Origin of the sequence: Guptibacillus hwajinpoensis (assembly GCF_020524165.1) — a bacterium.
Taxonomy (GTDB): Bacteria; Bacillota; Bacilli; order Bacillales; family Guptibacillaceae; genus Guptibacillus; species Guptibacillus hwajinpoensis_D.
On record NZ_JAIVKU010000004.1, the window covers coordinates 862,829 to 978,171 of the forward strand.

The following is a 115,343-nucleotide window of genomic DNA, read 5'->3' on the forward strand; positions in this document are numbered from 1 at the left end:
TCTTTTTTCAGCTGATCTTTCGCTACGCCGCCGTGCATTTTAAGAGCACGAATTGTGGCAACAATAACGGTTGCTGCTGGTTCAATTTCCGCTGCTCTTGATTTAATGTCAAAGAACTTCTCAGCGCCTAAATCAGCCCCAAAACCAGCTTCAGTGATCACATAATCAGAAAGCTTTTGAGCCATTTTCGTTGCAACAACGCTATTGCATCCATGAGCAATGTTTGCGAATGGCCCACCGTGAATAAGCGCAGGTGTATTTTCTAACGTCTGCACGAGATTCGGGTTCATTGCATCTTTTAATAGAAGTGTAATCGCCCCTTCTACACCTAAGTCACCAGCTGTAATCGGCTCTTTTGTTGAGCGATATCCGATCACAATTGAAGCAATCCGCTTCTTCAAATCTGATAAGTCGGATGCTAGACAAAGAATCGCCATGATCTCTGACGCAACTGTGATATCAAATCCATCTTCACGGGGCACACCTTGCATTGGACCGCCTAAACCAACAATGACATTTCGTAACGCCCGGTCGTTAAGATCCACAACTCGCTTCCACGTCACGCGTCTAGTATCAAAACCGACTTCATTTCCTTGATGAATATGATTATCGATTAGGGCAGAAAGAGCATTATGAGCAGAGGTAATGGCATGTAGATCTCCCGTAAAATGAAGATTAATGTCTTCCATCGGCATCACTTGGGCATATCCTCCCCCAGCGGCACCTCCTTTAATCCCCATACTTGGTCCTAATGAAGGTTCTCTCATCGCAACGATGGCTTTTTCACCGATTCGATTTAATGCCTGAGCAAGCCCTACGGTTACCGTACTTTTCCCTTCTCCCGCAGGGGTAGGATTGATTGCAGTAACAAGAACCACTTTACCAGACGGTTGATCATCCAAACGCTTCATGGCATTCAATGAAATTTTGGCTTTATAGTGACCATAAGGTTCCCACTCATCTTCATGTAACCCTAATTGTTCAGCGATCGTTTTAATTCGCGTCATCTGTGCATCTTGCGCAATTTCAATGTCACTTTTAAATTTTATTTCCGGCTTCATAAGACCCCTCCATACGAAAAATTACTTAACTCCATTCTCCATCTTACCCAACTTTATTCTTCACGTTAAGGATTATGTGCTAATCTGTCAGTTGCATTGACATTTTTATAGTAAGACGTTATAGTTAAATTAACCATTTATCACATAGGATATTTGATTGAGACATTGAATTCGATTTTTTGTGCACTTCTCGTACATGTCGAATATCTCTTATTCAACATCCGGTGAATGGTTGAAATTTAAAGTGCACAAAGATTGTGCTAAGCTTTTAGGAGGAACAAACATGCAAAACGGTAAAGTAAAATGGTTTAATGCAGAAAAAGGATTCGGTTTCATCGAAATCGAAGGAGCTGACGATGTATTCGTACACTTCTCAGCAATCAATGACGAAGGTTTCAAAACACTTGAAGAAGGCCAAGAAGTTTCTTTCGAAATCGTTGAAGGAAACCGCGGACCTCAAGCTGCTAACGTAAACAAACTTTAATTATAAAACCACAAGGAACTGATGCTTGCATCAGTTCCTTTTTTTGCGTCTTTTTCGATTAATCCCCCTTCACTGTGGTCATACTATGTTTGTGAAAGGGTGGGATCAAATGTCAGAGCCATATTCTGATTTGCAGCAGATTGAAATGTCCATTAAATCAGCACAGCATCTCGTTGGGCAAGCTACAAAAAGCATGAATGGGAATCAATTGAAAGCTGCCCAGGATGCCATTAACCAGGCAAAAGAACAGTTTCAACAAGCGCTGTCACATAAGTCGGGTACTAACGAGCAGTTTTACGAATTCTCAAGTGAATTAATCGAAAAATGCGAAACGCAATTAAGAGAAGCAAACGAATAAGAGAAGCAGCCCTTCGCTGCTTCTCTTATTCGTTGTCCAGCTCAATCGAACTACTAATTTCGGTTCCATTTAACGCTTGTTTGGCTAATCGGTGAGTCTCTTTATTCTCTTCCCGTGTAATATGCTTGTACACCGGTTGAAGTCGTAATTGACGGAGCGTATCTTCAATTCGATCCATCCATCTCGTGAAGAGTGGTTCATAAACAGCCCACTCACCAGCAAGCTGATTGATGACGACTTGAGAATCACCTTTGATCATGATTTCCGTGTCTTCTACATCAATGGTTTTAATTTCTTGAAGACCTAACCAGAGAGCAGCATACTCTGCTTCATTATTGTTTTCAAGATAATCAAGAGCTTTATTTATCCGTATTCGCTTTCGCTGTCTTCCCTCGTAATAATAGATAACCGCTCCACATCCAGCTTTTTTCGTTTGCTTATCAAAGCTACCATCAAAAATAATTTCAATCGAAGCTGGGCGCTCCTGCTTTTTGGTCATATAGGTTTCCAATTCTTTCACTGACCATTTTGTCCCTCTATGATCTAGGAAGTAAAGATCAATCGATCGACCCGTTTTTGTAATATCTCGCGCCAAAAGCATCGCTTCATTAAACGGCATTTCATCAGAGGTCATCCAGGAGGAAATGCCTCTAGGTGTTTTATATTTCCACTTTACGATTACATCCATCGTTGGTCCTCCTTATGTCAAATGTTTGCCTAATTGCTTTAATTCTTCTCCAACTGTGCATTCAGTAATGCAAAATCGCTGGGCATGACACTTCCCATAATCATGCTGATTCACTCGTTTTAATAAGCAATCCTGACAATATGTATCAAGGATTAATCCAACTTCCATCATCACTTCTTTTTTCTTCATACTTTTCACTCCTACACACAGTCCCTTCTATACAGCTTTCTCCTTTTATCTTAAATGTATGTCTTCTCTCTACGAACATGATTATGATAAAATACAACAAGACCAATCCACAGAGAGGAGCACCATATGATTGAAGTCTATGTAGACGGAGCAAGCGCAGGCAATCCGGGTCCATCTGGAGCCGGTGTCTTTATTAAAGCTGAAGGTAGCGTTATTCGATCTTCTCTTCCGCTTGGGACGCTTACAAACCATGAAGCAGAATTTGAAGCTTTAATTCACGCTCTCTCGATTTGCACAGAGAATCAGTACCGTACCCTATCAATACGAACAGATTCACAACTTGTGAGCAGCGCTGTAGATGGAAGGTACGTAAAAAATAAAGACTTTCAACCTTATTTGACTCGCTGTCTTGCATTAGTCGATCAGTTTGATCTTTGTTTTATCAAATGGATACCTAGTTCGAAGAATAAAGTGGCAGATGAACTCGCGCGAAAAGCCATTCAGCAAAATGGACAGCAACAAGGATCGTAACCTTATGAAAAAACGAGCGCCTTTTTTTGCAAAGGCGCTGTTTTTATTTTCGTTTCTTTACATACGAATGCGTAACCCTAACATTTCCAGCTCTGACTTCATCCGGGTATAATCGAGTTCTAACTTGCACTCGTTAAACGAATAATGATCAAGTTCAGGAATTGCCCGCTCGATTGTGACAAGCTCTAAACTTAATTTCGCGAGCTCCTCTCCTTCAATCAACTTTTTTCGATAGCGATTAAATTTGCTATCTAATTCACCGATGTTATTATACACACCCTGAATCGAACCGTATTGTTGAATGAGAGGTAACGCAGCCTTGTCTCCAACTCCCGCCACTCCTGGGATATTATCGCTTTTATCTCCTAGAAGAGCTTTCACCTCAACCCATTGATCAGGAGTAATCCCATACTCTGTTTTAAAATGCTCTTCAGAGTATACCCGATCGCCTTCTTTTCGAATCGCGATGATTTGTGACACGGTTGGCTTTAATAACTGAAGCAGATCCCTATCATTACTGTATATGTAACAATCTCCGAGTCCTTCTTTCGTCCACTTATCTGAAAGCGTGCCAATCACATCATCCGCTTCAAATCCTTCTACACTCATCTGCGGAATTCCTGTTGCACGAAACAAATTCACCGCTGTTTCATATTGCTGAATTAGAGGGGATGGGAGATCTTCTCTTGTTCCTTTATAGTCTTCAAATAGCGTTTTACGCTTCACTTCATTTCGCTTAACGTCCCAGGTTACAACAAAATGAGTCGGCTCATAGTCCTTTATAAGCGAAATCATTTTTTGTAGTTTCACTCTTAGAGCATTTGTAAAAAGGCCCTCAGGCGTTTTTGAAAGCTGTTCTTCTGATTTTCCATATGCAGTGGCGAAGTAGCCTCTACTTAATAAATTAAACCCATCAATTAATATAAGTCGTCCCATGTTTCCAATCTTCCTTTCACTCACTAACCCTGTTTTCTTTTGTAATGGTACCATAGATTATGAAAGAACGTCGTTTCACAAATAGAAAAAGCCTTCAAAATGAATTGAAGGCTCTCTCTTCTTACTCTTGCGGGTTTTTTAGTTTTTCAGCTTCCATCTCTGCATAAGACGGCATTTGTTTCGCTTTGTGCTGCTTCGCGTTATTATTACGTTGTGCATTGGGATTACCTTTTTTCTGTCTGCCCATCGTAACACTCCTTTAGAAAGTACTTCTTTTCTAGTTTGCGTCAGATAGGCCAAATTCTATTCAGTCGAAATGAAGCTCCTGTTTGTAAGAACGGAGAAACGCAACATACTGTCTTGAGGCTTCTTCAAATGCTTTCTCGTCTCGTCGGTCTAGAGCTTGATCAATGGTTTGCTGATAACGTTCTTCTTGGAAAGTAAACACGGCTTCATCAAGGATTAATTGGGCGTACAATTCCAACTCAAACGTTTCCTGTTCTTGTTTCTTTTTCATAGCACGTTGTTTCATATTGTCTTTATACGACTTATGATGATTGTTCATGCTAGCTCTCCCCCCTCTGAAGCTCTTTTTTCTATTATACGAGGGAATCGTCAAAATATCAATATTTTTCAGAATATTCCGATATAACTTTTTTTGTGTGTATTTCTTTCCAATGGAAACCTTTAATTTCACCGCTAAAGCGGGTAGCGGTCAATGTCAAAATAGTTTTTCTTTAGGAGTCTCTCCTGGCTCATTAATTCCTTATAGGAAAAAGAGGGAGGTAATTTCGCCGTATCAATCAGCATGAGCTGCTCCTCTACATCACCTACTAATTCATCCGTTTGATAACACATGCCACAACCACTACACTGAATCGATGGCAAATCACTTATTTCTACAGCTCTCGTTCCGTCCGGTAGTTCCCAGTAACCTTTATCAAGCGTTTCAAATGCGCCCTCTTGCTCGCACCATTTACAGATCATACGCTTTCTTCTCCTTTCTCACTGTACTTCTGCTGCTCTGCATTAAATTTCTTTTCTTTCATTAAATCACGCTTATCTCGCTTATCCTTCAAGGAGCTGTGCGCTGCATCCTGTTCGTATTTCGACCGTCGATCAAAACGCTGAATTCCCTCAGGAACAAGATTGAACCGTTCATCCGTCATAAGAGAGTGGATGCCAATTGCAGGCTTTTTCTCCATTTCATAGACCTGATTAAAATACTGATCAGCTGTTCCTGGCGTGTAATTTTCAGGCTCTGGATAAGAAGTAATGACTCCCTCAAAGTTTCTTAAAATAACTTTATCTGCGCTTTGGGAAATCATGTAATTTGGCTGGAGAGCAATCTTTCCACCTCCACCAGGAGCATCCACTACAAACGTTGGCACGGCATAACCGGATGTATGCCCTCTTAAGCCTTCAATAATTTCTAACCCTTTCGATACAGGGGCACGAAAATGTCCAATTCCTTCAGACAAGTCACATTGATAAATATAGTATGGCCTTACTCGTATTTTAACGAGATCATGCATTAGCTTTTTCATAATTGATACGCTATCATTAATACCCGCCAGAATAACCGCTTGATTTCCGACTGGAACACCTGCATCTGCAAGCATTTCACATGCTTTCTTGGACTCCTCTGTAATTTCGATACTTGTATTAAAGTGAGTATTTAACCAGACGGGATGATACTTTTTAAGAATACTACATAAATTTTCTGTGATTCGCTGCGGAAAAACAACTGGCGCTCTCGTACCAATTCGAATGATTTCCACATGTGGAATCGCTCGTAAATTTTTCAAAACGTACTCAAGGATTTTGTCATTAATTAATAATCCATCACCGCCAGATATGAGGACATCTCTCACTTCAGGTGTGTTTGAAATATACTGAATCGCTTCATCCAACTGTTTCTTAGGAACACCCATGCCGATCTGTCCAGAAAAGCGTCTTCTCGTGCAGTAGCGACAGTACATGGAACATTGGTTTGTGACTAGAAAAAGTACGCGATCAGGATACCGATGCGTTAGCCCTGGTACAGGAGAATCTTCATCTTCATGAAGAGGGTCTTCAAGGTCATACCTGGTTTTATGCATTTCTTGGGAGATGGGTACTGACTGCATGCGTACCGGACATCGAGGATTATCTGGATTCATTAATGAAGCATAATAAGGCGTAATGTTTAAAGGGATCGTTTTCGTCGCAATCTTCACTCCTTCTTCTTCATCCGGTGTTAAATTCACGACCTTCTTTAAATCATCAAGCGTTCGAATGGTATTCGTAAGCTGCCAGATCCAGTCATTCCACTGATCCTCCGTTACATCCTTCCATAGTTCAATGTCTTTCCAATGACGACCTGGTTTATAAAGTTGCATTTGCATGACACATTCCCCCTTCATGTAATCTACTTCTATACTATGCAAGTTGCGTGCCAGCTCCATTATTTCTTTCTAGAAAGCTATGTAGAGTGCTTTGAATGAGTAATTACCCGTCCAAATAAAAACGTCAGAAGTGCTCATTATTCGGCACTCTGACGTTTAAGTTTCGAAAGTTTATATTGAAGCGTTTGTCTTGGAATGCCGAGCTGTTCTGCAGCTTTTTTAACATTGCCACCACAGTTTTTAATCGCATGCTGAATATAATCTGACTCCGTCTTACGTAAAATTTCTGGTAACGATTTCCCAACTTCTCGAATTGGCTCGGGTACTAACATTGGAAAGTCCCTTTCGTGCAGTACACTTCCTTCTGCAAAATTCATCGCTGATTGAATCACATGCTCAAGCTCTCGCACATTTCCCTGCCAGCTTCTTTGAAGCAAAAGCAATTCCGCGTTTTTATCGATGGTTGTTATCTGTTTATTAAATTTCACATTATATTTTTTAATAAAATGATTCATTAATTCTGGTATGTCTCCACTTCGCTCACGAAGAGGTGGTATTCTCAGATAAATGACATTTAAACGATAATATAAATCGACTCGTAATCGTTTATCTTCTAGCGCTAATTCTGGCTCCTCATTCATTGCTGCGATGATTCGAACATCTACTTTTCTCGTTTTTCCTGCACCAACCCTTCGTATGACGCCGTCTTCTAATACCCGCAATAGCTTTGCCTGAACATCGATTGGCATTGAATTAATTTCATCAAGAAAGAGCGTTCCTCCATTTGCAAGTTCAAATAAACCTTCTCTTTCCTCAGCACCCGTAAAACTCCCTTTTGCCGTTCCAAATAGAATAGACTCAAGAATCGAGGCTGGTAAGGCTGCACAGTTTTGAGCAACAAATGGCCCTCCGCGTTTCGATGCATTGTGAATAGACTGGACGAGAAGCTCTTTTCCGGTTCCCGTCTCACCGTAAACGAGAACTGGGGAATGGAGAGTGGCAGCTTTCATTGCTCGCTCCTTTACCTGCATAAACGATGGATCGTTCGTTAAGATGTGATCAAACGTATAACTCGTCCCATCGTCAAATTCTTTCGCCGTTTTCTTATTCATTTTGGATTGTAGTTCCATCACCTTATCAGATAGGGTTTTAATACGGGAAATGTCTCGCGCAATTTCAACTGCACCTTCTAGATGTCCCTTGACGACAATCGGCAACGTAGTATTAATTGTGGAGATTAATTTTCCCTTCACATTACGATACGTTTGGTCTTTATTAAAGATCGCTTTCTTCGTCGTTAGAACATGTGATAATGTACTTGTTTCTTTCGATAGAGAGGGGAAGACCTCTAAATAATGTTTTCCTATAACATCTTCTACTAATAACCCATCATGCTTCGCGGCTATATCATTGTAGTAAACCGTCATGCCCTGGTTATCAACTACATGAATGCCCTCATCAATACTTTCTAAAATAGCTTCAAACATACGTTCAGTTAACGTATTTCTCATAGACGTCCTCCTCCATGCCGGAAATTCGTCTTTCAATGCCCATTATTCAGCACTCTTAATAAGCGGCTTACTCCATAGATTCATATTTTCCCAGTCCTTAAAAATTCGCACATTATTTACGAGCCTTCCACCGTATTTATAACCCAGCTGCTGTAACACTGCGTTCATTCCAAAAGAACGGCTTCTTGCAATCGAATAGGCGTAGTAAATTTTCTCTCTTAATAGTTCTTGTTCTAACGCCATAATTAAGTGACGCATCGTCCCCCCCTTTCTGTGTTCTAAGAGCGTTGCGCAATCTGTCATTTCCGCGTTTTTATACGTACGGTTCACCTCTGCTGAAGCAGCACTAACGATGCGATCTTTGTCTTCAATTAGAAAGAAAATCGTATCATTTTTCATCACTTTCTTAATATAGTGTGGGTTGTCCATTGGGGTTGGATAAACATCAAACACATTTTGATAGAGAACAGCGAGCGCTTCTGCATCTGCTTCAGTTCCTTTTCTCATAAGCGGTTTTTTCGTTAAGGAAGAAGCTTGCTTGCTTCGAACAGCGGCTAGTAACTGATCCTCTTCTAGCCATGAGAGGCTATTTCGACGCCAGTCAGCGTTATATAATGTCATAAGATAGGCGTCGCTCCCTGAATAATAGGCTTCAATGATGCCTTCAACGGTATAGCCCATCGAAAGAAAGTATGAGACGTGTTCACGCTTTACTTTCAAGATGCATTTTGTAAACTCTTTTGTAAATATAGTCTGAATGCGCGACATAATCGAACGCAGATTACCATCATAATGCTCAACACGAATACGCTCATTAAAGCGATCAAACGTACATGTAAATGTATAATCTACTTCATGATAAGCTTTTTCCACTGCTTCTACTTGTTTATCGTTCATATACAGCCCATCCCTCCACTTCCTAATCAGTAGTTCTGCTTTCTAAGAAGGAACTCCTTTTAAAAAGAAAAAAGAGCGAATATGCTCTTATTCGTTGGATCCACACCACTCCATTAAGATATGAACATACATTTCTGCCGCAAGCATCATTTGTTTAATTTCAATGTATTCATTCGGGAAATGCGCGACAGCCGTTTCACCAGGACCGAATACGATGGATGGCGTCTGTCCTACTTCTTGCAATAAGCCACCGTCCGTCCCCCAGGGCGATGCTTCCACGACCACGTTTTCACCTGTTATTTCTTCATATTTACGACTAATGATCGACACAAGTGGATGATCTTCAGCAACTTCACCAGGAAGCCACCTCGCTCCAAACCATTCAATCTGAACTGGATGTTGAGCTAACCAGGCATCTTCTACATTGTTTATCACCTGCATCATTTCCTCTTTCGCATGTTCGAGCTCTTCCCCTGGGATGACTCCCATCCTTCCTTCAATCACAACCTGATCTGGGACAGATGAGGGCCAGTCACCTCCGGAAATCTTTCCTACATTAATCGGAACGGGAATTGGAATAGTTTGATAAAGTGGATCAGTAATGGCTTCGTTGCGTTTTTTTTCTAGGTTTTGGATGGCTGTTAGAACCAACATCGTTTTCTCTAGAGCTGATACCCCTTCATATCGTGTCCCGCCGTGTGCTCCTCTGCCTGTAACTGTTAATCGAAACCACATTGACCCCTGCTGTTTTGGGAATATTTTCATTTTGGTCGGCTCCGGAATAAGCGCTGCATCCGCTCTATACCCACGATTAATCGCCGCAAGTGTACCCGTTCCACCACTTTCTTCTTCGATCACGCTTTCAAAAATCACATCCCCTTTTAACGTTATTCCTAATTCTTTCATACACCGTAAGGCGAGCAGCATAGAGGTATTGCCACCTTTCATATCCGTTGCACCTCTGCCGAAAAGACGTCCGTCCTTTATCACACCACTATAGGGATCGTCTATCCAATCACTTCTATTTCCAGGCGGCACAACGTCAATGTGACCATTTAATATTAGCGACCGTCCGCCACCACTTCCATGCCAAACACCAACGATATTTGGACTTTGGGAGAAATCGGTACGATTCGCACAGAATGCGTCATGATCAATCGTCTCAGCCCCAGGAATAAATCGATCGACTACCATCTCTAATTGATGAAGCTCTTCTTCCACAAGACGTTGTACTTCTGCCTCATTTCCCTGAACACTGTCACACTGGACAAATCGTTGAAGCATCTCAATACCTCTTTCTTGATTTTGATCCATCCAGCTTTTGATTTTATTCTTCAATCGTCTGCCTCCTCACATGATCAACATTAATTTTAGCTTCAGTTGTGTTTAACACGTCATCAATGGAATAACCAGGCATGACTTCCAAAAGAAACAGTTCACCACGATCCACCTTCATGACTGCTCGCTCAGTTATGATCATATGAGCTCCTTCTTTCACTGTTAAAGGCAAGGAACATTCTTGTAAAATTTTAGGATGACCCTCCTTGGTCGTATGGCTCATTAAAACAATCACCTTCTTGGCTTTTTGAGCAAGGTCAATCGCTCCACCCATACCAGGGACCCTCTTTCCTGGAACAATCCAATTGGCTATGTCACCTTTTCCACTAACTTCAAGGGCACCGAGAATCGTTAAATCAAGGTATCCCCTTCTTACCATCCCAAAAGCTTCTGCGCTATCAAAAAAAGAAGCACCAGGTTGAATGGTGACGGGGTACCCGCCGGCGTTCGAAAGGTTTCCGTCCTCACGACCCGGTTCTGGGCTACCTCCCATGCCAAGTATCCCATTTTCCGTATGAAGCACAACGTCCAGGGAAGCTGGAATATAGTCTGCTACTAACGTTGGGATACCGATCCCAAGGTTCACCATCATGCCATAGGTTACTTCTTGTGCAGCTCTTTCTGCGATCAACCTTCTCGTTTCAGCTCCCATACCCATTTCCAATCAACCCCTTTGCTTTTGATCACATGATCGACGAAAACGCCCTGCGTTACAATTTGTTCAGGATTTAGTTCGCCGATATGGACGATTTCAGCCGCTTCTGCTATTGTGATATCCCCTGCCTGTGCCACAAGGGGATTGGTATTCCGTGCACTTTGATCATAAAGCAAGTTTCCAAATAAATCGGCTTGTTTACAAGCTACAATCGAGAGATCTGCTGTTAAGGCAGGTTCAATCATATATTCCTTACCATGAACAAACGTTTTTTCTTTTCCCTTCTCCACCGATGTCCCAAGTCCTACATCAACTAAAATCCCACCAAGCCCCATTCCCCCCGCACGAATTTTCTCTGCAAGGGTTCCCTGAGGATAAAAGTGAACATTAAGCTCTCCCTGATGCATTTGCTTGCCCGCTTCCGGATTGGATCCGATATGAGAAGCGATAAGCGTTGAAACTCGTTTTTCCGTTACAAGTTTGCCTGGACCAATCCACGGAAATCCAGCATCGTTACAAATTAATGTAATGTTTTTAATACCAGAATCGAGTATCCAATCAATAAGCGATGGAGGTGAACCTACTCCTCCAAATCCACCGCACATAATGGTCATGTTATCTTTCAAGATATTTAGCTCAGACAAGGTGCATGTCTTGCTTCGCATCGTGCTCTCCCTCCCATCATCAGCTGATCGAGCGCCTTACGTAGAGTCCTTCTGCTTCAAGCTCCTTCTCCAGTTCTCTTAGTGCTAGGTTCAATTTAGATAAAATAAGGTGAACTTCACTTTCTTGAATAACAAGCGGAGGAGCCACAATAACAGCATCACCCGCCATCCCATTTAACCCACCAGCAGCTGTATACACTAAAAGGCCAGCTTCATAACACTTTCGAATAAAACGATTGGTTACTTCATGTTGAAGTGTAAACGGTTCTTTTGTAATGTGATTTTGAACAAATTCAATTCCAGTTAGTAACCCCAGTCCTCTTACATCACCGATTATGGGAAATTGTGCTTGTAACTCTTTTAACCCTTTCATTAGAACAGCACCACTTCTTTCCGCATTATGAACAACATCTTTCTTTTCGATATAGTCAAGAACAGCGAGACAAATAGCTGAAGATAATGGATTGGCGCTAAACGTATGACCACTCAATACCACCTTCGATCCCCGTTCAATTTCTTGAATAATGCGATCAGAAACTAGCGTTGCTGCCATCGGAGTGTAACCGGCACTCATTCCTTTTCCAAGTGCCAAAATATCCGGAGTGATTCCCCAATGCTCCATTGCATACATTTTGCCCGTTCGCCCTACGCCTGTCATGACTTCGTCCGCAATAAACAATATGTCATAGCGATCGCATATGGCTTTCATTTCTTTAAAATAATGTTCAGGCGGGACCACAGCACCTCCTGATGCACCAATCACAGGCTCGCAAACAAAGGCTGCGATCGTTTCAGCACCTAACCGGTGAATCGTTTGCTCAAATTCAAGGGCATACTGCTTTGAGCAATTCGGACAATGTTCTTGGAAGGAGCACCGATAACAATAAGGAGGCGATAGGGCTGGATAGTGTTCAAGTAACGTACTAAAACGGCTTCTACGAATGACGTGTCCTGACATCGATAGCGCTCCCATTGTGATTCCGTGGTAACTCATCCACCTTGATATGATTCTGTTCTTCGTCGGACGACCTCGTTCCTGCCAATACTGCACAGCGATCTTTAGTGCTGTTTCCATTGCTTCAGAACCGCTGTTCACAAAAAACACCCAATCAAGGTCACCAGGTGCAGACTGACAAAGGCGTTCTGCCAGCTGTTCAGCTGAAGAGCTTGTAAACTGGGAACGATACACAAACGACACCTGCTCTGCCTGCGCCACCATCGCTTCCTTAATCTCCGACACCCCATGTCCAATGTTCGCTGTAACAGCACCTGAGCATCCATCAATAAAGGGTTGACCATGTTCATCGTATAAGTAAATTCCTTTTCCATGAGAAATAACCGCATAATCCATTCCAAGTAAAGGTTTAATCAAGTGGGTTCTTCTTGTCATTATGAATTCGTCACCTCACTTTTTTTGTCTATATCACTAGCCTATGTTAGAAAGTGTATAAATTCTATTCCACACCATCTACAAAAAATTCTGACTTTATTGTACGATTTGGATAAGAGGATTGGGGGATCATCTATGGGACTATCTGTTCGAGAAGCGCTACAATTATCCGAAATGAGTGAAATCAAACTGATTGCAGGAAAACAAGGCATCGATCGTGATATTAAATGGTTAACGATCGTAGAAGTAATGGAAGACGTGACTCGCCTTCATGAGGGCGAATTTTTAATCACAACAGCATATGGATGGCAGGAAAAATCTGAATCTTATACAAGACTGATTCAGGCTCTTTCAAACCGTCAGCTTTCTGCTGTAGCTATACACACCGGCTTTTACCTTGACGTGGTACCTCTAGCGATGATTGAAGCGGCAAATCGAACAGGTTTGCCACTGCTGGAAATTCCAAGAACGATGAATTTTTCAACGGTTACAAGAAGCATTCTTGAACAGCTTGTTAATAAACAGCTCAGTATGCTCACACAAGCTCAGCGTATTCAAGATGAGTTAACTGCGCTCGTTATAAAAAATACGGGCTTCTCATCTTTAACTGATGCCCTCTCAAAACTACTTAATTGCAACGTTTCTATTTATCAATCGAACGGGGATCTTTTAGCAGGGTCTTATGTAACAAACCGTCATTTTTCCTTTGAGCATGCTTATCCGATTGTGACAGAAGGTAAAACCATTGGCACGATTTTTATTCAAAAACAAACTCCGCTCACTTCACTAGATCAGCTTTCTCTTAAACAAGCAGCAAATATTTTTGCTATCGAATTTTTAAAGTTACGGATTATAGAAGATACTCGGGCTCAAATCGAAGCAGATTTTCTCGATGTCCTCTTCTCCCACTCATATGAAGATGAGAAATACATTTTAAAGAAAAGTAAAGAAATGGGCTATGATTTCACTGGTCTTAATAGCGTAGCTGTTCTCTCATCGTCTAATCTGTCTGAGCTTGAACAGCAGTGTCATGAAACCTTGATTTCAACTCGAACAAAAGGCTTAATAAAAAGAAAAATAGACCACGTCGTCGTTCTTTTAGCTGATCACTTTGAAGTATTTCTAACTGAGCACCAATCCTCTTTTTCTACGATGGGCGTAAGCACGGCTACAGGAATTCAAGAACTTGAAACAGCGCTAAAAGAAGCGTTGATCGCTCACCAGTTTGCCAGGTATCGAAAAGCATCCTGCATCCCTTTTGAATCATTAGGAGCTTATCAGGTTTTCATCCGCTTAAAGGAAAACGGTGAAGATCTCACAACTTATTACCAATCTCTTTTATCACCGATTGTCGCGTATGATCAGAAACATCAATCTCAGCTAATGAGAACGCTGGAAGCTTTTTTGGAAAACAACCTTGTTATTAATCGAACAGCAGATAAACTTTTCATTCACAGGCACACGTTAAATTATCGGATTAAGCAATTAGAAAAACTAACCGGAATTGATATCTATTCTTACGATCAGCGCATCCATGTTCAATTCGCTTTACTGGCTTATTTGACTGACTGTATCTTATCATCCAATTGAAAAACCCAGATTCCAAGTTAATGGAATCTGGGTTTTTCTGTTTCTCTCAATTGATTAACATCATAAATTATCTGAATATTGGTTATCCACAGATTTTTGTGGGTAACCAATACCCCACCCTTATACCCCCTTGTTAAACAAAAATACCGGGAGTGGGTATACGTTTCCTTCTGTTGATAAGTGCCAGAAAACCAATGATACCAAAGCTTATTCGAGTTATCAACACCTTGAATTCCGCCTCATTTCGGAACTTATCCGCAATACGACTTCATTTCGACGATAGTTTAAAAATTATGCTACAATGATGTTTATGAGAAGTTGAGACGGAAAGGAAGAAAGCCCTATGGAACATTTAATAAACCCACGAGTAAACGCTATTGAAATTTCAGGTATCCGTACTTTTTTTAATATGGTGGCAGATTATGAAAATATGATTTCTTTAACAATTGGACAACCCGATTTTGAAACGCCCAGCCACATTAAGGATGCCTCTCACACGGCAATCGATCAGAATAAAACGACGTATACGCATAATGCCGGCATACTTGAACTTCGTAAGGCAGCCGCTCATTTTCTACAAACAAAATACAGTCTTACCTATAAAGCTGATACCGAGGTAATCACAACTTCTGGGGCGAGCCAGGCGATTGACGTAACACTTCGCACGATCCTAACAGAAGGTGACGAGGTCATTCTCCCTGGTCCTGTTTATCCCGGTTACGAACCGATCATTACACTATGTGGTGCTATTCCAGTTCATGTTGATACGACGGAAAACGGATTTAAATTATTACGGTCTTCGGTTGAAAGAGCACTAACAGAAAGAACAAAGTGCATTATCCTTCCGTCCCCATCTAATCCAACAGGTGTGGCCATGTCTTCTGCAGAACTTGCCGATCTTGCTGATTTATTGAAAGATAAAAATATCTTTGTTTTATCTGACGAAATTTATTCAGAACTGACTTTCTCAGGAGAACATGCTTCCATCGCTCAGTTTGCAAATATGCGAGAAAAAACGATCGTTATTAATGGACTATCTAAATCCCACGCGATGACAGGATGGCGAATTGGATTTTTATTTGCACCAGAAGTGATCGCTAAACACATATTGAAAGTTCACCAATATAATGTTTCCTGCGCTTCTTCTATTTCTCAATATGCCGCTCTCGAAGCATTAGAAAATGGACTTGATGATCCGATTGAGATGAGAACGGCTTACTCAACAAGAATGAATTATGTATTTGACCGATTAGTCGGAATGGGCCTATCGCCAATTAAACCTGACGGTGCCTTTTATATACTTCCTTCTATTAAAAAATTCGGCTTCACTTCTTTTGACTTCGCCATGAAACTCGCTAAGGAAGGAAATGTAGCTGTTGTACCGGGGAGCGCTTTCTCGAAACACGGAGAAGGATACGTTAGAATATCCTTTGCTTATTCAATCGATGTGTTACAAGAGGGTATGGATCGACTAGAGCGTTTCCTTATCACACTTGAAAACAGCTAACGCACAAAAAAAGCCAGCCCGTTGGGCTGGCTTTCATTTAAGCAGGATCGACCGGATTGTCTTTATAAGATACCCAATCACTATAGCTACCTGGGTAAAGCTTCGCATGAATGCCAGCTTCCTGAAAAGCTAGCAAATTCACACAAGCCGTCACGCCAGAACCACAGTACACAATTGGCTCCTCACCGTGCTCGTTCTCCCCTACTCTCTTATCAGCGCCTTTCCATTTTTGATTTTCGTTGAAGTTATCTTTCCAGAAATAATTGATCGCTCCAGGGATATGCCCAGCTTTTGAATCCATTGGCTCTTGTTCTCCACTAAAGCGTTCTGGTGCACGTGAATCTATGATGGTTCGCCCTTCTTTCTGTGCGAGCTTCACATCACTCATGGAAACAATCATTGATTTATCAAGACTAATGGGGTATTCCGAACGACTCACATTTGGAACCCTGGTTTCGAGTTTATGCCCCTCCCCTCTCCAGGATCTTAGCCCTCCATCAAGTACAGCACGTTCTTTATGACCGGCAAAACCAAGTAAGAACCATAACCTTGCTGCCATGGCCCCATATTCATGATCATAGACAATTACTTTGGAATCATGCTGTATCCCTAATCTCTCAACTAGTTCTTGAAGCTGCTCTTGATCTGGTAATGGATGTCTACCTCCGTGTTCCCCGACTTCTCCTGATAGATCCTTTTCCAAATCCGCATAAAGGGCACCGGGAATATGTCCTTCTAAATAAGCAGAATAGCCACTTTCAGGCTGTCCTAGTTCAAACTGACAATCGACAATCACAAGGTGTTCATCGTGTAAATGATGTGCAAGCCATTCAACGGAAACAAGATTTTTCATCGTTTATTCCCCCAATAAGTTCATTTGAATTTTTGCTACATTTCCTTGTTTAGTTTTCAAGAAAGCTTTAGATAGCTCACTATTTAACATCATTTTTCTATTTTCAATGTATACCTTTATTTCTTTCTGAATCTCGCGCTTCATGTCATTTAGGTTTTCTTCATAAAAATTCGTCGCTACAGACTCAATCACCTGTTTCTCCGCAGTTAAATAATCATTCACTGGCTGTTGAAATTCCTTTTTTAACACATCATGTAAGTCTTCTCTTCCATTTTGTTCAAAAAATTGCTTTGGAGACTTGAATGAACTGCGCGCGAGCTTTTGAATGGTTTCGCTACTAATCCAACTTGATAGTGAAGCAGTAAATGCAGGTGTTGCCATCTCCTTTGTATCGTTTATGGAATAGCGAAAATCTGATAAGTGGTTCCGAATTGTAAGTTGCATTTCTTTCTCGTTTTTTTGAAGCTCTCGGTTTATAAATCGATCGATCCGAAGAGAAGCTGCCCTTAATTCTTGAAGCAGATCTTGAGTAATATCTTCAAGCAGAGACCTTGACGCATGATGAAGTCCTTCCCGATTTTGAATAATGGAAGGGTTAAATGCTTCCTTAAAGAAATCATTAAAGCGATAAAATAGACGTTGTGGCATGTAATGGACGAGCTCCGTTAGCTCCTGTTCAATTTGTTTCACAGAAGTTGCTATGTCGTAACGCTCCACTCCCTCGGTTGCTTTATCACTTTCATGGTGCAAACGGTCCAGCTGTGCTTCTTTTTCATTAGCATTCAATTCAAAATTCTCAATCCAGCCATCAATCTCTTCTCTTACCCGATTTATTTCACTAATGCTTGTTTCCACTGCCATTTTTGATAAATCTGCTCGGATAAATTGGTAAAATCGTTCTTCAAACGATGCAAGACCACCTTTGTTTTTCAGTTTTTCAGGTAATCTCGAAAGAAATTCATTCTCTTTTTCACTTAAGCCATGTGAGGCAAGCATCCCTGCAAGGCTTGATACCGGATAAAGAGCTGGATATCGAATCCCATACTGTTGGAGCTGTTTTTTCACATGATCAAGCACAGTGAGGAGCTCATCATCATTTTCAGCCAAATCAGAAGCATTTAACAGAAAGAACATCTTATCCATCTCAAACACATCTTTCACACGGCCTAGCTGAATTAAAAATTCACGATCTGCTTTAGAAAAGGCATGGTTGTAATAAGTCACATATAGAATAGCGTCAGCTGCTTTCATATATTGAAAAGCAACACCCGTATGCCTCGCATTGATCGAATCCGCTCCAGGTGTGTCCACAAGCGTAATACCTTCTTGTGTAAGGGCACAATCATAATACAATGAAATGGATGAGATAAACGCCGCTTTTGCTTCGTTTACGACCATATCCTCGTATTCTTCCAACGTCACTTCTCGTTTCATTCCAAGATACGAAAGTTCGCCTTCTCCTTTTAAAACTGCACGAAGAAATAGCGCATGAGGCTTTGTCTCAGCTGACTCCCGCTTAAACAGTTTACCGGCTGAAATAATATGCATACAGTCTCGAAGTGAAAAAGCCTGTTCTCCAAAAAAAGAAAGCGAATGATTTAAGTCTTCAAGAAGCTCTTCCTCCGTTTTATAGTGAATCATCGCTGTTTTATGGGCATGCTCTTCTGTAACAGGACAAATTCGATTAAGCGTTGCCGTCGTTGGATTTGGAGAAGAAGGCAAGATTTTCTCACCGATTAGAGCGTTGGCAAAAGACGATTTCCCTGCACTAAATGCGCCAAATAACGCAACCGTGTAGGATTTTTCCGTTAACTTTCTCGCTTTCTTAATGAGATTTTGCTTCGTATGCAGGAAGCCCGGCAAATCAGTAAGTTCTGTCGCCAGATTTTGAAGCGCATGAACCGTCGTTTCAGAAGTAGGAAGTTCATCATCCTTCTTTTCCACTGCTACTTCTTCCAAAGAGCTGTTATCACTTTTACCTTCTGAATTGGTTTCTTTTACAGATTCCACAATGATGATTTCTTCTAACTCTTCATCTTTCCGGACACTCTTCTGAACTGCACTGGCCTCTTCATCACGGTCTCCTCGAAGAATCGACATGAGTTCAGTTGTTTTCTCGCTGATGGTTTCCATCTCGGCTAAGAGCATTTCTGATTCCTTTTCCCCAACGTGCTCTTTAAAAGAAGTTTGAAGCTCAATAGCGATTTGCTTATGCTCTCGATCCACTTGCTCAATCAGCAAATTTTTTCGTTTTTCTGCTTGCTGTTTTATTTGAGTTTTCATGCTATGAGCGATATTTTCAGTGTAATGAAGAACCGCTTCACCCGTTGCACCGTTTCCTTTTTTTGCTTCTTCTTGGATAACACTAAAATCGATAAGAAATGGTTCATCTAGAACAGGCGGCTCAACTTTTGTTAACGCTGCCGTCGAAATTAGCTGTTTCAGTAGCTCCTGGTAATGCCATTCGAGCTGAGACTTTACTTGTTCCTCTAACCCCGATACAAATGACTCATAACGGTTCAAACGTTCCTGTTGCGTTTTTTTCTCACGAAAAACCAGTCCTACTTTAAAACCAGGCTGCAATGATTCAAGATAGTCACGCCCAGCTTCCCTTACTTCATAAGGCATTAAAATAGCACTCTTTTGAATCGAAGAACCTTCAGATTGAAACTCCTCTTCAATAAGCTTAATACGCTCCTTTGAGAAAGAAAGTTTCTTCTCCATCTCCTCATAAGCCTGCATGACTTCACGATCTTCCACAACTGTATCCATATTGTTAATCAATTCAATTGCAGCATTGGACACCCGTACTATTTTATCCTCTGCTGTTTTCTTAGAAAGACCTTCAATATAACTTTTCAATTGGTGAAATTGGTTGTGAGGATGATTATGATCACGTAGGGAAATAAAGAAAAAGGATTCCAATGACATTCCCCACGTTTCAAATGACTGCACCACTGACTTCTTAAAAGCGTTGAATGAGATTTCATCTTCGTTATGTTTGTCAATTTGATTCACAATTAAAATGATCTTCTTATTTTGACGGTATAACTCTCGAATAAACTGATAGTTGACTTCTGATTGAACATGATTATAATCCATCACATAGAAAACAACGTCCGCTAAATACATCGATGATTCAGTTGATAACCGATGTGCTTCGTCAGTTGAATCAATCCCAGGTGTATCAATGAAAATAACGTCTTCTTCAATTGGAGACGGCGCAGATAATTCGACGCGTTCAACTTCTTCTCCATTTAAACAATAGCTTTTTACTTGATCGATATCATAAGGCGCTTTAAAAACCATCTTTTTTCCATTTATAAAATAAACGGCAGCACCCGATTCTCCAGACCGGATCCGCACCGTATTGGCACTTGCTGGAATGGGACTTGAGGGCAGTAAATTTGTATCAAATAACGCATTAATTAATGAAGACTTTCCTGCAGAAAAGTGACCTGAAAAAAGAAAGTGCTGTTCACCGCTCTTCAATTTATCAATCAATTGATTGATTTTCGATGCTTCTGATTGTTCTAGCTTTGTTTCGATGAGGGCAAGACGTTCAAGCAGGGCGTCTTCTTTTATTTTTGTCTTTGACTGGTGATTATGCTTCATAGTATCCCGCTGCCTTTCCGTAAATAGTGTCTCTCTAAGAATAACGCTTTCAATGACATTTTCCCAGTATTGTCTAAAAATAATCTCTTATAATAGTCAATGACAGCGCAGAAGGATATGATTGGATTTTTCTAATCCTTGAAACGATCAAAAAAATAAAAAAAGCCGGGATTTCTCCCGACTTTTAACGTGTCTTATTTGTTTCCTTTGTCATTGAACTTACGACGCTTGTTCGCGCCTCCGCTGTTACGGTCTCCGCGATATCCGCCACCGCTGCCACCTTTGCGACCGCGATCATTGTTACGGTTACGGTTGCGGTTGCCACCGCCTCCGCCACGATTATGAGCTTTCTTCGCACGAAGTGGTGCGATCTCAGTAATCTTAACTGGAGTTGTATCCGGTTCTTTTGTAAGCAACTTAAGTGCTGCAGAAAGAAGCGTTACAGAATCATGATCGTCAAGAAGCTGTTCAGCAGATGAGCGGTATCCTGAATGATCCTGTTCTTCAATTGTGCTTTGTAGCTGTTGAATCGCCATTTGTTGCTGGCCTTCCATTGCTTCAGCAAAGCTTGGGATCGTACGTTTTTGCATAGACTTCTTCGTAATTTTCTCAATCACTTTAAGGTGATCGTACTCACGTGGAGTAATGAATGTTGAAGCAAGACCTGACTTACCTGCACGGCCAGTACGACCGATTCTGTGAACGTAGCTTTCAGGATCCTGAGGAATGTCAAAGTTATAAACGTGTGTCACACCACTAATGTCAAGACCACGTGCAGCAACGTCTGTTGCTACCATGATATCAATTGTGCTGTCTTTAAATTGTTTAATAACTTGGTCACGTTTCCCTTGTGGAAGGTCACCGTGAATCCCTTCAGCCATATAGCCGCGTTTCTTAAGTCCTTCAGATACTTCATCAACGCGTTTCTTTGTTCTTGCAAATACAATCGCAAGCTCAGGAGACTGAGTATCAAGAAGGCGACAAAGAATATCGAATTTCTTAGAATCACGAACTTCATAGTAATGCTGTTCGATTGATGGAACAGTCATTTCTTTTGATTTCGTTCTAACTGTTTCAGGGTTGCTCATGAATTTCTCTGCAAGGATTGCGATACGTTTTGGCATCGTCGCTGAGAATAGAAGCGTTTGACGCTTTTCTGGAACACCTTTAAGGATTTTTTCGATATCTTCAATGAAGCCCATGTTAAGCATTTCGTCTGCTTCATCTAGAACAACAAATGAAACTTCTGAAAGACGAATCGTTTTACGTTCCATATGATCAATAAGACGGCCTGGCGTCGCTACAACGAGCTGAGGTCTCTTTTTAAGTGCTTTGATTTGGTGAACGATGCTTTGGCCACCGTATATAGGAAGGGCACGCACTCCTTTCGCTTGACCAATGCGGTTCAATTCTTCTGCAACCTGTACAGCAAGCTCACGTGTTGGCGCAAGAATAATTCCCTGTACATGAGAGAGAGAAGTGTCGATCTTTTCAATCATTGGGATACCAAATGCAGCTGTTTTACCAGTACCAGTTTGAGCCTGACCGATAACGTCGTTGCCTTCAAGCGCTAGAGGAATTGTTCCTGCTTGAATTGGTGTTGTTTCTTCGAATCCCATTTGATTAACTGCTTCTAGCAGCGTATTACTTAAACCTAGATCTTGAAATTTTTTCAACTTTTAAAAACTCCTTTTTACTTTTAAATGCATTAAATGCTATAGACGGGAGAAAAATCTCCTGATAATGTTCAAAAAAAGCATTTTCCTAATGTTGGAAAACGCTCGGAACAAGCAACTCTTCATTCACATATAGCCAAAGATAACAGTAACACTATTATGTGCAAAATTCAACTACACAAACTAAAAAGATTTTCGTATGAATCACTCTGCTAAGATAAACGACCAGTAAATTCTGCGTGAATGGAAGCGGTTAGTTCCCCTTCTTTTCCATCTGCAATTCGTACACCATCTACCTCAACAATCGGTCTTACTTCTTGAGTCGTACTGGAAATAAATACTTCATCACTCTCGAGAAGGTCTTGCTTTGTAAACGCTTCTTCCTTTACTTTTATCCCCAAATCATTCGCAATTGAAAGCACAACTCTCCTTGTAATTCCATCAAGAATAAGATGGTTAGCAGGGTGTGTATAAAGCGTCTTGTTTTTTACAATAAATACGTTCGTTGAGCTTCCTTCCGTTATCCATTCTCCTCGATGAAAAATCGCTTCATCTACATTTTGTTCATTTGCAAACTGTTTTGCCAGAACATTTCCGAGTAGATTCAAGCTTTTAATATCACACCTTAGCCAACGAATATCTTCTGTGAAAACAGCTCGTCCTGGTGCCCTTGAAGGCTCTGTTTCATATTCTTTTGTATAGGCTACAAAGACTGGATCTGCCTGTGCTGGGAACGGGTGATTTCTTGGAGCAACCCCTCTCGTCACCTGCATGTAGACATGTCCACTCTGGACGGGATCTTGCTCGATGAGCTTCTCTAAATTGGCTTTAAGTTCTTCCTGATTAAATGGTAAAGCGATTTTTATTTCGCCTGCGCTTCTTTCCAAACGATCGAGGTGAGCTTCCAATTCAAAGAAAACACCATTATAAATACGTATAACTTCATAGACACCGTCACCAAATTGGTAGCCTCGATCTTCAATATCTATTGTTGCCTCATCTCTACTCAATAAATCATGATTAAATAAAATCAACATGTTCACTCCCTAAACCAATATTTTCCCTCTTCACAATAACATATTTAAACCGATCTCTTCACCAGCATTTTTCTGAATAGTTTTACTTATTACATTTTATGACAATTTTTCTTTATTTAGTTTACAAACTGGATCTTATACACTAAAATTTGTATTCGAAAGGTATTTTTCTAAAAATTAGGAGGGTTTTGAATGAAAAGATTTTTACCCCTATTCATGCTGCTTGTTTTCGTTTTTGTAGCTGCTTGTAGCAACAATGAAGCAAACGATACAAGTACAAATGCTAACAATTCAGGAAGCACCGAAGAAGCAAGTGAAACGGATGTAAAGAGTGATCTTCTTGACTTCCAAATGAACTTAATTCAAACCATCAATGAAAGTGATAGCCCAATTTACGCTTTTGAAGCGGCAAAAGTGGCTGAAGAAAAACCATCTGATGAAGAACTTGCTACAATGAAGTCTGATGCTGAAGCAGCTGCCAAAAAGGTGGCTGAAGATGTTCGTGCTGTTGAAATTCCAGCTGAACTAGATACTTACAAAAGTGACATCGAAGCAGCATTAGAGGATCTTGCTAAATCTTATGAAACTCGTGCCGCTAATCTTTCTGACGAGCCGGAAGCAACTTATGAAGAATCTGATGCACAATTCGCATCTTTTGAAGAAAAAATGGCTACAGTTTACGAAGATGCTGGCCTAACTGCGCCAAGCTTCTCAGCTGATTTAGTAGACTAATAGAAAACCGTTACTCACCTGAGTAACGGTTTTTCTAAAATCCATAGCTCGTCATTCCACCATCTACAAACAGCGTCTGACCTGTTATGTAATTTGATGCTTCAGAGGATAAGAATACGGCTGCTCCAACTAAATCTTTTAGTTCACCCACTCGCTTCATTGGAGTACGAGTTAGAATATCTGCTAAGTACTGCTCATCTTGCAGTAGCTTTTCAGTAAGTGGTGTCTTAAAATACCACGGCCCAATTCCATTAACTGTAATACCATTCTCTGCCCATTCAAGTGCAAGGTTTTTTGTCATCTGTATCATACCAGCTTTCGATGCTGCATATGCGACGCCTGTTCTTAACGCAACGTGGCCCGCGACAGAAGTGATGTTAATAATCTTTCCCCCTCCGCCTTCTTTCATTACTTCTGCACACTTTTGCGACATAAAAAAAGCGCCCTGCAAATTTGTTTGGAAAATGGACGTCCACTCCGCCTCAGTCACATCGCTCGCTTTTGAACGAATATTCATTCCTGCGTTATTAATGAGCACGTTAATCTTTCCAGCTTCTTTTTCAATTTGTTGAACAGCTTCTGTTAAATCGCCCTTTTTTGTTATGTCAGCTTGAATGGGGTAAGCCTTTCGACCAACATCGCGAACAAGTCCAGCTGTTTCCTGAATATCTGCTTCTGTTCTTGCTAGGACTACTACATCAGCCCCTGCTTCGGCCGCTCCTATCGCAAGTGCTCTCCCAATTCCTTTTCCTGCGCCAGTCACGACAACGACTTGATTGGTTAATTCAAATGATGGTAAATAAGACAATCGTTCTCCTCCTCTTAATGGAATAGTTTCACGTAAGAGGTTCTCGAATAAATGAGAAAATCCTGCAAGGAATATTGTTTACATAATATTATTATGGTATTAAATAATTAGGAAAATATGTATTTAACAGGGATTCGTGATACAATGAGGGTAAAAAAGGGGGATTGCAGGTGCGTCAGGATACACTCGGATATGCAATGCGCGAACTTCGAATGTACCTTGGACTCTCACAGTCCGATTTATCAGAAGGCATCTGTACACAAGCATTAATTAGCCAAATTGAAAATAATGACGTCTCACCTTCTGCTGAACTACTTTATCAGTTGGCATCAAGACTCGGTGTAGATATTAACTATTTTTTTCACATGAAGGAAACACCTCGCCTGGATTATGTGAATGAAGTGATTCGACAAATTAGAAAACACATAAAACGACGTGAATATCGCGAAGTTGCTGAAATCCTTGAAGCAGAAGAAGCGAACCCCCTTTTTCGAACTGTGAAGAATAAACAATTCTATCTCTGGCACAAAGCGATTTGCACCTATTATATAGATCATGACACTCATACTGCACTTCAGCTTCTAGATGAAGCCCTCCACCTTACAGCGACCACTTCGAAAAATTACTCAGAACGAGAAATTGAATTACTCATTAGCATGGCGATTTTGCATAGTGAGGAAAAAGATTGGGAACGTGCGCTACCGTTATTTCACAAGGCACTGTATCATGTTCGCTTTTTCCCCATTATTAATGACGAAACGATTGAAATTCGTCTCTATTATAATTATTCGAAAGCGTTATCCAATTGTAGAAACTACGAAAAAGCTTTGTCTATCGCACGAGAAGGTTTTTTATTATGTCGAGAGAAACAGCGCCTTTACCTTTTTGGTGAACTTAGCTATCAATGTGGCAAGCTTCACTATCTACTCGGAAATCAAGAGTTAGCTTACGAATATCTTGCCACCGCCTCTACGATTTTTGAACTCGATCAAAATCAAGTCTTTAAAGACCATGTTGATCATTATGCGAAGAAAATTGGATTGATCCAAAATGCGTAACTTATTTATGTTTTGTTTTTTCAATCAAGATAACGATGAAATTAAAGAGAGACACGAAGAAAAGTCCTGCCGTAATAAACAATGTAAGCTCTTCCATAGCATGTCCTCCTTTCAAAGAGATCACGGGCTATTCATTCGGTTTACTATAAACTGGAAAGGTGCAGACACACAACAGACCCCTTTTCTTTAATTAATGACAGTAAGGTAGATCTTCATCCTGAACGACGTATGCTGATACCTGAACCATTTCACTCGAATCGTGAGGAGTAATTGCATATCCGCTCACCAATACCAACGATACCAGAAGTAAAGCTGCCCATTTTTTCATTATGTCAACCCTCCTTTCATTACATTTATATTACAACGGAGTCAATATTTATGCATTTGTCCTGTGTGTTTTCCTGCTTCATGAAAAAAGCCCCATTCGAATTCGAATGGGGCTTTCCGTTCTATTTCATAAACATCCTTATATTTTATGACGATTAAACACCTCAATCACCTTATTTATAGATTGTTGGTAACGGTCACGACTCCAAGAATTATAGCTTGGATGAGGAACATCCATTAGGACCGTCCATTTATCACTCGACACGTTCGCGAGTTGAAAATACTTTTGAGCAAACCGTCCACATGGAACTAGCGTCACTTCTCGATCCCTTAGTTTTTTCAACCGGTTCTTAAATTTGGTTAAGAGAAGCTCTTCCGCAGCAACTAATGATTCCTCTTTAAACGGGGTTTTCTTAGCAGACGTTCGAATCGTACCAAGACAGTCTAGCAACTCACGGTTGCTTTCCAGGTCTTTCGCGGAATAAGGTCTCTCTTGCATAGGGATATTACATACATTTAGCAACCCAATAACATCAAGAGAAGGTCTTTCCATCTCTTCTTGTTGGTGCTTTTTTAATAATAGTCCGAGAGGTTTTGCATAGTCTGGACCAAATAATTTCTTAGACATCGTTGCACCTGAAGCACCCGCCACAAGCACACCGTTTTGAACTTCTGCTACGTGTGGAGATTCCAATATGAAAATCAGCTTTGTTTTCGGTGAGATCATTTCTGGAACTTCATAATCATCCGATAGTGCTTGATATTGCTGTTCAAATTTCTCTGCTGTATCCATAAATCATTCCCTGCCTTTATCGATTCGCTACGTTGTTTTCTTTTAAATAAGTTACAATTCGATCTCCCATTAAATGATAGCCTTCTTCGTTGGGATGAAAGGCGTCTTCATATAATAAATTCTCATCACTTTCAAGAAATAAATCAGCAACAGGTACGAAGGTCGCGCCAGGGGTATTGGCAATAATCGATCGGCTTCCTTGATTCCACTCATCTACAATTTCATTCATTTCGGGAATATTTCCAAATGCTTTTGAGAAGGGATTGAATAAGCCCGTAAAATAAATCGGCGCATCAGGATTAAGATAACGAATGTTCGCTAATATCGTTGTCAGATTTTCAAGATAGATCTTCTTTTGAAGGGTGAAATACTGCTGATCTAAATTCATAAAATGAGTTTTCACAACTCCAAAAAGATCATTACCACCAATCGTTATAAAAATATAATCAGCATTTTTCACGCCATTCTGTACGTCTTCTTCTTCAAGTCGTTTCAGAAGATCCTCTGTTTCATTTCCGGTAACGGCATAATTCTGAAGAGTGACCGTTGTATTCTGATCATCTTCAAAATATTGGTCGCTAACATACCCAATATACCCTTTTTTGTCCTTGTCTCCTACACCTTTCGTTAAGGAATCACCAAGTCCTACAATTTGAACTTCCTTCGGTTCATCACTCTCTGGTTCATCTTGAAAAACCTCTTGTATTTCATCACTCAGTGGGAGTGAATTCGAATTCGTTTGTTCGGGATCATCCATTTTAAAATAAATATAAGTAAAGGCCCCTGCTCCAATAAAAACTAGGAGCGTTAGGCTTATGAATATCCATTTCATCCATTGCTTCATGGTCATTATCCTTTTCACATTCCATTGATACTACTATTCTATCAAAAGAGGCTCACCTCGTACACGAACTATTCAAAAGGGATTTCCTCGACAATAGCATCTTGCTTCAATCGATATTGAATTTGTCTCGCAATCAGTTCATATCCTTGATCGTTCGGATGAAATCCATCTTCAAAAAACAAATTTTCATCTACTGAACTAAACAATTCATATACGGGAACAAACGTCGTACGATCGTCCTTCTCTACTGTGTCTTGACTTGCGCCATTCCACCTTTGCACAATTTGATCAATTTCCGTCACCGATTGAAAATTCTCTAATAATGGATTATATAGGCCAATAAACAATATCGGTGCTTCAGAATTAATGCTTCGGATACGTTTCATAATCGCATCAAGTCGTTCAACATAGTTCGTTTGTTCCTGTTGAAACACGTCGATCTGCAAGTCTAGGAAATGCTCCTTTACCACCTTCATTAAATCATTACCACCAATGCTCATCACAATCAAATCAGCTTCAGCAAGCGAAGCTTTCGTGTGATCTTCTTCTAACATTTTATATAATTTCGGCGTTTGTCTACCATGTACGGCGTAATTTTCAACTAATATCGATGTATTCGTATCGTGCTCAATATTTGCTGCAAGTCTGCCGATATATCCTTGATTTGTCGAATCCCCACTCCCTTTTGTGAGAGAGTCACCTAGACCTACGATTCGAACATCTGGATCCGTTACTGTTTCTTCCATTTCCTCTGGCTTTTGCTCTTTTGCTGTTGTGGTGACTTCTGGGGCTATATTCGTTTTAGCTTGGTCATTTTTATTTGAAATCGATGAGATGACGGTTTCATTTGGTGCTTCACTCATCACCATCATAGATGCTGCTTGCTTTATTTCATTCATACGCTGACTGCGGTATTCCATTATCGGCTTAATGCTCAGCAAAATACCTCCAGCAAGAATGAGGAATAAAAACAGCCATACTCTCTGTTTTTTCATCAGGAATACCTCCTCATTACACTTCCTTTTATACCCTTATTGTATGAGCAATTAACGTAAAATACGAAATACTGTTAAATACGTTATTAAATTTTTGGCATTTTTTCGCTCCCTAACCTTTTTTTTTTGCAAGTTCCCGTTACTTCTTTATAATAGTACGAGTAGACCCGTTCGGCAAAGGAGGAAATGACACTTGAAAATGACAATTACAAAACCGGCGTTAAACTGGTTTAAAAGAGAAATGGATCTTGAAAAAGGGGACCATCTCCGTTTTTTTGTACGCGTAGGCGGCTGCAGTACTGTGCAAGACGGATTTTCGCTTGGCATGACGGTTGAAGAGCCAACCGAGCCTGCTCTTATGCTTGAGGAAGAAGGGATCACCTTTTTTATAGAACAAAAGGATATCTGGTTCTTTGAGGATCAAGATTTCACTGTGAAATTCAGCCGTAATAAAGAAGAGATTCAGTTCGTTCACGGAAATTAATGAGAAAAACGCGAAAGCTTCTCGCTTTCGCGTTTTTTAATGCCTCTTTTTCAAACGAAATCGATGAATATGAGAGCGTAAGCCTTCTTGTTCAAGAATGCGGATCTGGTCATCACCCAGTAAGTCAAAGTGCGGAAACTTCTCTCGTTCATGCATCCATTCTCGCTTTAAACCGTATTTACTGCCCCATCTCGCGAGCTTCTCTTTGTCGTTGCATCCGGCTTTTGTAACCGAATGAAACTGCGGAAAGCGAGGATCATACCAAAAATGAGTTAATAAAGCGACTTCACCGCTTTTAACCTTTGCCTTCCATTCTGCAAGCTCACTCTTCGACAATCCAAAAGCCATTATTCCGCTCCAGTAGAAGCAGGTTGCTTTTTGGCATTTTCATAAGCATGATGCCATTCCGGAAACTTTCTTCGGATTGATACAGGACGGAACGTATCTCTCTTCACACACGTGTGCAACGATTCTCCCGTCACGCAAATCTCACCGTCTCCATTAATCACTTCATACCCATAATTCACCCGAATGCCATCATAGGACTCCACCCAGGTTTTAACCATGACTTCATCTCCATAACGAACAGGACGTTTGTAGCTTGCTTGAATATCCATGACAGGGGAGAGAATCCCCTCTTTTTCCATATCAGCATATCGAAAACCTAAATCATTAATTAAAGTTGTGCGGCCTAATTCAAACCAAACGAGATAGTTGGCGTGATAAACAACCCCCATTTGATCGGTTTCAGCATAACGAACATCGATTGGCGTAGTTGCTATGTACATCCTCTTTCCTCTCCTAACTTCAACGTGGTGTCGCTCTTATTTTACCATAAACCACCTTTGAAGCATGAATGAGAAGAACTGAATGACGTGAAGTCATTCAGTTCTTTGCTCTTTATTGCTTTGATTCATCTTTGATTTCATTTCTCATTGCCTGAATACTTTGCTCTCGACGCTGATTCTTTTCTTTTATTGCCTTTTTTTGAAGGTCGCTATCTGTAAATTCTAAAGATGCCTCGGCATCATGCATGTTCTCTATCGTATCTTGTACCATGCTCTGTAACTTTTCTGCATTATCTCGTCGATCATCTGGATTTGCTTTCAAAATAAGCCCTCCCTGTTTGTGTATGACAAGGTGTTACGTGCTTATTATGGCTTTCAGATTCACGAGATATTCGCTTAAGACTGGAGACTTTTAGGTAAGATGCCTTCTAACTTTCCTTCATAATAAAGCATGTCTTTTCGAACATCTGCCGAACACCCATTTGATAAAAGGATGTTTTCAGCGGCTGTGAAGACTTGCTTCAACATTCGAATGCCCATACGATAATCTACCACCACATTTTCCTGAATTCGCTCTTCATAAGAAGACAGAGCTACGAGAAGTCGATACGTACATTCTAACAATCGACTCGGCACATCATTTGGTGAATGATTTCCTCCTTCACTTAGAAAGGATTGAAATTCGCGGTCATCTTCATCACACATAAGAAAAAAAGAGCCTGGAACCTCATGTAGGTCATGCTCGATATCAGAAATTGTGAGGCTCATGACTGCAAGCCTTGCTGCAAAACCACCTACGAGTGATGCAGTCCCACAGCCATATGGCGGCCCCGAAGTTTCAAGCATGCGGTAAATGTCATTCCCTAACGTTTCTTTATGATCCACTTTTATCACCTCTCCTAGAGTCCCATACCCTTTCTTCTTCTGCTAAAATCTTCTAAATGGCTTCTTCAAAAATAATCGGGCTCATGTACGTGACGCTTTTTTTAGATATCTCGATCAGATTCTGCCAGTATTCTTTCACACTTTCCTGGTGATTTCCTTGATCAAAGCTAATTTGAAGCCATGATAATTCCTCAAGAAGCCTTACAGAAGAACCAACCCATATTTTTTCCCCTTCTACTTGCAGTACAAACGGTTCGTCAAATCGAAAGGGAAGATAGATGCCAGACTGATTAGGATGAAGAATCAGATGTTGAAAAATCGTGCCCTTAAAAAGTCGTGCATAAATGAGAAGAACGCGATCGTTTCGAGCCGCTGCTTTTTTCAGCTGATGAAGCGTTTGCGCCTCCCCTAACTCAAGACTCGCAATGGTGCGCTCCCAATTTAATTCTTCTCGATAAGGGACAAGGTAACCCATTTGCTGCATTTTAATTTCAAGTTCTTTGACTAGAAGATCTTCATTCCGTTCTCCCTTTCTCGCCATCGATGTAATTGGTTCAATTCTTGCTGTAATTGTCATATCGTTCCCCCCGAAAACTTTTGTCTCCTAATCTTTCGTGATACTCCCATCCTTTTGGACAACTTTACATGAAATGAAAAGAAGTTGTTAAAATTGAAATAAACCAGAAAGAGCATTCCTTTCTGGTTGTCATCAGCCTATTTCCCTTTTGGAGGGGCGTAGTCCGGTTCAGCTTTGCCTTTTGTTTGCATTTGTTTTCCTTTGTTCCCCTCAGCTTCAGGATTTACAGAAGCAAGGTGGTTTGGCTTAAATGATTTAGGGAACTTTTTGGGATTACTCATTAGAATCTCCTCCTTTACGCTATAGGCTGTGCAACTAAAGGAGAAATATCTATCCGTTTATAAATTTTTCGCATGCTTTTGTTCGAATTTTTCTTCAATCCGTTCAATCGCTTTCTTGTCGTTCATTAATTCCAATTTATTTTGCATGACCAGTTCTTTAAACGAAACCTTCTTAGATTTTCTCATATGAGTCTCCTTTCCTTTTCAACAGGTTTTAAAACCAGTATTCCCGTTTTTTTAAAACTTATTACAAAAATCCGATTTTTTTGTTTATTAGATTAAAATTCAGCTTTCCTCAATTGAAAAGTGGAAAGGGTTCACCAGTGGAAAAAAAACGCACAAAAAAAGGATGGCAAGAGCCACCCTTTTTCTCATTAATTTGCAATTTTGTCGCGAAGAACCATTTGAAGGATACCACCGTGACGATAGTAGTCAATTTCCACTTCACTATCGAAACGAGCAAGTACTTTAAATGTTTGCGTTTCGCCTTCTGGAGTTGTCGCCGTAACGTTAATCTCATCACGCGGCTTCACGTTTTCTGTAATTTCGACAGCAAACGTTTCTTTACCAGTAAGGTTATACGTATCCGCACTTTCACCATCTCTAAATTGAAGAGGAAGTACACCCATTAGAACTAGGTTACTACGGTGAATTCTTTCATAGCTTTCTGCAATTACCGTTTTAATTCCAAGAAGGTTTGTTCCTTTTGCAGCCCAGTCACGTGAGCTTCCCATGCCGTAGTCTTTACCAGCAAGAACAACTAGACCTGTTCCTTCTTCTTTGTACTTCATTGCAGCATCATAGATTGGCATGACTTCATCTGTATTCCAGTATGTTGTCCAGCCGCCTTCAGTGCCTGGAGCTACTTCGTTACGAATACGAATGTTACCAAACGTACCGCGCATCATAACTTCGTGGTTACCACGACGTGATCCGTAAGAGTTAAAGTCAATCGGACGAACGCCGTTGTTTTGTAGGTATTGACCTGCAGGCATATCTTTTGCAATCGCACCAGCTGGTGAAATATGGTCCGTCGTTACTGAATCGCCAAACTTCGCGATCGCTCTAAGGTCTTTAAGCTCATGTATGTCTTCTGGATCTTTTGAAAGATTTTCGAAGAATGGAGGGTTCTGGATATAAGTAGACTGATCGTCCCAGTTATAAAGATCTCCTTCACTTGTGCTTAGTTCATTCCAACGTTTGTTTTCGTCGAATACTGTTTTGTACTGACGCTTAAACATTTCTGGTGTTACTGTTTCAGCGACAGCTTGCTTCACTTCTTCAGGAGATGGCCAAAGATCGCTTAGGAACACATCGTTTCCATCTTTATCTTTACCAAATGAATCAGAATGAAGATCAAAGTCCACTGTACCAGCAAGCGCATAAGCAACTACAAGCGGTGGTGAAGCGAGATAGTTTGCTTTCACTAGCGGGTGAATGCGTCCTTCAAAGTTTCGGTTACCTGAAAGGACAGACGTTACAGTAAGGTCGCTCTTTGCAACCGCATCTTCAATTTCTTCTTTAAGTGGTCCAGAGTTACCAATACAAGTGGTACAGCCATAACCAACGAGGTGGAAACCGAGGTCTCTAAGGTAAGGCATAAGACCAGACTTATCCAGGTAGTCTGTTACAACTTTTGAACCTGGTGCAAGGCTTGTTTTCACGTATTCAGGAACTTTAAGTCCTTTTTCAACAGCTTTCTTCGCAAGAAGTGCTGCGCCAAGCATAACCGATGGGTTTGAAGTATTTGTACAGCTTGTAATCGCAGCGATCGCAACTGCACCGGTTTTCATTGTGACTTCTTTTCCGTCGTTAAACTTCACAACGGCTTCTTTATTAATTTCGTCTTTATCCATACCCAGTCCCTGGTTACCTTGAGGAGCTGTAAGGGCTTTATTAAACTCTTTCTTCATATCAGAAAGAACAATCAAATCCTGTGGACGTTTCGGTCCGGCAAGACTTGGTTCAACCGTTCCAAGATCAAGTTCTACTACGCTTGAGAAATCAGGATCTTCAGATTCTGGCGTGTAGAACAATCCGTTAGCAATTGAGTATTCACGCACAAGGTTGATGTGCTCTTCAGAGCGACCAGTTAAGCGCATATATTCAAGCGCTTCTTCATCAACTGGGAAGAAGCTACATGTAGAACCTTGCTCTGGTGCCATGTTGGAAATCGTTGCACGGTCAGCAAGCGGCATGCCAGATAGACCTGGTCCGAAGAATTCAACAAATTTCCCAACTACTTTTTTCTCACGTAGAAGCTGAGTTACTTTTAGTGCAAGATCCGTTGCTGTTGTTCCGCTTGGAAGTTCTCCAGTAAGCTTCACACCGATTACTTCAGGAACTGGGAAGTAAGAAGGCTGTCCTAGCATACCTGCTTCAGCTTCAATACCACCAACACCCCATCCAAGAACACCAAGACCGTTGATCATGGTTGTATGAGAGTCAGTACCAAATAATGTATCAGGATAAGCAATGTTTTCACCGTTAGCCGTATTTTCTTGAACCACATTTGCTACGTACTCCAAGTTTACCTGGTGAACAATTCCAGTTGCTGGTGGAACAGCACGGTAATTATCAAACGCATCTTGAGCCCATTTCAGGAATTTATAGCGCTCAAGGTTACGTTCAAATTCTTTGTTCATATTAAATTCAAGCGCGTCCTCTGATGCGTATTTATCAACCTGTACCGAGTGGTCAATAACAAGATCGACTGGAATTTCAGGGTTGATTTTGTCAGGGTCGCCACCGATATCAGCCATTGCTTTACGAAGTGACGCAAGGTCAACAACTGCAGGTACGCCTGTGAAATCTTGAAGAATAACGCGTGAAGGTTTAAATGGTACGTCAATATCTTTGTTTTGCTCGCTAGTTCCCCATTTAGCGAGATTTTCAATATGCTCTTCTTTAATTACTTTACCGTCATACTGACGTAAAACGGATTCGAGCAAGATTTTGATCGTGTAAGGGAGCTTGCTTACCTTAGCGATGCCTGCTTCTTCTAGCGCCTGAAGACGATAGAAGGAATATGTTTTACCATTGGCATCGAATGTTGCTTTCGAATTATAAAGTTCATGATTTGCCATATGTAGTTCCCTCCTCCAAATTGCATAACAAAGCGGATGTCGAAAAAACGTTTTCAACTTCCCTTTATCCAGTTTAGTAAATTTCTAAACATAAGTAAATAACAAGATTGTTATTGCTGTTGATAAGTGTAGCTTATCAACACATATTTTCGCTTGTTCAGGACAAGTTAGAATGAGGGAGGTGATCACAATGGGAAAGCGAAAAGCAAATGGTGTTCGACCAGGAATGAATGACGCTGACGCACAGGGAAATGGAGCAGGATATGATAATGAGTATGCGCATGAGCATATGACTGCAGAACAGCGACAATACAACAAAAAGACAAAAAAACGCCAATAGATTCAAAACCCGTCACAATAAGATGACGGGTTTTTTGAATTACTCGTTGTTCATTTCTGCTTCAATCGACTGCAGGTCCTGTTGGAATTGCAGTAACTGTGCGCGCTGATGTTCAGATGCATTGACTAACGCGTTTTCAATTTGTTGTTTTGCTTCCCCTACTTCTTGCTGAAGGTGTTTTAAGTCTTTTCCATACCCGCTACTACTTACCACAATTTCATTTTTGGCATCAATCGCTTGTTCATAGCCCTGCTGTGCTGCCTGAAATGATTGTTGTTTATTTTTATGATATGGCATTCATCCAACCTCCTTTTCTTGTGCTTTCACCATAGTTTAACCAGGTAACAGCGTCCTATTCGATCAGAATAAGGACCGTAAACCTGTCCATACTAAACAACAAGGAGGGATTGCAATGACTGAAAGCAATACGTTTAAAGATATCAGGAAAAACGCTCCTAAGGGTCATACTGGACAGCCTGAACCGATGAAAGGCTCTCATAAAGTGAAAAACAGAAATCATACAAGACAAAAAAATGGTGAAGGGTTTTAATCCTCTCACTCAATGACAAAAGGCGGCCTTTGTGGCCGCCTTTTTAGTGATCACTATTAACTAACTCACTGAGAATCACAGCTTCCTCATCCGTCGTGACCGTTCTTAAGTCAATTAATATTTTATCGTCTTTAATTCGCGTAATAATTGGTTGTTCGCTGCGCCTTAGCTTTTCTTCCAATTCATTCACGGGATAATCATTCGTTCGAATGGCTACAACATAAGTCGGCAGCTCAACCGCTGGCATCGTGCCTCCACCTACTTGAGAAACACTAGCTTCCACCTCTACCTTATAATAAGAACACTTTTTTTCAAGTTGTTCCTTAAACTGACTCGCACGTTTTCGTATTTCTTCTGCTTTTGCCGTAATATCTCTTATCGTCGGAATGTTCGTTCCATCTTTATATAAATGTTCCCCTAACGTAGCCTCAAGAGCAGCAAGCGTAAACTTATCGACACGTAACACGCGAGCAAGCTGATGTCTTTTTAATCGATCGATCAGCTCTTTTTTACCAGCAACCATCCCTGCCTGTGGCCCGCCAAGTAGCTTGTCACCGCTAAATGAAACTAAATCAGCACCAGCAGCAAGCGTTTCTTGAACGGTAGGCTCTTCTCCAATTCCATCTTTTCGATAATCGTATAATGCGCCACTTCCTAAATCTTCGTAAAAAATGACCTGCTGTTTTTTTGCAATGGATGCTAATTGCTCGCGATCTACTTCTGACGTAAAGCCAACAATGGCAAAATTGCTACGATGCACTTTCATTAACATCGCCGTTTCATCGTTCACAGCTTGTTCATAGTCAGCGGGATGTGTTTTATTCGTAGTGCCTACTTCCTTCAAGCGCGCCCCACTCTCTTCCATGATGGAAGAAACCCGAAAGGATCCTCCAATTTCAACAAGCTCGCCTCGCGACACAACCACTTCTTTTTCTTTTGCAAGGGCACTCAGAATCAAGAAAACAGCTGCCGCATTGTTATTGACGACCATAGCTGCTTCTGCCCCTGTGGCCTTGCAAATCGCTTCTTCGACAATGGTATGTCGGGATCCTCGGATTCCTTCTGCAAGGTTATATTCGAGTGTGGAGTAACTTTTGGCTACTTCCATCATATGATCTAGTGCAGCATCGCTTAATCTCGCTCTTCCAAGATTCGTATGTAGGACGACGCCGGTCGCATTTATAACGGGGATTAAGTGATTCGCATTCAATGAGGCCATCTTCTCTTTTATGCTCGCTATAATCTCACTTTGAAAACCGTGACGATCTCGAGCTTTTCCTGTATATCTTTCTTTTATTAAAGCCTCACGCAGGTCATTGACTTCTTCTTGAATCAATTGCTTCAATAAATCATGAGGAAATTCACGTCCACGCTCTTCTTTCAATAACGCTTCTTGAATCTGATGGATCGGCGGAATTTCTCTAAGTAATTTCAACATGCTCATCTCCTATTGCGAAACGAAAGGCACCCGCGCGGGGTGCCCTACTCGAATGTTTTGCCTTCCATTTCTATAATAAATGAATCTACTTCTGGGTACTGACCTGATTCTTTTTTGGAATGGATCCGATCTCCATTTACCGTTATTTCAAACACACCACCTGATCCAGGAATTAACTCTAGGGATTCAATCTGATGTCTAAAGTGGTTAAATAATGATTCCGCGAAACTCGCGGCTTTTGGTGCATAGTTTCACTGCATGCAGAATTCGATCGTTACACGATACTTCATATTGGCGACCTCCTCTGATGAAATTCAGGTTGTACATACTATATCATTTCAAAAAAGTGATGAAAAGATTTATACTCAGAGAAGGAGGTGGTTATATGTCAAATCAAGAAAACATCCGTTTAACATCCCTTTCGACAAAAGGTGGTTGAGGATGCAAAATCGGTCCTGAGGACCTGACGCAAGTTTTGCGTCAATTACCTAACAAGAAAACAGATCCAAATTTACTCGTTGGCGTTGAAACTTCTGACGATGCAGGCGTATACCGCCTAACCGATGAAATTGCCATGATTCAAACGGTAGACTTCTTTACACCTATCGTTGATGATCCATATATGTTCGGCCAGATTGCAGCGGCTAATTCATTAAGCGATGTTTACGCGATGGGCGGGGTACCGAAAACCGTTCTAAACATAGTCGGTTTCCCAATTAAAAAGCTAGCTCCTTCCATTCTTACAGAAATTTTGAAAGGCGCAGCGGATAAAGTGGATGAAGCAGGCGCTGTCACAGCTGGTGGACATTCCATTGATGATCAAGAGCCAAAGTTCGGGCTATCTGTAACGGGCCTCGTTCACCCAGACAAAATCCTCATGAACGTTGGGGCTAAGCCTGGAGACGCGATTGTTTTAACGAAGCCAATCGGTGTTGGCATTCAAACAACAGCCATTAAACCTGAAAAGCTAACGGCTGAACAGCTCCAGCGCGTAACAGAAACAATGGCCGAGTTAAACAAAACGGCAGCGGAAGAGCTAGCTGGTTTGTCACCTAATGCCGTAACAGATGTCACTGGCTTTGGATTACTTGGACATGCATATGAAATGGCAACTGGAAGCAACGTTAGTATTCAGATAGACTATAACAGCGTACCGGTATTGCCTGGCACGCTGGAGCTAGCAGAGCAAGGCTTTATCCCGGGTGGATCTAAAGCGAATCATCGCTGGATATCTGAAGCAGTCAGATATGAAAACATATCAGAACTTGAACAATACATCCTTTGTGATGCTGTTACATCTGGAGGTCTTTTGATAAGTCTTCCTGATCATGAAGCGAAGGAGTATCAATCAAGGATGAGCGATAAAGGAAAGACTGCTAGCATTGTTGGTCACGTCAAAGAAAAAGGATCTTTTGCGATTACCGCAAGTAAATAACAAAACGGAAGTAGGGGCTCTCCCTACTTCCGTTTTTAACTTTCATATAGCATGTCTTCTATTTCTCCTGTCAAAGCCTCAGGTCGATCATCGAAGACCACACGCCCCTCTTTTAATGCCACGATGCGCGAAGCATACCTTTTCGCTAGCTTTACATCGTGTACATTAATGATGGTTAACAAATTCCGCTCCTCATGCAAACGACGAAGCAGTTGAAAAATGCGGTTAGCCGTCCCTGGATCAAGACTTGCGACAGGCTCGTCCCCAAGAAAAACATCAGGTGACTGGGCAAGCGCCCTGGCAATACCAACACGTTGTCTCTGACCCCCGCTCAATAAATCCACACGCTTATTTAAATGAGGTAACAGTTCAACTTGTTCAACCACGTCTCTTACAAGCCTTTTTTCACTTTCATCAAATAAACCTGCCATGTTGCGTATGGTTGATCGAGAACCAAATAACCCCGTGTAGACATTTTGCAAAACCGTTAAACGGGGAATTAACTGATGATGCTGAAAAATCATTCCCATCTTTTTCCTTTGTCTCCTCAAGCCTTCTCGATCAAGGGTTTGGAAAGAACGTCCATTATAGGTAATATTCCCTTCAGTTAAAGCCTGCAATCCATTTAGCGTGCGAATGAAAGTTGACTTTCCTGCGCCCGTTTTACCTAGAATACAAACAAACTCGCCCCGCTGAAAGGTGAGAGAAACATGATTCAATGCATACGATTCTGCATGTTGATAGCGAACGCATCCATTTTCCACTATTAACAACGCGTCATTACATGACATTTTGCCTCACCCTACTTCCGAGAAAATCAACGACAATCACAATGATCATAATCAGCATCACATCGACCGCAACCGTTTGGTACTGAAATGTCTTAAAATGAACAAACAGCTGCTGCCCAATGCCACCTCCACCGACTAAACCAAGCATTAGTGACGTTCGAATCGCTACTTCGAAGCGATAAAAATAGTGGGAGAGGACATTCGGCCAAATTTGTGGAAAGATAGAAAAAAGCGCGCCGATTAACGGACGTGCCCCCACCGCCTTCATTGCCTCCTGCGGACCTTTGTCAGCCGCTTCAATCAATTCTGCAATCAGCTTTGATAGTACACTTGCATTGTGAACGATAATCGCAATTGTTGCGGCAAATGGACCGGGACCAACGATGGTAAGAAACATTAAACCAAGCACAATTTCAGGAATCGACCGGACGAAACTTAAACCAATACGCACAGCCCCATAAAAAGGACCTGCTGTATTTTTGGCGGCAAGCAAGCTAACGGGTAAGGCAACAAGTAACCCAGCAAAGCTACCAAGAAAGGCCATTCCCAATGTGACAAGACTTGCTTTTAACATCGACGGAAGCACCGACGTATTGAACGGAAACCAGTTCGATAGAAAATCAATCATATTGTTAAATTGACTAAACTTCCGAACATCGAACTCCGTCACTCCTATGCTCCACAACATTAATGCGATTACTATTAGAAATAGTATAAGGTGCTTCCATTTAAACCAGGCCATTTTACTCCGTTAACATCCCTTGCTTATCCGCCGCGCTTCGGATGCTCTCATAATCTTCGTTACTTGCTTTCGTAAATCCAGACGCACCAAACGCATTTAAAATGGTTTCATCTTCAATAGATAAGAAAGCATTCTGCAGCTGATCAATTGTCTCTTCATCCGTCCCTTTTGAGACCGCCCACGGATATTGGAAAAGCTTTTCAGATTCCCAGATCACTTTCAGCTTATCTCCATCAATTTTCCCTGATTCAAGAAGCTGATTATAGATCGCACTATCAATGGCTCCTGCATCAACCTGTTTATTTTGTACAGATAAAGCTGTTGCATCGTGAGAACCTGTGTACGCTATAGAAGCAAAACGATTGTTATCTTGATCTTCAAAAACGCCTCGATCTTGAAGTTCAATTGAAGGAATCAAAGAACCAGAGGTTGAATTTGGATCACCAAACGCAAAACTTCTTTCTTCACTCTTTTCTAGATAGTCTTCAAGGGTATCCCACTCATTTTCTGTATTTGTAATGATATAAGAATGATAGAACGGCTCTCCATCAATCAGCTGCGTTACAATCGCCTTAGCCCCACTCTTCTCATGTGCAATCACATACGTAAGCGGTCCAAAATAAGCCATATCGATTTGATTATAATTCATCGCTTCAACGACACCGTTATAGTCAGGATAAGTTGTGATTTCTACATCACGATCCAACTTTTCGGAAAGTTCTCCCTGGAGTTTGGTCATCGCTTCTTCAATTTCACCTTCTGTTTGAACTGGGATTACACCAATCGTAAAGGCGCTCTCTTCTTTTTTACTATTATCTGTTGAACCATTTTCGTTCTCATTTGAGCTACATGCAGCAAGAATGCCTAACATCAGCACCATGACAAAAAGAACTGTTTTTTTCATTTTCTCCACTCCCTCATATCTTCCTAGCTTTCTAATCTCCAAAATCTCTCCTGATCTTTTCTTATGGTGTAGCCCTCATGATCAAGTTTTTCAAGGATCGGCACTAAATACTTACGACTTACATGAAGCACGTCTTTCGCTTGCTGTAATGTAAAGGCCTGCTCTGTTTCTGCCTTCAACGATTGAATGGCTTTCTTCCAACTTTCAATGTGAACGTAAAGCTCATCCGTTAATTTAACGGCTATGCCTTCCTCAATCACATAGCTCTTAAACTCTGCTTGATAGGTCACGGGAATTTGCTGCTCATTCATTAACCGATCGATCGGTGAAACGTTCATTCCTTGCTCTTCTAAATGGTTCAACACCTTTCTCATGCGCGTTTTCCAAGCGTCTGGAAGACTGGGCTCGAATGAGCTCAAGGCAAGAAACGGTCCAGATTGCTGTAACGTTTCTTCAAGCTCAAAATGTAGAACGGCGTTAATTACTTTTATAGGATACCTTTGCGTCAACTCCTGCACGACCTCTGCTTTTCGAGGACCCTTTCGCATTGGATACGCTTCATGAGTCGCTTTTAAATACGTGTGAATCGCTTCTACGACTCGTGCAAGAACGTTTCTTGAGGTCACGCCTCCATCAATAAAAACGAGGTAATCGTTCTTTTCAAGTTGTTGAAACGATTCCTCGTTTAAGCCGATTTGTTGCATTACCTGTTCTTTTGATAAAAGGTGCTCATGATCCAGCATCTGATCAAGCTGTTCAGCCGGGGTTCCTTTCATCATTTGTTCAAACTTGGCGATTGTTTCCGCTCCAAACTTATATTTCTCTCCTGCCACATTGAGGATACTTCCTCCACCGATTGTTTCCACCGGAGATGGGCGCCTCAAGATAACCCGATCCCCTTTTTTAGCCGTAATAGGGTCATGAAGTCGAATCTGGCAAAAAAGCGATTCTCGATTCCCCGCCTCAAGATTGTTGCGATCAAAAAATACAACCGTGCCTCGTACTTCTGCGGTTCCAATATGGACCGTTACTTCTGCTCTCTGTTTTAAATCATGAGACATCGTAAGAGCTTTCGTGAATGAAAGATCAATGGTCGATGTAACAGGATAGTGATTGGAGTTAACAATGACCTGTCCCCGAACCATCTGTTGCCGATCCATCCCTGCCAAATTAACCGCAACGCGTTGTCCTGCAAAAGCTCTCTCCACTTTTACGCTATGACTTTGCACCTGTCTTACTCTCGCTTCAATACGATTAGGAAGTAACGTAACAAGCTCTCCTTCTTTTAATTCTCCATCAAAAATCGTCCCTCTTGCAATCGTTCCATGACCTTGTAATGTAAACACTTGATCAATCGGCAACCTCAGTGCACCAGCTTTATTTCTAGAAGGTACATTGACAAGAAAAGAGCGAATATTTTCTTTTAACTCTTCAACGCCTCTCCCACTTTTAGCATCTACGATATGAATGCCGGATCCTTCAAATCCAGTTCCTTTTATGTATTCAAGAATATCTTCCTGAACGAGGGAAAGCATCTCTTCCTCTACCATATCTGCTTTCGTAATCGCAATAATGGATCGTTGAATACCGAGAAGCGAAAGGATCTCTAAATGTTCTCTCGTTTGTGGCATGACTCCCTCATCAGCTGCCACAACTGGGATAACGAGATCAATACCAGCAACACCTGCAATCATTTGTCTGATAAACCGCTCATGACCCGGAACATCGATAATAGAGATCTTCATGTTATCCGATAAATGAAACGGAGCGAAACCTGGTTCGATTGAAATGTTTCGTTCTTTCTCTTCTTTTAGCCGATCTGTATCAACGCCTGTTAATGCGCGTGTCAATGTCGTTTTCCCATGATCAATGTGCCCGGCTAATCCAATAGTATAATAGTTCATTTTCTCACCTGCCATCCTTTATTAACATTAATAAATGTAAGTTCAGGATGCAACTTTAAACCTTTGTACACCTAAAAAAGGCCACTCCTCTACTTTATGCATCGATGTATTTTTATACACCGCTGTATGATCTAAAAGTTATTCACAGCTATCCACAGCACAAACTGTTATACCATTATCAGCGACCTGTATCATTCGCGAAACTGTATTAATTCGTTATAAAAAACTGTTACAATGAGCAATTTGTCGAAATCACGAAAAGTGAAATACAAAACGATTTTTGTCGATTCCTACACAGAAGGAAAGTTCTCAGCCTAATTTGAATCTAAATTTGACTTTATTCGACAGATTTTCATTATTGCGCTAACTTAAAACCGCATTAGGTAAAACTTTACTTATAAATTTACTAATCATTTTATTAAAATAATCTTTTATGAGCACATGCATTGCACATCTGAATTTCTTCCGTTACTATATTAAAAGTACACTTCATTATGGGGCTGGTTGTACGTCTGGTGAGTGCCACGGTCTTCAAAACCGCTTGGGAGGCGCGTGCCGTCTTCGGTGGGTTCGATTCCCACACAGTCCCGCCAATTACACTGCAATCATTTGAAATTGTCATCTTATCTTCGTCCCTCTGATCGGGGCATCCTTTGTAAGAAGAACGATCAACTCCTCACACGTTATTCATCCTTCAAACAAAACTATCAAGTTGAGATTAATTGAAACCATATAGAACTGCCGCCTTTTTCTTACGATTCTCTTTCTTGTTCGATATCTTTTAGTTTACATATTATGTAATGAGGAAACTTGTATAGCGAATTGAATTGTCTAACAGATGAAGAAATATGATGAAGCATTTTTTCTTTAATCCTATATGAACATGCTACATTTTTGTATAACACCATAAGGCTGTCAGTCCCACTCCCCTCCCCTCTTCTCAACCAAACAGCAGCTATTTCAATGATGACACGAATCGCGAACTTCATCTATTTGATCTTTTGTTTACACAAGAGGCTCTTCAAAAGTTCGTTAACTTTAAATTAACTAGCCGTATCTCGTTGACTTGTGGTCACTTCGTTTCAGAAGTCATCAGATTCAACAGATGAAACGTAAACCTCACCCTCTTGATTAAAAAGCGCTTTCGGCGTATAATGTGACCGTATTCAACCAATTACAATAGTATGCCATGAGGTGAGTGCGTTGGCAGGATGGTTCCAGTGGTTTATCGTCGGATGGACTGTGATCTTAATATCATTGATTGCAATCGGTGGATTTTTTATGTTCCGCAAGTTTTTAAAACGCCTTCCGAAAGAAGATGGCAAGTCTATTCTCGACTGGCAAGAGCACTATATTGAACAAACGAAGCATATGTGGAGCAATGATCAGAAGAAACTCTTAGACGAATTAGTTGCCCCTGTCCCTGAATTGTTTCGCGATATTGCGAAATATAAGATCGCAGGAACGATAGGCGAGCTCGCGCTAAGAGAAAAAGCGAATAACATGTCTCAGGATTTAATAATACGAGGCTATATTATTGCAACTCCTAAGCGCGACCACAAATGGCTCATTAAAAAATTGAATGAAAAGCGAATCGACATGAGTCCTTATCATCATTTGCTCCAATAAAAAACTCGTTTAGCATAAGCTAAACGAGTTTTTTTATAACAATGTTTGATGGAGCCTTGTTCCATGTGTTCGACTTCGCTCTGTTTTCTTAAACTGATAATACATCGAAATTCTCCAAGGGACAATCATCCCGAAAGCCAGAACAAAGAAAAGCGAGCTTGTCTGAAGAACAGGTATTGATTCGCCAATAATTAATTTAAAAATAATCCGCACTAAAAGCAACCCAATTAAAATAAACGCAAAAGCCTTTGAACGGGTTAAATAGATCTGATTATCTTTAATTTCAAACTTCGACGTTCGAATAAGTAACAAAGAAAAAGCCGCACCTACTGATAGCGCTTCAATTGCTTCGTACCACGGAACTCTTGCATCCGGAACGACAAACATTAAAAAACCGGTTGCCATAAAAAACGGCGGAAGTATAATTTTTCTTATTGTTGCAGGTTTTTTTGAAGCTTTCAACCTGATTACGACCATTGCAAGAGCCATTATTGCTCCGACAATTGTACTTAAAATCAGCATATTCTCATCCCTCACCTATACCGTACTACCCATCATTCCCATTGTATGTGGAAGAGACAAAAAATACAAGCGCATGAAAAAAAGAACGGCCCTTAGCCGTTCTTTCTTTATGATTCACTTACTTTGGAAAGCTCTTCTTCCCCTTCATCGGCTGCGATACTTAAAATAATCGTCATCGTCACACCCACTACTGTAAAATAAACGCCAAGGTCAAATAGCATAGCTGTCGCTAAATGGGAATGACCAAGAATCGGCAGTTCAAAATAAGCGTCCGTATGACTCAAAAAAGGCTGCCCGAATACGAATGAGCCAATTCCAGTTAACACTGCAATCAAAAGGCCAATTGGAATAAAATTCTTAAAGTCAATTCGTATGACTCTCTTCATCGTTTTGAAACCGTATGAGATATAAAGAAGAACCAGGGCACCAGCCGTCATTAGTCCACCAATAAAGCCCCCACCAGGCGCATTATGACCCGCGAAAAATAAGTATATTGAAAATCCTAGAATGATAAAGACGATAATCGTCGTCGTCGTTTTAAGTATAAGGTCATTTGTTCCTTTCAAACCATTGCACCCTTTCCTAGTTAAAATCCTTGAAAGCCACCAAACAGGTTATTGACAAGGAATGACGTAAACATTGTCATAAAATTAAAGTATAGCAAAACGCCCATTACAATCATTAAGTACCCGCCAGCCTTCATAATGAACCGACTATTTTTCTTAATCCACTGCATTCGGCCGATAAAAAAGGACAGAATGAAAAAGGGTACTGAAAAACCAAGGGTATATGCGACCATGTACATGAAGCCAGCCCCAGGATTAGAAACACCGAGCGCAATAACCGCAGCTAAAATCGGTCCTGTACAGGGCGTCCAACCTGCCGCAAATCCCATTCCAATTAAAACGGAGCCAATAAAACCAGATGGACGATTCCGGATTTTCAAGCGGCGATCTTTCATCAAAAAATTCGGTGTCCAAAAACCAACGACAACAAGTCCAAAGACCACAATCAAAATAGCACCAACTTGTCGCAGAAGTTCTTTGTACTGAATAAACAAATTCCCAACTAGGGAAGTAGACATTCCTAATACAAGGAAAATAATCGAAAATCCGATGAGGAAGAAAATCGTATGAAAAATAGCTCGCCTTTGCATCATACCACGTTCTTCTTTCAAATCATCAACAGATACCCCTGTGATATAGGAAATAAACGCCGGATAAAGCGGTAGTACACACGGTGAGATAAATGATAAAAAGCCGGCACCGAACGCTAAAAACAAGTTCAAATCTGCCATTGAATTACTCCCTGTCTAATGCATGATCTTATCATGTGCATGTCATTACCATTTCAACCTTTATTGTAAACGATTTATCTTATTCAAACTATGAACATTCGATAACTATTTTTCTTCAGAGAAAAATTCTTCAAGCGTAACACCAGCTTTATGAACTTCAGTAGCGGCTTCTTTCCCTACATAGCGAACGTGCCACGGTTCATACTGATAGCCAGTAATATCTTCTTTGCCTTTTAAGTAACGAACAACGAAGCCATATTCATGCGCATGCTCTGCTACCCACTGTCCTTCTGGTGTATTCCCAAACTCTTCGGTAAGAGAACTTCCGAGGGAAGGCGTGCTAATATCCATCGTTAACCCGGTCTGATGTTCACTCTGGCCAGCCTGAGCACTTACCTGGTTCGCCACTTCTTCTCCACGCTGTTCAGCATTATAGGCAAAAATAGCTTCCTGACGCTCATAGGAGCGGTAACCAGAAACAGCTTTTAACTCAAATCCATCGTCCTTCGCACCAGCAAACATGTCTTCAAGAGCGGTAGCCGCTTCCTGAACCATTAACCTTTTCGGATCGTCTTTCGGCGCATAGGAAGAGACATCTGGTTCAACAAGGTTTTTTGGAACAAAGTCAGAAGGAAGATTACGCTCCTTATTAGCGACAACGTAAATACTATCTGGATTTGTTACAGTCAGATTTCCACTCTTCTTTTCAACGGTTTCAGCCATGGTAGGATAGGCTACTGAATCATCCTGTTTTTCATCATCTTTTTGATCCTCACGATCTTGATTCCCTTCTTGGTTATCATTATTTTGATTGTCTTTGTTTTGAGTTTCATCGGTATTTGCTGAATGATTCGTTTGCCCTTCATTCTCCGTTTGATTCTCCTGCTGGTTCGACGTTTGCGCATCATCTCCAGCCTGACATCCGGCTAAAAGCGCAAATGAAAGTCCTGTAGCTACTACTAAATTCTTCATTGTCATGTAAACACTTCCTGATTTTTTATAGTCTAATCTATCATACCATCACACCAATTAGACCCGTCAACCAAAATTACTCCATACAAAAAGCACTCTGTTACCAGAGTGCCGTTACGCTATTTATCGTTGTTTGTCATTTGACTATTCATAGCCTTCATCATCTGATTAATCTTCTTCTGAGAAGGTTTCTGCCCCATCTGCATCATCATTACACGAAGCATGTTTTCATTAATAGGGGGATTCTTCTTTAAATAGTCCATCATATATTTGCGGGCAATAAAAAAGCCAAGTGCTACTCCAGCAATCAACGCTAGCACGCCCACAAGCGTGTACATCCACCACATTCTAGATTTCCTCCTTATTCTTTCTCTTCCAATAGTGTACTACAACCCGTAATGATTATACAATAACGTCTACTAAAATAGTAGGAGTTTGTTCAAACTAGTTTCTGCTGTTTGATTGGGTTCAGCCATCCATATCGTCCTGATTGGAAGTCGATCGCAAAAAATGAAGGAGTTAATTTTCGAATTACTTCAAAAAAGACCGTTTCAGCTTCCGTCCCACCGCTCGCATAGACATTCATTTTCTCACTTCTAACAAACAAGGAAGCATCGCTTTTCGACTGCTTAATACTTAACCGATGTCCTGCGTTTTTGTATTCATACGTACGGAAACCGCCGAGTTCATTGACAAGATAGGTGTTTAACTCTTCTTCTGCTACAGGGTCAGTAATAAAGGCAACCTGTTTATCAAGAAGGTCTTTTTTATCTGTTTGGATCGCCTGCTTTCTTTCGAGGAAAAGTTGATACAAAAGATGTTCCTTACCAGCATAGTGAGCGGCGATTTGTTGTTTAACAAAATACATTTCATAATGCCTCATACTACTTCCCCCTTATCAGAGAATCAGAATCAAGTCATATAAAAAATAGTTTACACCACACTCTCTAAAAGGATTGTCTGAACCTGGAGCGGGACATCACTAGTTTTGTCGAAACAAAAAGGACCTGTACTATAACATATATGTTATAGTACAGGTCCTTTAACTGCTATGCCATACTCGGCAGGTCACAAAGAACGCCGCCGCAGCTTTCATCATAATCAAGTTTCATTTGATTAACAAACCATTGATCATCCGGTCGAACGAAGTAAGTAATGCCTCCGACTTCTTGCTTATAATCTTCATATGAAGGCCGATCAGACATGACTCCAAGGGAAAAACCACCGCTGTCTCCACTTCCTGCATAACGCACAAACAATCTTAGACAATCACCGTGACCAAGTTCCATCTCGTTTTTGTAAAACTCAGCTGCAGAATCAGTTACAACAAACATCCTATCCGCCCTCTCCGTTTTTGTATTAGTACATCTTGTTATAGTACAGTATAACGAATATTTAAAAAATTGCAACCATAAAAATAGCCTAATTTTGCTTTTAGCAAAATTAGGCTATTTTTTACTGAAGAAAGCTTCGATTTTTCTTACTTTCTTTCAATTTTTCTGGCGTTACATCTGTGCCTTCTTCATCCACTACTTTTATAGAGTGAAGCTGATTTTTGAAAGAAGAACGAAGGCTTGCTAGATATTCTTGGCGAAGATTCTTTTGTTCTTTTTTTTCAGCTTCTGTTAATGAAGACTCTTTTGATTTACGAGATAGCTCGTTAATTCGTTGAATTTTATCTTGAGAAAGCATATAAAAAGCTCCTTTACTGCATCTTGTACGTCTTATGCTAACGCATATTTTGACCATAGACAAGTTTAGTGCTTCTCACTCTGTTCGTCAACATATTCCTTGTAACGTCTATGTACAGTAGCCTTTGATGCATGGTGACCAAAGCCTTTAAGTGTTGCTGCAATCTCATGAAAAGTAAGACCTCGATTACGAAGGTTAACAATTTCTTCAATTGGCACATCAACACGATCTCGTCCACCGTGATGTTGATGACTTAAGTTTTGCTGTGGTCGATAGCCTTCTTTCACAGCTTTATCCATCCCGCGTTTAATTTTTAAATTATGAAGCTTTCGCTGAAACTCTTCAACTATACTCACAATTTCAAGAACCATCGAATCTGCTTCTGACAATTGAAGCTCCCCGTTTTGATTTACCGTATAAATGGTCCCGCCATACTTATGTACGGCGTGAAGAAGGGCAATTTTGGCGTTCCCTCTTCCAAGCCTTGTTTCATCTTGAATGAGCAGTGCCTCTACTTGCCCTCCTTTCAACAAATCAAGCACCTCGAGAATGCCATCTCGATCAATGTCATAACCGCTGTGCTTCTCTTCAATCAATTGATGAATGGTAAAACCTGACTGTGATGCAAAACGTTGCAACTCTTCTTTTTGCCTTGCAAGAGACGACTCCTGCGCTTCTTTTTTTGTGCTTACCCGACAATAAATAACGGCGTTCATTCTTTATTCTGTACCCCCAAGTGCGGTAGCGTTCGCTTCAACAGGGATGATGAGAGTATCTCCTGCTGTAATTCGATTGGCATCGATGCGATTGACGTCTTCAACCCAGCTTACAAATTTTTGATCAGACAACTCATGCGAGGAACGATATTCATCAGCAATTTCTAAAACCGTATCTCCCTGCTCCAATTGAATCGTTGTGTAACGATCATACTCCTCAGCTGCAGCTGTTCGCAAAGATACGAACACGATAATTAACACAGCTACAAAAGATATAATGACAAGAAAATCAATTCCAGACAAGCCCCCAGCTTGCTTTCTCATCCCAATCACCCCGTATACGAATATTTGTTCTGTTTTTAGTATAATCAGAACCTCTGTTCGTGTCAACTAATTTCTTCGAACTTATGTTTGTATGCGAACAAAAATTCTGGTATACTAGTAACAAATAGATAGATTGGAACGAGGTGCCAGAAATATGAAACTATCAAAGCGTCAGCAGGACATTCTGGACTTTATTAAAGTCGAAGTAAAACAAAAAGGATATCCACCATCTGTAAGAGAAATTGGCGAAGCCGTTGGACTTGCTTCAAGCTCCACTGTTCATGGTCACCTGGCAAGACTCGAGAAAAAAGGGTATATCAGAAGAGACCCAACGAAACCAAGAGCCATCGAAGTGCTTGGTCTTGATGAAGCAATCGACATTCCACGTCAACATACAGTGAATGTTCCTGTCATTGGTAAGGTAACAGCTGGTCAACCGATTACAGCGATTGAAAATGTAGAAGAGTATTTTCCACTTCCTGAGCAGTTTGCTCAAGATGAAGAGCACACCTTCATCCTTGTCATTGAAGGGGATAGTATGATTGAAGCTGGTATCTATAATGGTGATATGGTAATCGTGAAACAGCAGCCTACTGCAAACAACGGAGATATTGTTGTCGCAATGACAGACGATGGTGAAGCAACCGTTAAACGATTCTTTAAAGAAAGCAACTACTTCCGACTTCAACCGGAAAACTCATCGATGGAGCCGATTATTCTTGATTCTGTTTCGATCCTTGGTAAAGTGGTTGGTGTATTTCGCTCGATCCACTAGAAGCGCCATTTGCGCTTCTTTTTTTTTGTGTAAAAATTCATCGTTATTCAATTAGTCGTAACGAGACATCCACTTCCTTCATAGTGTGTGATGAAGCAAAATTTATGAGGTGATTAATGTGGTACAAAAAGAAGTTCAAGATCTTTTGAACACACTCATTCAAATTGAACACGTTTCAACTACGTTATACTTAGCAATGTCTGCTTACTTGGATCGCAAAAATTATACAGGAATGGCTAGTTGGTTACGAATTCAATCTGATGAAGAACGTACGCATCTTCTTACGCTTATTAATTATTTAGCTGGAAAAGATGGCGTGGTGGAATTAAGTGCTCTCCCGGAACAATCGACAGACTTTGGAACGCCCCTTGAAACGTTCGAGCAAGTCTTAGAACACGAGCAATATGTGACGAATTCTTACCGACAGGCTTATAACTACATTAAAAAAATCGATCCGCAAACGGCCGTCATCGTACAGGATTTCCTTCGCGAACAGATTGATGAAGAAGCACAGGCACTCACGATTGTTGAAAGGCTGAAATTGGCTGGAGACAATACGTCCGCTCTCCTCCTGATCGATCAAGAACTAGGTCAGAGGCAGCCTGGATAAGGTTTCGATAGATCCTCAAAAACACCTCACCTTCAGGAATGAGAAGGTGAGGTATTCTTTTTTTGTCAGTTCCTTTGTAATTGAGTATAGACTGGTGTACTTTCGATGATAAGCTCATAATGATTTAACGTAAGCTCACTAATTGAATAGGGATCCTTCCGCAGGGCTTGCTCGATAAAAATTTCTGCAATTGCGTGCTTCCTTTCCCCACTAGCTGCATCCTTTAACGCAATCGTACACTCAAAAATATCCGTTAACCATTTCGTGATTCGTTTACAGTGATACGTCTGCATGGCGTGCTCCATTTGACAGATTTGATTAATGCGCACGTGTGCTGATTGAATGGCTGTAATCACCTTTTTCGCTTCCTCCGATAAGGCTTCAGGGAGATCATCGAGCTCTTTCTTCATTTTAGCGAAAAATAAATGATGAATCTCATACTTCTGAATTAAACGCAGCACTTCAAGGCCAAGGATATTTCCTGTTCCTTCCCATACAGTTAATACCTGTGCATCCCGAAGCAACCGTGGTGTAACAAAATCTTCAATGTAGCCATTTCCTCCGTGCATTTCAATCGCTTCATGGGAAAAGTGAACCGCCTGCTCTGCCGACTCTTTTTTTACCAGTGCAATCAGTAAGCGATTTAACGCCTGATCCTCTTTGCTCACACTTTGACCGCTTGCGACTCTATCAAAAAGCGCAATACTCGAGAAGATCGCACTCATCTCTACTTCCTGCTTCACTTTCATATTCACAAGTGATTCTCGTATCATCGGAAAGTCCTTTAATTTTTGTTTAAAAGCACTTCTCTCATACGCATAGCTTTTCGCTTCAAGATAAGCTCGCTGCATAATCCCTACTGACGCAATCGCATTGCAAAGGCGAGATAAGTTTAACGCTTCTGCCATGTAGGAAAACCCTTTTGTTGCCTCTCCCACAAGGAATGCTTTTGATCCTTCAAGAAGGACTTCCGCAGATGGAACTGCTTTAACTCCTAACTTATCTTTTAATCTTCTAATGGTAAGGTTGTTGTTCGATCCATCTTCTTTTTTCCACGGAACTAAAAACAAGCTTAGCCCCTTTGTCCCTGGTATTTGGTCATCGATGCGGGCTAATACCATCGCAACACCGCATGCGCCTGCATTACTCGCAAAATATTTCTCTCCTGTTAATCGGTAATGATCTCCTTCTTTTACAGCACGTGTTTCATTCGCACCCACGTCCGATCCACCCTGACGTTCCGTTAGAAAAGTGGCTCCTTCGAATAGCTCGATATCACCTGTCGCAAGGACATGTGGCAAAAATTTGTTCTTCAACTTCTCATTCGCATAATGATCAAGTAAATAAGCCGTTGCCATCGTTAATGTTACCGGACAATAGAAGCCCGGTTCAGTTTGCGATAGAAGATACCCCTGGGCAAAGGAATAAATGTAATTACCTTTCTTACCTAACCCAGGAATTTCTTTATGAATATAGCCGACAATCCCACGGTCGTATGTCTGCTTAACGGTCTTGAGATAGCCTTCATTTCGCCAAACAAAAGAAATGTCATTGCCCATCTTGTCATACTTTACTAATCTTGGCTGCCCCTCTTGATCGGTATGACGCGCGCGTTCATCAATCTCATTTGCACAAAGCTCACCGTATTCCATCAGTTCTTCTTCCGCCCACTGAAAGAAATCGAGATCTAAGTACTCTTTTAAAAGAAAGGCTAAATTTGGATCCTCATGATAAAAGTTTCTCATCGTTTTACTCCTTTCGAATGAATCGTTTTAAGCAGTGATTTTTAATTTTCTAGCTCAAAGTATTCCTATTTGATCGCATCAAATAGTTCAACACTCCCCATTATCATACTGAAATCTTATAAAGACTGAATTTTCTGTTGTTTAAAGCATACCATTTAACTTAACATTAAGCGCAATTTTTTTCCTACACAAATAAGCCATCTTCCTCTTCACTGGCGAGAAACGATAGCTATTCGGACGTTTTTTATTTTTCTAAGGATCCATCTTAATTTCTCCACTGGTAATGAAGCAATTTTACTTTGTTGCCATTTAGATCGACTTCATTGTGATCGGTATCGATATAGGTAAATCCATTTTTCGTAAGGATTTTTTGTGAGGCTATATTATTTGTTGTCGTCCTTGCGGAAATGCGTTGCACGTATTCGTTCTTACTCATCTCGTCTAACAGAAGTTTAAGAGCGATCGAAGCGATTCCTATTCCGGTATATTTCTCACCGATTCGATAACCGAGCTCGGCTTTTCCATTAGACGCATCGAAGTCTACTAAATTGATTCTCCCTAAAATAGTGAAACTTTCATCTCTAATTAAATAGAATATTGATATCCCCTGTGCCTGCTCGATTAATAACTGATCGAATTTGTTTTTGAACGATTCATAGTGATAATAATCATCGCCACGATCAGGCACCATCATCCTAAAGTAAGATCGGTTTTCGTTTTCAAACTGAAATAATGTCTCAGCATCCGTTTCTTGTAGTTTTGCAATGCGTACTTTCATCTAGCCAGATCCCCCACTCTATTTAAGACGTGCTTATCGAATATCGCCCCAATGATGATTCAAAGTATCCGTAACTTGATAAAAACAACTTACAGAACCGACCTTACTCACTATTACTCTTTTAATTTTCTGTATTTGGTTCATATTTAATATGAACCACAATCCCCTGTTCATGATTACCGAACTTAGGTCCAAATAAATTCATACCGCCGTTATTGACAGCGTCTTCTTTTATTCCTAAACGAAAGGCAATGTAAGGGTAATGAGATAACTTAAAATCATCGATGGTCAGGTCGGATGTTTTTTCACCATCTACATAACAACCGCTCTTATTAAGTTTCCAATGCTTTAACACACCATACTGTGTTAAATTGGTGCGCCACCATTCAGGCGTTAACTGACCCCTCTCCCCACCAAAATCACCTGGGGATGTCCACGTTCCGATTTCTTCATGATTTACCCACGCTGTGATGTCTGACGGCCAGTCTAATTTATGATTGGGTGCTTCAGAACAAATCTCAGCACTTATTTCTAATTCAGTTGCCTTAAAACCATAAGGAATGCGGTTTGGAAAACGATATTCAACATACCCATCTTTAAAATATAATAGTTGAGCTTTCTTTCGATCGGGTTCATAAAAAGAGCGAGGGTCATCCTGCATACCGATAAAACCATTCTCATCTACAATGCCACAATTCGGAATCACATAACAGTCAAGATAATCTCCTATTGGCATTTCGTAAGTTACCTGATGTTCTTCCTTCTTTTCATCGGAAGTATATAAATCAACCACAATACGATCATAATTCATCGCACTCACTTTTTGCGTTCCTCTTCCTGGTACTAGCTCGGTGACGATGAGATCAACTTCTTCTAATTTACTAACATGTGTTGCTGTTGTTGAAAAAGGCAATCCAAGCTTTTCCGCTAAATCATTCACATTGTAAGGTTTCTCACTAAGCAACTTAAGAATTTGCACACGTGTTTGATTCGCAAGAGCTTTATTAATTGGCACCATGTTCTCAAAGGTTAGCTGCAACTTTTTCAAATAACTCCCACCTTTATCCATCTTCTATTCCTAGGAACAATTATAACAAACTATCGTTAAAACAGTAGTAGCCCCCTGCTAAGGGAGCTACTATTGTTATGGGACTTATTCTATTGTTCTCTCACTTTCCTTTCGTGCAGCTTTTCAACGATTACATTGTACTCATCTTCCGTATAAGAGTAGAAATACATCACAATCAATCTTATGAGAGAGCCAAGTGCAGGTAATAAAGCGATTACAAAAAACATCATATCGAGCGTAAAATCCGTTTGCGCTTCATTCGGACGATAATGAATCCATGTCAAGATCAGCCCAGTTGCACCACCAGCAATCGCTACAGATAGTTTCCCCGTAAATGTTTGTCCCGAGAAGATGATTGCTTCGTTTCGTTTCCCGGTTTTCAATTCGGTATATTCGATGGTTTCTGCTAACATGGACGAAATCAATGGCCCTGTTGCTGTGTATAGCAGCATGGTGATCGCGATAAAAACAAAGGACACAAATACACTCGAGTAACCAACAGCAAACCAGATGACTCGGATGACAATATCAAGGGCAACAATGGTCATAAGCATATGCTTTTTCTTAAACCGCTTCGCTAGAGTAGGGATTACGAAGAACCCGACGCAGCTCGCTAAGCTAATAATCCCGAATATCGACATTAATGAAGCGTTTCCAAGATTGTATGTGAAAAAGAACACGTTTAAGGCCTGGGTAATGTTCATAAAAACATTACAAAAGAAAACGACTAATACGGCGAACATTGGTTTGTTTGCTTTGATGGCACGTGCTGCGTCAGAGAGCTTTACTTTTGTCTTAGGAGCTTTCACACGTTCCTTCGTATTTTTGAATCCATTCAGCATAATTGGTAATGCAAAAACCATAAGCACCACCGTTGCGAGGAAATATCCTCGTCCAACGTCGTCTCCACCTAACCACTCAGCAAGGGGGACAAATAAGACTGGCGATAAAGCGATACCGGCGAAAACGCCCATATTTGCAAATGTAATTAATTTCGTTCGCTGCTGAGCATCCTGACTCATGACAGAGGAAAGCGACCAGTAGGGTACATCAGACACCGTATAGATCATCCCCCAAAGAACATACGTTCCACCCGCATAAATTAACTTGGCTGTCGGACTTAAACCATCTAAGGGGAGAAAACAGACAATCGTGATGATCGAAACGAAAAACGGCATGTACTTTAAATAAGGTCGAAACTTTCCGTGCTTTGAATGAAGCGTATCCATTACAGAAGCCATCATCGGATCATTAATCGCATCCCACGTTCTGGCAATCAGGAAGATAATACTTGCTGCTGCAGCGGATATTCCGAGAATATCCGTATAGAAAAAGAGAATGTAAGAACCGACTAATCCAAAACTTATACATTGTCCAAACCCATAACCAAAATAAGAAGCAAATTCTTTCGGTCGAATTTCCTCTTTCGTTTCGATATGAGGTGAAGCATACTTTTTCGCTGTTTCCATGGTTTATTTCCTCCCTGTATTATTCAAAGATAAAACCGTTGGACTGCCTGGATAATAAGATTTTCTTTATTTTTTTAGGATCAAATTTATAGTCATGATGATGGTTAAGAAGCCCATTCACTTCCTGCTCTATATCTGTTAGTTGCGTATAGCAAAAGCCTTGTATCGCGTCATTCTCCATAATCACTTTTGTTAGTGCCTCTAATCGTTCGAGTACTTCATCCTCTGTTTGAGGACGACTACCATAGCCCCACTCAACATCACTTTGTTCATTACCGTAAGCAATACCGCCATATTCACTGATCATGATCGGTTCCCCACTGTACGCATAGCCTTTCGCGTAATTTTGCTTGCGACTTGTTTTTGATGGACTACCATTTACAAAATCCATCTTCTCATAGCTATTTCTTAGAGATTCCTCATCAGAATTGTAATCATGTATCGTCAAGATATCGGTTAGCGTATGTTCCCACCCATCATTTCCTACTACAAGGCGACTCGGATCCTGAGCCTTTGTCTGATAATAGAGAGCGTTTACAAATGCCTGCTGATCTTCTCGGTGGTAGATTTCATTCACTCCCCACGATTCATTCATCAGGGTATAAACAATAACTGACGGATGGTTATAATGTTTTTGCACCATCTCTTTCGTTTCATTCATCATGCGAATCATCGACATGCTACTAAACTTATAACTACTTGGCATCTCAGCCCACACGACTAAGCCTATTTCGTCACAAAGAGCTAAGTACCGTCTGTCCGCAATGGTTTGATGCCGCCGAACACCGTTGAACCCCATCTCCTTCACTTTAAGAAGATCAGACTTCATCTGCTCGTAATCCGCTGTCATCAACGAATCGTTATAATAGCCCTGATCGAGAATTAGCTTTTGGTAAAAGGTATCTCGATTTAATAGAATTTTACCGTCCTGACTTTCAATGCTTCTCATCCCAAAATAACTCTCGACCGTATCCACAATTTCTTGATCGACATAGAGTTGAAACGTTACATCATACAACTTTGGTGTATTTGGCGTCCAATAAAAGGTCCGAAAATCAGCTTGATCGGATTCAACGTTGGCGGTGAGCTCAACAGACGTTTGATTATCTTTCACCCATACGCCTACGGTATTGATCCACTCCCCTTTAAAAGAAACCGTTGCCTCGAAGTAAGCTTTTTTCTTTTCCCGAGGTAGAATCGCTTCAATCGTGAGTTTCCCTTCTTCCACTCGAGGCGTCATCCTGACATCCTCAATATACTGAAAAGGCACTTCCTCAAGCCAAACCGATTGCCAAATACCTGTCGTTCTAGAATACCAGCATAAAAAGTTGTCATCTTTCCATGACTGTTTTCCAACTGGCTGCTCCACACTGTTACGATCTTCCACCCGAACGACGATTGTGTTCTCGCCATCACAGATGGCATTCGTAATGCAAAAGCTAAATGGGGTATGCCCACCTTCATGCTCACCGACCACTTCTCCATTCACCCAAACTTTCGTGTGATAATCGACAGCTTCAAAATGCAGTAAAAGCTTTTTATCACTGTCTTTCTCCCAATGAAATTCACGCTTATACCACACCACTTCGTGATCTCCATCTACTTCAACGCCAGATTTTTTACTCTGGTAAGCGCAAGGCACTTGAATTGTTTGCGTGAAATCTTTCTTTTGATCATATAATTGTTCAATTTCGCCACGATCTTCATCATCTAATTCAAACTGCCATTCTCCATTTAAGTCGTACCATTCAGTCCGTTTGAACTGCGGTCGAGGATACTCCTTTTCCGTACTCGCTCTTTTTTGTAAAACATATGTGGTCTTGATCGCCATGCAACCTTCCTCCTCTAATGCTCCTGCACCCTCACAAGTAAGGGCTTTCATTAATTATTTTCTATTATTACATAATTATAAGTTTCATTACAACTAAAATAGTAATAAAAAGCAAAATAGTTTTAAAATAGAGTTTTGATTGTTACGTCTTAGGAGATTAACTTCAAACGATGATACAAAACAGGATCATGATAATCGAATTTAAGCAATTCACTAAAACAGTTGCCTCATACGTAAATAAGCCCTCACAGTAAAAAGTGAGCGCTTGATGATCGAATATCTCTGTATATGTGAAAAAGTTAATTTTCACTGCTTTAATTACGTTACCTACAGGCTTTTATATCATTTGTTCAGCCAAAATCGCATAAATAAACGGCTTCCATTTCATTCAGCGTCACCTCTAGCATACTAGTCACATAGCACTTTTTCTAAAACTTTTAAGAAGAGGCAATTTCACGTTCTTCTATGTCATTGTGTAACGCTTCTTTTGCTTGATCTGGTTTAGAGTAACCTGTAAGATTGTTCGATGCATTTCATGAATACACTCCTCTAAAAAACATACCGCTACTACTCCAAACACCACAATTCCTCCTACAAGTGGACCAGACTAAGACAAACCCTAAAATCATCGCTAAATGTAAATACAAATAACTCCAATTACACGACACCATGTATTTACCATCTAATGAGATACGTCTTTCATCTCAAACAAAAAAAGCCATCTTTGAAACAACATACTTGTTGCGCTCATAGAACGGCTTTTCTATTTGGATTATGCTTTATCAATCCGATAATGTAGCTGTGCAAACTGTCCATACTGCCGCACATCGGTTAATTCAAGATTATGTTTAACGTCGCTTTTCTGAAACAGCGGAATTCCTTTACCAATTAACGCTGGTGCTAAGGAGATAATAAATTCATCAATCAAATTTTTCTCAAGAAATTCATGAACGAGTACACCACCACCAATGAGCCAGATCGTTCCACCACCCTGCTCGTTTAATCGTTCAATGAGTGACGGTGGATCTTCCGATGTGAATGTCACATCTTCTGTATTTTCTCTTGATTGAGTCGTATACACATAGGACATTTTCCCCTCGTACGGGTTTGCTCCATCCTCCTGCTCCATCACCCAGTCATACGTACGTCGCCCCATGATCAAAGTATCAACGTCTTTCATGAACGATTCGTAACCGGCGTCTCCTTCAGGTTCAGTTTTAAAAAGCCAGTCGAGTGAGTCATCTTCCGTTGCCACATAACCGTCAACGCTTGTTGCGATATACACAGATACTTTTCGGTTTGTCATTGAACTAACACCTCTATGTCATTACGTCTTTAAGATATCCACTATATGAAATGGTGGTACCGCTTATACCTTTACTATTGTTAAACTCTCCTATTGAATTGCAATTCATCAAAAAAGGTTCCCTCGTGGACAACTACGTAAAGGAACCTATGTTTTTCAATTAGAATATCGGCGATTCTTTTCACTTCACTATTATAGACTATGTTATAAAATGTTTTTATTTTGAAAATGGGAGGTGATGGATAACATTCTTTCTTTTCGAGTAAGGTCATAATTAAGGTCTGATAATTCAATAATCATTTCTTCAGATAACCCCAAAAGAATGCTTAAATCTTTAATCGTTGGATTCATTAATTGGTTTTTGTAAAAGCGAATACCCAATCTAAGCTGATTTTGAAAAATTTCCTCTTTTCTTTGAGTACTCCTCTTTTGTAACACCCGCACGAACATCATCTCCCATATCATTAATTCAAATGGCTTACTGGTACTTTTTCATCTCTTTTTTCGATGCCAGTCCAGAATACCTCAAACATCGTTTCAATCAGTAATTCATGATTAGAAATCGTTCCATATAAGTGTTGAAGAGACGCAGAACCAATCAAAGAATAAAATGTGATAGCTAAATAAGGAACTTCAAAATTATTTTTAATCACACCTTCCACTTGTCCCTGTCTAAATATTTGTTCGAGAAAGCGCAACGTACTTACTTTTGCTTCTACGATTTTTGAATTTACAATGTGTTCAATATCTTCGGGAGGTGAGATTTGATTCTTTTTCCAAAAGATCGAAATGTCCGACTCTTGATTAGAAGTATCCTTTGCTTTAAGAAGCATGTGGTATAAAACGTTTTTATCAAATGTCTTAGGGAGATTCTTTCGCCCATCTAGCCAATACTGATCATGAAAGTCTAGTACATAATCAAGTACACTGAGATACAATTCTTCTTTTCCACTGAAATAACTGTAAATCGATGACTTTGTAAGATTCGTTTCGTTCGCTATTTCTGAAATAGAGGCACCTTCGTAGCCTTTTTTAGCAAAGAACTTCAAAGAATTCTTAATGATTTTTCGCTTGGTTTCTAACTTCCTCACCTCCCCTCCGAACGTTCGGTCATAAACATAATAAGGTAAAAATCACAATATTTCAACTATTAATGCGCGATTTACCAGATTAAAAAAACATGCTTTCGATTCGTATGACTGAATTACCCGATGATAGGCTGCTCTTTACCACTTAGAAGATCATTGATCATTTGTTTATGCTCACTAAAAAGATCTTCTGGTAGCTCATTCAGCGAGAAAAAGGCAGTTTTATATGACTCGTCACTCCCTCGTAACTCACCTTCAAAATCTTCACATCTGAAAAGAATTTGAACCGGCGAAACCTGATCGCCGTTGTGTTGTACGTAATCCATGACTAACCTCCATTCTATCCTTATGTACATTTACCACTATATTCATATTTGAAGTGGCTGTAAATGAACATGAAAGACTTATGGCTATTCCGTTTTTCCATAGAAAAAAGCCAGTGCTTGGGGCACCGGCTTCGGATTTATTTGAATGATTTAACACCTAAATAATGGTCTTGCCAAAAGTCGTAGCTAAGATCAGAGACTTCTACACCACTGCTACCAGCGTGGATAATTTTGTTGTCGCCGATATAGATTCCACTATGTGAAGCGCCTTCTACATCATATGTGCCTTCAAAAAAGACAACATCCCCGATCGCTGGAGAAGCTACCTCTGTCCCATCATATTTCCACATATCACGTTCTGTCCGTGATAAGTCGACTCCAACTTCATTAAACACATACTGAATGAAGCCACTGCTGTCAAATCCATCTGGTGTCGTTCCGCCCCATACATATGGCGTTCCAATTAAGCTTTTCGCAATGGAGACGACTTCAGATTGCGAGGCGGACTCAGTAGGTTCTTCATCTGAAGTTGGTTCAGTAGCTCCGGAATCCACAGCAGATAGCGCGCTCATAACCTCAGGGCCAGCTATACCATCTACAGTTAGTCCTTCGTCTTCTTGAAAATCTTTAACGGCCGCTTCTGTGATTTGACCAAAAATACCATCGACATGATATGTATAATAACCGAGAGATTCAAGTTCTGTTTGTAGTGCGGTAACAGCCTCGCTTCGATCTCCACTATTTAGAACGTTATTTGATGAAGAGCTAACAGAATCACTTTGCTTCACCTCATTTGAATCGACCTGAGCAAACGCCCCATCACTTAAGACCGGCGAAAAGACCATCGCGGCCACCAAAGTAGATGAAACAACAGTTTTTCGTACATTTAATCTAGATTTGTTCATGTAAATTCCTCCTGTAGCTGATTCTAGCTGAAGTCTGGCAACTTGATAGATAGATGAAAATTTAGGATATGTAACTACTAGCAAACTAGGTGCCGTGTGATTTCCACACTCCTTCGAGCTGATTTACTCAGTCTAACAGAAAAGTTCTATCATGAGGTTTCACTGTGATTAAGCCTGGATGATAACTTTTACAAAAAGCCTTCTCAGTGTTACTAGATGTATCATCATTCAATTAAATGTGAGAACCATCACATTTTTCCTGACAATAATGAAATATAATGAAAGAGTAAAATACCCCTATAGGTAATTAAAAAGGAGACGATCATATGAGTAAGAAAATTGTCATTGTTGGTGGTGTAGCGGGTGGCTCAACAGCGGCAGCTCGTTTAAGAAGATTAGATGAAACAGCCGAAATTGTCATGTTTGATAAAGGGGAATATATTTCTTACGCCAACTGTGGGCTCCCTTACTATATCGGTGGAACGATTGAAGACCGTAAGAAACTACTCGTCCAAACACCAGAAAGCATGGCCGCAAGGTATAACTTCGACGTTCGTACCTTGAGCGAAGTCACACAAATAGATCGCGCAAAGAAAACCATCACTGTTCACGATTTAAAATCCGATCAAACATACGAGGAAACGTATGACCAACTGATTCTCTCACCAGGAGCGCGTCCGATTGTGCCGCCGATCCGTGGCTTTAACGAAGCAAAGGCGCTCTTTACACTTCGCACTATTCCTGATACCGACCGAATCAAATCTTATGTAGATGAAGAGAAACCATCCCAAGCTGTTGTCGTGGGTGGTGGGTTTATCGGGATTGAAATGGCTGAAAACTTGAGTGACCTTGGCATGAACGTCACACTGATTGAAATGGCCAATCAACTCATGCCACCGCTCGATTATGAAATGGCTGCGATCGTTCACCAGCACCTTCGAGATAAAGGCATTCACTTAATTTTAAATGACGGGGTAAAAGCATTTGAAAACAATAGAACGAAAGTACTCACCATAAGTGGAAAAGAGATCGATACAGACCTGATCATTTTGTCAATCGGCGTCCGCCCTGAAAATGAGCTCGCTGTTCGTGCCGGGTTATCTGTAGGAGCACGAGGCGGCATTCAAGTAAACGAATACCTCCAAACGAGCGATGCTTCCATTTATGCGATTGGCGATGCCATTGAAGTGAAATGTTACATCAATAAGCGACCAACGATGATTCCTTTAGCATGGCCAGCAAACAGACAGGGACGACTCGTGGCTGATAACATGTACGGCAAAAAAACGCCGTATAAAGGGACACTCGGAACATCTGTTGCCAAAGTGTTTGACTACACCGTTGCTACGACAGGTAATAATGAAAAAACTTTAAAAAGCCTTGGCATTGATTATGAAGTTGTGCACGTTCATCCAGGTTCACACGCCGGGTATTATCCAAACGCCTCCCCCATTGCCTTGAAGCTCATTTTTGATAAAGAAACAGGAAAGATCTTCGGTGCGCAAGCAGTCGGTAAAGATGGCGTGGATAAGCGAATCGATGTCATCGCAACCGCGATTAAGGGCGGCTTAACCGTTCTCGACCTCCCTGACTTAGAACTCGCCTACGCTCCTCCTTACTCGTCTGCAAAAGATCCAGTGAATATGGCAGGATATGTAGCAAGTAACATCGTTGAAGGGATGATGGAAACCGTTCAGTGGCATGAGATTGATGCGATCGTGGAAAATGGGGGTACGCTTATTGATGTGCGAAGCCCTGGAGAATTAAAGAATGGGTTTATTAAAGGAGCTATTAATCTTCCAGTTGATGAATTACGGAGTAAGCTTCATGAACTGCCGCAGGATGAAACGATTTATGTTCATTGTCAGGTTGGGTTGCGTGGTTATATTGCGACACGCATTCTTAGGGAGAATGGGTTTGAAGTAGTTAATCTTGATGGTGGATATCGGACTTATGAGCAGGTTATGATGGGGAAAATGATTAAGGAGTAGTAATTTAGAAATTTTCTTGTTCTAAAAACAAGGAAGCTACTAGTGCATACGCTAGTCGACTTTTCTACTAATTCAGTCTACTTAATCACCTTTCTTACACAAATATAGAATTTATAAAAAGCGACATATCCTATTCCATTTTGAGAAGGTATGCCGCTTTTAATTTTAATATAAAACCCATTCGGTTTTTAAATTCTACCATGAATCGCGAGAACCGTCCCAGCGATTCCCAAAACAAAAACCCCTTAACACAACCGTGTCAAGGGGCTTACTCTATCTCTTAGTAAGTCGTCATATACTGTTCGCGTTCCCAAGGGTGTACTTGCGTACGGAACATATCCCATTCGATTTCTTTTGCTTCGATGAAGTGCTCAGCTGCGTGCTCGCCTAGAGCTTTCATCATGACTTCGTCTTTCTTAAGAAGTTCAAGCGCATCGTGTAGTGTTGCTGGAAGGTCAGTGATGCCTTCTTCTACACGTTCTTGCTTATCCATCACGTAGATGTTGCGCTCTGTTGGAGCTGGTGGCGTCATTTTGTTCTTGATGCCATCAAGTCCAGCTGCAAGTAGTGCTGCCATTGCAAGGTATGGGTTCGCAGATGGGTCTACGCTACGTACTTCGATCCGTGTGCTGATTCCGCGGGAAGCTGGAACACGGATAAGCGGGCTACGGTTACGAAGAGACCATGCTACGTAGCAAGGTGCTTCGTATCCAGGAACAAGACGCTTGTAAGAGTTCACTGTTGGGTTTGTGATCGCTGTGAATGCTTCAGCATGCTTCATTGTTCCTGCGATGAATTGACGTGCTGTTTCGCTTAGGCCAAGCTCATCGTTTGGCTCATAGAATGCGTTCTTTCCGTCTTTAAAGAGGGACATATTCGCATGCATACCAGATCCGTTAACACCGAATAATGGCTTCGGCATGAATGTTGCGTGCAGGCCGTGCTTACGAGCGATTGTTTTAACGGCTAGCTTAAACGTCTGGATGTTGTCACATGTTGTGATCGCATCTGCGTATTTAAAGTCGATTTCGTGCTGGCCTGGTGCTACTTCATGGTGAGATGCTTCGATTTCAAAGCCCATGTCTTCAAGCTCAAGCACGATGTCACGACGGCAGTTTTCGCCAAGATCTGTTGGTGCAAGGTCGAAGTATCCGCCTTTGTCGTTAAGTTCAAGCGTTGGTTCACCATTTTCGTCCATTTTGAATAGGAAGAATTCTGGCTCTGGTCCAATGTTGAAATCAGAGAAGCCAAGGTCTTCCATTTCTTTTAGAACGCGTTTTAGAACTGAACGAGGATCCCCTTCGAACGGCGTGCCATCCGGGCTATAGATGTCACAAATAAGACGAGCGACTCTTCCTTTTTCAGATGACCATGGGAAGACTACCCATGAATCAAGATCCGGGTAAAGATACATATCGGATTCCTCGATGCGCACGAAGCCTTCGATTGAAGAACCGTCAAACATCATTTTATTATCAAGAGCTTTCTCAAGCTGATCAACTGGAATTTCAACGTTCTTAATAATCCCTAGTAGGTCAGTAAACTGCAAGCGAATGAACTTAACGTTCTCGTCTTGCGCCATTTTCTTAATATCGTCTGCTGTGAATTTGTTCGCCATGTAAAATGAATCCTCCTTAAGAAATAAAAAGATTTAGTGAATCCTTTGGATTACCGAGCGCTATACGTTTGCTCTCGCCACTTGAGGACAGTTTCAATCAATTCCAAAATTCAGAATCGCATCAACATTCGAAATTGCCGCTCCCTTCTTCACTTACTCTCATCATACACGAACATTTACGTTATCGTGTTAAAGTGCGTTAGATTATCTCACATGCTTTTTAAAACAAAAAAAGGCAGGGACTGAAACCCCTACCCTTTACCCTTATGAAACGGAAATCAAACCTTTTTTTAACAAATCATCGACAGCACGAAGAACACTAATTTTGACATGTTCAAATGTCAGACCACCTTGCACGTACGCAACGTACGGCGGTCTTAGCGGTCCGTCAGCTGATAACTCAAGGCTTGCTCCTTGAATAAACGTTCCTGCTGCCATGATGACATCATCTTCGTACCCTGGCATATAAGCAGGTTCCGGACGAACGTGTGCATTGACCGGAGATGCCGCCTGGATCGCCTGACAAAACGCAACCATTCGTTCTCTGTCGTTAAACTGAACCGATTGAATCAGGTCGGTCCGCTGGCTGTTCCAGTGAGGTGTTGTGTTGAATCCTGCTTCTTCGAGGAGCGCTGAGCTGTAGACAGCGCCTTTGACCGCTTGCCCAACCGTGTGGGGCGCGAGAAAGATGCCTTGATACATTTCCTGTAGGGAATAAAGCGATGCACCTACTTCTCTCCCGATTCCAGGGGACGTTAAGCGATAGCCGCAAAGCTCAATTAAATCTTCTCTTCCTACAAGGTAACCGCCAGTTTTGACGATACCTGCTCCTGGGTTTTTAATTAATGATCCTGCAATGAGATCTGCCCCAACGTGACATGGCTCCTGCTCTTCCACAAACTCTCCATAACAGTTATCAACGAAAACAATTACATCTTCTTTAATCGATTTAACAAACGCAATCATTTGCTCAATTTCTGCGATGGTAAATGACGGTCGATTCGCATATCCTTTCGAACGCTGAATGCCAATCATTTTTGTTTGTGGTGTGATGGCACTCTTCACAGCGTCAAAATCCACCGCTCCACTCGCTAAAGGAATCGCTTGATAACCAATATGAAAATCCTTTAACGATCCGTTTCCTTCACCGCGAGTTCCGACGATTTCTTCTAGTGTGTCATAGGGTGCCCCGGTAATATAAAGAAGCTCATCGTTCGGGCGCAGTACGCCAAATAGCGCGGTTGAGATCGCATGCGTCCCAGAAACGATTTGAGGTCTCACGAGTCCTGCTTCGCCGCCGAATACGTCCGCATAAAGCTGTTCGAGCGTATCTCTACCTGCATCGTCATAGCCATAGCCCGTTGAAGGTGTGAAATGAAAATCACTTATCCGATTTTGGTGAAAAGCTTCAAGCACGCGGTATTGATTCGCTTCCACTCGCGCATCAATTTCTTTTAAGACAGGCTGAATCTTTTCTTCTGCCTGCTGTGATAATGATTTTAGTTCTTCTTGATGTGTAAAATTCTTAAACATAATACTCTGCTCCCTAGTCGTTGTTCCACTCGTTAATAATACGCTTGTATAAATGTTCAGGAGCATATCCCTTACATCTGTAGTGATCTTTTTCTTCATCCCATTTACGCTCAATTAGCACGGTATTACGCTGCAAGTATGCGAGCTTGTCGCCCTGGTCCGCATTAATCGAAATCGAGAAGTACTCCATTTGCTTTAATACTTCGCTTTGTAGACGATCATTCAAACGCTTTAGATCCTCTTGTTTTAGCGCTGAAATAAGAATTTGGTCATTCACGCTGCTTTGTACAGCTGGATCCGCACGATCCATTTTATTAAAGACCGTCAGTACAGGAATATGCGACGCTTTTAAATCCTTTAAAAGCTTTAGCACAATTTCTTCATGGCGTTCCCGATCAGGATGAGACGCATCGATAACATGAAGAATTAAATCCGCTTCTGTTGCCTCTTCAAGCGTTGATTTAAATGAAGCCACAAGCGTTGTTGGTAGATCCTGAATAAATCCTACCGTGTCTGTTAACAGCACATTGTAGCCATTTGGAAGCTTCAGCTGTCTCGTCATCGGATCAAGCGTCGCAAATAGCTTGTCCTCTTCATAGGAATCAGCTTTCGTTAAACGATTAAAAATCGTTGATTTTCCTGCGTTTGTATACCCGACTAACGCTACTTGAAGCGTTTCATTCCGCTTACGTCGCGCACGGTATTGATCTCTGTGCTTGACCGTATTGTCAAGCTGTCGCTTCAAATCAGTGATCCGATTGCGGATGTAACGACGATCCGTTTCAAGCTTCGTTTCACCGGGCCCTCTTGTCCCAATACCGCCTCCAAGCCTTGATAAGGACGTTCCCTGTCCTGCAAGGCGCGGCAGCATGTATTGAAGCTGAGCGAGCTCGACCTGAAGCATGCCTTCTCGTGATCTCGCTCGCTGTGCGAAAATATCTAAGATAAGCTGCGTGCGGTCAATGACGCGCGCATCCAACGCTTCAGATAAGTTCCGAAGCTGACTTGGAGAGAGCTCACTGTTGAAGATGACAATCGTTGCTTCTTTTTCATCAATTAACGCAGCCAGTTCTTCGACTTTTCCTTTTCCTATAAAGGTAGCTGAATGAATACGCTCCCGCTTTTGAGAGAGCGTGCCTTCAACGACACCGCCAGCCGTTTCTGTTAGCGCAGCCAGTTCATCCATCGTATAGGCAAACTGTTCATCTGTTTGATTTTGAAGCTGAATGCCGATTAAAATCGCCGGTTCAGCTGCTTCAATTCGTTCTTTATTCAAATGTATGTTCCCTGCCTTTATCAATCAGTCTGTTCCCATCATACCAGATGCGCATTTAATCTTCTATAGGGATGTCTTCTGGTAAGAGAAGCTCGAGCGTCGAGCGATCTAGGTTATCTGCTTGAAGTAAGCGGACTGCCTGCTTACGAATCGCTTTTTCAATGATGTTTCGAACAAAACGACCGTTGCTAAACGCACTTGTTTCGAGTTCGCGCTTTTTTATAAAGCTTTGCTTTAGCTTCCACTCCGTCTCTCTTGAGAAGCGGTACTGCCTCTCTGCTGCCATCTTTTTTGCGATCTCCAGAAGCTGTTCATTTGAATAATCCGGGAAATCAATGACAAGGGGAAAACGAGACGGTAATCCTGGATTTAGCGATAGGAAGTGCTCCATTTCTTCTGAATAGCCTGCTAGGATGAGAATAAAATCTTTATGGTGATCTTCCATAGCCTTCACAAGCGTATCAATTGCTTCTTTCCCAAAATCCTTTTCGCCACCTCGCGCAAGCGAATAGGCTTCATCAATAAACAGAATGCCACCCTTTGCTTTCTTAACAAGCTCTCTCGTTTTTTGAGCGGTATGACCAATGTATTCCCCGACAAGATCGGCTCGCTCCACTTCAATTAGATGACCTTTTGAAAGAACGTTCATTTCGAGGAAGAGCGTTCCTAACAGGCGAGCTACCGTTGTTTTTCCTGTCCCTGGATTTCCCTTGAACATCATGTGAAGCGCCTGCGTATTTTGTTTTAAGCCATTTTCCTCTCTGCACTTGTTCACATAAAGCCAGGCATATACTTCTTTTAATAAGTATTTCATTTCTTTTAATCCGATTAGCTGTTCCATTTCCTTCTGAATTCGCTCGAGCGGCATATGTTTTTTTGTTGCTTGACTAAGTGCGGCATCCGCCGTCTCCTGAAGCCCTTCTGTTTGACGAAGGACGATGTTAATTTGACCTTTTCGCTTTGTTACGGTTTGCTGCACGATGCTCACCTCGCTTTATTCTGACACGATAGTATACGCACCTGCCCAGAATCCGTGACAAACGCCCAAAAGAAAAACACTCGTTAGGAGTGTTTAACTTACCCCGATCCTGTCAACAAAGGATTCAGGAATATGAATTTTGGGTTCACCCTTTTTGGCTTCATAAGATCTGTAGTGCGTAAGTACCTCGCCTTTTTCGACGACATCAATCTCAAGTATGTGCCGATCCGAACGTTCAAGGATCTTCATGAATATATCCTCGTCGTTAAGCGTATATAAAACAAAACGACTTCTCAAATGAGAAATCTCTTTCTTTTGCACTTCAGGAAGTTCGGTAAAAACGTCATAAAAGTGCTGCATCGAAGCAACATGTTTCCCTTTACCTGCTGCTTTCGTGACGCTAACAATTTGTTCCGCTTTATCCCTAATTTTCTCAACAATTTTATTCATGTGTTCCCTCCACCATTATTTAATTTCAGGAAGGTTTCGAACTTCACTCATCATCTCAGCACCACATAACGGGCAAGCTGGTGTATCAGAAAACGAGTAATCGGCTCGCATCCAGCCAGCACAATCTCCACTCGAACAAGACCAGACGTCTGTATCTACTTCTGGAATAGGTTCCTGCTGCTGTTTTGAAAAAAAGGCCATGTCTAACCGCTCCTTTACGATTTGGTTATTAATAGTATTTCCAATTATCCCAAAAACATGTAACCCTTTGTGAAACAAGTCGTGCACAGATTTTGTTATAATGGAACAAAATGAGAGGTGATCATCGAATGGAGCTTTTTACTCAGTCGCTTCCAGACTTTCTAGAAGAGTACTTGCAGTCGCTCGAACGAAAGGGACGTAAGGCATCTACACTCCGCCGCTATCGCTATGACCTCGTAGATTTTACCGTCTGGTATCGGACGCTCCATCGAAAGGTCGATTTCGAGAACTTTCGTAATCTGACAACGGAGCAGCTTCAGGAGTACGTTCGCTATTTGCACCTTGAGCGTCATTATTCAGAGCGGACGTTAAAGAGAATTATGACTGTATTAAATCAAGTATATCGTTATTATATGTCGTTAAATCGAACAAAGACCAATCCAATGAAAGAAGTCGTCCTTCCTACGAACGAAGACGCCGGTTATATCAAAACCGACTTTCTCCAAGAGGAAGAAGCCGAGAAGCTGCTCAAGACGATTGTGTCACTTCACGATTTAACGGACAACCAATTAAGAGCGCGTGAATTTCTAATTGATCGAAATTTAATGATCGCCAGACTTTTCCTCAATTACGGACTAACGTTACAAGAGCTCTGTGCGCTTTCTATGAAAGACATTTCTTTCGAACAAAATGAACTACGCGTCACTTCGGCATTAGGAAAACGAACGGTACAATTAGATCCTGAACACAAGAAAATTTTGTTCGACTATTATCATACGATTCCAGCGCCGGTTAGACCACGACTTCATAGCGATGATCCGCTTTTTGTTTCGTTTGACTTTCAACGCCAGACGTATCGCTGGAGCTATGAAGTCGATCGTCCAAAGCGCTTAACAGAAATCGCCGTGCAAAAAATGATTCGCCTTGAAGTTCAGCGCGCTGGAATCCGAAAAGGAGTATCAGCTCAGCATATGAGACGTACGTGCGTCATCAAAGCGATCGAAAATGATCTTTCTGTCGAGCAGCTACGAATGCAGTTTGGACTAAAAGCCGACCTCACCCTGAAACGCTATTTTGATTATATGGAAAAGCAGCAAATTTCTTCATAAATGAATATGAAAAAGTCCCTCATCCTGCTTAAACCAGAACGAGGGACTATGTGTTTACTTATCAGACTCAAAATTTATTTCAACGGATCGCTGTGGCGCGAACGTAGAAATGGCGTGTTTGTAAATCAACTGTTGTTTTCCATCGGACTCAAGGATAATCGTGAAATTATCAAATCCTTTAATTGTCCCTTTTAGCTGGAATCCGTTAAGCAGGTACACCGTTACAAAAACGTTGTCTTTTCTTAATTGGTTCAGGAATTGATCCTGGATGTTAATTTGCTGCTTCATTGTCAGTCCTCCTCTTTTTCTCTAAAGGCATTCCTTTACTACATTTCTATCTTTCTGCTAACTTTCCTGCAACAACTTTTAAGATTTCTTCAATTTTTTCTTCACGATGCGCTGTCATGTCATTCCAGTCCATCGCCATTTGATGACGAAACCACGTTAGTTGCCGTTTGGCATACCTTCTTGAGTTCTGCTTTAACTCAAGCACTGCCTGTTCGAATGAAACCCGACCTTCAAGATAATTGTAGATTTCTTTGTAGCCAATGGCCTGCACGGATTGACAGTTACGAACACCATTATTGTAGAGACACTTGGCTTCTTCAAGAAGTCCAGCATCCAACATCAGGTCGACACGCTTGTTAATTCGCTCATACAAGATATCACGTTCCATGGTAAGACCGACATTTACTAGATTATAGGGAGACTCCTCAGGTAAAGCATCTTTTGAGGAGGAAACTGGCTCACCCGTTACGTGATACACTTCTAGAGCCCGAATGACTCTCCGTATATTGTTTGGATGAATCGTTTCGTAGCTAACTGGATCGACGTCTTTCAATCGTGCGTGGAACGTATTTGGCCCTTCTTCTTCCGCACGTTGCTCAAGTTGCTGTCGGTATGCCGGATCTTCCTTTGCTTCTGAAAAAGCATACTGATGGGTAACGGATTTCACGTAAAGACCCGTCCCCCCAGCAATAATTGGCACTTTTCCTCGACCATTAATTTCTGTAACAAGTTCGGTCGCAAGCATTTGGAATTCAGCAGCTGAAAAGCTTTCCGTTGGCTCCTTAATATCGATTAAATAATGAGGGATGCCTTCCATTTCTTTTTCCGTTACTTTCGCTGTTCCAATGTCCATGCCACGGTATATTTGCATCGAGTCGCCGCTAATGATTTCACCGTCAAGCGCCTTCGCAAGTTCAATACTTGTCTTTGTTTTACCTACCGCTGTTGGCCCTAGAACCGTTACTAATTTTTGTTTATCCATTACTCTCACGTACTTTCCTGCATTCTTTTCTCATTGTGCTCGTTACATAACCCGCTTAAACATTTTTTCCATTTCATAGGTGGAATAATGAATAATGATCGGTCGCCCGTGTGGACACGTATACGGATCAACAGATTGTCTAAGCGTCTCTAAGAGCGTAAACACCTCGTCATCACGAAGATGACGATTCGCTTTAATCGACTTCTTACAGGACATCATGATCGCCGCTTCCTCACGTAGCTTCTTCACATCAATTCTACGATTATCAACGACCTCCTGAATCAATTCCTCAATCGTATTTTGTTCAGCACCTTTTGGGAACCAAACCGGGTGAGCACTCACCATATAGCTGTTGGGTCCGAATGATTCTAAGAAGACGCCAACTTTCGCAAGGTCATCGATCCGGCTATCAATGATCGCAGACTCTGACGTGTTGTACTCAAGCGTAATCGGAACGAGAAGCTCTTGTACAACTGGATCGATCTCGCCTACTTTTTCGCGATAGAACTCGTATTTAATGCGTTCCTGGGCGGCATGCTGATCGATGATGTAGAGCCCGTTCTCATTCTGCGCTAGGATATACGTTCCATGCATTTGCCCGATCGGGTAAAGCGGCGGGATGCGTGAATCACTATTTGTCTCCTTCACATAGTCCATCGCCATCTCAAGCTCATCTCGGGTTTCAGATGATTGTGAATGTGCTGGGGGCATACGCGGCTCGTAATGCTCGGTTTGAATCTCTTCCTTTATACTAAAAGGTTGAAGCAAATCTTTCTGTGGCTTCGGTTGTTCTTCCGAAGGTTCCGCCTTCTCTTGCGTCCATTCACGACGAATTGGAATGTCTTCCGGCTCTTTCTCCAAAACCTTGTGTTGAAACTGGAATGCTGGTTGCTCGCTTTCCTCTTCTTTTTTCTTTGGAGGAGCTTGCTCAGGTATGAGCTCAATTTTTTTGAAAATACCTTTTATGGCATTCTCAATCGCAAGAGCAAGATCCTGTTCCTTACTAATCCGCGCTTCCAACTTTGAGGGATGTACGTTCACATCGATGAGCGTTGGGTTCATTTTAATATGAAGCACAACGATCGGATAGCGTCCGATTGGAAGAAGCGTATGATACCCCTGCTGAATGCCTTTTGAGATCGTGAAATTCTTGATGTAACGGCCGTTAATGATTAGCGAAATATACTGACGAGAAGCGCGGGTCAACTCCGGCTTTGCTGCATAGCCGCTGACAGAAAAATCAATTGTCTCTGCTTTTAGTGGAAGCATTTTACGCGCTGTGTTATAGCCGTAGATGGACGCAATCACTTGTAAAAGGTCGCCGTTTCCTGTCGTTGACAATAGCTTCTTCCCGTTATGGAAGAAGCGGAAAGCAATGTCAGGATGAGCCATCGCCTGACGGTTAATGACGTCCGCCACGTTCGCAAGCTCGGTATGAACGGTTTTCATGTGCTTTAAGCGAGCAGGCGTATTGTAAAACAAGCCCGTAATCGTCATTTCCGTTCCTTTACGACTATCCGTCGCTTTAAATTCCGCGACTTTTCCTGCTTCGATTCTAACGTACGTGCCCGCAGCATCTCCCGTAGACGTTTTCAGTTCTAAGTGAGAAACCGCTGCGATACTAGGAAGAGCTTCCCCTCTAAAACCGAGGGTTTCGATCTGAAACAAATCACGTTCGTTTTTGATTTTACTCGTCGCATGACGGAAAAAAGCAAGCTTGCAGTCTTCCTCGTCCATTCCGCTTCCATTATCAACGATGCGAATTTTGGAAAGACCGCCCTCTTCAATTTCAATTGTGATTTCACTGCTTTCTGCATCAATCGCATTTTCCACAAGTTCCTTCACAACAGAGGCCGGCCTTTCCACCACTTCACCGGCAGCTATTTTGTTTGAAAGCTGATCATCAAGCTGTACGATCTTTCCCATCTTCCTCACCCTTTCTCTAAGACTTTAACTGTTTCTTTAATTCATATAGTGTATTAATCGCATCCATAGGCGTCATTTCCATAATATCCACTGATTTCAGTCGATCGAGAATCGCTTTTTCTCCTGACGAACGAGCAGGCTTTTTCTTATCTTCTGCCTGATCGAAGAAGGCAAGCTGCGCTTCGTCTTCTTTTACTTCAGAACGAGGTTTCTCCTCTGGCACCTTTGGGGCTTTCACTCCATCAGGTTCCGCCTCAAATTCAGCTAGTATGGCTTCTGCACGCTGAATGAGCGCATCAGGTAAGTTCGCAAGTTGCGCCACGTGAATACCGTAACTTTTATCTGCGGAGCCGTCATGGACACGGTGTAGGAAAACAACTCTTCCCTTTTCTTCAACCGCTTTAACGTGTACATTCTTTACGCGTTCAAGATCTTCCTCAAGCGTTGTAAGTTCATGGTAGTGCGTGGAAAACAGCGTCTTCGCTCGGACTTCGCTATGCACATATTCAATAATTGACTGTGCGAGGGCCATACCGTCATAGGTTGAGGTCCCGCGGCCAATTTCATCAAGCAAAATCAAGCTATCCTGCGTAGCACGGGTAATTGCGTAGTTTGCTTCGAGCATTTCCACCATAAACGTACTTTGTCCTGCTGCAAGGTCATCTGCCGCTCCAATTCGGGTGAAAATCTGATCAAACACAGGAAGGACTGCGGTTTCAGCAGGAACGAAGCAGCCGATTTGTCCAAGAATGGAAATCAGCGCAAGCTGGCGCATATACGTACTTTTACCACTCATGTTTGGACCCGTAATTAAGAGGATTTCACGATCACGATCCATCATCACGTCGTTCGCAACATACTCTCTGCCCTTCAACATTTTTTCAACAACCGGGTGACGTCCACCTTCAACCGCTACTTTACGCTCTTTGGAGAAGACCGGTTTGGTGAAGCGATTCTCTTCACTTACAACTGCAAACGATTGAAGAACGTCAAGCTCGCTAATTTTTCTTGCAAGCTGCTGAAGCTCAGGAATATAGGCTTTTACTTCTTCGCGTAAGTTAGTAAACAAGCTATACTCTAGATCCACAATCTTTTCTTCCGCTTCTAAAATAAGCGTTTCTTTTTCTTTCAATTCAGGCGTAATAAACCGTTCCGCATTGGAAAGCGTTTGTTTCCGCTCATAGCGACCTTCTGGGAGGTTCGCAAGATTTGACCTCGTAATTTCGATATAATAGCCAAACACTTTGTTGTAGCCTATCTTAAGCGATTTAATGCCCGTACGCTCACGCTCTTGCATTTGAAGCGCCGCGATCCAGTCCTTACCGTTCCGGCTCGCATCACGGTATTTATCTAAATCGGCATGATAGCCGTCGCGAATCATTTGCCCTTCTTTCACAGAAAGTGGCGGATTGTCTTCAATCGCATCTTGTAATAGGTGAACGAGGTCATCACATGGAAGGATTTCTTCTGCAAGCTCATTCGCATAAGGGTTATCAAGCGAGCCCACTGCCTGCTTAATCTCTGGAATTTTCTCAAGCGATTTTCGTAGCTGTACGAGGTCACGCGCATTGAGGTTTCCAAAGGCTACTTTCCCTGCAAGTCGCTCCAAATCATAAACGCCTTGGAGCTGTTCACGAATCGTTTCCCGTTCAAAAAACTGCTTCATGAGCGTCTCAACAAGCTCCTGGCGCTTCTCAATTTCTCGTTGCTGTAAGAGCGGGCGTTCAACCCACTGCTTTAATAAACGCCCACCCATTGCCGTTACAGAACTATCTAAGAACCAGACAAGAGAGCCTGTCCGCTTTTTATCGCGAATCGTCTCAACGAGCTCAAGGTTTCGTTTTGAATTCACGTCAAGCTTCATGTATTGAGAAACGTGATAGTGACGAAGCGGCTGGAGGTGATCCATTGATCGCTTCTGGGTACGTATCAAATACTGAAGTAGCCTGCCAAAGACTTGAAGAAGCTTAGGCTGATCGATATGGTCACTTAACGACTTAAGTGATTCTGGAATTGTCACGTCATCTTCAATCGATACAGTTACGGTCATCCGCTCCTGAATCGCGTTCGATAGCGCTTCGCTATCGCTCGCAAGAATCACTTCACGTGGGGCAAGATTTGAAAGCTCACCGATCACTTCATGATGATCGCCAGCTAAAATCGTTGCCATGGATTCACCCGTCGTTAAATCATTTGCTGCAAGCGCAAACGTCTCATCATCAAATGAGGAGATCGCGACAATGTAGTTGTTTTCTTTTTCTTTAATTAAATGGTCTGACATGACCGTTCCTGGTGTAATAAGCTGAACGACTTCTCTTCGAACGACGCCTTTGGCCTGTTTCGGATCTTCCGTTTGCTCACAAATTGCAATTTTATAACCCTTGGTTACGAGCTGTGATATATAGTTTTCAGCAGAATGATACGGGACACCGCACATCGGAATTCGACCTTCTCCCCCACCATCTCTGCTTGTTAATGTAATTTCCAATTCCTTCGATGCGCGCATCGCGTCATCAAAGAACATTTCATAAAAATCGCCTAAACGAAAAAATAAAAAGGCATCCTGGTACTCTGCCTTAATTCGCAAATATTGTTCCATCATCGGGGTATATCGAGCCATGTTTCTTCTCCACCAATCTTAAATCTATTCACCTAACAGTATAGCATATCAGTAAAGCGGAAGCTTCTGTTTAAGCAGTCGTACTTTATCACAAAATAAAAACCAGGAAGAAGGATTGCTTCTCCCTGGACGCACTATTCTTCAAGATCACCAATTAAGAAGTTCGGATCTAAATCCTCAAACTCTTCATCATCTACATCATAATCCCAATCATCGTCGTCATCTCCACAGCCGTCGGGATTTACGTATACGCAAATCTTTGTTTCTCCGATAACTTCTACAAGAAACTCTCTTTCCACTTGTACAATCACCTTATGACCGCTCGGCGCAATAGTCGCTTCGAGACAGTTAGGCTCCTGAATTGCTTTTGCGACAACTTCGTCTGCAACACAGTCTTTGTCTTTGTAACGAAGAGGAATTTCTTCATGGTATTTAACTGTTTCGGTTACGACTTCTGTTTTGGTATTATGGCTGTAAGAATACCAGATATTAATGTCATAAGAGCCTTCAACTTGGACAACGTCACCACGCTTCTTGGCAGTGAATTGATTGTTAATAATCCAACAACCCAGAATACTAGAAGGCTTATGAGTTGGTGTTACTGTGTTTGTATCCTGTGTAAATTTACGCCCTTTTCCGCAAACAGCTTTGGCGAATATCTCTCTGTAATTATATTCCTCTGACATCGATCATACCTCCTCTTCCAATCTTCATTCTCATCCTATGCAAGACAAACGACCAGTGTTCCTCTTTTTTTCTTCACAGCAAAAGAACATAACCAACACCATAGAATAAAAGTTTTTTTATATATAAAGGCTGTTCCACTATCAGTCTATGTATCGAATGTCCAATGCTTTACAACCTTTTGTTATTTTTTTAAAAAAGTATGGTATGTGAAAATTATATTACTTAAAAAAATAAACCTAACAGGAAATTTATCCTCCAGGCTTATATATACTGATCGACAATCTCTAATAGTCGACCATTGTCTTCTGATAATACACCTTCGGCTAATCTTGCCCCAGCGACAATCGGCGCCCATTCCATAATCTCCTCTTTCGATAAACCGCTTTTTTTGCAATAAAGTTGTAAATACATTTTTGCTAATTCGCTTGAAGATTGTGTATACAAAAGATACGTTCTGTATACATCCGCTCGACGATCTCCTGCACTTGCATCAACCCAATCAATAATGGTCACTTGCTCACCCATAATCAAATTAAAGAGATGAAAATCACCGTGACACAGCTCCGTCTTAGCAGACTTCTCATTTAACATACGAATTAACGCTGTTTTTTGATTACAAGTCAAGGCTTCCGCCATTTCGATTTTCCGTGTTAGTTTTTTAGACATCGGTTCAAAGGAATTGGCTATAATCCGGTGAATACTTTGCTGAATTTCAACTGAAAGTTCCATGTAATACTCTGCTTGATCCCTATTTTCTAAAAGAAGATCACCTAAAGTGCGACCGCTAATCTTTTCCATGACAAGCGCCTGTCTCCGGTCTATTTTCGTTACATCAATAATTTTCGGGACCGGAAGACCTTTTGATAAGGCGTAACGTTGCTTCTCAGCTTCATAGAAAGAGGTTCCATCTGGAAGGTCTTCCCGGAATACCTTCACAATCTTGTCTTGAACAATGTAGATGTGGGCTGTATTTCCAGAAGCGACTGGATGTCCAAGCTTCATATTATTTCTCCTCTCTTCCTAGCTCCTCGGCCTTGCATGCCTCATCCGACACATGGACCAACGAAGCGTTGTTTGTTGAATGTCATCATAGAGATCCCACAAATGATTAACAAACCTCACTTCGACTTGGCGACGGAATAGCTCGTGCAAGGGGTTTTCAATCTTAATTTTACTCATAGGCACTTGAGTCACTTCACTGACATAATAGCCGGCATTGTCATCCTGAAGGTTAAAATAAATTGGATCAAACTCATACAAGTAGAGTTTGGTATTAGTCATCCTCTCAAACCAACTGTTTTCAATGATGACAACATGCTGACCGCTCGCTGAAAGATACATTTCTTTATCAGCATCTGACGTATTTGGCCCGACATGAAAGCAAATGCGTGGACAATTCCGTGGTGTTAAATAATTGGGTAAACAAGCTTCGTTAACCGCCCATACAAGCCCCGTTGTTTGGTCAAGATCTTGACGCGTAGGAACCCTTGGCTGAAATTCATGAATATCGTCTTCTTCACTGACATGAAAAATGCGCAAACGGTCCCCTCCTAGATTTAGTTGTCATATCAAGTAGGCTCGAACTTCTTTTGTTATGTAATGAGTAAAAGGCAATAACTCTTCTCTGTTAAATTCATAGGGTCTCTCTCCATCTAAGTAACAATGAATTGCTTTTTCAACAGTAAACTTAAGCTCTATTGGCAGGGAGTCTAACCCCCAAATCCCAGCCTCTTTCTTTGAGGAAATCACTCCATCCTTCAAATACCAATAAACCCTTATCGTGTTTAGGATACTATAAATAGGGTTACTTGCCATTCCTTCTACACATTCTTCAAAATCTCCTAAAATAGAGGATATATAATGTTCCCTCGGCACTTTCGGAAACGTTCGTTCAATCGGTCGCCCATCGATACAAATTCCTCGCTCTGTCGTGATTGTTATATGAGCTGCAAGATCTGGGTCTTTGTGAACTTGTGCATTTATGTATTCACTTCCGTTTGTTTTTAAATCACGTTCGTACCGCTCCCTCCAAAATTCGCTAAAATGAAAATCGTAGGAACTCGGGTGTTCCCAAATTCTCAGGTATTTTTCCCGAAGCAAACTCATTTCGATCGGATAGGGCTTGCTTGAGGCAGATAAATACAATTGCGCTAACTCTTTTTTTGTTTGAACAGTAACGCCCTTTTTAGTTATGACCAAAAAGTCGAGATCGCTTTGCTTTGAATTAAACCCACCAACCGCTAACGAACCGTGGAGATAGAAACCTATGTAATGACTTCCTAGTATCTTTTTCGTTTTCAGCACGAGTTGCTTAACAAACTCAGCTACTTCAGAGGAGCAATTATGCCAGTTAGACATGATCTGTTCACCTTCCAATCATACGGATTAAACAGTTCTCATTTGTCCTGTTCCGATTTAATCGCATCGACAATTAGTGAAACAAATCCCAACTTTCCTTGAGCATTTCTTTGATCAAATCGTTTCGAACGATAGATAAAACCATCTTTCTCATCCCACTCGTTATAGATAAACTCGCCTTTTTCATTACAATATTCGAGCAAACGTACCTGGTAGCCCGCATCTTCAAACATTGATGTTAGCGTTTTATAATTATGAACAATCTTATGGCTTGCAGCAGGATGATCGATAGGTCCCGGCCCTCCAACTTGCACACCTTTTTGATAAGCTTCATCTGGAAAATACCCGTCCGGCACAGCGCAACGAATATAGCCGTTTCTCTTTAAATACGGATAGCATGTTTGCGCTGCTTTCTTCCCTTCTTCATAGGTTAAGTGCTCCCAGACGTGCTCTGCTAAAATTGCGTGAATGGAAGACTTGTCAAAACGTTCTTGCCACTGCTGTTGGTTTAATAGATCGAGTTCCGACTCCTGTGTTTCCATCCAGCCAGGGTTATTTGAATAATCTCCTGATCCAATGACAACTCGGATGCTTTCCTCTCTTTGCATTTCAAATCCCTACTTCCAATTTGATTTAATTTCGTTTACGACAACTTCCGGGTTATCCCAATGCAACATATGGGTTGTTTCCGGTATAAGTTTAACCGTACAATGGAAACTCTTCTTCTCCCCATTCAGTGAGGTGAACATGCGTCGTATCATCTTTTATAACAGATCGTTTCAACTGGTAATCCTCCGATTCTCTCTGCTTGTTAGAGCATCAAATTAAAACCTATCGTGGCAGGATCAGCCTCTTCGCTTATATTAGCATAATTACCCAGTATATTAAGGGAATATTTCGAAAAATGGGTGCGTATTGCATAGAAAAAGCCTTCCAGTGTACTGGAAGGCTTTTAGATTCATATTGTAACGATTACTTACACCCTTGTCCCTGCTGACTTGAGCCAGTTGTTCCTTCAAGAACATTTCCACCAGTAGATTCGATAATCTCATCTGTTACCGTGTTAGAAATCGTGTTTGCTACAAGCTGAAGAAGGTCATTCACATCTGACTGCGAGCGCTTGAATTCCTGTACAACCGGAATCTCATCAAGCTGCTGCATCAGCTTATCGATCCGCTCATCTTTCTCCTTCAACGCTTCATGCTTGCTGTAGTGTTGAAGGTTCACCGCTTCTTTTTGTTCTAATTTAATGCGCGCAATCAAACTTTGCACTTTTTTGTTTTCATTGATCTTTTCTTCAGCACGTTTGAAGAAATCCACTTCTTCCGTTTCAGAAACGAGCTTCGCAAGATCTTTCGCTTTTGCAATAACTTCCATTCTCGATACCATTATGCATTCACCTCAGCCGTTTTTTCAATATATTCGCCATCAAGTGACCACGTTTTTGCTTTTGTGATTTTCACCTGGACAATTTGACCAACTAATGATTTAGGACCTCTAAAGTTAACCACTTTATTCTTGCTCGTATAGCCAGAAAGAACATCCGCATTTTTCTTACTTTCACCTTCTACGAGAACTTCCACGATTTGCCCTTCAAAAACAGCGTTGTTTTTGGCCGCCATTTCATTCACGAGTGCGTTCAATCGCTGAAGGCGTTCTTTCTTCACTTCCATTGGTACGTTATCTGTCATTTTAGCCGCTGGCGTGCCATCACGCTGGGAGTAAATGAACGTATACGCACTGTCATACTCTACCTCTTTTACGAGTTCCATCGTTTCTTCGAACTGTTCGTCCGTTTCATTAGGGAAACCAACGATAATATCAGTCGTAAAGGTCGCGTTTGGCATCACCTTTTTAATCTTACGAACTAGCTCTAAATACGTCTCGCGCGTATAGCGACGGTTCATTAACTTCAGAACCTCATTGCTTCCACTTTGAACAGGAAGATGGATATGATCGACCAGATTGCCTCCCTGACCAAGTACTTCTACAAGACGATCATCAAAGTCACGTGGATGACTTGTCGTGAAACGAACTCTAGGAATATCAATCTTATGAATCTCGTTCATCAGATCACCGAGGCCGTACTCGATATCTTCTAAATCTTTCCCGTAGGCGTTTACATTCTGTCCGAGGAGCGTCACTTCTTTATAGCCTTTTGCGGCTAAGTGGCGTACTTCCTGAATGATATCTTCAGGGCGACGGCTTCTTTCTTTCCCTCGTGTATAAGGCACAATGCAATATGTACAGAATTTATCACAACCGTACATGATGTTAACCCATGCTTTGATTTCGCCTTTTCTTGTACGCGGAAGGTTTTCAATGATGTCGCCTTCTTTTGACCATACTTCCATCACCATTTCTTTCCCAAAGACTGCTTGCTCCATCAGTTCTGGAAGACGGTGAATGTTATGTGTACCAAAGATTAAATCAACGAATTGATGCTTTTGCATGATGCGGTTAACCACAGATTCTTCCTGTGACATACATCCACATACACCAATAATAAGATCTGGATTTTCCATCTTCAAAGGTTTTAGATGACCAAGTTCGCCAAACACTTTGTTCTCTGCATTTTCACGAATCGCACATGTATTAAGGAGAACGACATCTGCTTCTGTCACTTCTGTAGTGGATTCAAAGCCCATTTCTTCAAAAATCCCTGCCATTACTTCGGTATCGTGTTCATTCATTTGGCAACCGTACGTGCGAATTAAAAACTTCTTATCTTTCCCCAGGTTTTTAATATTTTCCGGAATTTCAAAATCATAATGAACGTTTACATTTTCTTTCCCTCTGCGCTTGGCATCTTTTAAGTTAGGTGCCTGATACGTTGTCTGGAAATACTTCGCGTAATCTTCCGTTGTTTTCTCTGTTTTCTTTACATTGATTTGCGAATCCAGGCGCTGCTGTTCGTTCATGTCGTTCGACTCCTTTCTAATTAAAAAGGATGACCCTGCTATGAAAAAGAGCATAATGCTCCTAAACTTAGAAAAACCTCGCTAATAGAAATGATTTCTATAAAAGCTTCCGTTTTATTCGTTATCCTTTATTGTCAATTAAGAAATGTGTAACTAATGGACATTCCTTTATTATAAGGGCTTCAGAGTATTTAATCAATAAAACCTGGAAAAGCCTCCGAGCACGATTAGGTGAACAAATAAAGAATGATCCCATTAGCCGAAAAAAAGAGGAGGATCAGCCCCCCCTCTCTTTCAATTATAGAATTTCAAGTTCTTTTGCAGACTTCTCAAATGCGTCTAAAGCTTCTTGAAGATCTTCTTTTGAATGCTGCGCTGTTACAATCGTACGAACGCGGCCTTTTCCTTTTGCAACAGTTGGGAACGCAATCCCCTGCGCAAAAACGCCGTTTTCAAATAGCTTATCGGAAAACTTGTGCGTAAGTGCCTCATCTCCAATGATCACTGGCGTAACCGGCGTTTCACTTATACCTGTATCAAAACCAAGTTCTTTCAAGCCAGCTTTAAAGAACTTCGTGTTATCCCAAAGCTTCTCAATTAACTCTGGCTCCTCTACAAGAACGTCAATTGCGGCTGAACAAGCCGCTGTTACCGCTGGTGGATGAGATGTACTAAACAAGAATGGACGACCTTTGTGAATTAAGTAATCACGAAGTGTTTTCGTGCTTGCAATATAACCACCAAGAACGCCAATCGCCTTACTTAGCGTACCAACTTGAATGTGAACGCGTCCGTTTAAGCCGAAGTGGTCAACCGTTCCACGACCGTTCTCACCAAGTACGCCACTTGCATGAGCGTCATCAACCATCACAAGTGCATCATACTTCTCACAAAGCTCCACAATTTCAGTAAGCGGTGCAATGTTTCCGTCCATTGAGAAGACGCCATCCGTTACGACAAGACGTGTACGATAGTCTTGCGTTTCCTTCAATGCATTCTCAAGGTCTTCCATATCTGTATGCTTGTAAATGCGACGTCCCGCTTTAGTTAAGCGAATGCCGTCAATGATAGAAGCATGGTTTAGTTCATCCGAAATCACGACATCTTCTTTTGTTAAGATTGCTGAAAGTACTGCCTGATTCGTTGCAAACCCGGATTGAAGCACGAGTGCCGCTTCCGTATGCTTGAATTCGGCAAGCTTTTCTTCAAACTGTTCGTGCATCGAAAGCGTCCCAGCAATCGTACGAACAGAGCCAGTTCCTGCTCCGTATTTTTCAACCGCTTCAATCGCTGCTTGCTTCATTTTCGGATGGTCTGTTAGTCCGAGATAGTTATTTGATGAAAGCTGAATCACATTTTTCCCTTTAATCGTTACGCGCGACCCTTGTGCAGACTCAAGTGGAATTAAATTACGAAAAACGCCTTCCTCCTGCATTTGATCAAGCTCTTCTTGGAGATATTCAAAACCTTTCATTGATTGGCCTCCTCATTAGTATGTAATGGCTCAAGTATGAGCCTTATGGATGTAATACTACCTTACCACATTTACCTTCAATCATTAATTCGAAGCCCTTTTCAAAGTCTTCAAGTGGGAAGTGATGCGTAATCATCGGCTCTACATCTACCTGCCCTGATTGTAGCAGACCTGACACTTGACGCCATGTTTCGAACATTTTTCTTCCCGTAATACCTTGAACAGTAATGCCTTTAAAGACAATGTCATTCGTCACATCAATTTCAACCGGTCGAACTGGTAAACTAAGAATGGAGACACGTCCTCCGTTTGTTACCATTTTAAAGCCCTGGTTCATGGCGATCGGATGTCCTGACATTTCACAAACAACGTCAACACCATGACCGTTCGTTAGCTCCTTCACGACTTGAAGCGGATCTTCATTTCGAGAATTGATGACAGTTGTTGCACCCATTTCTTTCGCAAGGTTCAGACGGTAATCATTTAAATCAAGCGCAATAACCTGTGAAGCACCAGCTGCTTTTGCAACGCCTACAGCCATTATTCCAATCGGCCCACAGCCTATAATGGCTACTGTCTTTCCAGCTACGTCTCCTGCCAATACTGTATGAACGGCGTTACCCATCGGCTCCTGTACAGAGGCCACGTCAAACGATAATGACTCGGGATTTTTCCAGATGTTCTGTGATGGAAGCGCTACGTATTCTGCAAAGCAGCCATCCGTGTCGACCCCAATAATCTTTGTGTTTTCACAAATATGAAACTTTCCTGTTAAACACTGTGGACATTGGTTACAAACAATATGTGTTTCTGCTGAAACATGGTCGCCAACCTCAAGATTCGTAACATTTCCCCCTTTTTCTACGACTACACCTGCAAACTCATGTCCAAAAACATAAGGGGGATTGACGCGACTCTGTGACCACTCATCCCACGTATAAATATGTACGTCCGTTCCGCAAATGGATGTTGCTTTTACTTGTATGAGTACTTCATTATCACTAATTTGTGGAATATCAACGGTTTGTAGCTGAGCACCTTTGGCACGTTCATGCTTCACAATCGCCTTCATTTTTCCTTCCACTGCGTACACCTCACTTTTTTAAAACGTTCAATGATTCCTATTATCACAAACATCGTATCATTTTTCACATATAACGTAAAGATGAAGTGTCCTCTATACAAGGACACTTATAGTTTTATTTATGGAAAATGTTTTCTTCCTCATTTCCACAAAAAAAACCCTTCAGAACGTGAAGGGCTTTTCATTTCACATAAATTCCGCCATTAACTCGGTGAATTTTTCTTCTGGAAGAGTCAGATCCTGTTTTGATAAGGCGCTTGAACTATACCCTCGAACAGAATCTTGATAAGAGGGGCGATTCGGATTCTGATAAATCAACCCTTTGACGAGTCCATTGTGCTCCATTAGCGTTTGCATCGCCATCATCCGATTGTGAGGATCATAGTTTTCAATATCTTTTAAACTAACAAGATTTTGTTTGAACCAATCATACGTGTTCACTTTATTAAAGGTGACGCACGGACTAAATACGTTAATCAATGAAAAACCTTTATGTTGAATTCCTTGCTCAATGATAGCGACTAAGTCTTTTAAATCGGTTGAAAAGCTTTGGGCTACAAAACCACAGCCGCTTGAAAGCGCGAGTTCCATGATGGAAAGAGAAGACTCGATTGAGCCTGAAGGGGTACTTTTCGTCTTGAAGCCCTCTGCACTCGTTGGAGAGGTTTGCCCTTTCGTTAGACCATAGATTTGATTATCCATCACGATATACGTCACATCAATATTTCGTCTCATCGCATGAATGGTATGCCCCATGCCAATGGCAAAGCCATCTCCGTCTCCACCGGAAGCAATGACTGTTAAATCTCGGTTAGCCATTTTAACGCCCTGGGCAATCGGAAGCGATCGACCATGAATGCCATGAAAGCCATAGGCATTAATATATCCACTTATCCGACCTGAACAGCCAATACCAGATATCACTGCGAGGTCATCAGGTTCTAATCCCACATTTGCGGCAGCTCGTTGAATGGCGGCTTGAACGGAGAAATCTCCACAGCCTGGGCACCAGTTTGGCTTTACCTGATTACGAAAATCTTTAAATGTGGCCATTCGCTAACATCTCCTTGCATTGTTGATGGATGTCACCTGGTAAGAACGGATTGCCATCGTATTTTAATAAGCTTTCAATCTTTTCACCGTACCCTACATTCATTTTTACGAGACTTGCCAGCTGCCCAGTTGCATTATGTTCAATCACGATCACTTTCTTCGCCGCCTGCAACATGGGCTTTAGCTCATCTGCTGGAAAAGGGTGAACAAGGCGAATTTGAGCATGATTCACTTTTAAACCATCTGCTTCAAGTCTTGGCATTACTTCTTCAATACTTCCTCTCGTTGAATTAAAGCCAATCAAAAGCAAATCTGCCTCTGCATGAGGCGCCGCTTTATAAATTGGATTCTGAAAGGAGATGTTATGAATTTTCCGCAATCGTTTCTCCATTTGGTCTTTTCGGTTCTGTGGCACTTCCGAAGGTTTACCTGTTTCATCGTGCTCAACACCGGTTACGTGGAAAATACCATTTTTCGTTCCTGGAATGACACGATTTGAAACGCCATCATCCGTAATTTCAAAACGTTTATAGTACGACTTATCTTCCCGTTCAGCGATTTCTTGATCGTTCAGCTTACCCCTTCGAATGTTGATCTTATTGTAATCAAGCGGCTCAACGGATTGCTTGCCAAGTGATAATTGAAGATCTGAGAGCAAAATAACGGGACACTGATATTCCTCCGCAAGATTAAACGCTTCAATCGCATCATAGAATGCTTCCTCAACGGTACTCGGCGCAATGACAATCTTAGGAATTTCCCCATGCGTTCCGTAAATCATCGCCAGCAAATCCGACTGCTCCTGCTTCGTTGGAAGTCCCGTACTTGGCCCCCCGCGCTGGGTGTCGACGATGACGAGCGGCGTTTCGGTAATACCAGATAGCCCGATGGCTTCCATCATGAGCGATAACCCCGGTCCGGCCGAGGCTGTTAACGTTCTAACCCCTGCATAGTTTGAACCTATAGCCATCGTTGCCGCCGCGATTTCATCCTCTGTTTGCACAACAGTGCCACCAAATTCTGGGAGCTTCTTAATTAAATACTCCATGATTTCTGACGCTGGCGTAATCGGATAGGCTGCCATTAGTCTCGCTCCGCCGGCTAGAGCTCCAAGTGCAATGGCATCATTCCCAATCATAAACATGCGATTCTTTCCATCTGCCTTTTTAAGCGAAAGGGTTTGAACACTGTCTCCAACGGATGACATATAAGCATCCGCCCCCCGCTGTATGGCTTCCATGTTATTGTTTACCACTTTTTCGCCTTTTCGACCAAAAATTTCTTCTACTACCGCTTGATACGTTGCAGTGTCTATACCAAGAGCCGCACTCGTAGCCCCGATTGCTACCATGTTTTTCATTAAAGAAGTGCCAAGTTCTGTCGCGATTTCAGTAAAGGGAATGATAACAAGTGTCGCCTGACAATATTCAGGCTTAACTGGTTTAAATTTGGCATCGGCAATAATGATGCCTCTGCTATGGAGTTCATGTGCATTGACATCAATCGTTTCTTGATCGAACGCTATCAGCATGTCGAGATCATCCGAAACCGCTCGAACTTCTTTCGTACTCACGCGAATTTTATTATTCGTATGCCCGCCTTTAATACGGGACGAGAAATGCCGGTAACCATATAAATAGTAGCCAAGTCGATTTAATGCAATCGCAAATATTTCTCCTGTACTGTCTATTCCTTCACCCTGCTGTCCTCCAACTTTCCACGAAAGTTGTTCGATCATAACGCCCCACCCTTTCTAATCTAGTACCTGAAACCGCTTGCTTATATTACTAGTTCGAAATAGGATGATAATTCCCTGCTCATAAAACTCACAATTACTAAATTCTTACTTAGCTTGGGATTCTAGCAATCAAATTTTTACCTAAAAAGCCATTTACCTGATCATCATTGTAATAACGATGTAGCTCCTCAACAAGTCGAGGATAGTCGCTGTAGCATGTTAAGTTTTTGGGAACTTGATCAATACCATCAAAATCAGAGCCAAGTCCAATATTCTCCGCACCACCAAGGCTACAAATATGTTCAATATGATGGATAATATCCGATACACTTGCATTTCGATCATTACGTAAAAACTTTGGTACAAAAGTAACGCCGATCAAGGAATTCTTCTCAATCAGTGCAGTTAATTGCTGGTTATCAAGGTTTCTTGGATGCGTGCAAATAGCTTTTACATTGGAGTGACTTGCGATCACATAACGTCCATGCTCAACGACATCCCAGAAGGCGCGCACGGAAAGATGGGAAACATCGGTCCAAATCCGATGCTGGTTATGTAAATCGACAAGGCTCCTCCCAAAATCGGTTAATCCTGCGCCTCTTGATTCAAGAATGCCATCAGCGGTCGCATTTCCGTAGTTCCACGTTAAGCCAACGGATCGTACACCGAGCCGAATAAGTGTCCTAAGCCTTGTCGCTTCCTTACCAATCGCATCAACACCTTCTAACGTGAGCATCGCCCCAATTTTTCCATCAGGAAGCTGCTCTGCTTCTTTTTTGGAGTAAACGGCTACCACGTCATCATATGGTTGAATAATCTTCTCATGAAATAGATCTACCATTTCAAGAGCACAATCAAATTTAGCGGAATCTGGTACACTTTCCGGAACATAAATCGCAAAAAGCTGTAACTTTGCTCCGACTCTTCTCATTTGATTAAGATTCGTATGAAGGCCTTGACCATCTTCAAAAGAGAGAGAGGGGTTTAGCCACATTTTACAAAGTACGTCACAATGTGCATCTACTATATTCATGATGATCCTCCTTCATTCTTTCTACAGTACAGATTAAAGTATAAAAAACCTGTTTGTAAATACAAACAGGTTTTTCTGACGGAACTATTTAGCGAGGCTCTACAATAAGTTTAATTGCGGTACGCTCTTCACCATCAATTAAGATATCAGTGAAAGCAGGGATACAAATGAGGTCAACGCCACTAGGTGCTACAAACCCTCTTGCGATGGCTACTGCCTTCACAGCCTGATTTAGTGCACCTGCTCCAATCGCTTGAATCTCGGCATTTCCGCGTTCCCGAAGGACGCCCGCAAGTGCACCAGCTACAGAATTAGGATTGGATTTTGCTGAAACTTTTAATATATCCATTATAGCCCCTCCTTAATTTGATCATCCATTACCACTCTAGACTATATTCCTTGTAAGAAGCTTGTATTCCTGCTGTTTCCGCCATTTTTTCCAAACGTTCTTTAATCATAGAATGGATGGTCGTCATTAATCGCAATTCGTTCAATCTTTGTGGCCTTACCAGTTTTTGGATCTAGTGTTAAAAAGACCCCACTAAGTTGTTCCCGCCCTTTCGTTACTTCAAACCTCACAGGCATCGTTGTCAGGAACTTATTAATAACAGCTTCTCGCTCCATGCCTAGAATGCCATCGTAAGGTCCCGTCATTCCAGCATCTGTTAAGTAAGCTGTCCCACCAGGCAAAATGCGCTCATCAGCTGTTTGCACATGAGTATGCGTTCCAACAACCGCGGTTACTCTTCCATCAAGGTACCAGCCCATCGCTTGCTTTTCACTTGTTGTTTCTGCATGAAAATCAACAAAGATAACCGGTGTTCTTTCTCTCATTTCTTCTATCAGTTCATCCGCTTTACGGAATGGATCATCCATGGCAGGAAGAAACGTTCGACCCTGCAAGTTAATGACGCCCACTTCAACGCCATTTATATTTACAATCGTTGATCCATTTCCAGGTGTTCCTTCTGGATAATTCGCAGGTCTAACGAGTTTCGGTGCACGATCAATAAATTCAAAAATCTCTCGGTTATCCCACGTATGGTTCCCCATTGTAATCACTTGAGCACCCGACTCCAGAAAGCCACGATAAATTTTTTCTGTAATGCCACGCCCACTTGCAGCATTCTCTCCATTCACAATCGTAAAGGTGGGTTTATATTTTTTCTTTAAACGAGGTAAATAAGTTGAAACCATATTGCGTCCAGGAGAACCGACTACGTCTCCAATAAATAAAATCTTCATATTAATGCTCCAATCTCTGTTTTCATTCTTTATCAGTTTATCAAAAGAAAGTATCGTTCGTAAGTTTTTGGTGAAATTAAATAAAGCGATGCGCGCGGCATCGCTTTATTTTGCATACTCAACTGCCCTTGTTTCACGGATGACCGTGACCTTAATGTGCCCAGGGTAGTCCAGTTCATTTTCGATTTTCTTCGTAATCTCTCGTGCAAGACGATACGATGAAACGTCATCGACTAGATCAGGTTTCACCATGATCCGAATTTCTCGACCAGCTTGAATGGCGAACGATTTCTCAACGCCTTCAAATGACTCAGAAATTTCTTCAAGCTTCTCAAGACGACGAATATACGTCTCAAGCGTTTCACGACGCGCTCCTGGACGTGCAGCGGATAAAGCATCGGCTGCTGCCACAAGCGTGGAGATTACTGATGTTGCTTCCGTATCACCATGGTGAGATGCGATTGCATTAATGACAACCGGATGCTCTTTATACTTCGTTGCAAGTTCTACGCCAATTTCGACGTGACTCCCTTCAACTTCGTGGTCAATCGCTTTACCGAGATCGTGAAGGAGACCAGCGCGACGTGCAAGCTGTACGTCTTCTCCAAGCTCTGCGGCCATGAGACCGGTAAGGTAAGCAACTTCCATGGAATGTTTCAAGACATTTTGTCCATAACTTGTACGGAACTTCAATCGGCCCAGGATCTTAATAAGATCTGGGTGGAGTCCGTGAACCCCAATTTCAAATGTGGATTGTTCTCCCACTTCGCGAATGTATTCATCCACTTCCCTGCGTGATTTCTCAACCATTTCTTCAATTCGTGCAGGGTGAATTCTTCCATCCTGTACGAGTTTATCCAGGGCATTACGAGCAATTTCTCTACGTATCGGATCAAAACCGGACAGAATAACTGCCTCAGGTGTATCATCGATAATCAGGTCAATTCCCGTTAGCGTTTCAAGAGTTCGAATGTTTCGGCCTTCACGACCAATGATCCGACCTTTCATCTCGTCATTAGGCAGGTTAACAACGGAAACCGTTGTTTCTGCAACATGATCCGCTGCACAGCGCTGAATCGCAAGCGACAATACTTCTCTCGCCTTCTTATCAGCTTCTTCTTTCGCATAATTCTCGCGCTCTTTTACCATTTGCGCTAGCTCATGCTCAAGTTCCTGCTCGCTTTCACGGAAGATGATTTGCTTCGCTTCTTCCCTCGTTAAACCGGAAATTCGCTGAAGCTCGTGTTGTTGCTCTTGAAGCAACTCCTCCACTTTGCCTTCCATCTCTTCAATTTGTCGTTGTTTTTTGGTGAGAGAGTCCTCTCTTCTTTCGAGGGAATCCTCTTTTTTGTCAAGAGTCTCACTTTTACGATCAAGGACCTCTTCTTTTTGTACCAAACGATTCTCTTGTTTTTGTAACTCATTTCTGCGTTCACGAATTTCACGCTCAGCTTCAACACGAAGATTATGATTCTCGTCCTTCGCTTCAAGCATAGCTTCCTTTTTCAAAGCTTCAGCGTCGTTTTTACCTTCTTTGATAATCCGTTGCGCTTCCATTTCTGCACTGGAGATTTTCGCTTCAGCAATCGTTTTGCGAACAAGAAATCCAACAACTGCTCCGACGACTGCAGAGACCAGCATAGTGGAGATGATGATCACTATATCCATCGAACTCACCTCCTCCTGCTATCAACTTGTTGGTTTGCTGTCATGTTAATACTTAGTACCACTTGCAAGATTTCAATCCAGCACATGTCATCTGTTAAGAGTAAAGTATAATTTTACTAGAAAATTATAATTATACAATTAATATTGTATCTTTCAGCGTAAAGGTTGTCAAGAGAGCACATAGAGGCAAAATCCCTTCAAATATCTCATTATAGCTCATTTTTTCGCCTTAAACTTCTCTTGAAAACGTCGTGATTGAATAGGCATTCACTGCCTGATCATGGAAACTCAGTCAGTTTTAAGGTGGACAAACTAGTATCCAAAGACAATATAGCTAGAAAAAAAGCCGGTCTTTGTGACCGACTTTCCAATCTTTTTATTCTTCGTCAGGAAGAAGCGTTTCGTTACCTGCAGCAGCTTCATCCACTTGCTTATCGGCATCAAGATTATGATGAGCGCGAATACGCCCTTCAATCTCAGCTTCCATTGCCGGATTTTCTTTCAAGAATTGCTTTGCATTTTCACGACCTTGTCCAAGGCGTTCACCTTCAAAGGAGAACCATGCGCCGCTCTTCTGAACGATTTCAAGATTTGAACCAATATCAAGGATTTCACCCTGCTTGGAAATACCTTCCCCGTACATGATGTCGACTTCTGCCTGTTTAAACGGCGGAGCTACCTTGTTCTTAACAACTTTAATTCGTGTTTTGTTTCCGACCATGTCATTACCCTGTTTCAGCGTTTCAGCACGACGAACTTCTAATCGAACAGATGAATAGAATTTCAGCGCACGTCCGCCTGGAGTTGTTTCTGGGTTACCGAACATAACCCCAACTTTTTCACGAATCTGGTTGATAAAGACCGCGGTTGTTTTGGATTTATTAATTGCACCAGAAAGCTTACGAAGTGCTTGAGACATTAGACGTGCTTGCAAACCAACGTGTGCATCTCCCATTTCACCTTCGATTTCAGCCTTTGGTACAAGGGCAGCTACGGAGTCAACAACAACCATATCTACTGCACCGCTTCGTACGAGCGCTTCAGCAATTTCAAGGGCTTGTTCTCCTGTATCAGGTTGAGAAAGTAATAGTTCATCGATGTTAACACCGAGCTTTTCTGCATAAACCGGATCAAGGGCATGCTCAGCATCGATAAATGCGGCCTGACCGCCGTTACGCTGAACTTCTGCAATCGCATGAAGAGCAACAGTTGTTTTACCTGAAGATTCCGGTCCGTATACTTCGATAACGCGACCTCTTGGATATCCTCCTACACCGAGAGCAATATCTAGAGCCAGTGACCCAGTGGATACTGTAGAGACTCTTTGCTCCGCTTGTTCGCCGAGCTTCATGATTGAACCTTTACCGAATTGTTTTTCTATTTGTCTAAGTGCCATATCTAAGGCAGCTTTACGATCACTCACGAATGAATTCCTCCTCGTTATTAAGCTATCACTATCATATCTCTTTTTCGGTCATTTGCCAATAGAAAACCGAACATTTATTCGTCTTTTTTTATTTTGGAAGACTCTTGACATTTCCTGAACCTGTATAAAGAAACAAGCTGATGATGAAAGAAGAACGATCAGCCCCTTGTTGAAGCTGATCGTCATCTATTTACACTCTGCTTTTTTGTGGTTTGGCAGGTTCTAAGTGGATTGATTTACCATCAATCCCACCTGCCCGAAGCGCTTCGTAGACGAATGGCGCAACGTCTTCATGTACTTCAAAGAACGAGAATTTCTCGAAGATATCAATCCGGCCGACAGATTCTGTTTCAACACCCGCCATAGCTGAGAGTTCACTTAGCAATTTTTTAGGGTGGAGATCAATATTACGTCCTACGTTCAAGAAGAAACGAACCATTCCGTTCTGTCCACCTGTTTCACCGAAATTATATTCAGAAGGTGTGGTGTTTTGCTTCTCTTGAATGGCATTTTCAAGAAAAGCTTGAACAAGATCTTCTGCATTGTACTTTGCTAATAGAAGATCGGCCGTTTCGCGAGCTGTTGAATCAGATTTCTGTTTTTTCAGCTGCTTTTCAACAGATTTTACGATGTTATCAAGATCTACTGTTTCATCTTGAAGAGGCTCTGCTGAAAGGTTCAACTTAATCTTTGATTCAATTGACTGTAGGAAGCGCATATCTTTTGGTGTTACCAGGGTTAGCGCAATTCCTTTGTTACCAGCGCGTCCTGTGCGTCCAATACGGTGAACATAGCGCTCAGGATCTTCAGGAATATCATAGTTAATCACGTGGCTCACGTGAGCGACGTCAATTCCTCTTGCTGCGATATCGGTCGCTACAAGGAAATTCACTTGAGATCGTCTAAAGAGATTCATGACTTTAGATCGCTGTTGCTGAGTAAGATCACCATGAAGCTCTTCCGCGCGGTACCCACGCTTTTTCAATGATTCCGTTACTTGCGCAGCCCCTTTTTTCGTTTTAGTGAAAATGATTCCAAGACGAATGTCTTCGCTTTCAATAACGCGACAGAGTGTATCAAATTTATCACTTTCAAATGTGCGGTAATAGACCTGCTCCACTGTATCAGCAGTTACATCCCCTTTAGAAACGGAAATAGTAATTGGATCTTTCAAATACTTACTTGAAAGCTTACGGATCGGCGCTGGAATGGTAGCAGAAAATAAAAGTGACTGACGCTTAACAGGCAGCTGTTTAAAAATCAGTTCAATATCGTCAATAAAGCCCATATCAAGCATTTCATCAGCTTCATCTAGAATAGCTGTATGAATATTATCCGTGCGAAGCGTCTTACGCTTTAAATGGTCAAGCATACGTCCCGGCGTTCCGACAACAATGTTAACGCCTCTTTTTAAAGCGCGAATTTGATGATAGATTGGTTCCCCACCGTATACTGCGAGTACATTTAGACCTTTGTATTTTGAGAGCTTCTGTAGCTCGATGGCTACCTGCATGGCTAGCTCACGCGTTGGCGTTAAAATGATCGCTTCAGGACCACCGATCTTTTTCACTTTTTCAATAACGGGAATACCAAACGCAGCCGTTTTCCCTGTACCAGTTTGCGCCTGACCGATCATATCTCTTCCTTCTAGAATTGGCTCAAGAGCTTTTTCCTGAATCGGAGTGGCTTCTTTAAAGCCAAGCTCGAGCACAGCTTTTTTCACTTCATTTGATAATGCAAAGTCTTCAAAATTCTTCATAACTTAGGACATTCACCTTTCTAACTTCAATAATGTATTAAATCCATGTTTCACAGTACGTTTGCGAATCGCATTGCGGTTCCCAGCAAGTTTCAGGGCAATCACTTTTTCACCAGATGGTGCATCCACACCGATATAAACGGTTCCAGCCTCTTTTCCTTCACTAGGATCAGGACCAGCAACACCTGTGAAACTGATGCCAATATCGGTTTTGTATCTCGCTTTTACGCTTCTTGCGAGTTCAATCGCACACTCTTCACTTACGGCACCGTATGCTTCAAGTGTCTCTTTTGATACGCCGATCTCTCGCTTTACTTCGTTAGAGTAACACACAACCCCTCCGTAGAAAAGTGATGATACTCCAGGGAGATCTGTTAACTCCTGACTGAACATACCGCCTGTAAGGCTCTCCGCTGTTGAAATAGACCAGTTACGATCCTCAAGCATTGAAAAGACTTCTTTTGCAAGCGTCGTCTCTCCATAGCCATATAAAAACGATCCAACGCGTTCATGGATTTTCTTTTCTGTTTCATCAATCAACTTGTTTGCTTCTTCTTTTGAGTCAGCTTTAGCGGTTAAACGTAGTGTCACTTCCCACTCACCAGCTAGCGGTGCAATCGTAGGATTTGTTTGCTGATCAATTAAATCTTCAAGTTCTGTTTCGAGTCTCGATTCTCCAATGCCAAAAAACCGAAGAACACGTGAGACAATCGTATCTCCCTGCTTCAGCTGTCCAAGTAAATAGGGCTCTGCATAGTTTGTAAACATTGGATAAAGTTCTTTAGGAGGTCCAGGGAAAAGCATGTACGTATGATTGTTTTCCGTAAGAGCCATACCCGGAGCCATACCATTATCATTTCGAAGAACTGTAGCACCGTCTAGTACTAGTGCCTGCTTACGGTTATTTTCCGACATTGGAGCACCTGTTTTGTCATAATAAGCTTGAATTGTGTTCATTGCTTCTTCGTTATAGACAAGCTTTTTATTGAGAGTTTCTGCGATCGTTTCTTTTGTAAGATCATCTTTCGTAGGACCAAGTCCACCTGTGAAAATCAGGAGGTCTGAGCGTGTCTGTGCAACTTCTATTGCCTGTTTTAAGCGCTCGTTATTATCGCCAACTACCGTATGATAAAAAACATTGATCCCAAGATCAGCCAGACGTTTTGAGATAAACTGTGCATTTGTGTTTGCGATTTGTCCAAGTAATAACTCTGAACCAATTCCAATAATTTCAGCGTTCATTTCTAACCATCCCCTCTATTCGAATCAAAGTACTGATTCAATAGCTTATCATTCGTCCACTTCCATTATACAATGGTTTTGCCTTTACGTATAAGAATGCGCACTGAAGAAACAAAGATACGTATGACTTTAATCGCCTTTTGAGGGCTCAAAAGGGAACAGAATGATCTGTTCCCTAAAGGTGTTAACGTGATTTAAGTAGGACCTCTTTATTCTTAGAGAAGTAATCCCATCCCGAATAGACTGTAATAATAAGCGCAGCCCATAAGGAAATCGTTGCAAAAGGAAAACCAATGGCTTCAAACGGAACATTCTGAATCAAAAGCATGATAATCGCGATGATTTGAATCCACGTTTTCAATTTACCAAGATTGCTCGCGGCAAGAACCTCTCCTTCTGAGGAAGCAACCAATCTTAATCCCGTGACAGCAAATTCACGGCTAAGAATAATAACAACAATCCACGCTGGCGCACTTCCAAGCTCAACGAGTGAAACAAACGCTGAGGTCACGAGAAGCTTATCGGCAAGCGGATCGAGGAATTTCCCGAGATTCGTGACCAGGTTATGTTTTCTAGCTATGTAACCGTCTATCCAATCGGTTACCGAGGCAAAAATAAAGATCGCGGTTGCAATTAAATGAGAATTTAATAAAACGGTACCTGCGATTTCTGTTTCACCTAGCGGCAGTGGCGCCAGAAGAAAAATAAGAAAAACAGGAATTAAAAAAATGCGTGATACGGTAATTTTATTAGGCAAATTCACGTGTGTTCCTCCTAAATGTCATGTAACCTATTAATCGTGTGCTGATCTCTTTTTATTTTCTTCCTCACAACCCCACTAAATCGTATTCTATTCTATCACTGTTTCTTTCATGCAGAAAGGAAAACTTCACCAATCTAGAATCGAAAGAAAAGAGCCATCTGAAAGATGACTCCATGAGAGCTTAATCTGCTTTTTTGAAATTAATCGTAACATTTTGAACAACTGGTTCTTTAGGAATGTCGAGCTTCTCGCCATTCACAAACACTTCAATGCTAGGTGAACTTCCTAGTCGAAGCGTCGCAGATGTTTCACTCGATAAATCTTGCGTCACATTTTTCCCTTTAGCAAGACTCTCGTAGACATACTTTTTATCACTCGCCCCTGTTAAAGCGACCCAGCTAGAGCCTGATGCTTTTAGCTTCACTTCAAACTGATCTGCGTTAGTGATGTCATAAGTTGAATGATCCGCATCACTCTTTACTTTCTTAATCTCCATTTCAGGAGCTGGTTCTTCTTCTTTCTCTTCCGCAGGCTTTTCTTCAGTTTCATCCTTTGCTTTTTCATCGTCAGACTTTGCTTTATCATCTTGTGTCGCATCGTCTGATGATGCAGCATTCTCTTCATCACTTACTTCATCTGAGTTAGGAGCACTGCCGCTGTTTTCATCACTTGTTACTTGCTCTTCCGCCTGATTTGTCGTTGCATTCTGATTTGTTTTCTGATCACCGCTCTGAACAACATACCAGATTAACGCGGCCACACCTACAATCAGGAGCACAACGAGAACAGATGGAAAAACGGAAGACCATTTCGAAGACGCAGATGATGATTTGCTTGGTGTTGACGGCCTTCTCATTTTCCTTGGTGGTAAACTTTCAGGCACATCTGCATTTGCTTTTGGAATTTCAGAAGCGTACTCCTCAAGCAATTCTTCCCCGTGAAGGCCAACTGCTTCCGCATAGTTTTTAATGAATGCACGCGTATAAAAATTACCTGGAAGCAGTTCGTAATTTCCTTCTTCAATGGCAAGAAGATAGCGTTTTTGAATCTTAGTAATGGACTGAATTTCCTCGAGCGATAATCCCTTATCATTTCGAGCTTCCTTCAGACGTTGACCTAGCTCTGTCAATGAAAAACACCTACCAATTAGTTAAAGTCTAAGCTTGAAAATCCAGAAGATCGATTTTCAATTACCTGATATGTAATTTCTTGATCCGGATCGTCTCGCAATTCAATTATATAATCAAAATCGTTCATCGTATACTCTGTTTCTTGAACAAATATATCAGGATGTTCGACAACCTTTGTTGCCGGTAGTCTCATAATATCACGAAGTACCTGCCAGTGCCGCTCTGAAGCTCTTCTTGCAGATACAATTCCATCAATTAAAAAAATATGATCGCTATTTAATTCGTCATCTGCGATTTGAGTGCGAACCGTTTGTTTTAGCATTGTCGAGGATAAAAATACCCATCGTTTGTTCGCACAAACGCTTGAAGCAACAATAGATTCAGTTTTACCTACTCGGGGCATTCCACGAATACCGACGAGCTTATGGCCATCCTGCTTAAAGATTTCAGCTAGAAAATCAACGAGCAAACCAAGCTCGTCTCGAATAAATCGAAACGTTTTCTTATCATCTGCGTCACGCTGGATATACCTTCCATGTCGTACAGCAAGACGATCGCGTAATTTTGGTTCCCTCATTTTGGTTACCGTAATATTATCCATCGTATTGAGAATGGACTCAAGTCGCTCGATCTGCTCGATTTCATCAACAAGAAGAAGCAGGCCTCTTCGCATATCGTCCACACCATTGATCGTAATGATATTAATACCGAGCATACCTAATAGGGAAGCGACGTCGCCTAAAAGGCCCGGTCTATTTTTATGTATTTCGTATTCCAGATACCATTCCTTCTTCTCCATACGCCAACTCCTTTAGCCACAAATTTCCTATGTTCCTTTAATCATAAATGATTTTCATAAAGGTTAAAAGAGATGAATAGGGATTTTGTTTACTTTTCTTACAACATTTGAACAATTTCATAGAAAAAGAAGGGTAACGGTGCACCCTCCTTTTAAAGAAATCATCATTTATCTTTCGTTTTGAACAAGCTTAACCATCATATTTGCGATCGCATGCTGTTCTTCTTGACTTGCTACATGCCATAGGTCAGCAAGAAGCTGCTCCTGCTCATTCTTTGCTTTCACTCCATCAGCAAGGTATCCGCCGATCTGATAAGCAACATCTGAGACAACTTCTTGAGAAAGCCCTTGCTGTTCGCCTTGACTTAAGCGATCGTGCAAGAACCCTTTCCATGAATCAAAATTATCTAGTACAGACATCTATGTCCCTCCTTTATCAAGTCATCACCTATATGTTGTCTCGAAGGAATGGACATTATGCATCGTTTTTTATTGCCAGGCTCCATCAATGGAAATTATTTGACCGCTTATGTAGGAAGCTTCTGTTGAATCTAAAAATGAAATCAATGCAGCTACCTCTTCAGGCTGACCGGCTCTCCCCATCGGTATTTCATCAACTAAAGTTTGTTCATCTTCCCCAGATATTCGTGCATTCATTTCGGTTGAAATATAGCCTGGTGCGACGGCATTCACTCGGACGCCACTCGGCCCTAATTCTCTAGCTAACCCCTTCACAAAAGCATTCAAGCCCCCTTTTACGGAAGAATAAACCACTTCACAAGATGCTCCAGATAAGCCGAATACTGACGACACCACGATAATGGAACCTTGTTTCTTTTGCACCATAGAGGAAATGTAGTGCTTTGCAAGCTTAATGGATGATGTAAGATGAAGCTGAATCATGGCATCTATTTCATCTCCTGACATATCTGTTAACAAACCAAAGTAGCTGTTACCGGCATTTAGAATGAGTGTATCCACTTCCTCAACCTTATCTGTCAAAACCGCTACCCCGTCTTTTTTTGCTAAATTAGATTGGACTGGTACGAGGTCCGCATAAGAATATTCCGCTTCCATTTCTTGTATCGAAACAGCGTTGGTGTTGTAGTGAGCAAAAACGCGATCGCCTTTTTGCAAGTAGTTCATCGTAATGGCTCTTCCAATACCTCCACTAGCCCCAGTGATCAAAACGTCTTTCACAAAACTCTTCCTCTCTTTTGAAACTGAAAACAGTTTTTATCATCAGTGAAAAAGCACCCGGTCGGGTGCTTTTTAGCTCTTCGGAACAACTTGACAAACAGTAAATGACTCTTCTGCGAAATGACCTTTAACTGCTTCTTCGATATCTTTTGCCGTAATCGATTCAAGCATAGGAACAACTTCAAATAAATCCATGTCATTAAACCGATAGCGAGTAAACTGATTCGCAATAAATTCTGGTGAATTTAATGCCCGTAAAAAGCTACCGATTTTTTTCTTTCTGATACGCTCAAGCTGATCGGAATTCACTGCTTCATTTTTAAATGATTGGATCATCTCATATAACCGATCTGCAAGCTCATCAGGTGAACTTGTGTTGCTTCCAACGATTGAAAAGCCGAACTTCTCTTCTTCCGTAAAGTCATATGAAAAGCTCTGATCAATTAACCCTTCATTGTAAAGCTTCTCATAATTCTCGGAGCTTTGACCAAACATTAAGTCAAGCGCAAGATTAATGGATAACTCATGCTTTAGTAGATCTTCTCCCTGGCGTCCAGGGTTCGGTTCTTTAAATCCAACGAGGCATTTCGCCACTTGAACAGACATTGGGAGAACTTTCTTTTGCTCCGCTACTTTTTTCGGCTCTTTATCAAAAAAGCGTTCGATTGGCGGCTGATCTTTATACGATTTTGATGCCTGATTTTTCTCCACAAATGACATAATTTCATTCGGCTCAACTGCACCTACAATAAATAACACCATATTTGAAGGGTGATAGAACGTTTCATAGCACGTATACAGGGATTCTTTCGTGATTTTTGCGATTGAATCAATTGTACCAGCTATATCAATTTTTACCGGATGGTGGTGAAACATATTTTCAATTACACCAAAATAGGCACGCCAATCAGAATTGTCATTGTACATTTCAATTTCCTGGCCGATAATGCCCTTTTCTTTTTCAACACTTTGATCGCTAAAGTAAGGATCTTGAACAAAGTTCACGAGTGTTTCAAGGTTCTGCATGACGTTCTGAGTAGTTGAAAACAAGTAAGCGGTTCTTGTAAACGAAGTAAATGCATTCGAAGATGCCCCCTGCTTACTAAAATCTTGAAATACATCTCGGTCTTCTTTCTCGAACATTTTGTGCTCTAGGAAATGAGCAATACCATCTGGGACTTGCACATCCTCTGATCCGTTTAGTGGAACGAAATGATTGTCTACTGAGCCATATTTTGTTGTGAATGTGGCGTACGTTTTATTAAATCCCTTTTTAGGAAGAACATACACATCAAGACCATTGTCCATCGTTTGATGATAGAGCGTTTCCTGCAACTGATTAAATGGAATAGTTTTCATGATTAAGCCTCCTCGCCTTTTAAGAAATAAACGGTATCAAGCTTAACCTTATCCGCAACCGCTAAAATATCTTCTTTTGTCACAGCTTCTACTCCGTCAAGCCACTCTTCAATTGTACGTAGCTTCTGTGAAACGACCCCATGATACAGAAGTTCTACCATACCTTTTGCATCGTCGACCGTTTCTAGGAGCTGATTTCGAATCATCGTTTTCGTTTGCTTCATTTCGTCTTCGTTAAAATCTCCATCTCTCATCGCAGTAAGCTGTTCCTTAATAATATCAACAGTCTTGTGATAGTTTTTAAACTCAATGCCAGACATGACGATGATTAACCCTTTGTGACTTTCATAGCGAGAAGCCGCATAATAAGCAAGACTCTCCTTTTCACGGACATTACGGAAAAGCTTGGAATGAGAGAATCCTCCAAACATACCATTAAATACCTGAAGAGCGAAGTATTCATCATCCGCATAGCCAACGCCAGAACGGAAGCCCATATGAAGCTTTCCTTGCTTAATTTCCTGTGTTTCAAGAATTTCTTTCTCTTCGACATCCAGTGACGCCTTTTCGGTTATTTCAGACTGCCGTTCCGTACGCTCTTCAAAAGGAAAAAGCTCTTTAACCACTTTTTCTGCATCCACGCCTTCTAAGTTACCAACTAAATAAAAGTCAATTTCATCTTCTGCACAAACTTTTTTATAATAATCATAAAGAGACTGCGCCGTCACGCGATCCACTTCATCTTTTTCTCCATAAATATGCAAACCAAAAGCCTCATTCGGGAACATCTCTTGTGTAAGTCTCATGTTCGAATAACGCATTTTATCATCATAAATAGATTGGATTCGCTGTTTCATCGTACGCTTTTCTTTATCAACAATCGAAGAATCAAAGCCAGATCCATCCGTCTTCGGATTCATGATCACTTCTGAAAGTAAAGAAAGGGCTTTCTTAAACAAAGGTTCATCTTCAGAAAGAAACTTTTCATTCGCAAAATCCATACGGAACGTCATCACATGGAAATCACCTTTCTTAGCAAGATCCACACCAAGCGTTGCGCCATAAAGCTTCTCAAGCTCCGTACGGACCGCTTTTGAAGAAGCATAGTTTTTCGTACCGCTTTGCAACACATATGGCAAAAGAGCCCTCTCTGTGACCGTCTCCTTCGTCAAACGCGCCTTAAATTGAACCACAACCGTCGTCGTTTTATATTTATCCGTCTGGATCCTATGTAGCGTCAAACCGCCGCACGAGGTTTTCTCATGAGGGATAATCGCCATTGACCTCACTCCTTTTTTAAATCCATTACCTACCATTAGAGGAAAGTAAAACTTACCCCCTTTATACCATAGTATGTGTCATAGTGTAAGCAATTAGTACTTTTTAAAAGAAAAGCGGAAGTGGGCGGTTAGACACGGCAGGCACTGGAGCCCTATAAATTGAACACGCCCTTTGTGTTCGAGTTATAGGGTGAAGTGACCGAGAGTCTGTCCACTGCAGCTGGATCAAGAAAAGCGGAAGAGCCCGTTTAGCCTCGACAGGCGCTCGGGCCCCATAAGTTAAACACGTTCTTTATTAGTATAATGCCTCTCCTTCTCCCACTACAAAACACAACCCAAAACAAAAAGCCCTCCGTTTGCACGAAGAGCTTTCCTCAAAACGTTATCGCTTCCCTTTTTCATACGGCTGACCAATTGCTTTTGGCGCATCCGCTCGTCCAACAAGTCCTGCAAGCGCAAGAATGGTTAACACGTAAGGAGAAATGAGAAGATATACCTCTGGAATTTCTTTTAAGCCTGGAATTTGTTGACCAGTGATACTAAGCGATTGAGCAAGACCAAAGAATAACGCTGCTCCCATCGCACCTAGTGGATGCCACTTTCCAAAGATCATTGCGGCTAGTGCCATAAAGCCCTGTCCAGAAATCGTTGCGTGACTAAAGTTACCTGCGATCGAAGTCGCGTAAACCGCACCGCCCAAACCGGCAAACCCACCACTAAGCATAACCGCCACATAGCGCATTTTCGTTACATTAATCCCCATCGTATCTGCAGCCATTGGATGCTCACCTACTGAGCGCAGACGAAGACCGAACGGCGTTTTATAGAGAACCCACCACACAAGAAATGCCAGTGCAATTGCAATATAAGACGTGTAATAGGCACTCGAAAAAAACAGAGGTCCAATAAAGGGGATGTCGCTTAGAAACGGAACATCCGTTTTATAGATACGTTCTTGAATAATCGGCGTTTGTCCTGCGTCAAAAATTTTCTTCACAAGGAAAATGGCAAGTCCAGCCGCAAGGAAGTTAAGGGCCACGCCACTTACAACTTGATCCGCTCTAAACGAAATACTCGCAACCGCATGAAGCAACGAGAACAGCATCCCGATAATAATCGCAACAACTAATGAAAACCACGGAGAAGCAGCACCCATTCCCCACTGTTCGCCTAGAATGGTAAACAATGCGCCTGTAAAGGCACCCATTAACATTAACCCTTCGAGACCGATGTTTACTACGCCTGACCGTTCACTGAATACTCCACCAAGAGCCGTGAAAATCAGGGGAGCTGCTGAAAAGATAGCGGCAGGAATAATGAGCTGAAGAATCTGCATAAAATCCATTAAATTTTCCCCCTTTTGCTCACCCTGTTGCTGATCCAGTGAATCAAGTAACTGGATGCGACAAAGAAAATAATCATCGCAATCACGATTTCAACAAGTTGTGTTGGCACCTGAGCAACAGACTGCATATTAAGCGCCCCAATTTTTAGTCCACCAAACAGGGCTGAAGCAAGTACAACACCAAGCGCACCATTTGCACCTAAAAGCGCAACTGCGATTCCGTCAAAACCAACTCCAGTAAAGTCAGCCATAACGGTCATATAACCGTATGTTCCGAGTCCTTCCATCGCTCCAGCTATTCCTGCAAAAGCACCTGAAATGACCATAGAGAGAACGATGTTTCGTTGCACATTGATCCCAGCATATTCTGATGCATATTTATTAAATCCAACAGAGCGAAGTTCATACCCTGTTGTCGTTTTCCATAGAAGGAACCACATTATGATTGCACCAATAATTGCAACCACAAACCCGTAGTGAAGACGCGAAAAATCCGTAATGGATTCCAAAAACGGTGATTGAAGTGACGCTGAAGCATTAATTTGATCCGTTCGCTCACCAGGTGCAAGTAAATACGTACGGATAATTGCGTTAACGACATGAAGCGCAACATAGTTCATCATGATCGTTGTAATAACTTCATGAACTTGATACTTCGCTTTCAGAAAACCAGGGACAAAGGCCCAAATCGCTCCAGCCAAAGCTGCTGCAATAATGGCAAGAGGAATATGAACGATAGGACTTAACCCTTCAAACTGAAGCCCGACATAAACAGATGCGAGCCAGCCAACAAGAAGCTGCCCTTCTACACCAATATTAAAGAGACCAGTTCTGAAAGCAAACGCGACGGCTAACCCTGACAAAATGAGCGGTGTCATCTGCCGAACGGTTTCACCTAACACATATGTGTTTGAGAAAATCCCGTTAAACAACGCTGCATACGCAACAATGGGATTATAGCCACTCACAAGCATGATGATTCCGCCAACGAGTAGTCCCAAAGCTACTGAAAGCAACGGAACAGTAATGCTCGCCCATTTCCCTTTTAATAACTTCATGTTGTCTCACCAGCCTTTTTGCGCTTTGCGCCAGCCATTAAGAGACCAAGCTCTTGCTCTGTCGTTTCTTCTGGCTTTACAATGGCAACAATTTTCCCTTCATAGATCACCGCAATGCGGTCACTTACATTCATGATTTCTTCGAGTTCAAATGAAATTAAAAGAACCGCTTTCCCCTTGTCTCGCTCTTCTACTAGCTTTGAGTGAATAAACTCAATCGCCCCAACATCAAGTCCGCGTGTTGGCTGAGCCGCAATCAATAAATTGGGGCTACGATCGATTTCACGAGCAATAATTGCCTTCTGCTGGTTTCCACCAGAAAGAGCTCTAGCAGGTGTCATCTCACTTGGCGTACGCACGTCATACTCTTTAATTAATGATTTGGCTTTATCCATAATCGTAGAAAAGTTTAAAATGCCGTTTCTTGAAAAAGGTCTTTTATAATAGGTCTGAAGGACCATATTTTCGCCAATCGAAAAATCTAAAACAAGGCCGTGCTTATGCCTGTCTTGGGGAATATGTCCAATACCGCTTTCTGTGACACGCCGCGGTTTCCAGTTTGTTACGTCTTTTCCATTCAGTTTAATGCTTCCTGATTTCGCTTTACGTAATCCTGTAATAGCTTCAATTAACTCAGACTGCCCGTTTCCATCGACACCCGCAATACCTACAATTTCTCCTGCACGAACGGATAAGTTCATCCCATTAACAACAGGAACTTTTCGCGCATCTTCTACGACAAGGCTGCTAATTTCAAGCGTTTCGTTGGAAGGCTCTGAAGGTGTTTTCTGAATCGAAAAGTTTACTTCACGTCCCACCATCATGGATGCTAGTTCATCCTGGTTCGTTTCCGCAACGTTCACTGTCCCGATTCCAACACCGCGACGAATAACTGTACAACGGTCGCTTACTTCCATAATTTCTTTTAATTTATGAGTGATTAGAATAATCGATTTCCCTTCTGAAATCAGCTTCTTCATAATCGTAATGAGCTCTTTAATTTCCTGAGGTGTTAATACAGCAGTGGGCTCGTCAAAAATTAAAATATCTGCGCCGCGATAGAGCGTTTTTAAAATTTCTACGCGCTGCTGCATCCCTACTGAGATATCTTCAATTTTGGCATTAGGATCTACCGACAAACCGTATTGCTTCGAAATCGCCGCAACATCTTTTGCAGCTTTCTTAACGTCAACCTGACCTTTGGCGGTCGGTTCATTTCCAAGGATAATGTTTTCAGTCACTGTGAATTTCTCAACAAGCATAAAATGCTGGTGAACCATCCCGATTCCTAGCTCATTTGCCACGTTCGGATCAGTAATATTCACCTTATTTCCTCGAACGTGTATTTCGCCTTTTTCAGGTTGATAAAGACCAAACAGAACGTTCATTAACGTCGATTTCCCAGCGCCATTTTCTCCAAGAAGGGCATGGATTTCTCCTTTTCTTAGCTGAAGCGTAATATTGTCATTTGCAACAATACCAGGAAATTCTTTACGGATATTTCTCATTTCAATGACGTATTCCATGTAGATGCCACTCCCTTATCCAAACATGAAACAAAGGCTAGTCTATGAAAATACTAGCCTTCGTCCCGTATTTGGCTATAATGTAGGTGAGATTTCCAGTAGATCGATCGCGTTTCCTACTAAGGAAAACGTGTTCCTCGACCTCTTATAGAGAGCTCTCGAATTTTTCGTACTCTTCATCAGTGCTTGGCACTTCTAAATCGCCGTTCTGGATTTGCTCTTTATACTCTTCTACTTTTTGTAACGCTTCTTCAGAAACGTTTTCCTGAGATTCAGCAATACCTACGCCATCTTCTTCAAGACCAAATTCAGTTACTTCCCCACCAGGGAAATTTCCGTCCATTGTTTGCTTAGAAACTTCAATAACAGCTGTATCCACACGCTTAACCATCGAAGTAAGCGTTACGTTCTCAGGCATTCCTTCTTCATGCTGATCACGGTCAACACCAATTACCCATACTTTTTCACCGTTTTTCGCACGGTTCTTCGCTTCTGTGAAGACACCGTTACCAGTTCCGCCAGCAGCGTGATAGATGATGTCTGCACCTTTATCATAAAGAGTTGCAGCAATCTGCTGACCCTTTTCAGCTGCGTTGAAATCATCCGCGTACTGCGTAAAGATCTCAGCATCAGGGTTCACGGATTTTACGCCTGCTTTAAAGCCGCTTTCAAACTTTTTAATTAATTCAGAGTCAACTCCACCAATGAAGCCGACTTTATTTGATTCAGACTGCATTCCTGCAATAACGCCTACGAGGAATGACCCTTGATGCTCTTTAAATGTAATGCTCGCAACGTTTTCCATTGGATCACCATCTTCGTTTACCGCAACGCTATCAACTAGCGCCAACTGCGCATCAGGTTTTTGCGTGGCAATTGTTTGAATGTCTTGCTGCATTAGAAACCCAATTCCAAAGATCAAGTTATAATCTTCACGAATTAAACCTGAAAGGTTTGGTTGATAGTCACTTGCTGCAGTTGATTGTACGTACTTAAAGTCCTTGTCTTTCTCTAAGCCATTATCTTTACCAAACTGCTGAAGTCCTTCCCATGCAGATTGGTTAAATGATTTATCATCTACACCGCCTGTATCGGTTACCATAGCTACTTTAAAATCTTTGCTTCCACTTTCACTGCTTCCGCCGCCTGAACTTTCATTGTTTGCATCGTTTGTCCCACAAGCAGATAAAAGCGTACCAGCCGCTAAAACAGCTGACAACATAAAACCATACTTCTTTTTCATCTTAATCCCCCTCATGTTTTTTAAACGCCGCCCGCTCTCTCTTCTCTCTATCGAGCTATGCTTTGTTTGGTTGCGTTTTCACAGCTCCCAAAAAATATTATGAATGAAAATGAGCTATGAAACACGCATGAAATATTTTTGAAAAAACAGTCATATTTCGACAATAACTATACCATTTTCAAGGAGATAAGGAAATAGTTTTTTGAAAAAAAGCTCGATTACCAATATTTTAAATGGTAGCATTTCTCACGTCATAAGGTCTTTTACTTTACTTTTAGAATTTTTATTCTCAGAAAAAAAGAAGCGCAATCAGCTAGATTGCGCTTCTTCTTCTTTACTTACAAGAACTTCTCGTGGCTTACTGCCTTCATAAGGCCCAACCACACCTCGAGCTTCCATCGCATCAATTAGTCGAGCTGCTCGTGTGTAACCAATTCGAAATCTTCTTTGTAGCATCGAAACCGATGCTGTTTGCATTTCTGTGATGAGTTGAACAGCATCATCGTATAAATCATCATCCACCTCGGGCTGGGCTTCTTCAGGTTTATCCGTCGGAATCATTTCTTCCTGATACTGCGCTTTTTGTTGGGCAATGACAAAATCAACGAGCTCTTCTACTTCTTCATCTGATAAAAAGGCACCCTGTACACGTTTTGGTTTATTGGCCCCAACAGGGAGGAAAAGCATATCTCCTTTTCCTAGCAGCTTCTCAGCACCGCCCATATCGAGAATTGTGCGAGAATCCGTCATCGAAGATACACTAAACGCAATACGGGACGGGATATTAGCTTTAATGACACCCGTTATGACGTCAACAGATGGTCGCTGCGTTGCGATAATTAAATGAATGCCCGCTGCACGCGCCATTTGGGCAAGTCGTGTAATCGCATCCTCTACGTCACTTGATGCGACCATCATTAAATCAGCTAGCTCATCAACAATGACTACAATGTATGGAAGAGAGGGCTGCTTCGCTTCTGATGTTTCATTATGGCGCTTAATATGATTGTTATATCCCTCAATATTCCGCGTGCCCGTATGAGAGAATAGCTCATATCGGCGTTCCATTTCATTCACGACTTTTTTTAGTGCTTGCGACGCTTTCTTCGGATCCGTCACAACAGGAGCAAGAAGATGAGGGATTCCATTATAAACATTAAGCTCTACCATCTTAGGATCGATCATCATCATTTTGACTTCATGCGGTTTTGCTTTCATCATAATGCTTGCGATAATCCCATTGATACAAACACTTTTACCACTACCAGTTGCGCCAGCAACAAGTAAATGGGGCATTTTTGATAAATCGGACACAACCGCTTCACCAGAAATATCGCGACCAAAACCAATCGCAACTTTGGAAGCATGAGACTGGTATTCCTTCGATTCGAGTACTTCTCTAAGCGTCACCATCGCAACTTCTGAATTCGGCACTTCAATTCCAATGGCAGATTTACCTGGGATCGGTGCTTCAATACGAAGATCTCGTGCGGCAAGCGCAAGAGCAAGATCATCTGTTAAATTCACTATTTTACTAACCTTCACACCAGTATCTGGATAAACCTCATATTTTGTTACGGCTGGTCCTAGATGAACTTTCATTACCTTCGCTTTCACTCCAAAACTTTCAAACGTCTTCTCTAATTTACGAGCGTTGGCTGAAATTTGCTGTCTCTCGTTATCTTGCGAAACCTTTTTTGGTGCCTGAAGTAATGACAGAGATGGAAGGTGATAGTCTTTGTTTTCCAATTCGCCGACAGTTAAGGACTGTATCGGAGTGCCATCCGCTGTTTCCTGATTCGTTTCACTACTTTTACTCTCAACCACTTCTTTCTCAGCAGGTGGTTCTGAGTGAGTTGGATAAGCACTTTCCGTAAACGTTCGAATTTCTGGTTCAAAAGGGGTTTCTTCTTCTACTTGCTCCTGAGGTGGTGTAGAAACCTCATAAGTTTCCTCCTGGTTCATCGATGCCTCTTGTTCTCTTAATGCAGCACGCTGTTCTTTCTTCTCTCTTCTTGCACTCTTACTTTCAGATAAAAGAGCTTTTGCTTCATCATATGTGTTCAATACGAAGCCTTTCACCCAATCAAGAGCTTTCCCAAGAACATCACTGAATGACTTTCCTGTAATGAGAACGAAGGAAAGTAAAATCATAAGAAACGCCATGAGCTGCGTTCCTGTTGCATCAAAAAGCCGGTAACAAAATGCAAAAAGCAGCGCACCGATCATGCCCCCGCCAAGCGGGCTAGATTCTGATGGATCGCTAACGTCCATTCGGAAGAGTTCATATGTATTGGCAATAACCGATGGACTATCCCATTGCCCCTCTCGAGACAGCGTTTCGAATAAGCCAACGTGACTTAATAGTAAAAAGGACGTGCCAAGCAAGTAAAAGCCAGCCAATCTTCTTGACCAGAACGACGGGAGCTTTCGCTTCACAATTAAATAACCTGCGAACAGAACAAGACCTGCTATAATCAGGCCGTACCATTCTCCTGCAAAAAATCGAAACATATGGTAAATGGCTCGTCCAACAACACCCATCTTCAAAACGCCCAAAACGGTAAATGCTAGAACGGTTAAACCGATAAATTCAATTTTGACCTGAGATTGCCAGGCGGCCTGTTTCTTTGTTGCTTTTTTTCTTTTTCGTTTTGCCATTTTCTCACCTCTATACAAGCCATAGCTGGTGAAAAAAGCAGCCATTTCCGGCTGCTTTTTGTTCACCAATCTATTCCTAGTATACCACATCTTCCCGTGGTCCTATAGGCTCTATTTCAGTGGAGAAGTCGATAACGTTAACATTTGCCCAGGCTGTGTGGCTTCATTTAAATAGTCTTGAGGATCTGTGCTCAGCACCTGAACGACGCGACACTCGGTTAGCGACGTTCGCTCAACGAGTAGCTGAACACCATTCCATTCAATGATCTTTTGTTGTTCATATACGCTTTGATCAGGTGGAAAGACCGCTTCGTTTGGAAGAATGGTGTAAAGAATCATTGGACAATGTCACCCTCTTGTTTGCCTTTGTATTCTTCAATTAATTCATTTAGCTTTTTCATCGCAGGTCCTACAGCACCAACCTCATCAATTAAACCGTAGCTTACTGCATCATCGCCTACCACGTTCGTCCCAATATCTCTCGTCAAATTACCTCGTGAAAACATCAGCTCTTTAAACTTATCTTCCGTGATATTCGAATGGCTCGTGACAAAGCTTACAACTCGCTCTTGCATTTTATCTAAGTATTCAAATGTTTGCGGCACGCCGATCACTAATCCAGTTAAGCGAACGGGATGAATCGTCATTGTCGCAGTTTCTGCCACAAACGAATAGTTCGCCGCAACAGCAATCGGAACACCAATAGAATGTCCGCCCCCTAAAACAATCGAAACTGACGGCTTGGAAAGGGACGCAATCATTTCAGAAATGGCTAGCCCCGCTTCCACATCTCCCCCTACAGTATTTAAAAGAATGAGTACACCTTCAATTTTTGGATTTTGCTCAATGGCTACAATTTGCGGGATGAGATGCTCATATTTCGTTGTTTTGTTTTGAGGCGGTAGCTGCACATGCCCTTCAATTTGACCGATGATCGTTAAACAATGAATATTCGACTGATCCATACTCGGGACATTTGTTTGTCCAAGCTGCTGAATTTTATCCACTAACGTTGATTTTGATTGATCATCTTTTTTCGTATCGGGCTCTTGACCCGGGTTTTCATTACGATACTCACTGTTCATACTGGTACCCCTTCCTTACTCTGGTACTAGTAGTATGAACGAGAGATTATTTTACCATTCATCAGATCAGTCGTTAAACACAAGATCGTACGAATCGGTTCATTGTACAAGTATCCAAAAACGTCAAAAACGGACGCAGCTGCGTCCGTTTCAAACTGTTATTTATTTAGCGCTGCCGCAAGTGATGAGCGTTCTTCCGCTGTAAGAGGAACCATTGGCAAACGAACACTTCCAACGTCCATTCCTATTAGCTGAAGAGCTGTTTTCACTGGAGAAGGGCTTGGTGCTTTAAAGAGCTCATTCATAATTGGTAAAATGCTTTGGTGAATCGATGCTGCTTTCTTTACTTCTCCAGATTCATAGGCAGAAATCATTTGCTGCATTTCATTACCAAGCACGTGTGAAGCTACTGAAATGACGCCATCGCCACCTACCGATAAAATCGGTAACGTCAAGCCATCGTCTCCACTATAAACGGAGAAAGACTCTTCAGTGCGGGTAATAATATCTGTGATTTGATCAAGATCGCCGCTTGCTTCTTTTACTGAAACAATGTTGTTAATTTTTGAAAGCTCAACAATGGTCTCTGCCGTCATATTGACAACAGAGCGACCTGGAATGTTATAAATCATAACCGGAAGCTTCGTTGACTCGGCGATCGCTTTAAAATGCTCGTAAAGACCTTTTTGCCCGGGCTTACTGTAGTAAGGTGCTACGATCATAATCGCATCCACGCCTACCGCTTCTGCTTTTTTTGTTAATTCGATTGAGGCATGCGTATTATTACTGCCTGTTCCTGCAATTATGGGCACTCTACCATCTGCCACTTTCACAGAATGCTTAAAGAGCGCTACCTTCTCTTCTGAAGAAAGAGTTGGTGATTCGCCAGTGGTACCTGCGACGACAAGTCCATCTGTTCCATTATTGATTAAATAGTTCATCAGTTGCTCTGTTTTCGCAAAATCAATGTATCCTTTACGATCAAATGGCGTCACCATTGCCGTAAGTACTTTTCCAAAATTCATCTCGTTCACTCCTTGCCTTTCACTTAAAGCTGATCCATCATCTGTTCCATTTCTTGCCCTGGTTCTAGATGAAGGTTAAATGTTTCATGTAACGCGTTTACAGCTGCCGAAAGATCGCGCTGTCTCACAAGCACCCAAATGGTAGTATGCGAATCAGCTGATTGAAGAATATCAATGTTTTCCACTGCTAATGATTCTACAATCTTTGCCGTTACGCCAGGGACACCACTCATGCCAGCACCAACCGCTGAAACTTTCGCACAACTTTCGATCACTTCTGGCTCATAGCCCATTTCGTTTAGCGTTGCCACGGCGCGCTCCGTCATTTCTTCCATGACCGTGTACACAACCCCAGTTAAGCTAATATTTATAAAGTCAACGCTAATGCCTTCGAGCGCCATTGCTTTAAATACGCGTGATTGTAGGTCATATTGTCCTTCTTTTGCGTACACTTTAATTTGCGTTACGCCGCTCACATGAGCAATACCCGTTATTAGCCGATCTATAACTTGTTCACCTGTTGGCTTCCCAGTCGCTGATGTGACAAGCGTTCCTGTCGAAGAGGAATACGTTGAGCGAATTCTGAGCGGAATTTTTGCCTGCATCGCAATTTCAACAGCGCGCGGATGAATCACCTTCGCACCCTGATACGCCATATTGCAAACTTCATTATAGGTAACAATGGAAAGAGGTCGGGCTTTTTCTACGATCCTGGGATCAGCAGTCATAATCCCTTCAACATCAGTAAAGATATCGACCCATTCAGCTGAAAGAGCTGCACCAAGCGCTGCTGCTGATGTGTCACTACCGCCACGGCCAAGTGTTGTCACATCCCCGTCTTTTGTAACACCCTGAAAGCCGGTTACAACAACAACGTCCATCAATTTTAACTCTTCCAATAATCGTTCAGATTTCATTTCTAAAATTCTTGCTTTGCTATGCTCAGCCGTTGTCATAAAGCCAGCCTGACCACCGGTATAAGCGGTTGCTTTCAAACCCTCGTTTAAAAGAAGATTCGAGAACACTACAGAAGAGATGCTTTCGCCACATGACACTAGCAAATCATACTCTCTTGACGTTACTTTTCGATCGCGATCGCCAATGAGGCTAAGAAGCGTGTCGGTTGCATAGGGATCTCCTTTACGACCCATTGCAGAAACGACGACAACCACTTTATATCCATCGTTCACTGCGTCTTTAATATGATTAACAGCTCTCAGTCTGCCGTCTTCACTCTTTAATGAAGTACCGCCAAACTTCTGCACGATGACTTTCATTCAGAACACCTTCTTATGTCTATTTCAATATGTTTAGGGCGGCTAGGCTTTCAGCAATTTGCACGGAATTCCACGCTGCCCCCTTCAGTAGATTATCAGAGACAATCCACATATGGAAGCCATTTTTTTGATTTAAATCTTTTCGAATACGACCGACAAAAACGTCTGATTTTCCTACAGCATCAACAGGCATTGGATAAACTTGATTTGCAGGATCATCTTTCAGCGTAACTCCCGGCGCATTTTTCATGAGCTCTTTTATATCTTCTACACTTACATCATTCTGCCCAATTTCAACGTATACTGATTCAGCGTGACCCGTTTCAATTGGAAGACGGACGCAAGTTGCTGCTACATGAAGCTCAGCATCGTGCATAATTTTCTTTGTTTCATTTATCATTTTCATTTCTTCATAAGTAAATCCGTTTTCTTCAAATACATCGATTTGTGGGATGGCATTGAAAGCGATCGGATAGTGCTTCTTATCACCTTTGACCGGTAATATTTGTGGCTCATAGTTTTCACCATTTAGCACCGCTTGAGACTGCTCTTTCATTTCAGTTACGGCATTTGCACCTGCACCTGAAACAGCTTGATAAGTAGAAACAATAATTTTAGAAAGGCCATACGTTTGTTTCAATGGCTCAAGTGCTGCAACCATTTGAATAGTAGAACAGTTTGGATTTGCGATAATCCCCTTGTGATCATTTAAATCCCCTTCGTTCACCTCTGGTACAACAAGAGGCA

At 41.6% G+C, this 115,343-nt stretch carries 119 protein-coding genes, 1 tRNA gene and 2 pseudogenes (2 of these 122 running past the window's edge); 17 read left to right on the top strand and 105 right to left on the bottom strand.

All coding sequences use genetic code 11. The features are described from left to right. Positions 1-1,061 carry the 5' portion of a formate--tetrahydrofolate ligase gene (locus LC090_RS11510; RefSeq protein ID WP_226658185.1) on the bottom strand. 628 nt of this gene lie to the left of the window's left edge, so only the first 1,061 of its 1,689 coding nucleotides appear in the window; its start codon is at positions 1,059-1,061; its stop codon lies beyond the left edge, outside the window. A 283-nt stretch (positions 1,062-1,344) separates the two neighbouring features. On the opposite strand from LC090_RS11510, the gene cspD reads away from it, so the two are divergent. Together cspD and LC090_RS11520 are read left to right on the top strand one after the other, a co-directional pair. Further along, the gene (cspD, locus tag LC090_RS11515; protein WP_159782470.1) at positions 1,345-1,545 is read left to right on the top strand and encodes a cold-shock protein CspD; all 201 of its coding nucleotides are present in this window, start codon (positions 1,345-1,347) and stop codon (positions 1,543-1,545) included. A gap of 109 nt (positions 1,546-1,654) precedes the next feature. Further along, on the top strand, positions 1,655-1,903 hold the full coding sequence (locus LC090_RS11520) for a DUF2564 family protein (protein WP_098443546.1): 249 nt from the start codon (positions 1,655-1,657) through the stop codon (positions 1,901-1,903). Positions 1,904-1,928: 25 nt separating this feature from the next. On the opposite strand, the gene LC090_RS11525 is transcribed toward LC090_RS11520, so the two are convergent. Continuing rightward, entirely contained in the window at positions 1,929-2,591 is a 663-nt protein-coding gene (locus LC090_RS11525) for a reverse transcriptase-like protein (protein ID WP_226658186.1), read from the bottom strand. A 12-nt stretch (positions 2,592-2,603) separates the two neighbouring features. Then, a complete protein-coding gene (locus LC090_RS11530) occupies positions 2,604-2,780 on the bottom strand; it encodes a zinc-finger domain-containing protein (RefSeq protein ID WP_194221544.1) in 177 nt (58 codons plus the stop codon). Between the two features lie 126 nt (positions 2,781-2,906). Between LC090_RS11530 and LC090_RS11535 the strand changes: the two genes are divergently transcribed. Further along, complete coding sequence (locus LC090_RS11535) at positions 2,907-3,311, top strand: reverse transcriptase-like protein (RefSeq protein WP_226658187.1); 405 nt, start codon at positions 2,907-2,909, stop codon at positions 3,309-3,311. Positions 3,312-3,368: 57 nt separating this feature from the next. Here the strand turns inward: LC090_RS11535 and LC090_RS11540 are convergent, their stop codons facing one another. From LC090_RS11540 to LC090_RS11585, 11 genes are all read right to left on the bottom strand, one after another. Further along, positions 3,369-4,247 (bottom strand): 5'-3' exonuclease, encoded by an 879-nt coding sequence (locus LC090_RS11540; protein ID WP_226658188.1) that lies wholly within the window; start codon positions 4,245-4,247, stop codon positions 3,369-3,371. A gap of 121 nt (positions 4,248-4,368) precedes the next feature. Continuing rightward, on the bottom strand, positions 4,369-4,494 hold the full coding sequence (locus LC090_RS21950) for a hypothetical protein (protein ID WP_255648084.1): 126 nt from the start codon (positions 4,492-4,494) through the stop codon (positions 4,369-4,371). Positions 4,495-4,554: 60 nt separating this feature from the next. Continuing rightward, complete coding sequence (locus tag LC090_RS11545) at positions 4,555-4,812, bottom strand: IDEAL domain-containing protein (RefSeq protein WP_098443541.1); 258 nt, start codon at positions 4,810-4,812, stop codon at positions 4,555-4,557. 134 nt (positions 4,813-4,946) lie between these two features. Beyond that, positions 4,947-5,234: a YokU family protein gene (locus LC090_RS11550; RefSeq protein WP_226658189.1), complete on the bottom strand. Its 288-nt coding sequence runs from the start codon at positions 5,232-5,234 to the stop codon at positions 4,947-4,949. Next, a complete protein-coding gene (ablA, locus tag LC090_RS11555; protein ID WP_226658190.1) occupies positions 5,231-6,634 on the bottom strand; it encodes a lysine 2,3-aminomutase in 1,404 nt (467 codons plus the stop codon). Before ablA ends, LC090_RS11550 begins: the two co-directional genes overlap by 4 nt. Before the next feature lie 137 nt (positions 6,635-6,771). Further along, on the bottom strand, positions 6,772-8,145 hold the full coding sequence (locus LC090_RS11560; RefSeq protein ID WP_226658191.1) for a sigma-54 interaction domain-containing protein: 1,374 nt from the start codon (positions 8,143-8,145) through the stop codon (positions 6,772-6,774). 42 nt (positions 8,146-8,187) lie between these two features. Then, the gene (ablB, locus tag LC090_RS11565; protein ID WP_226658192.1) at positions 8,188-9,042 is read right to left on the bottom strand and encodes a putative beta-lysine N-acetyltransferase; all 855 of its coding nucleotides are present in this window, start codon (positions 9,040-9,042) and stop codon (positions 8,188-8,190) included. A gap of 87 nt (positions 9,043-9,129) precedes the next feature. Next, positions 9,130-10,380 carry a peptidase gene (locus LC090_RS11570; protein WP_226658193.1) on the bottom strand — a complete coding sequence of 417 codons (1,251 nt, stop codon included), beginning with the start codon at positions 10,378-10,380 and terminating at the stop codon, positions 9,130-9,132. Beyond that, a complete protein-coding gene (locus LC090_RS11575) occupies positions 10,370-11,038 on the bottom strand; it encodes a 3-oxoacid CoA-transferase subunit B (RefSeq protein WP_226658194.1) in 669 nt (222 codons plus the stop codon). The genes LC090_RS11570 and LC090_RS11575 overlap by 11 nt, the downstream gene beginning before the upstream one ends. Next, entirely contained in the window at positions 11,008-11,700 is a 693-nt protein-coding gene (locus LC090_RS11580; protein WP_226658195.1) for a CoA transferase subunit A, read from the bottom strand. Before LC090_RS11580 ends, LC090_RS11575 begins: the two co-directional genes overlap by 31 nt. Before the next feature lie 19 nt (positions 11,701-11,719). Further along, positions 11,720-13,090 (bottom strand): aspartate aminotransferase family protein, encoded by a 1,371-nt coding sequence (locus LC090_RS11585; RefSeq protein WP_226658196.1) that lies wholly within the window; start codon positions 13,088-13,090, stop codon positions 11,720-11,722. 135 nt (positions 13,091-13,225) lie between these two features. On the opposite strand from LC090_RS11585, the gene LC090_RS11590 reads away from it, so the two are divergent. Together LC090_RS11590 and LC090_RS11595 are read left to right on the top strand one after the other, a co-directional pair. After that, a complete protein-coding gene (locus LC090_RS11590) occupies positions 13,226-14,680 on the top strand; it encodes a PucR family transcriptional regulator (RefSeq protein ID WP_226658197.1) in 1,455 nt (484 codons plus the stop codon). Between the two features lie 343 nt (positions 14,681-15,023). Beyond that, entirely contained in the window at positions 15,024-16,187 is a 1,164-nt protein-coding gene (locus LC090_RS11595) for an aminotransferase A (RefSeq protein WP_226658198.1), read from the top strand. Positions 16,188-16,224: 37 nt separating this feature from the next. Here LC090_RS11595 and LC090_RS11600 read toward each other — a convergent pair whose 3' ends face one another. The 4 genes from LC090_RS11600 to dat form a co-directional block, all read right to left on the bottom strand. Continuing rightward, entirely contained in the window at positions 16,225-17,040 is an 816-nt protein-coding gene (locus LC090_RS11600) for a sulfurtransferase (RefSeq protein ID WP_226658199.1), read from the bottom strand. Between the two features lie 3 nt (positions 17,041-17,043). Next, positions 17,044-20,655 (bottom strand): dynamin family protein, encoded by a 3,612-nt coding sequence (locus tag LC090_RS11605; protein WP_226658200.1) that lies wholly within the window; start codon positions 20,653-20,655, stop codon positions 17,044-17,046. A gap of 194 nt (positions 20,656-20,849) precedes the next feature. After that, positions 20,850-22,331: a DEAD/DEAH box helicase gene (locus LC090_RS11610; RefSeq protein ID WP_226658201.1), complete on the bottom strand. Its 1,482-nt coding sequence runs from the start codon at positions 22,329-22,331 to the stop codon at positions 20,850-20,852. Between the two features lie 212 nt (positions 22,332-22,543). Further along, the gene (gene dat, locus LC090_RS11615) at positions 22,544-23,368 is read right to left on the bottom strand and encodes a D-amino-acid transaminase (protein ID WP_226658202.1); all 825 of its coding nucleotides are present in this window, start codon (positions 23,366-23,368) and stop codon (positions 22,544-22,546) included. Between the two features lie 192 nt (positions 23,369-23,560). Here dat and LC090_RS11620 point away from each other — a divergent pair, with 192 nt between their 5' ends. Next, positions 23,561-24,100 (top strand): hypothetical protein, encoded by a 540-nt coding sequence (locus LC090_RS11620; RefSeq protein WP_226658203.1) that lies wholly within the window; start codon positions 23,561-23,563, stop codon positions 24,098-24,100. Between the two features lie 34 nt (positions 24,101-24,134). Here LC090_RS11620 and LC090_RS11625 read toward each other — a convergent pair whose 3' ends face one another. Further along, the gene (locus tag LC090_RS11625) at positions 24,135-24,908 is read right to left on the bottom strand and encodes an SDR family NAD(P)-dependent oxidoreductase (RefSeq protein ID WP_226658204.1); all 774 of its coding nucleotides are present in this window, start codon (positions 24,906-24,908) and stop codon (positions 24,135-24,137) included. 170 nt (positions 24,909-25,078) lie between these two features. Here LC090_RS11625 and LC090_RS11630 point away from each other — a divergent pair, with 170 nt between their 5' ends. Then, complete coding sequence (locus LC090_RS11630; protein WP_226658205.1) at positions 25,079-25,966, top strand: helix-turn-helix domain-containing protein; 888 nt, start codon at positions 25,079-25,081, stop codon at positions 25,964-25,966. A gap of 1 nt (position 25,967) precedes the next feature. Here LC090_RS11630 and LC090_RS22255 read toward each other — a convergent pair whose 3' ends face one another. The 5 genes from LC090_RS22255 to LC090_RS11650 form a co-directional block, all read right to left on the bottom strand. Then, the gene (locus LC090_RS22255; protein WP_425589651.1) at positions 25,968-26,063 is read right to left on the bottom strand and encodes a putative holin-like toxin; all 96 of its coding nucleotides are present in this window, start codon (positions 26,061-26,063) and stop codon (positions 25,968-25,970) included. A 93-nt stretch (positions 26,064-26,156) separates the two neighbouring features. Continuing rightward, positions 26,157-26,294, bottom strand: coding sequence for a hypothetical protein (locus LC090_RS11635; RefSeq protein WP_226658206.1), 138 nt, complete (start codon positions 26,292-26,294; stop codon positions 26,157-26,159). Between the two features lie 138 nt (positions 26,295-26,432). After that, positions 26,433-27,086, bottom strand: a complete 654-nt coding sequence (locus LC090_RS11640) for a uracil-DNA glycosylase family protein (RefSeq protein WP_226658207.1) — start codon at positions 27,084-27,086, stop codon at positions 26,433-26,435. Between the two features lie 16 nt (positions 27,087-27,102). After that, positions 27,103-27,930, bottom strand: coding sequence for an SGNH/GDSL hydrolase family protein (locus tag LC090_RS11645; RefSeq protein ID WP_226658208.1), 828 nt, complete (start codon positions 27,928-27,930; stop codon positions 27,103-27,105). A gap of 68 nt (positions 27,931-27,998) precedes the next feature. Beyond that, the gene (locus LC090_RS11650) at positions 27,999-28,925 is read right to left on the bottom strand and encodes a GDSL-type esterase/lipase family protein (RefSeq protein ID WP_226658209.1); all 927 of its coding nucleotides are present in this window, start codon (positions 28,923-28,925) and stop codon (positions 27,999-28,001) included. Between the two features lie 193 nt (positions 28,926-29,118). Here LC090_RS11650 and LC090_RS11655 point away from each other — a divergent pair, with 193 nt between their 5' ends. Then, on the top strand, positions 29,119-29,409 hold the full coding sequence (locus tag LC090_RS11655; protein ID WP_226658210.1) for a HesB/YadR/YfhF family protein: 291 nt from the start codon (positions 29,119-29,121) through the stop codon (positions 29,407-29,409). Positions 29,410-29,445: 36 nt separating this feature from the next. Here the strand turns inward: LC090_RS11655 and LC090_RS11660 are convergent, their stop codons facing one another. The 8 genes from LC090_RS11660 to acnA form a co-directional block, all read right to left on the bottom strand. After that, on the bottom strand, positions 29,446-29,757 hold the full coding sequence (locus tag LC090_RS11660; protein ID WP_226658211.1) for a hypothetical protein: 312 nt from the start codon (positions 29,755-29,757) through the stop codon (positions 29,446-29,448). Beyond that, positions 29,757-30,197 (bottom strand): acyl-CoA thioesterase, encoded by a 441-nt coding sequence (locus tag LC090_RS11665; RefSeq protein ID WP_226658212.1) that lies wholly within the window; start codon positions 30,195-30,197, stop codon positions 29,757-29,759. Before LC090_RS11665 ends, LC090_RS11660 begins: the two co-directional genes overlap by 1 nt. A gap of 112 nt (positions 30,198-30,309) precedes the next feature. Further along, positions 30,310-30,522, bottom strand: coding sequence for a small acid-soluble spore protein Tlp (gene tlp / locus LC090_RS11670; protein WP_226658457.1), 213 nt, complete (start codon positions 30,520-30,522; stop codon positions 30,310-30,312). Positions 30,523-30,593: 71 nt separating this feature from the next. Beyond that, positions 30,594-31,082 carry a hypothetical protein gene (locus tag LC090_RS11675; protein WP_226658213.1) on the bottom strand — a complete coding sequence of 163 codons (489 nt, stop codon included), beginning with the start codon at positions 31,080-31,082 and terminating at the stop codon, positions 30,594-30,596. A gap of 52 nt (positions 31,083-31,134) precedes the next feature. Beyond that, positions 31,135-31,659, bottom strand: coding sequence for a hypothetical protein (locus LC090_RS11680; protein WP_226658214.1), 525 nt, complete (start codon positions 31,657-31,659; stop codon positions 31,135-31,137). A 137-nt stretch (positions 31,660-31,796) separates the two neighbouring features. Continuing rightward, positions 31,797-31,940 carry a small acid-soluble spore protein N gene (sspN, locus tag LC090_RS11685; RefSeq protein WP_226658215.1) on the bottom strand — a complete coding sequence of 48 codons (144 nt, stop codon included), beginning with the start codon at positions 31,938-31,940 and terminating at the stop codon, positions 31,797-31,799. 57 nt (positions 31,941-31,997) lie between these two features. Beyond that, positions 31,998-32,126, bottom strand: a complete 129-nt coding sequence (locus tag LC090_RS11690) for an FbpB family small basic protein (protein ID WP_226658216.1) — start codon at positions 32,124-32,126, stop codon at positions 31,998-32,000. A 188-nt stretch (positions 32,127-32,314) separates the two neighbouring features. After that, the gene (gene acnA, locus LC090_RS11695) at positions 32,315-35,026 is read right to left on the bottom strand and encodes an aconitate hydratase AcnA (protein ID WP_226658217.1); all 2,712 of its coding nucleotides are present in this window, start codon (positions 35,024-35,026) and stop codon (positions 32,315-32,317) included. Positions 35,027-35,216: 190 nt separating this feature from the next. On the opposite strand from acnA, the gene sspO reads away from it, so the two are divergent. Further along, positions 35,217-35,366, top strand: coding sequence for a small acid-soluble spore protein O (gene sspO / locus LC090_RS11700; RefSeq protein WP_224600037.1), 150 nt, complete (start codon positions 35,217-35,219; stop codon positions 35,364-35,366). Between the two features lie 39 nt (positions 35,367-35,405). Here sspO and LC090_RS11705 read toward each other — a convergent pair whose 3' ends face one another. Beyond that, positions 35,406-35,663 carry a hypothetical protein gene (locus tag LC090_RS11705; protein WP_226658218.1) on the bottom strand — a complete coding sequence of 86 codons (258 nt, stop codon included), beginning with the start codon at positions 35,661-35,663 and terminating at the stop codon, positions 35,406-35,408. 115 nt (positions 35,664-35,778) lie between these two features. On the opposite strand from LC090_RS11705, the gene LC090_RS11710 reads away from it, so the two are divergent. Next, entirely contained in the window at positions 35,779-35,916 is a 138-nt protein-coding gene (locus LC090_RS11710; protein WP_098443510.1) for a small acid-soluble spore protein P, read from the top strand. Between the two features lie 43 nt (positions 35,917-35,959). Here LC090_RS11710 and selA read toward each other — a convergent pair whose 3' ends face one another. Then, positions 35,960-37,354: an L-seryl-tRNA(Sec) selenium transferase gene (selA, locus tag LC090_RS11715; protein ID WP_226658219.1), complete on the bottom strand. Its 1,395-nt coding sequence runs from the start codon at positions 37,352-37,354 to the stop codon at positions 35,960-35,962. Between the two features lie 44 nt (positions 37,355-37,398). Beyond that, positions 37,399-37,593, bottom strand: a pseudogene (locus tag LC090_RS22080) (Rdx family protein); the annotation flags it as partial. A 146-nt stretch (positions 37,594-37,739) separates the two neighbouring features. Here LC090_RS22080 and selD point away from each other — a divergent pair. Beyond that, on the top strand, positions 37,740-38,789 hold the full coding sequence (gene selD, locus LC090_RS11725) for a selenide, water dikinase SelD (RefSeq protein WP_226658220.1): 1,050 nt from the start codon (positions 37,740-37,742) through the stop codon (positions 38,787-38,789). A gap of 35 nt (positions 38,790-38,824) precedes the next feature. On the opposite strand, the gene phnC is transcribed toward selD, so the two are convergent. The 4 genes from phnC to selB form a co-directional block, all read right to left on the bottom strand. After that, positions 38,825-39,580 (bottom strand): phosphonate ABC transporter ATP-binding protein, encoded by a 756-nt coding sequence (phnC, locus tag LC090_RS11730; RefSeq protein WP_226658221.1) that lies wholly within the window; start codon positions 39,578-39,580, stop codon positions 38,825-38,827. After that, a complete protein-coding gene (gene phnE / locus LC090_RS11735) occupies positions 39,570-40,250 on the bottom strand; it encodes a phosphonate ABC transporter, permease protein PhnE (RefSeq protein WP_369522749.1) in 681 nt (226 codons plus the stop codon). The genes phnC and phnE overlap by 11 nt, the downstream gene beginning before the upstream one ends. A 73-nt stretch (positions 40,251-40,323) precedes the next feature. Beyond that, the gene (gene phnD / locus LC090_RS11740; protein WP_226658223.1) at positions 40,324-41,226 is read right to left on the bottom strand and encodes a phosphate/phosphite/phosphonate ABC transporter substrate-binding protein; all 903 of its coding nucleotides are present in this window, start codon (positions 41,224-41,226) and stop codon (positions 40,324-40,326) included. 23 nt (positions 41,227-41,249) lie between these two features. Next, entirely contained in the window at positions 41,250-43,130 is a 1,881-nt protein-coding gene (selB, locus tag LC090_RS11745; protein WP_226658224.1) for a selenocysteine-specific translation elongation factor, read from the bottom strand. Positions 43,131-43,626: 496 nt separating this feature from the next. On the opposite strand from selB, the gene LC090_RS11750 reads away from it, so the two are divergent. Then, positions 43,627-43,723 (top strand) — tRNA-Sec (locus tag LC090_RS11750). Between the two features lie 610 nt (positions 43,724-44,333). Next, complete coding sequence (locus LC090_RS11755) at positions 44,334-44,759, top strand: DUF2621 domain-containing protein (protein ID WP_226658225.1); 426 nt, start codon at positions 44,334-44,336, stop codon at positions 44,757-44,759. Positions 44,760-44,792: 33 nt separating this feature from the next. Here LC090_RS11755 and LC090_RS11760 read toward each other — a convergent pair whose 3' ends face one another. The 10 genes from LC090_RS11760 to yneA all read right to left on the bottom strand — a co-directional run bounded on the left by LC090_RS11760 (position 44,793) and on the right by yneA (position 50,282). Then, positions 44,793-45,281 (bottom strand): CcdC family protein, encoded by a 489-nt coding sequence (locus tag LC090_RS11760; RefSeq protein WP_226658226.1) that lies wholly within the window; start codon positions 45,279-45,281, stop codon positions 44,793-44,795. Positions 45,282-45,388: 107 nt separating this feature from the next. Continuing rightward, on the bottom strand, positions 45,389-45,847 hold the full coding sequence (locus tag LC090_RS11765; RefSeq protein ID WP_226658227.1) for a Na(+)/H(+) antiporter subunit B: 459 nt from the start codon (positions 45,845-45,847) through the stop codon (positions 45,389-45,391). A gap of 20 nt (positions 45,848-45,867) precedes the next feature. Next, complete coding sequence (locus LC090_RS11770; protein WP_226658228.1) at positions 45,868-46,578, bottom strand: cytochrome c biogenesis protein CcdA; 711 nt, start codon at positions 46,576-46,578, stop codon at positions 45,868-45,870. A 105-nt stretch (positions 46,579-46,683) separates the two neighbouring features. After that, entirely contained in the window at positions 46,684-47,556 is an 873-nt protein-coding gene (locus LC090_RS11775) for a M15 family metallopeptidase (protein ID WP_226658229.1), read from the bottom strand. A gap of 113 nt (positions 47,557-47,669) precedes the next feature. Further along, positions 47,670-47,897 carry a YneF family protein gene (locus tag LC090_RS11780; RefSeq protein ID WP_098443499.1) on the bottom strand — a complete coding sequence of 76 codons (228 nt, stop codon included), beginning with the start codon at positions 47,895-47,897 and terminating at the stop codon, positions 47,670-47,672. 92 nt (positions 47,898-47,989) lie between these two features. Continuing rightward, a complete protein-coding gene (gene sirA / locus LC090_RS11785; protein ID WP_226658230.1) occupies positions 47,990-48,433 on the bottom strand; it encodes a sporulation inhibitor of replication protein SirA in 444 nt (147 codons plus the stop codon). 166 nt (positions 48,434-48,599) lie between these two features. Then, positions 48,600-48,884, bottom strand: coding sequence for a HesB/YadR/YfhF family protein (locus LC090_RS11790; protein ID WP_226658231.1), 285 nt, complete (start codon positions 48,882-48,884; stop codon positions 48,600-48,602). Between the two features lie 121 nt (positions 48,885-49,005). Next, a complete protein-coding gene (locus LC090_RS11795; protein WP_226658232.1) occupies positions 49,006-49,242 on the bottom strand; it encodes a DUF896 domain-containing protein in 237 nt (78 codons plus the stop codon). 65 nt (positions 49,243-49,307) lie between these two features. Next, on the bottom strand, positions 49,308-49,958 hold the full coding sequence (locus tag LC090_RS11800) for a YneB family resolvase-like protein (RefSeq protein ID WP_226658233.1): 651 nt from the start codon (positions 49,956-49,958) through the stop codon (positions 49,308-49,310). 3 nt (positions 49,959-49,961) lie between these two features. Continuing rightward, positions 49,962-50,282, bottom strand: coding sequence for a cell division suppressor protein YneA (gene yneA / locus LC090_RS11805; RefSeq protein ID WP_226658234.1), 321 nt, complete (start codon positions 50,280-50,282; stop codon positions 49,962-49,964). Positions 50,283-50,436: 154 nt separating this feature from the next. Here yneA and lexA point away from each other — a divergent pair, with 154 nt between their 5' ends. Both lexA and LC090_RS11815 read left to right on the top strand, forming a co-directional pair. After that, on the top strand, positions 50,437-51,057 hold the full coding sequence (gene lexA / locus LC090_RS11810; RefSeq protein WP_159782425.1) for a transcriptional repressor LexA: 621 nt from the start codon (positions 50,437-50,439) through the stop codon (positions 51,055-51,057). A gap of 118 nt (positions 51,058-51,175) precedes the next feature. Next, positions 51,176-51,667, top strand: a complete 492-nt coding sequence (locus LC090_RS11815; protein WP_226658235.1) for a ferritin — start codon at positions 51,176-51,178, stop codon at positions 51,665-51,667. A 65-nt stretch (positions 51,668-51,732) separates the two neighbouring features. On the opposite strand, the gene LC090_RS11820 is transcribed toward LC090_RS11815, so the two are convergent. The 10 genes from LC090_RS11820 to LC090_RS11865 form a co-directional block, all read right to left on the bottom strand. Next, on the bottom strand, positions 51,733-53,412 hold the full coding sequence (locus LC090_RS11820; RefSeq protein ID WP_226658236.1) for an acyl-CoA dehydrogenase family protein: 1,680 nt from the start codon (positions 53,410-53,412) through the stop codon (positions 51,733-51,735). A gap of 265 nt (positions 53,413-53,677) precedes the next feature. Then, positions 53,678-54,190: a GNAT family N-acetyltransferase gene (locus tag LC090_RS11825; protein WP_226658237.1), complete on the bottom strand. Its 513-nt coding sequence runs from the start codon at positions 54,188-54,190 to the stop codon at positions 53,678-53,680. A 121-nt stretch (positions 54,191-54,311) separates the two neighbouring features. Next, on the bottom strand, positions 54,312-55,238 hold the full coding sequence (locus LC090_RS11830; protein ID WP_226658238.1) for an ArsR/SmtB family transcription factor: 927 nt from the start codon (positions 55,236-55,238) through the stop codon (positions 54,312-54,314). Between the two features lie 110 nt (positions 55,239-55,348). Further along, the gene (locus tag LC090_RS11835) at positions 55,349-56,728 is read right to left on the bottom strand and encodes an MFS transporter (protein WP_226658239.1); all 1,380 of its coding nucleotides are present in this window, start codon (positions 56,726-56,728) and stop codon (positions 55,349-55,351) included. Positions 56,729-56,747: 19 nt separating this feature from the next. Beyond that, entirely contained in the window at positions 56,748-58,559 is a 1,812-nt protein-coding gene (locus tag LC090_RS11840) for a glycoside hydrolase family 2 protein (protein WP_226658240.1), read from the bottom strand. 772 nt (positions 58,560-59,331) lie between these two features. Further along, positions 59,332-59,865, bottom strand: coding sequence for a dihydrofolate reductase family protein (locus LC090_RS11845; RefSeq protein WP_226658241.1), 534 nt, complete (start codon positions 59,863-59,865; stop codon positions 59,332-59,334). A 204-nt stretch (positions 59,866-60,069) separates the two neighbouring features. Beyond that, positions 60,070-60,309 (bottom strand): hypothetical protein, encoded by a 240-nt coding sequence (locus LC090_RS11850; RefSeq protein WP_226658242.1) that lies wholly within the window; start codon positions 60,307-60,309, stop codon positions 60,070-60,072. A 20-nt stretch (positions 60,310-60,329) separates the two neighbouring features. Continuing rightward, positions 60,330-60,956, bottom strand: coding sequence for a TetR/AcrR family transcriptional regulator (locus tag LC090_RS11855; RefSeq protein ID WP_226658243.1), 627 nt, complete (start codon positions 60,954-60,956; stop codon positions 60,330-60,332). Between the two features lie 113 nt (positions 60,957-61,069). Beyond that, a complete protein-coding gene (locus LC090_RS11860) occupies positions 61,070-61,279 on the bottom strand; it encodes a hypothetical protein (RefSeq protein WP_226658244.1) in 210 nt (69 codons plus the stop codon). Between the two features lie 137 nt (positions 61,280-61,416). Next, on the bottom strand, positions 61,417-62,184 hold the full coding sequence (locus LC090_RS11865) for a C40 family peptidase (RefSeq protein WP_226658245.1): 768 nt from the start codon (positions 62,182-62,184) through the stop codon (positions 61,417-61,419). Between the two features lie 326 nt (positions 62,185-62,510). Between LC090_RS11865 and LC090_RS11870 the strand changes: the two genes are divergently transcribed. Beyond that, positions 62,511-64,175 (top strand): CoA-disulfide reductase, encoded by a 1,665-nt coding sequence (locus tag LC090_RS11870; RefSeq protein WP_226658246.1) that lies wholly within the window; start codon positions 62,511-62,513, stop codon positions 64,173-64,175. A gap of 280 nt (positions 64,176-64,455) precedes the next feature. Here LC090_RS11870 and glnA read toward each other — a convergent pair whose 3' ends face one another. The 6 genes from glnA to LC090_RS11900 all read right to left on the bottom strand — a co-directional run bounded on the left by glnA (position 64,456) and on the right by LC090_RS11900 (position 70,232). Then, positions 64,456-65,793: a type I glutamate--ammonia ligase gene (gene glnA / locus LC090_RS11875; protein WP_224600063.1), complete on the bottom strand. Its 1,338-nt coding sequence runs from the start codon at positions 65,791-65,793 to the stop codon at positions 64,456-64,458. A gap of 264 nt (positions 65,794-66,057) precedes the next feature. After that, positions 66,058-67,326 carry an aminotransferase class I/II-fold pyridoxal phosphate-dependent enzyme gene (locus LC090_RS11880; RefSeq protein ID WP_226658247.1) on the bottom strand — a complete coding sequence of 423 codons (1,269 nt, stop codon included), beginning with the start codon at positions 67,324-67,326 and terminating at the stop codon, positions 66,058-66,060. Positions 67,327-67,339: 13 nt separating this feature from the next. Next, positions 67,340-68,602, bottom strand: coding sequence for a GTPase HflX (gene hflX, locus LC090_RS11885; RefSeq protein WP_226658248.1), 1,263 nt, complete (start codon positions 68,600-68,602; stop codon positions 67,340-67,342). A gap of 55 nt (positions 68,603-68,657) precedes the next feature. After that, positions 68,658-69,584, bottom strand: a complete 927-nt coding sequence (gene spoVK / locus LC090_RS11890) for a stage V sporulation protein K (protein WP_226658459.1) — start codon at positions 69,582-69,584, stop codon at positions 68,658-68,660. Between the two features lie 90 nt (positions 69,585-69,674). Further along, positions 69,675-70,031, bottom strand: coding sequence for a hypothetical protein (locus LC090_RS11895; RefSeq protein ID WP_226658249.1), 357 nt, complete (start codon positions 70,029-70,031; stop codon positions 69,675-69,677). A gap of 15 nt (positions 70,032-70,046) precedes the next feature. Further along, a complete protein-coding gene (locus LC090_RS11900; RefSeq protein WP_224600068.1) occupies positions 70,047-70,232 on the bottom strand; it encodes a cold-shock protein in 186 nt (61 codons plus the stop codon). 128 nt (positions 70,233-70,360) lie between these two features. Between LC090_RS11900 and LC090_RS11905 the strand changes: the two genes are divergently transcribed. Next, entirely contained in the window at positions 70,361-71,341 is a 981-nt protein-coding gene (locus LC090_RS11905; protein WP_226658250.1) for a tyrosine-type recombinase/integrase, read from the top strand. Positions 71,342-71,395: 54 nt separating this feature from the next. Here the strand turns inward: LC090_RS11905 and hfq are convergent, their stop codons facing one another. From hfq to asd, 40 genes and pseudogenes are all read right to left on the bottom strand, one after another. Next, on the bottom strand, positions 71,396-71,629 hold the full coding sequence (hfq, locus tag LC090_RS11910; protein ID WP_048309744.1) for an RNA chaperone Hfq: 234 nt from the start codon (positions 71,627-71,629) through the stop codon (positions 71,396-71,398). A 46-nt stretch (positions 71,630-71,675) separates the two neighbouring features. Further along, complete coding sequence (gene miaA / locus LC090_RS11915) at positions 71,676-72,620, bottom strand: tRNA (adenosine(37)-N6)-dimethylallyltransferase MiaA (RefSeq protein ID WP_226658251.1); 945 nt, start codon at positions 72,618-72,620, stop codon at positions 71,676-71,678. Between the two features lie 33 nt (positions 72,621-72,653). Then, positions 72,654-74,537 (bottom strand): DNA mismatch repair endonuclease MutL, encoded by a 1,884-nt coding sequence (gene mutL, locus LC090_RS11920; protein WP_226658252.1) that lies wholly within the window; start codon positions 74,535-74,537, stop codon positions 72,654-72,656. 16 nt (positions 74,538-74,553) lie between these two features. Further along, positions 74,554-77,157 (bottom strand): DNA mismatch repair protein MutS, encoded by a 2,604-nt coding sequence (gene mutS, locus LC090_RS11925; RefSeq protein WP_226658253.1) that lies wholly within the window; start codon positions 77,155-77,157, stop codon positions 74,554-74,556. Positions 77,158-77,291: 134 nt separating this feature from the next. Continuing rightward, a complete protein-coding gene (locus LC090_RS11930; protein ID WP_226658254.1) occupies positions 77,292-77,843 on the bottom strand; it encodes an outer spore coat protein CotE in 552 nt (183 codons plus the stop codon). Positions 77,844-78,105: 262 nt separating this feature from the next. Further along, positions 78,106-78,846: a phosphotransferase family protein gene (locus tag LC090_RS11935; protein ID WP_226658255.1), complete on the bottom strand. Its 741-nt coding sequence runs from the start codon at positions 78,844-78,846 to the stop codon at positions 78,106-78,108. Positions 78,847-78,864: 18 nt separating this feature from the next. Continuing rightward, entirely contained in the window at positions 78,865-79,383 is a 519-nt protein-coding gene (locus LC090_RS11940) for a DUF6886 family protein (RefSeq protein ID WP_226658256.1), read from the bottom strand. Positions 79,384-79,407: 24 nt separating this feature from the next. Beyond that, entirely contained in the window at positions 79,408-80,202 is a 795-nt protein-coding gene (locus LC090_RS11945; protein WP_226658257.1) for an aminoglycoside adenylyltransferase domain-containing protein, read from the bottom strand. Positions 80,203-80,240: 38 nt separating this feature from the next. Beyond that, positions 80,241-80,810, bottom strand: coding sequence for a class I SAM-dependent methyltransferase (locus LC090_RS11950; RefSeq protein WP_226658258.1), 570 nt, complete (start codon positions 80,808-80,810; stop codon positions 80,241-80,243). Between the two features lie 9 nt (positions 80,811-80,819). Beyond that, a pseudogene (locus tag LC090_RS11955) lies at positions 80,820-80,906 on the bottom strand (alpha/beta hydrolase); the annotation flags it as partial. 268 nt (positions 80,907-81,174) lie between these two features. Further along, entirely contained in the window at positions 81,175-81,591 is a 417-nt protein-coding gene (locus LC090_RS11960) for a RicAFT regulatory complex protein RicA family protein (protein ID WP_226658259.1), read from the bottom strand. Continuing rightward, a complete protein-coding gene (miaB, locus tag LC090_RS11965) occupies positions 81,591-83,123 on the bottom strand; it encodes a tRNA (N6-isopentenyl adenosine(37)-C2)-methylthiotransferase MiaB (RefSeq protein ID WP_226658260.1) in 1,533 nt (510 codons plus the stop codon). Before miaB ends, LC090_RS11960 begins: the two co-directional genes overlap by 1 nt. Positions 83,124-83,421: 298 nt before the next feature. Next, the gene (locus LC090_RS11970) at positions 83,422-84,597 is read right to left on the bottom strand and encodes a glycine C-acetyltransferase (RefSeq protein WP_226658261.1); all 1,176 of its coding nucleotides are present in this window, start codon (positions 84,595-84,597) and stop codon (positions 83,422-83,424) included. A gap of 43 nt (positions 84,598-84,640) precedes the next feature. Further along, complete coding sequence (gene tdh / locus LC090_RS11975; protein WP_226658262.1) at positions 84,641-85,681, bottom strand: L-threonine 3-dehydrogenase; 1,041 nt, start codon at positions 85,679-85,681, stop codon at positions 84,641-84,643. 186 nt (positions 85,682-85,867) lie between these two features. Beyond that, positions 85,868-86,734, bottom strand: a complete 867-nt coding sequence (locus LC090_RS11980; RefSeq protein WP_226658263.1) for a 2-oxoacid:ferredoxin oxidoreductase subunit beta — start codon at positions 86,732-86,734, stop codon at positions 85,868-85,870. Continuing rightward, the gene (locus tag LC090_RS11985; RefSeq protein ID WP_226658264.1) at positions 86,721-88,472 is read right to left on the bottom strand and encodes a 2-oxoacid:acceptor oxidoreductase subunit alpha; all 1,752 of its coding nucleotides are present in this window, start codon (positions 88,470-88,472) and stop codon (positions 86,721-86,723) included. Before LC090_RS11985 ends, LC090_RS11980 begins: the two co-directional genes overlap by 14 nt. A gap of 109 nt (positions 88,473-88,581) precedes the next feature. Further along, positions 88,582-89,505 carry a dipeptidase gene (locus LC090_RS11990; RefSeq protein ID WP_226658265.1) on the bottom strand — a complete coding sequence of 308 codons (924 nt, stop codon included), beginning with the start codon at positions 89,503-89,505 and terminating at the stop codon, positions 88,582-88,584. 88 nt (positions 89,506-89,593) lie between these two features. Beyond that, positions 89,594-89,854 (bottom strand): stage V sporulation protein SpoVS, encoded by a 261-nt coding sequence (gene spoVS, locus LC090_RS11995; RefSeq protein ID WP_044391806.1) that lies wholly within the window; start codon positions 89,852-89,854, stop codon positions 89,594-89,596. Between the two features lie 101 nt (positions 89,855-89,955). Further along, positions 89,956-90,750, bottom strand: coding sequence for a TIGR00282 family metallophosphoesterase (locus LC090_RS12000; RefSeq protein ID WP_159782397.1), 795 nt, complete (start codon positions 90,748-90,750; stop codon positions 89,956-89,958). Positions 90,751-90,855: 105 nt separating this feature from the next. Further along, the gene (gene rny, locus LC090_RS12005; protein WP_194221458.1) at positions 90,856-92,418 is read right to left on the bottom strand and encodes a ribonuclease Y; all 1,563 of its coding nucleotides are present in this window, start codon (positions 92,416-92,418) and stop codon (positions 90,856-90,858) included. Between the two features lie 376 nt (positions 92,419-92,794). Further along, positions 92,795-93,841, bottom strand: coding sequence for a recombinase RecA (gene recA, locus LC090_RS12010; protein WP_226658266.1), 1,047 nt, complete (start codon positions 93,839-93,841; stop codon positions 92,795-92,797). A 193-nt stretch (positions 93,842-94,034) separates the two neighbouring features. Then, positions 94,035-95,603: a DEAD/DEAH box helicase gene (locus tag LC090_RS12015; protein WP_226658267.1), complete on the bottom strand. Its 1,569-nt coding sequence runs from the start codon at positions 95,601-95,603 to the stop codon at positions 94,035-94,037. Positions 95,604-95,615: 12 nt separating this feature from the next. Next, positions 95,616-96,845, bottom strand: a complete 1,230-nt coding sequence (locus LC090_RS12020; RefSeq protein ID WP_226658268.1) for a competence/damage-inducible protein A — start codon at positions 96,843-96,845, stop codon at positions 95,616-95,618. A gap of 184 nt (positions 96,846-97,029) precedes the next feature. After that, on the bottom strand, positions 97,030-97,608 hold the full coding sequence (pgsA, locus tag LC090_RS12025) for a CDP-diacylglycerol--glycerol-3-phosphate 3-phosphatidyltransferase (protein ID WP_226658269.1): 579 nt from the start codon (positions 97,606-97,608) through the stop codon (positions 97,030-97,032). Between the two features lie 181 nt (positions 97,609-97,789). Beyond that, positions 97,790-98,737 (bottom strand): helix-turn-helix domain-containing protein, encoded by a 948-nt coding sequence (locus LC090_RS12030; RefSeq protein ID WP_226658270.1) that lies wholly within the window; start codon positions 98,735-98,737, stop codon positions 97,790-97,792. 17 nt (positions 98,738-98,754) lie between these two features. Further along, positions 98,755-99,537 carry a YmfK family protein gene (locus LC090_RS12035; RefSeq protein ID WP_226658271.1) on the bottom strand — a complete coding sequence of 261 codons (783 nt, stop codon included), beginning with the start codon at positions 99,535-99,537 and terminating at the stop codon, positions 98,755-98,757. A gap of 168 nt (positions 99,538-99,705) precedes the next feature. Beyond that, positions 99,706-99,957: a DUF3243 domain-containing protein gene (locus LC090_RS12040; RefSeq protein ID WP_226658272.1), complete on the bottom strand. Its 252-nt coding sequence runs from the start codon at positions 99,955-99,957 to the stop codon at positions 99,706-99,708. 69 nt (positions 99,958-100,026) lie between these two features. Then, a complete protein-coding gene (gene ymfI / locus LC090_RS12045; protein WP_226658273.1) occupies positions 100,027-100,737 on the bottom strand; it encodes an elongation factor P 5-aminopentanone reductase in 711 nt (236 codons plus the stop codon). 72 nt (positions 100,738-100,809) lie between these two features. After that, entirely contained in the window at positions 100,810-102,096 is a 1,287-nt protein-coding gene (gene yfmH / locus LC090_RS12050) for an EF-P 5-aminopentanol modification-associated protein YfmH (protein ID WP_226658274.1), read from the bottom strand. A 2-nt stretch (positions 102,097-102,098) separates the two neighbouring features. After that, positions 102,099-103,376: an EF-P 5-aminopentanol modification-associated protein YfmF gene (yfmF, locus tag LC090_RS12055; protein WP_226658275.1), complete on the bottom strand. Its 1,278-nt coding sequence runs from the start codon at positions 103,374-103,376 to the stop codon at positions 102,099-102,101. 382 nt (positions 103,377-103,758) lie between these two features. Then, the gene (locus LC090_RS12060; protein WP_226658276.1) at positions 103,759-104,721 is read right to left on the bottom strand and encodes an ABC transporter permease; all 963 of its coding nucleotides are present in this window, start codon (positions 104,719-104,721) and stop codon (positions 103,759-103,761) included. Then, positions 104,721-105,779 carry an ABC transporter permease gene (locus LC090_RS12065; RefSeq protein ID WP_226658277.1) on the bottom strand — a complete coding sequence of 353 codons (1,059 nt, stop codon included), beginning with the start codon at positions 105,777-105,779 and terminating at the stop codon, positions 104,721-104,723. The genes LC090_RS12060 and LC090_RS12065 overlap by 1 nt, the downstream gene beginning before the upstream one ends. Continuing rightward, the gene (locus LC090_RS12070; protein ID WP_226658278.1) at positions 105,776-107,305 is read right to left on the bottom strand and encodes an ABC transporter ATP-binding protein; all 1,530 of its coding nucleotides are present in this window, start codon (positions 107,303-107,305) and stop codon (positions 105,776-105,778) included. Before LC090_RS12070 ends, LC090_RS12065 begins: the two co-directional genes overlap by 4 nt. 145 nt (positions 107,306-107,450) lie before the next feature. Continuing rightward, the gene (locus LC090_RS12075) at positions 107,451-108,548 is read right to left on the bottom strand and encodes a BMP family lipoprotein (RefSeq protein ID WP_226658279.1); all 1,098 of its coding nucleotides are present in this window, start codon (positions 108,546-108,548) and stop codon (positions 107,451-107,453) included. A gap of 309 nt (positions 108,549-108,857) precedes the next feature. Continuing rightward, the gene (locus LC090_RS12080; RefSeq protein ID WP_226658280.1) at positions 108,858-111,209 is read right to left on the bottom strand and encodes a DNA translocase FtsK; all 2,352 of its coding nucleotides are present in this window, start codon (positions 111,207-111,209) and stop codon (positions 108,858-108,860) included. A 111-nt stretch (positions 111,210-111,320) separates the two neighbouring features. Continuing rightward, entirely contained in the window at positions 111,321-111,548 is a 228-nt protein-coding gene (locus LC090_RS12085; RefSeq protein WP_226658281.1) for a YlzJ-like family protein, read from the bottom strand. Then, positions 111,545-112,294 carry a ClpP family protease gene (locus LC090_RS12090; RefSeq protein WP_226658282.1) on the bottom strand — a complete coding sequence of 250 codons (750 nt, stop codon included), beginning with the start codon at positions 112,292-112,294 and terminating at the stop codon, positions 111,545-111,547. The genes LC090_RS12085 and LC090_RS12090 overlap by 4 nt, the downstream gene beginning before the upstream one ends. Before the next feature lie 158 nt (positions 112,295-112,452). Further along, a complete protein-coding gene (gene dapA, locus LC090_RS12095; protein WP_226658283.1) occupies positions 112,453-113,319 on the bottom strand; it encodes a 4-hydroxy-tetrahydrodipicolinate synthase in 867 nt (288 codons plus the stop codon). A 23-nt stretch (positions 113,320-113,342) separates the two neighbouring features. After that, complete coding sequence (dapG, locus tag LC090_RS12100) at positions 113,343-114,596, bottom strand: aspartate kinase (protein ID WP_226658284.1); 1,254 nt, start codon at positions 114,594-114,596, stop codon at positions 113,343-113,345. Between the two features lie 19 nt (positions 114,597-114,615). Next, on the bottom strand, positions 114,616-115,343 hold the 3' portion of the coding sequence (asd, locus tag LC090_RS12105) for an aspartate-semialdehyde dehydrogenase (RefSeq protein WP_226658285.1). The gene runs 319 nt beyond the window's last position; 728 of the gene's 1,047 nt are visible here — the last part of the coding sequence; its start codon lies off the right edge, out of view; its stop codon occupies positions 114,616-114,618.

Coding starts and splice junctions, on each gene's coding strand:
- sirA (WP_226658230.1), bottom strand. CDS start 48,433: ATGAGGCATTATGAAATGTATTTTGTTAAACAACAAATCGCCGCTCAC.
- mutS (WP_226658253.1), bottom strand. CDS start 77,157: ATGGCTCGATATACCCCGATGATGGAACAATATTTGCGAATTAAGGCA.
- lexA (WP_159782425.1), top strand. CDS start 50,437: ATGAAACTATCAAAGCGTCAGCAGGACATTCTGGACTTTATTAAAGTC.
- LC090_RS11690 (WP_226658216.1), bottom strand. CDS start 32,126: ATGAGAAAATCTAAGAAGGTTTCGTTTAAAGAACTGGTCATGCAAAAT.
- LC090_RS12065 (WP_226658277.1), bottom strand. CDS start 105,779: ATGAAGTTATTAAAAGGGAAATGGGCGAGCATTACTGTTCCGTTGCTT.
- selA (WP_226658219.1), bottom strand. CDS start 37,354: ATGTTGAAATTACTTAGAGAAATTCCGCCGATCCATCAGATTCAAGAA.
- LC090_RS11990 (WP_226658265.1), bottom strand. CDS start 89,505: ATGAATATAGTAGATGCACATTGTGACGTACTTTGTAAAATGTGGCTA.
- LC090_RS12020 (WP_226658268.1), bottom strand. CDS start 96,845: ATGAACGCTGAAATTATTGGAATTGGTTCAGAGTTATTACTTGGACAA.
- LC090_RS11575 (WP_226658194.1), bottom strand. CDS start 11,038: ATGGGTATGGGAGCTGAAACGAGAAGGTTGATCGCAGAAAGAGCTGCA.
- LC090_RS11585 (WP_226658196.1), bottom strand. CDS start 13,090: ATGACAAGAAGAACCCACTTGATTAAACCTTTACTTGGAATGGATTAT.
- sspN (WP_226658215.1), bottom strand. CDS start 31,940: ATGAGTAATCCCAAAAAGTTCCCTAAATCATTTAAGCCAAACCACCTT.
- LC090_RS11640 (WP_226658207.1), bottom strand. CDS start 27,086: ATGGATACAGCAGAGAAATTTGAACAGCAATATCAAGCACTATCGGAT.
- selB (WP_226658224.1), bottom strand. CDS start 43,130: ATGAACTATTATACTATTGGATTAGCCGGGCACATTGATCATGGGAAA.
- hfq (WP_048309744.1), bottom strand. CDS start 71,629: ATGAAGCAGCAAATTAACATCCAGGATCAATTCCTGAACCAATTAAGA.
- phnC (WP_226658221.1), bottom strand. CDS start 39,580: ATGTCATGTAATGACGCGTTGTTAATAGTGGAAAATGGATGCGTTCGC.
- LC090_RS11825 (WP_226658237.1), bottom strand. CDS start 54,190: ATGAAAGTACGCATTGCAAAACTACAAGAAACGGATGCTGAGACATTA.
- LC090_RS11680 (WP_226658214.1), bottom strand. CDS start 31,659: ATGACAATTACAGCAAGAATTGAACCAATTACATCGATGGCGAGAAAG.
- LC090_RS12060 (WP_226658276.1), bottom strand. CDS start 104,721: ATGGATTTTATGCAGATTCTTCAGCTCATTATTCCTGCCGCTATCTTT.
- LC090_RS12035 (WP_226658271.1), bottom strand. CDS start 99,537: ATGGAGAAGAAGGAATGGTATCTGGAATACGAAATACATAAAAATAGA.
- LC090_RS11550 (WP_226658189.1), bottom strand. CDS start 5,234: ATGATCTGTAAATGGTGCGAGCAAGAGGGCGCATTTGAAACGCTTGAT.
- rny (WP_194221458.1), bottom strand. CDS start 92,418: ATGGATATAGTGATCATCATCTCCACTATGCTGGTCTCTGCAGTCGTC.
- dat (WP_226658202.1), bottom strand. CDS start 23,368: ATGTTGATTTTATTTAATCATGATTTATTGAGTAGAGATGAGGCAACA.
- cspD (WP_159782470.1), top strand. CDS start 1,345: ATGCAAAACGGTAAAGTAAAATGGTTTAATGCAGAAAAAGGATTCGGT.
- mutL (WP_226658252.1), bottom strand. CDS start 74,537: ATGGGAAAGATCGTACAGCTTGATGATCAGCTTTCAAACAAAATAGCT.
- LC090_RS11710 (WP_098443510.1), top strand. CDS start 35,779: ATGACTGAAAGCAATACGTTTAAAGATATCAGGAAAAACGCTCCTAAG.
- ablA (WP_226658190.1), bottom strand. CDS start 6,634: ATGCAAATGCAACTTTATAAACCAGGTCGTCATTGGAAAGACATTGAA.
- LC090_RS11760 (WP_226658226.1), bottom strand. CDS start 45,281: ATGCTGATTTTAAGTACAATTGTCGGAGCAATAATGGCTCTTGCAATG.
- LC090_RS11600 (WP_226658199.1), bottom strand. CDS start 17,040: ATGAAAAATCTTGTTTCCGTTGAATGGCTTGCACATCATTTACACGAT.
- LC090_RS11605 (WP_226658200.1), bottom strand. CDS start 20,655: ATGAAGCATAATCACCAGTCAAAGACAAAAATAAAAGAAGACGCCCTG.
- LC090_RS11780 (WP_098443499.1), bottom strand. CDS start 47,897: ATGTGGTGGATGTACACGCTTGTGGGCGTGCTAGCGTTGATTGCTGGA.
- LC090_RS11800 (WP_226658233.1), bottom strand. CDS start 49,958: ATGAACGCCGTTATTTATTGTCGGGTAAGCACAAAAAAAGAAGCGCAG.
- yfmH (WP_226658274.1), bottom strand. CDS start 102,096: ATGAAAACTATTCCATTTAATCAGTTGCAGGAAACGCTCTATCATCAA.
- LC090_RS11665 (WP_226658212.1), bottom strand. CDS start 30,197: ATGTACATAGCAACTACGCCAATCGATGTTCGTTATGCTGAAACCGAT.
- LC090_RS11970 (WP_226658261.1), bottom strand. CDS start 84,597: ATGAAAGGTTTTGAATATCTCCAAGAAGAGCTTGATCAAATGCAGGAG.
- phnD (WP_226658223.1), bottom strand. CDS start 41,226: ATGAAAAAAACAGTTCTTTTTGTCATGGTGCTGATGTTAGGCATTCTT.
- LC090_RS11840 (WP_226658240.1), bottom strand. CDS start 58,559: ATGGCGATCAAGACCACATATGTTTTACAAAAAAGAGCGAGTACGGAA.
- LC090_RS11595 (WP_226658198.1), top strand. CDS start 15,024: ATGGAACATTTAATAAACCCACGAGTAAACGCTATTGAAATTTCAGGT.
- LC090_RS11775 (WP_226658229.1), bottom strand. CDS start 47,556: ATGACAATGAAGAATTTAGTAGTAGCTACAGGACTTTCATTTGCGCTT.
- miaB (WP_226658260.1), bottom strand. CDS start 83,123: ATGAACGAACAGCAGCGCCTGGATTCGCAAATCAATGTAAAGAAAACA.
- LC090_RS11835 (WP_226658239.1), bottom strand. CDS start 56,728: ATGGAAACAGCGAAAAAGTATGCTTCACCTCATATCGAAACGAAAGAG.
- LC090_RS11865 (WP_226658245.1), bottom strand. CDS start 62,184: ATGAACAAATCTAGATTAAATGTACGAAAAACTGTTGTTTCATCTACT.
- spoVS (WP_044391806.1), bottom strand. CDS start 89,854: ATGGATATATTAAAAGTTTCAGCAAAATCCAATCCTAATTCTGTAGCT.
- LC090_RS11895 (WP_226658249.1), bottom strand. CDS start 70,031: ATGAATAAAATTGTTGAGAAAATTAGGGATAAAGCGGAACAAATTGTT.
- LC090_RS21950 (WP_255648084.1), bottom strand. CDS start 4,494: ATGGGCAGACAGAAAAAAGGTAATCCCAATGCACAACGTAATAATAAC.
- LC090_RS11540 (WP_226658188.1), bottom strand. CDS start 4,247: ATGGGACGACTTATATTAATTGATGGGTTTAATTTATTAAGTAGAGGC.
- LC090_RS11980 (WP_226658263.1), bottom strand. CDS start 86,734: ATGGCCACATTTAAAGATTTTCGTAATCAGGTAAAGCCAAACTGGTGC.
- LC090_RS11535 (WP_226658187.1), top strand. CDS start 2,907: ATGATTGAAGTCTATGTAGACGGAGCAAGCGCAGGCAATCCGGGTCCA.
- LC090_RS11560 (WP_226658191.1), bottom strand. CDS start 8,145: ATGAGAAATACGTTAACTGAACGTATGTTTGAAGCTATTTTAGAAAGT.
- LC090_RS11770 (WP_226658228.1), bottom strand. CDS start 46,578: ATGGCAGATTTGAACTTGTTTTTAGCGTTCGGTGCCGGCTTTTTATCA.
- LC090_RS12070 (WP_226658278.1), bottom strand. CDS start 107,305: ATGGAATACGTCATTGAAATGAGAAATATCCGTAAAGAATTTCCTGGT.
- LC090_RS11525 (WP_226658186.1), bottom strand. CDS start 2,591: ATGGATGTAATCGTAAAGTGGAAATATAAAACACCTAGAGGCATTTCC.
- LC090_RS11545 (WP_098443541.1), bottom strand. CDS start 4,812: ATGAACAATCATCATAAGTCGTATAAAGACAATATGAAACAACGTGCT.
- LC090_RS11985 (WP_226658264.1), bottom strand. CDS start 88,472: ATGATCGAACAACTTTCGTGGAAAGTTGGAGGACAGCAGGGTGAAGGA.
- sspO (WP_224600037.1), top strand. CDS start 35,217: ATGGGAAAGCGAAAAGCAAATGGTGTTCGACCAGGAATGAATGACGCT.
- yneA (WP_226658234.1), bottom strand. CDS start 50,282: ATGAGAAAGCAAGCTGGGGGCTTGTCTGGAATTGATTTTCTTGTCATT.
- LC090_RS11900 (WP_224600068.1), bottom strand. CDS start 70,232: ATGGCCTTTTTTTCAAAACAGCAGCAGGAACCTATTCCAGAAGTAGAT.
- LC090_RS11905 (WP_226658250.1), top strand. CDS start 70,361: ATGGAGCTTTTTACTCAGTCGCTTCCAGACTTTCTAGAAGAGTACTTG.
- LC090_RS12015 (WP_226658267.1), bottom strand. CDS start 95,603: ATGAAGAATTTTGAAGACTTTGCATTATCAAATGAAGTGAAAAAAGCT.
- glnA (WP_224600063.1), bottom strand. CDS start 65,793: ATGGCGAACAAATTCACAGCAGACGATATTAAGAAAATGGCGCAAGAC.
- LC090_RS11790 (WP_226658231.1), bottom strand. CDS start 48,884: ATGTTTGTTGTAACTGATTCTGCAGCTGAGTTTTACAAAAACGAGATG.
- LC090_RS12040 (WP_226658272.1), bottom strand. CDS start 99,957: ATGTCTGTACTAGATAATTTTGATTCATGGAAAGGGTTCTTGCACGAT.
- LC090_RS11580 (WP_226658195.1), bottom strand. CDS start 11,700: ATGCGAAGCAAGACATGCACCTTGTCTGAGCTAAATATCTTGAAAGAT.
- LC090_RS11950 (WP_226658258.1), bottom strand. CDS start 80,810: ATGCAAAGAGAGGAAAGCATCCGAGTTGTCATTGGATCAGGAGATTAT.
- LC090_RS12080 (WP_226658280.1), bottom strand. CDS start 111,209: ATGGCAAAACGAAAAAGAAAAAAAGCAACAAAGAAACAGGCCGCCTGG.
- LC090_RS12075 (WP_226658279.1), bottom strand. CDS start 108,548: ATGAAAAAGAAGTATGGTTTTATGTTGTCAGCTGTTTTAGCGGCTGGT.
- LC090_RS11845 (WP_226658241.1), bottom strand. CDS start 59,865: ATGACAAACCGAAAAGTATCTGTGTATATCGCAACAAGCGTTGACGGT.
- LC090_RS12090 (WP_226658282.1), bottom strand. CDS start 112,294: ATGAACAGTGAGTATCGTAATGAAAACCCGGGTCAAGAGCCCGATACG.
- LC090_RS11705 (WP_226658218.1), bottom strand. CDS start 35,663: ATGCCATATCATAAAAATAAACAACAATCATTTCAGGCAGCACAGCAG.
- acnA (WP_226658217.1), bottom strand. CDS start 35,026: ATGGCAAATCATGAACTTTATAATTCGAAAGCAACATTCGATGCCAAT.
- LC090_RS11820 (WP_226658236.1), bottom strand. CDS start 53,412: ATGAGAAACTTTTATCATGAGGATCCAAATTTAGCCTTTCTTTTAAAA.
- LC090_RS11930 (WP_226658254.1), bottom strand. CDS start 77,843: ATGTCAGAGGAATATAATTACAGAGAGATATTCGCCAAAGCTGTTTGC.
- LC090_RS22255 (WP_425589651.1), bottom strand. CDS start 26,063: ATGGAAGAGCTTACATTGTTTATTACGGCAGGACTTTTCTTCGTGTCT.
- LC090_RS11620 (WP_226658203.1), top strand. CDS start 23,561: ATGAAAAGATTTTTACCCCTATTCATGCTGCTTGTTTTCGTTTTTGTA.
- LC090_RS11935 (WP_226658255.1), bottom strand. CDS start 78,846: ATGAAGCTTGGACATCCAGTCGCTTCTGGAAATACAGCCCACATCTAC.
- ablB (WP_226658192.1), bottom strand. CDS start 9,042: ATGAACGATAAACAAGTAGAAGCAGTGGAAAAAGCTTATCATGAAGTA.
- LC090_RS11660 (WP_226658211.1), bottom strand. CDS start 29,757: ATGGCTTTTGGATTGTCGAAGAGTGAGCTTGCAGAATGGAAGGCAAAG.
- LC090_RS11870 (WP_226658246.1), top strand. CDS start 62,511: ATGAGTAAGAAAATTGTCATTGTTGGTGGTGTAGCGGGTGGCTCAACA.
- LC090_RS12085 (WP_226658281.1), bottom strand. CDS start 111,548: ATGATTCTTTACACCATTCTTCCAAACGAAGCGGTCTTTCCACCTGAT.
- LC090_RS11650 (WP_226658209.1), bottom strand. CDS start 28,925: ATGAAAAAACAGAGAGTATGGCTGTTTTTATTCCTCATTCTTGCTGGA.
- LC090_RS11530 (WP_194221544.1), bottom strand. CDS start 2,780: ATGAAGAAAAAAGAAGTGATGATGGAAGTTGGATTAATCCTTGATACA.
- dapA (WP_226658283.1), bottom strand. CDS start 113,319: ATGAATTTTGGAAAAGTACTTACGGCAATGGTGACGCCATTTGATCGT.
- dapG (WP_226658284.1), bottom strand. CDS start 114,596: ATGAAAGTCATCGTGCAGAAGTTTGGCGGTACTTCATTAAAGAGTGAA.
- LC090_RS12000 (WP_159782397.1), bottom strand. CDS start 90,750: ATGAAGATTTTATTTATTGGAGACGTAGTCGGTTCTCCTGGACGCAAT.
- LC090_RS11960 (WP_226658259.1), bottom strand. CDS start 81,591: ATGGTATCGAGAATGGAAGTTATTGCAAAAGCGAAAGATCTTGCGAAG.
- LC090_RS11795 (WP_226658232.1), bottom strand. CDS start 49,242: ATGCTTTCTCAAGATAAAATTCAACGAATTAACGAGCTATCTCGTAAA.
- LC090_RS11590 (WP_226658197.1), top strand. CDS start 13,226: ATGGGACTATCTGTTCGAGAAGCGCTACAATTATCCGAAATGAGTGAA.
- LC090_RS11635 (WP_226658206.1), bottom strand. CDS start 26,294: ATGAAAAAATGGGCAGCTTTACTTCTGGTATCGTTGGTATTGGTGAGC.
- yfmF (WP_226658275.1), bottom strand. CDS start 103,376: ATGGCGATTATCCCTCATGAGAAAACCTCGTGCGGCGGTTTGACGCTA.
- LC090_RS11520 (WP_098443546.1), top strand. CDS start 1,655: ATGTCAGAGCCATATTCTGATTTGCAGCAGATTGAAATGTCCATTAAA.
- LC090_RS11645 (WP_226658208.1), bottom strand. CDS start 27,930: ATGAAGCAATGGATGAAATGGATATTCATAAGCCTAACGCTCCTAGTT.
- LC090_RS11945 (WP_226658257.1), bottom strand. CDS start 80,202: ATGTCTAACTGGCATAATTGCTCCTCTGAAGTAGCTGAGTTTGTTAAG.
- LC090_RS11860 (WP_226658244.1), bottom strand. CDS start 61,279: ATGGATTACGTACAACACAACGGCGATCAGGTTTCGCCGGTTCAAATT.
- LC090_RS11880 (WP_226658247.1), bottom strand. CDS start 67,326: ATGTTTAAGAATTTTACACATCAAGAAGAACTAAAATCATTATCACAG.